Annotated in this window: 104 protein-coding genes, 9 tRNA genes and 1 pseudogene (1 of these 114 running past the window's edge); 79 read left to right on the forward strand and 35 right to left on the reverse strand. The window is 50.7% G+C overall.

Annotated elements, in window-relative coordinates:
• Positions 1 to 38: 38 nt before the first annotated feature.
• From EDM56_RS18885 to mnmL, 12 genes are all read left to right on the forward strand, one after another.
• Positions 39 to 113: transfer RNA gene (locus tag EDM56_RS18885), tRNA-Asn, on the forward strand.
• Between the two features lie 5 nt (positions 114 to 118).
• Positions 119 to 209 (forward strand) — tRNA-Ser (locus tag EDM56_RS18890).
• 14 nt (positions 210 to 223) lie between these two features.
• Positions 224 to 300: transfer RNA gene (locus EDM56_RS18895), tRNA-Met, on the forward strand.
• A gap of 1 nt (position 301) precedes the next feature.
• A tRNA-Trp gene (locus EDM56_RS18900) sits at positions 302 to 375 on the forward strand.
• Between the two features lie 44 nt (positions 376 to 419).
• Positions 420 to 495 (forward strand) — tRNA-His (locus tag EDM56_RS18905).
• 3 nt (positions 496 to 498) lie between these two features.
• Positions 499 to 572, forward strand: a tRNA-Cys gene (locus EDM56_RS18910).
• A 9-nt stretch (positions 573 to 581) separates the two neighbouring features.
• Positions 582 to 658 (forward strand) — tRNA-Arg (locus EDM56_RS18915).
• Between the two features lie 641 nt (positions 659 to 1,299).
• Complete coding sequence (locus EDM56_RS18920; protein ID WP_122919482.1) at positions 1,300 to 2,514, forward strand: MFS transporter; 1,215 nt, start codon at positions 1,300 to 1,302, stop codon at positions 2,512 to 2,514.
• 343 nt (positions 2,515 to 2,857) lie between these two features.
• A tRNA-Leu gene (locus tag EDM56_RS18925) sits at positions 2,858 to 2,939 on the forward strand.
• 231 nt (positions 2,940 to 3,170) lie between these two features.
• Positions 3,171 to 3,836 (forward strand): MgtC/SapB family protein, encoded by a 666-nt coding sequence (locus EDM56_RS18930; protein ID WP_122919483.1) that lies wholly within the window; start codon positions 3,171 to 3,173, stop codon positions 3,834 to 3,836.
• Between the two features lie 306 nt (positions 3,837 to 4,142).
• Positions 4,143 to 5,372 (forward strand): glycosyltransferase family 2 protein, encoded by a 1,230-nt coding sequence (locus EDM56_RS18935; RefSeq protein ID WP_122919484.1) that lies wholly within the window; start codon positions 4,143 to 4,145, stop codon positions 5,370 to 5,372.
• Positions 5,373 to 5,663: 291 nt separating this feature from the next.
• The gene (mnmL, locus tag EDM56_RS18940) at positions 5,664 to 6,623 is read left to right on the forward strand and encodes a tRNA modification radical SAM protein MnmL/YtqA (RefSeq protein WP_122919485.1); all 960 of its coding nucleotides are present in this window, start codon (positions 5,664 to 5,666) and stop codon (positions 6,621 to 6,623) included.
• A 77-nt stretch (positions 6,624 to 6,700) separates the two neighbouring features.
• Here mnmL and EDM56_RS18945 read toward each other — a convergent pair whose 3' ends face one another.
• On the reverse strand, positions 6,701 to 7,432 hold the full coding sequence (locus tag EDM56_RS18945; RefSeq protein ID WP_122919486.1) for a glycerophosphodiester phosphodiesterase: 732 nt from the start codon (positions 7,430 to 7,432) through the stop codon (positions 6,701 to 6,703).
• Between the two features lie 145 nt (positions 7,433 to 7,577).
• Between EDM56_RS18945 and ablB the strand changes: the two genes are divergently transcribed.
• Entirely contained in the window at positions 7,578 to 8,396 is an 819-nt protein-coding gene (gene ablB, locus EDM56_RS18950; RefSeq protein ID WP_281274968.1) for a putative beta-lysine N-acetyltransferase, read from the forward strand.
• 11 nt (positions 8,397 to 8,407) lie between these two features.
• On the opposite strand, the gene EDM56_RS18955 is transcribed toward ablB, so the two are convergent.
• Positions 8,408 to 9,955, reverse strand: coding sequence for a PucR family transcriptional regulator (locus EDM56_RS18955; protein WP_122919488.1), 1,548 nt, complete (start codon positions 9,953 to 9,955; stop codon positions 8,408 to 8,410).
• Between the two features lie 152 nt (positions 9,956 to 10,107).
• On the opposite strand from EDM56_RS18955, the gene EDM56_RS18960 reads away from it, so the two are divergent.
• The 8 genes from EDM56_RS18960 (at position 10,108) to EDM56_RS31560 (ending at position 15,865) form a co-directional block, all read left to right on the forward strand.
• Entirely contained in the window at positions 10,108 to 11,460 is a 1,353-nt protein-coding gene (locus EDM56_RS18960) for an aspartate aminotransferase family protein (protein WP_122919489.1), read from the forward strand.
• 23 nt (positions 11,461 to 11,483) lie between these two features.
• Positions 11,484 to 12,185, forward strand: a complete 702-nt coding sequence (locus EDM56_RS18965; protein ID WP_122919490.1) for a CoA transferase subunit A — start codon at positions 11,484 to 11,486, stop codon at positions 12,183 to 12,185.
• On the forward strand, positions 12,167 to 12,844 hold the full coding sequence (locus EDM56_RS18970; RefSeq protein ID WP_122919491.1) for a 3-oxoacid CoA-transferase subunit B: 678 nt from the start codon (positions 12,167 to 12,169) through the stop codon (positions 12,842 to 12,844). Before EDM56_RS18965 ends, EDM56_RS18970 begins: the two co-directional genes overlap by 19 nt.
• A 21-nt stretch (positions 12,845 to 12,865) precedes the next feature.
• The gene (locus EDM56_RS18975; RefSeq protein WP_425456328.1) at positions 12,866 to 14,149 is read left to right on the forward strand and encodes a peptidase; all 1,284 of its coding nucleotides are present in this window, start codon (positions 12,866 to 12,868) and stop codon (positions 14,147 to 14,149) included.
• A 79-nt stretch (positions 14,150 to 14,228) separates the two neighbouring features.
• Positions 14,229 to 15,035, forward strand: coding sequence for an aminoglycoside adenylyltransferase domain-containing protein (locus EDM56_RS18980; RefSeq protein WP_122919492.1), 807 nt, complete (start codon positions 14,229 to 14,231; stop codon positions 15,033 to 15,035).
• A 21-nt stretch (positions 15,036 to 15,056) separates the two neighbouring features.
• Positions 15,057 to 15,145, forward strand: a tRNA-Ser gene (locus EDM56_RS18985).
• Between the two features lie 175 nt (positions 15,146 to 15,320).
• On the forward strand, positions 15,321 to 15,503 hold the full coding sequence (locus EDM56_RS18990) for a hypothetical protein (protein ID WP_122919493.1): 183 nt from the start codon (positions 15,321 to 15,323) through the stop codon (positions 15,501 to 15,503).
• A gap of 185 nt (positions 15,504 to 15,688) precedes the next feature.
• Positions 15,689 to 15,865 carry a hypothetical protein gene (locus tag EDM56_RS31560; protein ID WP_183192521.1) on the forward strand — a complete coding sequence of 59 codons (177 nt, stop codon included), beginning with the start codon at positions 15,689 to 15,691 and terminating at the stop codon, positions 15,863 to 15,865.
• 208 nt (positions 15,866 to 16,073) lie between these two features.
• Here EDM56_RS31560 and EDM56_RS18995 read toward each other — a convergent pair whose 3' ends face one another.
• From EDM56_RS18995 to EDM56_RS19010, 4 genes are all read right to left on the reverse strand, one after another.
• Complete coding sequence (locus EDM56_RS18995) at positions 16,074 to 16,598, reverse strand: DinB family protein (protein WP_122919494.1); 525 nt, start codon at positions 16,596 to 16,598, stop codon at positions 16,074 to 16,076.
• A gap of 196 nt (positions 16,599 to 16,794) precedes the next feature.
• Entirely contained in the window at positions 16,795 to 18,822 is a 2,028-nt protein-coding gene (locus tag EDM56_RS19000) for an exo-beta-N-acetylmuramidase NamZ domain-containing protein (RefSeq protein WP_246009445.1), read from the reverse strand.
• A 363-nt stretch (positions 18,823 to 19,185) separates the two neighbouring features.
• Positions 19,186 to 20,379 carry an acyl-CoA dehydrogenase family protein gene (locus EDM56_RS19005; protein WP_122919666.1) on the reverse strand — a complete coding sequence of 398 codons (1,194 nt, stop codon included), beginning with the start codon at positions 20,377 to 20,379 and terminating at the stop codon, positions 19,186 to 19,188.
• 16 nt (positions 20,380 to 20,395) lie between these two features.
• Positions 20,396 to 21,583: a CaiB/BaiF CoA transferase family protein gene (locus EDM56_RS19010; protein WP_122919495.1), complete on the reverse strand. Its 1,188-nt coding sequence runs from the start codon at positions 21,581 to 21,583 to the stop codon at positions 20,396 to 20,398.
• 291 nt (positions 21,584 to 21,874) lie between these two features.
• Between EDM56_RS19010 and EDM56_RS19015 the strand changes: the two genes are divergently transcribed.
• The 3 genes from EDM56_RS19015 (at position 21,875) to EDM56_RS19025 (ending at position 27,004) form a co-directional block, all read left to right on the forward strand.
• Positions 21,875 to 22,957: an HD-GYP domain-containing protein gene (locus EDM56_RS19015; protein ID WP_122919496.1), complete on the forward strand. Its 1,083-nt coding sequence runs from the start codon at positions 21,875 to 21,877 to the stop codon at positions 22,955 to 22,957.
• Between the two features lie 73 nt (positions 22,958 to 23,030).
• Complete coding sequence (locus EDM56_RS19020) at positions 23,031 to 23,651, forward strand: YhcN/YlaJ family sporulation lipoprotein (RefSeq protein WP_122919497.1); 621 nt, start codon at positions 23,031 to 23,033, stop codon at positions 23,649 to 23,651.
• Positions 23,652 to 23,782: 131 nt separating this feature from the next.
• Positions 23,783 to 27,004, forward strand: coding sequence for an AfsR/SARP family transcriptional regulator (locus tag EDM56_RS19025; protein WP_122919498.1), 3,222 nt, complete (start codon positions 23,783 to 23,785; stop codon positions 27,002 to 27,004).
• A 66-nt stretch (positions 27,005 to 27,070) separates the two neighbouring features.
• On the opposite strand, the gene EDM56_RS19030 is transcribed toward EDM56_RS19025, so the two are convergent.
• Positions 27,071 to 27,442, reverse strand: a complete 372-nt coding sequence (locus EDM56_RS19030) for a cupin domain-containing protein (RefSeq protein WP_122919499.1) — start codon at positions 27,440 to 27,442, stop codon at positions 27,071 to 27,073.
• Positions 27,443 to 27,594: 152 nt separating this feature from the next.
• On the opposite strand from EDM56_RS19030, the gene EDM56_RS19035 reads away from it, so the two are divergent.
• From EDM56_RS19035 to EDM56_RS19050, 4 genes are all read left to right on the forward strand, one after another.
• Positions 27,595 to 28,170 carry a TetR/AcrR family transcriptional regulator gene (locus EDM56_RS19035; protein ID WP_183192522.1) on the forward strand — a complete coding sequence of 192 codons (576 nt, stop codon included), beginning with the start codon at positions 27,595 to 27,597 and terminating at the stop codon, positions 28,168 to 28,170.
• 31 nt (positions 28,171 to 28,201) lie between these two features.
• Positions 28,202 to 29,395: an HlyD family secretion protein gene (locus EDM56_RS19040; RefSeq protein WP_122919501.1), complete on the forward strand. Its 1,194-nt coding sequence runs from the start codon at positions 28,202 to 28,204 to the stop codon at positions 29,393 to 29,395.
• Positions 29,392 to 30,585, forward strand: a complete 1,194-nt coding sequence (locus EDM56_RS19045; RefSeq protein WP_425456330.1) for an ABC transporter permease — start codon at positions 29,392 to 29,394, stop codon at positions 30,583 to 30,585. Before EDM56_RS19040 ends, EDM56_RS19045 begins: the two co-directional genes overlap by 4 nt.
• A gap of 219 nt (positions 30,586 to 30,804) precedes the next feature.
• Positions 30,805 to 31,314, forward strand: a complete 510-nt coding sequence (locus EDM56_RS19050; protein ID WP_122919502.1) for a DUF3907 family protein — start codon at positions 30,805 to 30,807, stop codon at positions 31,312 to 31,314.
• A 74-nt stretch (positions 31,315 to 31,388) separates the two neighbouring features.
• On the opposite strand, the gene EDM56_RS19055 is transcribed toward EDM56_RS19050, so the two are convergent.
• Together EDM56_RS19055 and EDM56_RS19060 are read right to left on the reverse strand one after the other, a co-directional pair.
• Complete coding sequence (locus EDM56_RS19055; protein ID WP_122919503.1) at positions 31,389 to 31,985, reverse strand: NAD(P)H-dependent oxidoreductase; 597 nt, start codon at positions 31,983 to 31,985, stop codon at positions 31,389 to 31,391.
• Positions 31,986 to 32,011: 26 nt separating this feature from the next.
• Positions 32,012 to 33,421, reverse strand: a complete 1,410-nt coding sequence (locus tag EDM56_RS19060; RefSeq protein ID WP_122919504.1) for a S8 family peptidase — start codon at positions 33,419 to 33,421, stop codon at positions 32,012 to 32,014.
• Positions 33,422 to 33,666: 245 nt separating this feature from the next.
• Between EDM56_RS19060 and EDM56_RS19065 the strand changes: the two genes are divergently transcribed.
• A complete protein-coding gene (locus EDM56_RS19065) occupies positions 33,667 to 35,739 on the forward strand; it encodes a hypothetical protein (protein ID WP_122919668.1) in 2,073 nt (690 codons plus the stop codon).
• A 31-nt stretch (positions 35,740 to 35,770) separates the two neighbouring features.
• The gene (locus EDM56_RS19070) at positions 35,771 to 37,774 is read left to right on the forward strand and encodes a c-type cytochrome (protein WP_122919505.1); all 2,004 of its coding nucleotides are present in this window, start codon (positions 35,771 to 35,773) and stop codon (positions 37,772 to 37,774) included.
• A gap of 104 nt (positions 37,775 to 37,878) precedes the next feature.
• Here the strand turns inward: EDM56_RS19070 and EDM56_RS19075 are convergent, their stop codons facing one another.
• From EDM56_RS19075 to EDM56_RS19085, 3 genes are all read right to left on the reverse strand, one after another.
• Positions 37,879 to 38,994: an ABC transporter ATP-binding protein gene (locus EDM56_RS19075; protein ID WP_122919506.1), complete on the reverse strand. Its 1,116-nt coding sequence runs from the start codon at positions 38,992 to 38,994 to the stop codon at positions 37,879 to 37,881.
• A gap of 219 nt (positions 38,995 to 39,213) precedes the next feature.
• A complete protein-coding gene (locus EDM56_RS19080) occupies positions 39,214 to 40,242 on the reverse strand; it encodes a PucR family transcriptional regulator (protein WP_122919507.1) in 1,029 nt (342 codons plus the stop codon).
• A 72-nt stretch (positions 40,243 to 40,314) separates the two neighbouring features.
• Positions 40,315 to 41,136 carry a metallophosphoesterase gene (locus tag EDM56_RS19085; protein WP_122919508.1) on the reverse strand — a complete coding sequence of 274 codons (822 nt, stop codon included), beginning with the start codon at positions 41,134 to 41,136 and terminating at the stop codon, positions 40,315 to 40,317.
• Between the two features lie 404 nt (positions 41,137 to 41,540).
• On the opposite strand from EDM56_RS19085, the gene acsA (EDM56_RS19090) reads away from it, so the two are divergent.
• Both acsA (EDM56_RS19090) and acsA (EDM56_RS19095) read left to right on the forward strand, forming a co-directional pair.
• The gene (gene acsA, locus EDM56_RS19090; protein WP_122919509.1) at positions 41,541 to 43,178 is read left to right on the forward strand and encodes an acetate--CoA ligase; all 1,638 of its coding nucleotides are present in this window, start codon (positions 41,541 to 41,543) and stop codon (positions 43,176 to 43,178) included.
• 197 nt (positions 43,179 to 43,375) lie between these two features.
• Complete coding sequence (gene acsA / locus EDM56_RS19095; RefSeq protein WP_122919510.1) at positions 43,376 to 45,091, forward strand: acetate--CoA ligase; 1,716 nt, start codon at positions 43,376 to 43,378, stop codon at positions 45,089 to 45,091.
• Between the two features lie 84 nt (positions 45,092 to 45,175).
• Here the strand turns inward: acsA (EDM56_RS19095) and EDM56_RS19100 are convergent, their stop codons facing one another.
• Both EDM56_RS19100 and EDM56_RS19105 read right to left on the reverse strand, forming a co-directional pair.
• Positions 45,176 to 46,192, reverse strand: coding sequence for an EAL domain-containing protein (locus EDM56_RS19100; protein ID WP_246009447.1), 1,017 nt, complete (start codon positions 46,190 to 46,192; stop codon positions 45,176 to 45,178).
• A gap of 43 nt (positions 46,193 to 46,235) precedes the next feature.
• Positions 46,236 to 47,129 carry a MerR family transcriptional regulator gene (locus EDM56_RS19105; RefSeq protein WP_122919511.1) on the reverse strand — a complete coding sequence of 298 codons (894 nt, stop codon included), beginning with the start codon at positions 47,127 to 47,129 and terminating at the stop codon, positions 46,236 to 46,238.
• Between the two features lie 269 nt (positions 47,130 to 47,398).
• Here EDM56_RS19105 and EDM56_RS31910 point away from each other — a divergent pair.
• A pseudogene (locus tag EDM56_RS31910) lies at positions 47,399 to 47,878 on the forward strand (protoglobin domain-containing protein); the annotation flags it as partial.
• A gap of 246 nt (positions 47,879 to 48,124) precedes the next feature.
• Entirely contained in the window at positions 48,125 to 48,643 is a 519-nt protein-coding gene (locus EDM56_RS31915; RefSeq protein WP_281274969.1) for a methyl-accepting chemotaxis protein, read from the forward strand.
• 75 nt (positions 48,644 to 48,718) lie between these two features.
• On the opposite strand, the gene EDM56_RS19115 is transcribed toward EDM56_RS31915, so the two are convergent.
• From EDM56_RS19115 to EDM56_RS19125, 3 genes are read right to left on the reverse strand one after another with little or no spacing between them, the layout of a single operon-like run.
• Positions 48,719 to 49,717: a sigma-54 interaction domain-containing protein gene (locus EDM56_RS19115; RefSeq protein WP_122919513.1), complete on the reverse strand. Its 999-nt coding sequence runs from the start codon at positions 49,715 to 49,717 to the stop codon at positions 48,719 to 48,721.
• 34 nt (positions 49,718 to 49,751) lie between these two features.
• Positions 49,752 to 50,093, reverse strand: a complete 342-nt coding sequence (locus EDM56_RS19120) for a DMT family transporter (protein WP_122919514.1) — start codon at positions 50,091 to 50,093, stop codon at positions 49,752 to 49,754.
• A complete protein-coding gene (locus tag EDM56_RS19125; RefSeq protein WP_122919515.1) occupies positions 50,090 to 50,653 on the reverse strand; it encodes a TetR/AcrR family transcriptional regulator in 564 nt (187 codons plus the stop codon). Before EDM56_RS19125 ends, EDM56_RS19120 begins: the two co-directional genes overlap by 4 nt.
• Before the next feature lie 232 nt (positions 50,654 to 50,885).
• On the opposite strand from EDM56_RS19125, the gene EDM56_RS19130 reads away from it, so the two are divergent.
• Together EDM56_RS19130 and EDM56_RS19135 are read left to right on the forward strand one after the other, a co-directional pair.
• Positions 50,886 to 52,010: an aromatic ring-hydroxylating oxygenase subunit alpha gene (locus EDM56_RS19130; RefSeq protein ID WP_183192523.1), complete on the forward strand. Its 1,125-nt coding sequence runs from the start codon at positions 50,886 to 50,888 to the stop codon at positions 52,008 to 52,010.
• A gap of 25 nt (positions 52,011 to 52,035) precedes the next feature.
• Positions 52,036 to 53,373 carry an APC family permease gene (locus EDM56_RS19135; protein WP_122919517.1) on the forward strand — a complete coding sequence of 446 codons (1,338 nt, stop codon included), beginning with the start codon at positions 52,036 to 52,038 and terminating at the stop codon, positions 53,371 to 53,373.
• A 6-nt stretch (positions 53,374 to 53,379) separates the two neighbouring features.
• On the opposite strand, the gene EDM56_RS19140 is transcribed toward EDM56_RS19135, so the two are convergent.
• Positions 53,380 to 54,024 (reverse strand): response regulator, encoded by a 645-nt coding sequence (locus tag EDM56_RS19140; RefSeq protein ID WP_122919518.1) that lies wholly within the window; start codon positions 54,022 to 54,024, stop codon positions 53,380 to 53,382.
• Entirely contained in the window at positions 54,021 to 54,833 is an 813-nt protein-coding gene (locus tag EDM56_RS19145) for a sensor histidine kinase (protein ID WP_122919519.1), read from the reverse strand. Before EDM56_RS19145 ends, EDM56_RS19140 begins: the two co-directional genes overlap by 4 nt.
• Positions 54,834 to 54,970: 137 nt before the next feature.
• Here EDM56_RS19145 and EDM56_RS19150 point away from each other — a divergent pair, with 137 nt between their 5' ends.
• Genes EDM56_RS19150 through dpsA form a run of 3 tightly spaced genes read left to right on the forward strand, consistent with a single transcriptional unit; the run spans position 54,971 to position 56,868 of the window.
• On the forward strand, positions 54,971 to 55,177 hold the full coding sequence (locus EDM56_RS19150; protein ID WP_122919520.1) for a hypothetical protein: 207 nt from the start codon (positions 54,971 to 54,973) through the stop codon (positions 55,175 to 55,177).
• A gap of 38 nt (positions 55,178 to 55,215) precedes the next feature.
• A complete protein-coding gene (gene splB / locus EDM56_RS19155) occupies positions 55,216 to 56,283 on the forward strand; it encodes a spore photoproduct lyase (RefSeq protein ID WP_122919521.1) in 1,068 nt (355 codons plus the stop codon).
• 45 nt (positions 56,284 to 56,328) lie between these two features.
• Positions 56,329 to 56,868 carry a DNA starvation/stationary phase protection protein DpsA gene (gene dpsA / locus EDM56_RS19160; RefSeq protein WP_122919522.1) on the forward strand — a complete coding sequence of 180 codons (540 nt, stop codon included), beginning with the start codon at positions 56,329 to 56,331 and terminating at the stop codon, positions 56,866 to 56,868.
• On the opposite strand, the gene cysK is transcribed toward dpsA, so the two are convergent.
• Positions 56,861 to 57,781 (reverse strand): cysteine synthase A, encoded by a 921-nt coding sequence (gene cysK, locus EDM56_RS19165; RefSeq protein WP_122919523.1) that lies wholly within the window; start codon positions 57,779 to 57,781, stop codon positions 56,861 to 56,863. The two genes, dpsA and cysK, sit on opposite strands and share 8 nt — an antisense overlap.
• Before the next feature lie 165 nt (positions 57,782 to 57,946).
• On the opposite strand from cysK, the gene EDM56_RS19170 reads away from it, so the two are divergent.
• The 7 genes from EDM56_RS19170 to EDM56_RS19200 all read left to right on the forward strand — a co-directional run bounded on the left by EDM56_RS19170 (position 57,947) and on the right by EDM56_RS19200 (position 65,736).
• Positions 57,947 to 58,579 (forward strand): deoxynucleoside kinase, encoded by a 633-nt coding sequence (locus tag EDM56_RS19170; RefSeq protein WP_122919524.1) that lies wholly within the window; start codon positions 57,947 to 57,949, stop codon positions 58,577 to 58,579.
• A gap of 8 nt (positions 58,580 to 58,587) precedes the next feature.
• Complete coding sequence (locus EDM56_RS19175; protein WP_122919525.1) at positions 58,588 to 59,280, forward strand: deoxynucleoside kinase; 693 nt, start codon at positions 58,588 to 58,590, stop codon at positions 59,278 to 59,280.
• An 87-nt stretch (positions 59,281 to 59,367) separates the two neighbouring features.
• Positions 59,368 to 59,982 (forward strand): hypothetical protein, encoded by a 615-nt coding sequence (locus EDM56_RS19180; protein WP_122919526.1) that lies wholly within the window; start codon positions 59,368 to 59,370, stop codon positions 59,980 to 59,982.
• Positions 59,983 to 60,138: 156 nt separating this feature from the next.
• On the forward strand, positions 60,139 to 60,840 hold the full coding sequence (locus EDM56_RS19185) for an ABC transporter ATP-binding protein (protein WP_122919527.1): 702 nt from the start codon (positions 60,139 to 60,141) through the stop codon (positions 60,838 to 60,840).
• Positions 60,824 to 61,987: an efflux RND transporter periplasmic adaptor subunit gene (locus tag EDM56_RS19190; RefSeq protein ID WP_183192524.1), complete on the forward strand. Its 1,164-nt coding sequence runs from the start codon at positions 60,824 to 60,826 to the stop codon at positions 61,985 to 61,987. Before EDM56_RS19185 ends, EDM56_RS19190 begins: the two co-directional genes overlap by 17 nt.
• Positions 61,988 to 61,999: 12 nt before the next feature.
• Positions 62,000 to 64,879, forward strand: coding sequence for an ABC transporter permease (locus EDM56_RS19195; RefSeq protein WP_122919529.1), 2,880 nt, complete (start codon positions 62,000 to 62,002; stop codon positions 64,877 to 64,879).
• A gap of 2 nt (positions 64,880 to 64,881) precedes the next feature.
• Positions 64,882 to 65,736 (forward strand): ATP-binding cassette domain-containing protein, encoded by an 855-nt coding sequence (locus EDM56_RS19200; protein WP_122919530.1) that lies wholly within the window; start codon positions 64,882 to 64,884, stop codon positions 65,734 to 65,736.
• Between the two features lie 97 nt (positions 65,737 to 65,833).
• Here the strand turns inward: EDM56_RS19200 and fabF are convergent, their stop codons facing one another.
• Entirely contained in the window at positions 65,834 to 67,075 is a 1,242-nt protein-coding gene (gene fabF / locus EDM56_RS19205) for a beta-ketoacyl-ACP synthase II (protein ID WP_122919531.1), read from the reverse strand.
• A 206-nt stretch (positions 67,076 to 67,281) separates the two neighbouring features.
• Here fabF and EDM56_RS19210 point away from each other — a divergent pair, with 206 nt between their 5' ends.
• The 7 genes from EDM56_RS19210 (at position 67,282) to tyrS (ending at position 75,732) form a co-directional block, all read left to right on the forward strand.
• Complete coding sequence (locus tag EDM56_RS19210) at positions 67,282 to 68,133, forward strand: helix-turn-helix transcriptional regulator (RefSeq protein WP_122919532.1); 852 nt, start codon at positions 67,282 to 67,284, stop codon at positions 68,131 to 68,133.
• A 300-nt stretch (positions 68,134 to 68,433) separates the two neighbouring features.
• Positions 68,434 to 68,637: a hypothetical protein gene (locus tag EDM56_RS19215; protein ID WP_122919533.1), complete on the forward strand. Its 204-nt coding sequence runs from the start codon at positions 68,434 to 68,436 to the stop codon at positions 68,635 to 68,637.
• Positions 68,638 to 68,670: 33 nt separating this feature from the next.
• Positions 68,671 to 69,246: a CPBP family intramembrane glutamic endopeptidase gene (locus EDM56_RS19220; protein WP_122919534.1), complete on the forward strand. Its 576-nt coding sequence runs from the start codon at positions 68,671 to 68,673 to the stop codon at positions 69,244 to 69,246.
• A 23-nt stretch (positions 69,247 to 69,269) separates the two neighbouring features.
• Positions 69,270 to 70,220 (forward strand): serine hydrolase domain-containing protein, encoded by a 951-nt coding sequence (locus tag EDM56_RS19225; RefSeq protein WP_122919535.1) that lies wholly within the window; start codon positions 69,270 to 69,272, stop codon positions 70,218 to 70,220.
• Positions 70,221 to 70,268: 48 nt separating this feature from the next.
• A complete protein-coding gene (locus EDM56_RS19230; protein ID WP_342772404.1) occupies positions 70,269 to 72,980 on the forward strand; it encodes a winged helix-turn-helix domain-containing protein in 2,712 nt (903 codons plus the stop codon).
• Positions 72,981 to 73,077: 97 nt separating this feature from the next.
• Positions 73,078 to 74,004, forward strand: coding sequence for an NAD(P)-dependent alcohol dehydrogenase (locus tag EDM56_RS19235; protein ID WP_122919536.1), 927 nt, complete (start codon positions 73,078 to 73,080; stop codon positions 74,002 to 74,004).
• A 468-nt stretch (positions 74,005 to 74,472) separates the two neighbouring features.
• Positions 74,473 to 75,732, forward strand: coding sequence for a tyrosine--tRNA ligase (gene tyrS, locus EDM56_RS19240; RefSeq protein ID WP_122919537.1), 1,260 nt, complete (start codon positions 74,473 to 74,475; stop codon positions 75,730 to 75,732).
• A gap of 90 nt (positions 75,733 to 75,822) precedes the next feature.
• Here tyrS and EDM56_RS19245 read toward each other — a convergent pair whose 3' ends face one another.
• Positions 75,823 to 76,443, reverse strand: a complete 621-nt coding sequence (locus EDM56_RS19245; RefSeq protein ID WP_122919538.1) for an NAD(P)-dependent oxidoreductase — start codon at positions 76,441 to 76,443, stop codon at positions 75,823 to 75,825.
• A 254-nt stretch (positions 76,444 to 76,697) separates the two neighbouring features.
• The gene (locus tag EDM56_RS19250) at positions 76,698 to 77,504 is read right to left on the reverse strand and encodes a putative protein N(5)-glutamine methyltransferase (RefSeq protein WP_122919539.1); all 807 of its coding nucleotides are present in this window, start codon (positions 77,502 to 77,504) and stop codon (positions 76,698 to 76,700) included.
• Between the two features lie 193 nt (positions 77,505 to 77,697).
• Here EDM56_RS19250 and EDM56_RS19255 point away from each other — a divergent pair, with 193 nt between their 5' ends.
• The 3 genes from EDM56_RS19255 to EDM56_RS19265 all read left to right on the forward strand — a co-directional run bounded on the left by EDM56_RS19255 (position 77,698) and on the right by EDM56_RS19265 (position 80,403).
• Entirely contained in the window at positions 77,698 to 78,741 is a 1,044-nt protein-coding gene (locus tag EDM56_RS19255) for an alpha/beta fold hydrolase (RefSeq protein ID WP_246009448.1), read from the forward strand.
• A 237-nt stretch (positions 78,742 to 78,978) separates the two neighbouring features.
• Entirely contained in the window at positions 78,979 to 79,773 is a 795-nt protein-coding gene (locus EDM56_RS19260) for an HAD family hydrolase (protein ID WP_122919540.1), read from the forward strand.
• Positions 79,774 to 79,938: 165 nt separating this feature from the next.
• Positions 79,939 to 80,403 (forward strand): SRPBCC family protein, encoded by a 465-nt coding sequence (locus tag EDM56_RS19265; protein ID WP_122919541.1) that lies wholly within the window; start codon positions 79,939 to 79,941, stop codon positions 80,401 to 80,403.
• Positions 80,404 to 80,544: 141 nt separating this feature from the next.
• Here EDM56_RS19265 and EDM56_RS19270 read toward each other — a convergent pair whose 3' ends face one another.
• Positions 80,545 to 81,636 (reverse strand): ABC transporter substrate-binding protein, encoded by a 1,092-nt coding sequence (locus EDM56_RS19270; RefSeq protein WP_246009449.1) that lies wholly within the window; start codon positions 81,634 to 81,636, stop codon positions 80,545 to 80,547.
• 331 nt (positions 81,637 to 81,967) lie between these two features.
• Here EDM56_RS19270 and EDM56_RS19275 point away from each other — a divergent pair, with 331 nt between their 5' ends.
• From EDM56_RS19275 to EDM56_RS19305, 7 genes are all read left to right on the forward strand, one after another.
• The gene (locus tag EDM56_RS19275; RefSeq protein ID WP_183192525.1) at positions 81,968 to 83,584 is read left to right on the forward strand and encodes an ABC transporter substrate-binding protein; all 1,617 of its coding nucleotides are present in this window, start codon (positions 81,968 to 81,970) and stop codon (positions 83,582 to 83,584) included.
• Between the two features lie 33 nt (positions 83,585 to 83,617).
• Positions 83,618 to 84,541: an ABC transporter permease gene (locus tag EDM56_RS19280; RefSeq protein ID WP_221175993.1), complete on the forward strand. Its 924-nt coding sequence runs from the start codon at positions 83,618 to 83,620 to the stop codon at positions 84,539 to 84,541.
• Positions 84,542 to 84,551: 10 nt separating this feature from the next.
• On the forward strand, positions 84,552 to 85,421 hold the full coding sequence (locus EDM56_RS19285) for an ABC transporter permease (RefSeq protein WP_122919544.1): 870 nt from the start codon (positions 84,552 to 84,554) through the stop codon (positions 85,419 to 85,421).
• 23 nt (positions 85,422 to 85,444) lie between these two features.
• On the forward strand, positions 85,445 to 86,257 hold the full coding sequence (locus EDM56_RS19290) for a M55 family metallopeptidase (RefSeq protein ID WP_122919545.1): 813 nt from the start codon (positions 85,445 to 85,447) through the stop codon (positions 86,255 to 86,257).
• Between the two features lie 40 nt (positions 86,258 to 86,297).
• Positions 86,298 to 87,281 carry an ABC transporter ATP-binding protein gene (locus tag EDM56_RS19295; RefSeq protein ID WP_122919546.1) on the forward strand — a complete coding sequence of 328 codons (984 nt, stop codon included), beginning with the start codon at positions 86,298 to 86,300 and terminating at the stop codon, positions 87,279 to 87,281.
• Entirely contained in the window at positions 87,278 to 88,282 is a 1,005-nt protein-coding gene (locus EDM56_RS19300; protein ID WP_122919547.1) for an ABC transporter ATP-binding protein, read from the forward strand. The genes EDM56_RS19295 and EDM56_RS19300 overlap by 4 nt, the downstream gene beginning before the upstream one ends.
• Positions 88,283 to 88,488: 206 nt before the next feature.
• Positions 88,489 to 88,893 carry a DoxX family protein gene (locus tag EDM56_RS19305; RefSeq protein WP_122919673.1) on the forward strand — a complete coding sequence of 135 codons (405 nt, stop codon included), beginning with the start codon at positions 88,489 to 88,491 and terminating at the stop codon, positions 88,891 to 88,893.
• A 279-nt stretch (positions 88,894 to 89,172) separates the two neighbouring features.
• Here the strand turns inward: EDM56_RS19305 and EDM56_RS19315 are convergent, their stop codons facing one another.
• The 3 genes from EDM56_RS19315 to EDM56_RS19325 all read right to left on the reverse strand — a co-directional run bounded on the left by EDM56_RS19315 (position 89,173) and on the right by EDM56_RS19325 (position 93,246).
• Positions 89,173 to 90,084, reverse strand: a complete 912-nt coding sequence (locus tag EDM56_RS19315; protein ID WP_122919548.1) for an amidoligase family protein — start codon at positions 90,082 to 90,084, stop codon at positions 89,173 to 89,175.
• Positions 90,085 to 90,287: 203 nt separating this feature from the next.
• Positions 90,288 to 92,045 (reverse strand): Rieske (2Fe-2S) protein, encoded by a 1,758-nt coding sequence (locus EDM56_RS19320; protein ID WP_122919549.1) that lies wholly within the window; start codon positions 92,043 to 92,045, stop codon positions 90,288 to 90,290.
• A 325-nt stretch (positions 92,046 to 92,370) separates the two neighbouring features.
• Positions 92,371 to 93,246 carry an SDR family NAD(P)-dependent oxidoreductase gene (locus EDM56_RS19325; RefSeq protein ID WP_122919550.1) on the reverse strand — a complete coding sequence of 292 codons (876 nt, stop codon included), beginning with the start codon at positions 93,244 to 93,246 and terminating at the stop codon, positions 92,371 to 92,373.
• 143 nt (positions 93,247 to 93,389) lie between these two features.
• Between EDM56_RS19325 and EDM56_RS19330 the strand changes: the two genes are divergently transcribed.
• The 8 genes from EDM56_RS19330 (at position 93,390) to EDM56_RS19365 (ending at position 101,941) form a co-directional block, all read left to right on the forward strand.
• Positions 93,390 to 93,860: a MarR family winged helix-turn-helix transcriptional regulator gene (locus EDM56_RS19330; protein WP_122919551.1), complete on the forward strand. Its 471-nt coding sequence runs from the start codon at positions 93,390 to 93,392 to the stop codon at positions 93,858 to 93,860.
• 607 nt (positions 93,861 to 94,467) lie between these two features.
• Positions 94,468 to 95,262 carry a hypothetical protein gene (locus EDM56_RS19335; protein WP_122919552.1) on the forward strand — a complete coding sequence of 265 codons (795 nt, stop codon included), beginning with the start codon at positions 94,468 to 94,470 and terminating at the stop codon, positions 95,260 to 95,262.
• Between the two features lie 92 nt (positions 95,263 to 95,354).
• Positions 95,355 to 96,008: a response regulator transcription factor gene (locus EDM56_RS19340; protein WP_122919553.1), complete on the forward strand. Its 654-nt coding sequence runs from the start codon at positions 95,355 to 95,357 to the stop codon at positions 96,006 to 96,008.
• Positions 96,009 to 97,445: a sensor histidine kinase gene (locus tag EDM56_RS19345; protein WP_122919554.1), complete on the forward strand. Its 1,437-nt coding sequence runs from the start codon at positions 96,009 to 96,011 to the stop codon at positions 97,443 to 97,445.
• Between the two features lie 568 nt (positions 97,446 to 98,013).
• Positions 98,014 to 99,666 (forward strand): peptide ABC transporter substrate-binding protein, encoded by a 1,653-nt coding sequence (locus tag EDM56_RS19350; protein ID WP_122919555.1) that lies wholly within the window; start codon positions 98,014 to 98,016, stop codon positions 99,664 to 99,666.
• Between the two features lie 279 nt (positions 99,667 to 99,945).
• A complete protein-coding gene (locus EDM56_RS19355) occupies positions 99,946 to 100,623 on the forward strand; it encodes an MgtC/SapB family protein (protein ID WP_122919556.1) in 678 nt (225 codons plus the stop codon).
• Between the two features lie 172 nt (positions 100,624 to 100,795).
• Complete coding sequence (locus EDM56_RS19360; protein WP_122919557.1) at positions 100,796 to 101,530, forward strand: class I SAM-dependent methyltransferase; 735 nt, start codon at positions 100,796 to 100,798, stop codon at positions 101,528 to 101,530.
• 123 nt (positions 101,531 to 101,653) lie between these two features.
• Positions 101,654 to 101,941, forward strand: a complete 288-nt coding sequence (locus tag EDM56_RS19365) for a 4a-hydroxytetrahydrobiopterin dehydratase (protein WP_122919558.1) — start codon at positions 101,654 to 101,656, stop codon at positions 101,939 to 101,941.
• A 271-nt stretch (positions 101,942 to 102,212) separates the two neighbouring features.
• Here the strand turns inward: EDM56_RS19365 and EDM56_RS19370 are convergent, their stop codons facing one another.
• On the reverse strand, positions 102,213 to 104,417 hold the full coding sequence (locus EDM56_RS19370; protein WP_122919559.1) for a heavy metal translocating P-type ATPase: 2,205 nt from the start codon (positions 104,415 to 104,417) through the stop codon (positions 102,213 to 102,215).
• 122 nt (positions 104,418 to 104,539) lie between these two features.
• Here EDM56_RS19370 and EDM56_RS19375 point away from each other — a divergent pair, with 122 nt between their 5' ends.
• Entirely contained in the window at positions 104,540 to 104,941 is a 402-nt protein-coding gene (locus EDM56_RS19375) for a FixH family protein (protein WP_122919560.1), read from the forward strand.
• Between the two features lie 19 nt (positions 104,942 to 104,960).
• Here EDM56_RS19375 and EDM56_RS19380 read toward each other — a convergent pair whose 3' ends face one another.
• The gene (locus EDM56_RS19380) at positions 104,961 to 105,650 is read right to left on the reverse strand and encodes a sulfite exporter TauE/SafE family protein (protein WP_122919561.1); all 690 of its coding nucleotides are present in this window, start codon (positions 105,648 to 105,650) and stop codon (positions 104,961 to 104,963) included.
• A gap of 209 nt (positions 105,651 to 105,859) precedes the next feature.
• Between EDM56_RS19380 and EDM56_RS19385 the strand changes: the two genes are divergently transcribed.
• The 4 genes from EDM56_RS19385 (at position 105,860) to solA (ending at position 108,971) form a co-directional block, all read left to right on the forward strand.
• Positions 105,860 to 106,444 carry a class I SAM-dependent methyltransferase gene (locus EDM56_RS19385; protein WP_122919562.1) on the forward strand — a complete coding sequence of 195 codons (585 nt, stop codon included), beginning with the start codon at positions 105,860 to 105,862 and terminating at the stop codon, positions 106,442 to 106,444.
• A gap of 11 nt (positions 106,445 to 106,455) precedes the next feature.
• On the forward strand, positions 106,456 to 106,776 hold the full coding sequence (locus EDM56_RS19390) for a hypothetical protein (protein WP_122919563.1): 321 nt from the start codon (positions 106,456 to 106,458) through the stop codon (positions 106,774 to 106,776).
• The gene (locus EDM56_RS19395) at positions 106,773 to 107,555 is read left to right on the forward strand and encodes a DUF3109 family protein (protein WP_122919564.1); all 783 of its coding nucleotides are present in this window, start codon (positions 106,773 to 106,775) and stop codon (positions 107,553 to 107,555) included. The genes EDM56_RS19390 and EDM56_RS19395 overlap by 4 nt, the downstream gene beginning before the upstream one ends.
• A gap of 264 nt (positions 107,556 to 107,819) precedes the next feature.
• Positions 107,820 to 108,971, forward strand: coding sequence for an N-methyl-L-tryptophan oxidase (gene solA / locus EDM56_RS19400; RefSeq protein WP_281274970.1), 1,152 nt, complete (start codon positions 107,820 to 107,822; stop codon positions 108,969 to 108,971).
• Between the two features lie 84 nt (positions 108,972 to 109,055).
• Here the strand turns inward: solA and EDM56_RS19405 are convergent, their stop codons facing one another.
• The 4 genes from EDM56_RS19405 to uvsE form a co-directional block, all read right to left on the reverse strand.
• Positions 109,056 to 109,574 (reverse strand): acyl-CoA thioesterase, encoded by a 519-nt coding sequence (locus tag EDM56_RS19405; protein ID WP_122919566.1) that lies wholly within the window; start codon positions 109,572 to 109,574, stop codon positions 109,056 to 109,058.
• Positions 109,575 to 109,654: 80 nt separating this feature from the next.
• On the reverse strand, positions 109,655 to 111,169 hold the full coding sequence (gene hutH / locus EDM56_RS19410) for a histidine ammonia-lyase (RefSeq protein WP_122919567.1): 1,515 nt from the start codon (positions 111,167 to 111,169) through the stop codon (positions 109,655 to 109,657).
• A gap of 273 nt (positions 111,170 to 111,442) precedes the next feature.
• Complete coding sequence (locus EDM56_RS31700) at positions 111,443 to 111,655, reverse strand: hypothetical protein (protein ID WP_221175994.1); 213 nt, start codon at positions 111,653 to 111,655, stop codon at positions 111,443 to 111,445.
• A 521-nt stretch (positions 111,656 to 112,176) separates the two neighbouring features.
• The gene (gene uvsE, locus EDM56_RS19420; RefSeq protein WP_122919568.1) at positions 112,177 to 113,088 is read right to left on the reverse strand and encodes a UV DNA damage repair endonuclease UvsE; all 912 of its coding nucleotides are present in this window, start codon (positions 113,086 to 113,088) and stop codon (positions 112,177 to 112,179) included.
• Between the two features lie 117 nt (positions 113,089 to 113,205).
• On the opposite strand from uvsE, the gene EDM56_RS19425 reads away from it, so the two are divergent.
• From EDM56_RS19425 to EDM56_RS19435, 3 genes are all read left to right on the forward strand, one after another.
• Positions 113,206 to 113,547, forward strand: a complete 342-nt coding sequence (locus tag EDM56_RS19425; protein WP_122919569.1) for a carboxymuconolactone decarboxylase family protein — start codon at positions 113,206 to 113,208, stop codon at positions 113,545 to 113,547.
• 180 nt (positions 113,548 to 113,727) lie between these two features.
• Positions 113,728 to 114,102 carry a DUF423 domain-containing protein gene (locus EDM56_RS19430; protein WP_122919570.1) on the forward strand — a complete coding sequence of 125 codons (375 nt, stop codon included), beginning with the start codon at positions 113,728 to 113,730 and terminating at the stop codon, positions 114,100 to 114,102.
• Positions 114,103 to 114,120: 18 nt separating this feature from the next.
• On the forward strand, positions 114,121 to 114,408 hold the full coding sequence (locus EDM56_RS19435; RefSeq protein ID WP_122919571.1) for a YciI family protein: 288 nt from the start codon (positions 114,121 to 114,123) through the stop codon (positions 114,406 to 114,408).
• Between the two features lie 111 nt (positions 114,409 to 114,519).
• On the opposite strand, the gene EDM56_RS19440 is transcribed toward EDM56_RS19435, so the two are convergent.
• Positions 114,520 to 115,203 carry a tetratricopeptide repeat protein gene (locus tag EDM56_RS19440; protein ID WP_122919572.1) on the reverse strand — a complete coding sequence of 228 codons (684 nt, stop codon included), beginning with the start codon at positions 115,201 to 115,203 and terminating at the stop codon, positions 114,520 to 114,522.
• A gap of 81 nt (positions 115,204 to 115,284) precedes the next feature.
• On the reverse strand, positions 115,285 to 115,343 hold the 3' portion of the coding sequence (locus tag EDM56_RS19445; RefSeq protein ID WP_122919573.1) for a beta-propeller domain-containing protein. 1,942 nt of this gene lie beyond the right edge of the window; only the last 59 of its 2,001 coding nucleotides appear in the window; the start codon falls outside the window, past its right edge; the stop codon is at positions 115,285 to 115,287.

Below are 115,343 nucleotides of genomic sequence, written 5' to 3' on the forward strand. Positions count from 1 at the left end.
TATCCAGTTTTGAAGGAACAAGTCCTTCAACTGAATATTCCTCAGTAGCTCAATGGTGGAGCAACCGGCTGTTAACCGGTAGGTTGGCGGTTCGAGTCCGTCCTGAGGAGCCATATGCGGAGAGTTACCCAAGAGGCCGAAGGGGACGGTTTGCTAAACCGTTAGTATGCGCAAGCGTAGCGAGGGTTCGAATCCCTCACTCTCCGCCATATTTTTATATTTTGGCGGTGTAGCTCAGATGGCTAGAGCGTTCGGTTCATACCCGAAAGGTCGGGGGTTCGACCCCCTCCGCCGCTACCATAGGGGCATAGTTTAAAGGTAGAACGAAGGTCTCCAAAACCTTTGGTGTGGGTTCGATTCCTACTGCCCCTGCCACTTAATCGTATAGGCGTTTCAAAGGGAACAATCATAAAAGCATGGCGGTCGTGGCGAAGGGGTTAACGCACCGGATTGTGGCTCCGGCACTCGTGGGTTCAAGTCCCATCGATCGCCCCATTTGGGAGTATAGCCAAGTGGTAAGGCACGGGTCTGCAAAACCCTTATCCCCGGTTCAAATCCGGGTACTCCCTCCAATTTTACGAGTCCCAGTAGCTCAGCAGGATAGAGCAACGGCCTTCTAAGCCGTCGGTCGGGAGTTCGAATCTCTCCTGGGACGCCATAGCAGTTTATTTACATAAGAGAATGGTTTCATCAGCTGCGTCGAGGCAATGGGTTTATCAGGTAGCCAAGACGGTGTAACGCGTTTCACTATCGACATAACAAATAATATGGTAACCTCCTACGGACAAGAAAATGTCTATAGGAGGTTTTTTGATGTCTACAACCATAACACATCCTCATTTAGCCGTTGCTACATAGGTTTCCAAACAAGGACCTTCAGTATTGTTCAGTCTTCTACTAATTTAATCAAGCGGAAGCATCCTTTCTAGTTTCCGTAATTGCTCGAATAAAAAAGAGCTTCACCTTAGCAGCAAACGTAAGCAAGAACATTGACGATACGCATGATCACATGATAAACTGCGAGCAACAAGTAGTGAAAGGGTGACCGTAAAGCCAATGATCAACTAATCCGATTCCACAAAAGAAAAAATCGTCAAACACGATTTGATCTGGATAGGATTAGTGCGGGCATTTTTCGAAAAATGACAAGATCATTGTTCTTTTGACAGGAGCAGTGTATCTTTTTATTCGCGTGTGCGCCTCCTATCCAGTATCTAATGGATAAGGAGGTTTTTGTGTTGCAAGCGAACAAAAAACGAGTGGCCGAAGAACGTTCTCCCAAAAGGAAGGAGGCATAGGATGCATACGAGAAAAAGCACACACAAGAAGATAATCCTTGCGATTTTAATGCTCAATATATTCATCGTCATGGTAGGCGTAGGGCTGGTTACGCCACTTCTCCCGCAGCTGATCCTTGGCATGGGGGCAAGCGGACAGTCAATCGGCCTACTCGTGGCTGCCTATGGCATAACACAGTTTCTACTATCGCCATTGACTGGCCAACTATCGGATCGCTATGGGAGAAAAGCATTCATAGTTGGAGGCGGCATCGTCTATGCTGTTGCAAAATGTTTGTTTGCGGCAGGAGATTCGCTGTGGATGCTCTATGCCTCTAGGCTGCTGGAAGGTGTAGCAGCCGCGCTGATCGTCCCGCCTATGATGGCCTATGTAGCCGACGTGACGACGACGGAGGAACACGCCAAAGGAAATGCGTTGCTAGGCGCAGCGATGTCGTTCGGATTCGTGGTAGGACCCGGTCTGGGAGGCTTTCTCGCCGGTTATGGGGTAAAAGTGCCACTTTATGTAGCAACGGGCGCTGCGATTGCCGGAGTTGTTGTTTCCTTGGTTTGTCTTCCTGAAAGCCTCTCGACGGAGCAAATGAACGAAACGAGAGCCAAGGTGAGAAGGCGGGAGTCGTTCCTCAAACGATATGCCCAATCGTTGCAATCCGAATACGCGATGCTTTTTATGCTCGTTTTTGTGATGACTTTCGGGCTGGCGAATTTTGAGTCTGTTTTCGGCCTATATGTTACGGACCGCTTTTACTTTTCTCCGCAGGACATCGCCCTCATTCTGACCACAGGCGCTGTGATCGGCGTCGGCATGCAGGCGCTGCTGGTCGCGAAAATCATGAAGCGGTTCGGGGAAACCAGGGTGATCACAGCCTCCCTTTTGTTTATCGCAACAGCGTACGTGGTGCTGCTTTTGGCCAAGGCGTTTTGGAGTATTTTCCTCGTAACGTTCTGCATATTCTTCGCGACTGCTATGCTTCGACCCGCGCTCACAACGAAGCTGTCAAAAATGGCGGGGAATGAGCAAGGGTATGTGGCGGGGATGAACAATGCCTATATGAGTATGGGAAACATTGTAGGACCGACACTAGCGGGAATTTTTTACGACGTGAATCAATTCGCACCGTTTTTGGCAGGCGGCAGTATTCTCTTTCTTGCATTTTTGATGACACTAAAATTAAAAGAAAAGCATCCGGTTGAATCGGAAATGAGCAATACGTAAGAAAAGCCAAGTTTTTTGATCGTTCGAACTAGCTATAGAAAAGAAAAAGCCAGTCTGCCACAGTGCGTAGTGGGAGGCTGGCTCAATCTGCGAAAAGCACGCTCGATCAGAAATCGTGGCAGTACGGAGCAATAGCAGCCATTGATGAAAAAAATCAACGAATTATCAGGCAAATAAAACACATATATAATAGAAGAAACTCGATCGATAAGATTTTAAGTAATATTGAATTCTTGACTATCGACTCAAAATAGTGTATACTATCTCTTGTAGCAAAGCGTCTATAGGTAGAGTGGGTAGTCACGTTGTAATCTCAGATCTCTCCTAACGCATTTTAACTCCTGCGGTCGTGGTGGAATTGGCAGACACACCATCTTGAGGGGGTGGCGGGGCGACCCGTGCGAGTTCGAGTCTCGCCGACCGCACTTGTAAGCATATCGCGATAATAAGCCCTTGTCGGGGCTTTTTTTATTTTGCGCAACAGTTAAGCCCCTGCAAGCTCTGTTTTAAGAGCGCCGCATCGTGTGATACGAATCGTGCACGATGGCGAAAATACGTATGACAAATAAAAATTCCGCAACAGCCACTTCCACTTTGGTATCATGTAACAATATTGTTACAGAAATTTCCAACAATGCTGAGATTGGGGTTGATGATTGGAGTTTGAGTACCTGCTGCGCGTGTTGATTGCCGGCGTTTGCGGAGCCATAATTGGGTATGAGCGGAAAAACCGGATGAAGGAGGCAGGCATTCGTACCCATTTAGTCGTTGCTGTGGGAGCCTCCCTAATGATGGTTCTATCCAAATACGGTTTTCAGGATCAATTGGGTTGGCATAATCTGTCCCTTGACCCGTCTCGGATTTCTGCTCAAGTGGTAAGCGGGATTGGGTTTTTGGGGGCGGGCATGATCTTTTTGCAGCGGCACACGATAAAGGGGCTTACAACAGCGGCGGGCATTTGGGCGACATCAGGTATCGGCATGACGATTGGGTCCGGTCTTTACTGGGTTGGTATCGGTGTGACGCTCATCATTTTGTTGGCACAAATGGTATTGTATAAACAGTTTAACTGGCTGACAGCACCAAGGGCCGAACAAATTTTGCTTCGCGTTGAAAACGAGCAAGCAACACTGGAACGCGTTCAGCAGATTCTTGCCGAAAGAGGCGTGCTGAACATGGGCTTCCATGCAGAGAAAAAAGGTAATGATTTCACAGAAATTGAGGTAGAAATTTCTATCAAGCTTCCAGGAACTGAACAATTGCAGCATTTGCTTACGCTGATTCAGGAAATTCCTGCAGTGCGATCTGTCGAATTTCAGTAACAAGAAAAATAATCCAAATGGTCTAGTCACTGCTAGATCGTTGGTAGCAAAAGACACCTTCCTACGAGCAATTCGACAGCTGTCGAGAAGTTATGTGCAACCAAAACCGAATAGAATTCGTCAAATAAGGGAAAGGTGTTAGGGAATAGTAGCAGAAAGCGTCGATAAGTTTTCCGCTAAAAAGGGATTGCTGACTCGACCGGATTGTTGTAAACTCGCAAATAGGGCTTTGTTGTTGAAGATTTACAGGTATTTACATCTGGCCATGTAGAGATAAAAAGTGGCATGTTCGAGGAGATCAGATTCATGATGTTAAAAGAGATCATTGAGGGATTATTCATCGGGTTTAGCACAACAGCAGGATTAATCAGCACATATCAGACACTGGTGTCCTGTGGCGGTTTGTTCCGCAAGAAAGAAGCTGTGACCAATGAGCCTACAAAAACATTCGCCGTATTGGTCGCTGCACACAACGAGAGTGCGGTTATCGCACCATTGATTGAAAACCTGAAAAAACTGGACTACCCACGTGAAATGTACGACATCTTTGTCATTTGCGACAACTGTACAGACAACACAGCGGAAATTGTCCGGGAGCACGGCGCGTATGCCTGCGAGCGTTTCGATTCGAGCAAGCGCGGAAAAGGCTTTGGTATCGAATGGATGCTGGAGAATCTGTGGGGGATGCCCAAACAATATGACGCGATCGTCATGTTTGACGCTGACAACCTCGTAGAGAAAAATTTCCTGCGCGTAATGAACGACCGCTTGTGCAAAGGTGCACGCGTGATTCAAGGATATTTGGATTCAAAAAACCCGTTCGATTCGTGGATTACATTATCGTATGCCATCACGTATTGGTTCACCAATCGCATGTGGCAATTGGCGCGCCACAATTTGGGCTTGCCAAACACACTTGGGGGCACAGGACTTTGTATCGACAGCGCGCTGCTCAAAGAAATGGGTTGGGGCGCAACCAGCTTGACCGAGGACCTGGAGTTCGCCACACGCTGTATCGCTCGCGGAATCTATCCGACTTGGGCACATGACACCAAAGTGTATGATGAAAAGCCGATCGATTTGAAAGCGTCGATGCGCCAGCGTTTGCGCTGGATGCAAGGCCATTATGACGTCGCGGGCCGCTATATCGGAACCGTACTGAAAAACGGTTTCAAATCGATGCGTCTCGGTATGCTGGATGCAGCGTTCTACCTGTTCCAGCCGATGTACGTGCTGATCGTCACGTTTATGTCTATCTTGTTCGCCACTCGCTTTTTCGATGTCGGCTTCATGCCGGCTGCACACTTTTTGCCGAGCTGGCTCGTTTATTCAACGACAGCGGTGTTCTACCTGCTGCCGGTCCTGGCGCTTTATTTAGAAAAAGTGCCGCTGAAAGCATACTTTGGTTTACTGCTTTTGCCGATTTTCTTCCTGACGTGGCTGCCGATCTTCTTCTATGCGTTCTTCACCAAGAACAATCAGGAGTGGAGCCATACCGCGCATACGCGTTCGATTCGTTTGGAAGAAATGCAGTAATCTTACCAACTGGATTGGAAACCGCCTGGACTACGTGTCGGGCGGTTTTTTGTACAGATAAGAATTGATAAAATTCTTATCCAGTATAAGGGCAACCGCGGCTACGCCAAAAAGCATGGCCTAGCCAGGTTTTCTAATCGTATAAGAATTTATAAGTGCAGGCGCTTATAAATTCTGGAGCGGAAGAAAAACTTCCACAGATTGAAGGATCTTCTTCTTGAAAGGGCTTCTGAAAGAAGTTTTTCTTATGGTACAATGGCTATAGTTGATTTATACCCAAAGGAGAATCACATGAAACATTTGCTGGATACACACGATGCGTCTCCTCTCTTGTGGGGTGACAAGCGCTATCATACATGGAACCATCACCTGCGGGGGATGTTTCACGACAAAATTTTTAAGGTGCCGCTCGATGGCGGGTTTACATGCCCCAACCGCGATGGCAAGGTGTTGACGGGTGGCTGCACGTTTTGCAGTGCACGGGGGTCGGGCGACTTTGCCGGAGACCGCCGGCTGACGCTGGAGAAGCAGTTTGTGGATGTAAAGAGCCGTCTGCATGAAAAATGGCCAAAAGCAAAATATATCGGCTTTTTCCAAGCGTTCAGCAATACGTATGCACCGGTTGAAGAACTGCGTGAGATGTTCGAGCTGATTCTGAAGCAGGAAGGGGTCGTCGGTTTGTCCATCGCGACGCGTCCTGACTGTTTGCCGGACGATGTGGTTGAATATTTGGCGGAGTTGAACGAGCGCACTTACCTGTGGGTAGAGCTCGGCCTGCAAACCGTCCATGAGCGTACCCAATTGCTGGTCAAACGCGGCCATGACCTGCAATGCTACCTCGATGGCGTGGAGAAGCTGCGCAAGCACAACATTCGCGTTTGCTCTCACATCATCTACGGCTTGCCTGGCGAAAACTATGACGACATGATGGAAACGGCTCGTGGCGTCGCCAAGATGGATGTGCAAGGGATCAAAATCCATCTGCTGCACCTCTTGCGCGGCACGCCGATGGTCAAGCAGTACGAGCAAGGGCTGCTCGAATTTTTGTCCCAGGAAGAGTACACCAAGCTGGTCGCAGACACGCTGGAGATTTTGCCGCCAGAGATGATCGTACATCGAGTGACCGGTGACGGGCCGCCTGATATTTTGATCGGACCGATGTGGAGCAGGAAAAAATGGGAAGTGCTGAACGGCATCGACGCGGAGCTGGTGCGCCGCAACACATGGCAAGGTAAGTTCTGGACGCCATAAAAATCGAGCCAAAACAAAAACGGAGCTTTTTTGCAGATGCAAAAGGCTCCGTTTGTTGTTCTTGCGAAAAATGATGGTTACGTCGGTTGAATCTGCATCAGCTTGCGGGCTTGCTCGGGATAATTCGTAATCAAACCGTCCACTTTCATTGCGAGCATGCGCCTGACGGCTTTTTTTTGATCGACGGTCCAGGCAAGAACAGAGAGTCCGTTTTTGTGCGATTCTTTTACAACAGAAAGCGAGACCTCGTCGACGGGAGCATGCAGCTGGTCAACCCCATAGGTGAGCCCGGTCTTCCACGGTTCCAGCAAATGTCCGACATACAGCATGCCGGTCTGCAGAGAATTGTTCAATTCTTTGATTTTTCGCAGGCTGTTGAAGTTGAAGGACGACAGGATGACTCGTTCACCGAGTTCAAATTCGTCAATCAGCTGACACACTTTTTCCTCCAGGTGCGGTTGTGGAACCAGCAAGTTTTTCAATTCAAGGATGACCATCAGCCGCGTCGGCTTCACGAATGTGAAAACCTCGGCGAGTGTCGGGATGCGCGATGTCTTGAAGCGGGGATGGAACCATCGGCCCGCATTCAGCTGACGCAGCTCAGCAAGCGTGTGTTGCTGTACGAGGCCCGACCCATTCGTCGTTCGCTCCAGCCGATGGTCGTGGATGACGACAACCTCGCCATCGAGCGTCAGCTGCACATCGAGCTCAATACCGTCCGCCTTGTGCCGCAGCGCGCAAGTAAAAGCCTCCATCGTGTTTTCAGGATAAAGCCCAGAGGACCCGCGATGAGCAAAGATGAGAGGCATGGGGCTTCCTCCTTTCCTCCTTATCAAATGTATGCGCACGATCAGGCATGGTTTCCTATCCAAAGTTTTGTACATTGTGACGAATGACGTAAGAGAGACGGCGATTTACAATGAAGGCAGGAAAAGAACGAGGGGGTTATCGAGCGTGTTACTAACTGATGAACAAAACAAGCGGGTCAAACTGATGGCATATGAATCGGAAAAAATTGCGGAGCTGGTCGCGGAACTCGAACAGCTGGCGAAAGATACGGATGCGACCAAGCTGATCATTTATGCGAAAAAAGCGGATATCCCGACATTTACGACATTTGGCTACCAGCAGGAGGGAACCATCGACGGTTTTTATAACGGAGCGAATGCGCATATGCTGTGCCGCTATACGACACAGGAACGCGCTACGTCCGCCGAGCCACAAACAGCAGATGAGATTGTCACAGCAAGTTTGGCGCGGCAAAGCACAGAGAGCGTAAAAGCCAAAGAATTGCCGACAGGCTATGTCTTGACGGAGGCGACTGAAGCGGATGCAGTGGAACTGGCGCAGCTGTATGGCATCGTGTTTCCGGTTTATCCGACCCCGATGAACGATCCGGCTTATGTCAAAAAAACGATGCAGGCAAGCACCTATTACAGTGTCATTCGGGCCGAGGGCAAGATTGTTTGTGCGGCTTCTGCGGAAGTAGATCCGCAATTCGGCTCTGCAGAAATGACCGACTGCGCAACCCACCCGGATTACTTGGGTAAAGGCTTGCTACAGCCGGTCATGATCGCACTGGAAGAAAAGATGGAAGCAATGGGCATCTATTTTCTGTATACATTAACGCGTGCTCAGTCGGCGGGAATGAACATTACAGCGGCCAAGCAAGGGTATCACTATCGCGGGCGTTTGATCAACAACTGCACGATTGTCAGTGGGTATGAAGATATGAACATCTGGGTCAAGCCGCTGCGCGAAACGCACGACTAAAAAAACACCTATTACAACGAAGCGGGATAGAGCAGGCTCGCCAGCTTGTAGGCCATCAGCGCTAGCTGAAGCTGCCAACGGTGAGTCGCGTCTTCCAGATCGAGGCTTGTTTTTTCCGCAATCTGCTGCAGACGGTATTTCAACGTATGGCGATGGATAAACAAGGTTTGAGCTGCCTTGATGCCATTTAAGTTATGTTGTAAGTATTTTTCCAACGTTTCCGCCAATTGCTGCCCGTGCTTGGTGTCATAGGCGATCAAGCGGGCGAGCAGCGGCTGCCACAGCTTGTTCAAGGCGTCAGGATCACGGTAGTACGGGAACAGGAATTGATAACCGTTCATCCTGCTGTAGTGCAGCGGTTCAGGTGATTGTGCCAGAAGCGGATAGGCCATCAGCGTGAAAACAGCCTCTTCCGCCGCCTCCCGAAATTGGCTGACCTGTTCTTTGGCGTCGGCTACGCCCAACTGAATCTGTGTGGCCGGATAAAGCCGCTGCCATTCAATCGCGATGCGCTTCAACAAGGCATCGCTTTTTTCACGTTCTGGGATAATCATTAGCAAATACTGCGATCGTTCACGCAGGAGGTAGACACAGCCGTACTGATCCGCCAGTCGCTTGATCAAGCTGCGCAGCTGCACATACAGAGAGGCGCGGTCGACTTCCTTTTTCTCCTGCAAAATCGAGAACGCGGCGATCAGGTGGCTGCCATTCAGCGGATAGCCCAGCTTGCGGCTGCGTGTGTCGAGCTCTGCTTGATCCATGTCTTGTCCGCTGAGCAGTTCCTCAGCAAAGTCGCCCATCAAGCGCCATTCGGTAGCGGCGACTGCACGCTCCTTCACGTATTCAAAAGTGCACAGGGTAGCCGCATGCTTGAGTGCCACATGGTCCAGCTCCTGCCACTCTGTCCTTGGCTTGGACAGCGTTAGCATGCCAAACGATTCACGAGTCGACCCGACCGGCAACATATGCGTCGCATGCGGCTCTGTGGCCAGCGGGTCACACTGTGACGAAGATACGCTGACAACCTCATAACCGAACGAATCGACAAGCCGCACGCTCCCTTTGGTCAAATTGGCCAATTCGCTGGCAATGGCCGGTAGCCCGCCTTTTGAGAAGGCGACATCCAGCATTTGCTCGTGGATCGCTTGCGAGTAGGCGAGCGTCTCGAACTGCCGATTGATGATCGGTTGCAAAATCGCTTTGGTCACGGTGGAGAAATTGATGCCGCTTGGGATCTCGATCAAGGGCAATCCGTAACGGTCCGCTTCCGCAAGAAATACCGGGGGGATTTCACGTAAATAAAATCCGGTATGGATGGCGACGCCGCTTAGTTTGCGTTCGGCAAGCGAAGGAATGAATTGCTCGATCCGCTTGCTGTCGCTGGCCAGTCCAAAGCCGGTTGTGATCAAAAATTCGCCTTCCTGCAGCCTGCTTGTATCTTCTAAAAGCTCCACAATGGTGACCCAGCGAATCTGGTTACTCATGCCTTGCTTTCCCGCAACCAGCCGCGTATGCACCATATCTGGGAGCTGGAGCGCTTCGCTAATCGTAATCGTCATGGGGCTGCACCTCCGAAAGCAATTGTCCATTATACACAATGTACAAAACATTCTGTCGCTGCGCCAGCTTTTTTTGCCAGAGGGGAGAATGGTTTCCGGCTGTCATTGCTGTAGCATGAATAGTAAGAAAGCTAGCCAAAGAGGTGACGAGAATGGAAAGAAGTTATGTAATCAAACCAGAGTTGGGCAAAGCATACCCGAAGATTTCGCACGGGAAAGGCATTTACTTATATGATCAGGATGGTAAGGAGTATATCGACGGCTGCGGCGGAGCTGTAACAGCAAGCATTGGTCATGGTGTACAGGAAATTGCGGACGCCATGGTGGAGCAAGCGCGTCAAGTATCGTTTGCCTACCGTTCCCATTTTTCCAGCGACGCGGTCGAACAGCTTGGTGCCAAGCTGGCAGAATGGGCGCCGGGCAGCCTCAATTGGACATTTTTCGTAAGCAGCGGCTCGGAAGCGACGGAGACTGCTCAAAAAATCGCGATCCAATATTGGCAAGAAAAAGGCTATGAGCGCAAAAATCGTATCATCTCCCGTTGGATGAGCTATCACGGTATCACGATGGGTGCACTGTCGATGTCGGGCCACGTGATGCGCCGCAAACGCTTTACTTCGCTTTTGGCAGATTATCCGGCGATCTCGGCGCCATACGTATACCGCAAGCCGGATGAGCTGAGCATCGAGGAGTATGCACACAAACGCGCAGACGAGCTGGAAGTGGCGATCCGTCGCATCGGCAAAGAAAACATCGCTGCGTTTATCGCGGAGCCGGTCATCGGTGCATCGGGCGGAGCACTGGTCGCGCCAGCAGGATATTTCGAACGCATCCGCGAAATCTGTGACAGAAATGAAATCTTGTTCATCGCCGATGAAGTCATGACCGGAATGGGCCGTACGGGTAAACCGTTCGGGATCAACCACTGGAACGTAGTGCCGGACTTGATGGCGCTTGGTAAAGGGATGAGCGCCGGCTACACGCCGATGGCAGCCGCAATGGCCACCGATGAGATCATCGAGACGATCACCAAAGGCTCGGGGCTGATCATGGCAGGACACACATACAGCGCCAACCCGCAATCGGCAGCGACCTCCCTTGCAGTCGTACGCTACATGGAAGAGAACAACTTGGTTGAAAAAGCAGCTGTGCATGGCGAGTATTTGCTGGCTCAATTGAAACAAATCGTTGCGGACTACGAAATGGTCGGCGATGCGCGCGGTCTTGGTATGCTGACTGGCCTGGAATTTGTAAAAAATAAAGAAACGAAAGAATCGTTCGCCGCATCGGTTGGCGTCGGTACCCGCGTGCTGCAGCGTGCGTTTGCCAAAGGCTTGATCATTTATCCAGCGATGAGCGGAGCCGATGGTCTGGTGAGCGACTCCATCATCGTGGCGCCGCCGTTGACAATTACCCGCGACGAGATCGATCGTTTGCTCGGCATTCTGCGTGCAGCAATCGAAGAAGTGCAAGCGGAGTTAAAAGCGGAAGGTAAGCTTGCGTAGCAAGATAAAATAGAGGTGACGACATGAGCGAAAAACGCAATCCGTTTGATAAAGTGGTGACCATCGAGGAAGCGCTTGAGCACTTTCACGATGGGATGACCTTGATGACTGGCGGCTTCGGCGGGGTAGGCAACCCGCCGACGCTGGTCCAAGGCATTTTGGACAAAGGGGTAAAAGACATTACGCTGATCTCCAACGATACGGCGTTCCCGCATATCGGCGTCGGGCAGCTGGTCACGCAAAAGCGTGTGAAAAAGGTGATCGCCTCCCATATCGGTTCCAATCCGAATGCAGGCGCGCAAATGACCGCAGGCGAGCTTGAGGTCGAGTTCTGCCCGCAAGGCATTTTGGCGGAGCGCGTACGGGCAGGAGGCGTCGGTTTGGGCGGAATCTTGTCCGACATCGGGATGGGAACGATCGCGGATAAAGGCAAGCAAATCGTTCAGGTCGGGGATAAGCAGTTTTTGCTGGAAACGCCACTGACTGCCGAGGTGGCGATCGTGCACGCAAAGAAAGCGGATCGCTACGGTAATCTAGTGTTCGATACGAGCGCGCGCAACTTCAACCCGCTTGTGGCAATGGCAGGCGAATTCACCATCGTCGAAGCGGATGAAATTGTGGAAACCGGCGAAATCAATCCGGAAGAAATCGTGACGCCTGGCGTCTTCGTCAATATGATCGTACAAAGCAAAGGGGTGAACTGGACATGGGCGTGGGAGAAGTAAAAGAGCAAGAAAGCTATCGTGAACGAATTGCCCGTCGCGCGGCGCAGGAAGTTGCGGACGGCATGATCATCAATCTGGGTATCGGCATCCCTACGCTGGTCGCAGATTTTATCCCGTCGGACAAACGAGTATTTTTCCATGCGGAGAACGGAATTTTGGGCACAGGCCCGAGTCCGGCAAAAGGTGAAGAAAACGCGATGCTGTGCAATGCGGGCGGATTTCCCGTTACGCTGGCGACAGGCGCGTCATTTTTTGACAGCGCGACTGCGTTTGCAATCATCCGCCGCGGCTTGCTCGATATGACCATTTTGGGCGTGTTGGAAGTTAGCCAAACGGGCGATATCGCCAACTGGATCGTGCCAGGCAAACGTGTGCCAGGCATGGGCGGAGCGATGGAGCTGGCACAAAAAGCAAACCGCGTGATGGTCGTGACGACCCACTTGGACAAAAACGGGCGTTCCAAAATCGTGCGCGAATGCTCACTGCCGCTCACGGCTCGGAATGCAGCACACATGATTATTACCGATATGGCCGTAATGGAAGTGCGGCCGGATGGCTTGTATCTGGTGGAAGTCATGTATCCGTACAGCGTCGCCGATGTGATCGGTGCGACGGAAGCAGAACTCAAAATCGACGGAGATGTCGGCGTGTTTCAATAACCGAACTGGGGGAGTTTCGTCATGGCAAAAGCGAATGTGGCGGTGTGGAAAGAAAAAGTGAAGGAACAGCTGGAGAAGGACCGGGACAACTCGGTCCGTCTTTTGCAAAGCTGGGTGCGCGAGGCGAGCGTACAGGGACAGGAAGCGGGTGTGCAGGAGCTAGTAGCAAGCAAGCTTGCGGAAATGGGCTTTGAAGTCGACAAATGGGTAATGGGCGGCGAGGAGCTGCTTTCGCACCCATATTTCGTTTCTCCTCGCACCAGCTTTGAAGGAAGCCCCAACGTCGTAGGAGTGCTGCGCGGTACAGGCGGAGGCCGTTCGATCATTTTGAACGGCCATGTGGACGTTGTTCCGCCTGGGGATGAGACGCAATGGGAGCGCGATCCGTTCAGCGGCGATGTGGAGGACGGCAAGCTGTACGGCCGTGGCGCAACCGACATGAAAGGCGGTAACCTCGCTGCGCTGATCGCAGTTGAGGCGCTGCAAAAGCTGGGGGTCAAGCTGAAGGGCGACGTCATTTTTGAAAGCGTTGTAGAAGAAGAGAGCGGCGGAGCAGGAACGCTGGCTACGATTTTGCGCGGGTACAAAGCGGATGCCGCACTTGTGCCTGAGCTGACACAAATGAAAATTATGCCGAAGCAGCAAGGATCCATGTGGTTCCGTCTGAAAGTGATCGGACGTTCTGCACATGGCGGCACCCGTTATGAAGGCGTCAGCGCAATCGAGAAAAGCCTTGCGGTCGTACAGGCGATCGGGGCGCTGGAAAAACGCCGCAATGACCGGATCACCGATCCGCTTTATGCCAAGCTCCCGATTCCGATTCCGATCAACATCGGTGTGATTGAAGGCGGCAAATGGCCATCGTCCGTAGCCGATCTGGTTAAGCTAGAAGGCCGTATGGGTGTAGCGCCTGAGGAAGAGATGGAAGATGCTAAGCGCGAGATGGAAGAGGCGTTGGCTGGTCTCTCCGCGATCGACCCGTGGTTTGCTGACCATCCGGTGGAGCTGGAGTGGTATGGCGCACGCTGGGTGCCAGGAGCCGTGGAAGAGGAGCATCCGCTTATGCAAGCGTTGATGGCAACCTTTGAAGAAGTAAAAGGGGAAAAGCCTGTCATTGAAGCATCCCCTTGGGGAACGGACGGCGGCCTTTTGACTAAGCTGGCTGACACTCCGGCAATCGTATTCGGGCCAGGCATCACACAGCTGGGCCACTACCCGAACGAATGCATTGAACTGGACACCGTGTTCGAATGCGCAGCGATCTATGCGTTGACGCTCTTGGAATGGTGCGGTTACGAAGAGTAAAAAATGAGTAAGCAATAGAGGAAAAGGCCTGGGCTTGTATCAGGCCTTTTTCATTCGTTCTGAAGGAGGATGCGATGAAATGGGCTTGTTTGGCTGGAATACGTGCCCCGTAGAGCAACGCAGGCAAATCCATAGGCTGATGGAGGCGCTGCTCAAATGGATGCCTGAAAAGCCGCTTGGCGTCTATTTGCACGGGTCGCTCGCGATGGGGTGCTTTTCCCCGAAGAAGAGTGATCTCGATCTGCTGGTCATTAGCGCGGCCCACTTGCCCCACATGGTAAAAGAACGACTTACAGATGAACTGCTGGCTCTTTCCAATCGTCCGAGTCCGATCGAAATCCATATCATCGCGTATGATGACATATGGAGCGGTTCATACCCGATGACTTTTGAACTGCACTATAGTGAATGGTGGCGGGATCGTCTGAAAGAGGGGCTGCCGAATGGCGCCGATCCAGACTTGGCCGCACATCTCATGATCACGAAGCATCGCGGCGTATGTCTCTATGGTGCTCCGATTGACGCAATAATCCCAGACGTGCCGCGTACCGCTTATCTGCAGGCCATATTCGCTGATTTGGCAGGTGTGCAGGAATGGGTGATGGAGAAGCCTGTATACGCCGTGCTCAATATGTGCAGAGTGTGGCAATATGTTGCGGAAGGGACCATTTCCTCAAAGCTGGAGGGCGGCATGTGGGTGCTTCGGTACGTCACGGATGCCGAGCGAAAAATCGTAGCGCAAGCGGTTGAAGCCTATCAGCAAGGAGCGCCGGGCGCGTTTGAAGAAGAGAGTGTGCGACAGCTGGTACGTGAAATTGGACAAAAAATCAATTCATGTAAAAAGCACGAAAAAACCCTTGCATCACTAGATGATTTCATGCTATAGTATCACTTGTGAAACGCATACGGAGGGATACCGAAGTGGTCATAACGGGGCGGTCTTGAAAACCGTTAGAGTGCAAGCTCACGCGGGTTCGAATCCTGCTCCCTCCGCCATATTACATTTACTAGAGGTTTTACTGATGAGTTTTCAGCGGTAAGCCTTTTTTGTTTTTGCGAAATGATGAGGGCCAAAACGCGATGTTTCCGTTGGCAAGCAAACGTGGTTTCCGTTGGCAAGCAAACGTGTTACGATAGAACAGATTGATCATGAGGATGAGGTGGCAAGAGCGTGAAAAAGAAACTGGTTTTGGTACTCGACGTGGAATTGGACAAACAAGTAGATATGCAACAATTGACCGATAAGTTTTCAAGCGTAATCCAAACCGTCGATGAGGTTGAATTGAAAGACCTTGTCCTGTTTGACAATGATGAGACAAGCGCAGACAAGCTGATCGCCAAAATAAACAAGTAATCTGCACCCAATTAAGTTTTGAATAAACAGGCACAACTCGATATAATGGGAAGAGGACAAGCGCTTTCCATTATTTTACTCGGGAGCGTGCCTGTTTTTTCGTGCAACCGCAGCCCCGCCAAAAGCATGGCGTAGCCAGGTTTTCTAAACCCCATACGACAAACCAAACATAGTAGGTGCGTAAGATGAAACTGATCAAAGGAAATCGTTATCTCATTACGTATACGAATGGTCGTAAAATTGAAGGAATATTTGAGGAAGTCAAATACTTCGGTGGGAAAATATTCGCGCTGTGGCTCAATAGCGGCGGGAATCCGCTTTATGTGATTTATGGCGATGTGAAAAAAATTGAAAGACGGTAAAATCCAAGCAGATGTGTGGCCCAGGAATCGTGTTCCGAAGGAGGAGACGATTTCTGGGTTTTTTATACAGATAAGATTTTATAAAATTCTTATCCAGTATAAGTGCAACCGCGGCTTAAGCCAAAGGCTTGGCGTAGCCAGGTTTTCTAATGTGAAAGGGGCTTTGCCCGAATCGGCAAAACCCCAGCGACCCAATATCTTGCAACGCCTAAGCGCCAACGAATTGATCCAGCCGCTCTTTCTGGCGGAGGTGATGTTTGAAATGCATGTCGACCAAATGATACCATTCAACGGCGCTTAAATGGCCCAAACGCGGATGCGAATAGCGCTGCTCCGATGAAATGGTAGACAGTGTTGGTTCTACCTCGCGCATTTTTTCCACGAGCGCATGCAGGCGCTGCTTGAGTTCTTCCGGTGCATGTTCATTGGACGGGGCGTACTGGGCGGAGGCAGGGACTTTGATCTGGATCGGCGGGAATTGACCCAAGGCAAAAATATGCGCACCCGCTTCCGATTTTTCTGCTCCGATAGTTCCTTGTCCAAGGGCACATGCTTCCACTGCTTTCAGCTGCATGTAGTTTGCGCTATGAAGCAGATGATCGTACATTTGCCCAATCGACCATTCGTCATCGGCAGGTTTTTTCGCCAGCGCTTCTGCTGTATAGCGTTCCAGCTCATTCATATAAAAGGCAGCGGTCTCTTCAAACTTTTGCAAGATCGTTTTCGTATCCATGATTACAGCACTCCTTTGATCGTTTGTCTTCATAGTAGCAGACTGCTGCTGACAACAGTATGTCAGTAGTGATTGAGCAAGGGGAAAAAGTTTTCGACAAAAACTGCCTAGAGAGCGGCCCTGTTTCCATGAAAAAACCGGCTGTGCGAGAGTATCCTCACAAGAGCCGGCTCGATCTATCGGGTGTGAAGCGTGTTTATTTGACGTGTGCTACGGTAGGAACGTCCGCGCTCAACGTTTGGAACGTATAGCCTTGCTGTTTCAGGAACTCGATTACAGCAGGGAGCGCTTCAACCGTCGGCATTTTCGGCGTGGCATCATGCATCAAAATCACGACCTGCTGCTTTTTCTTGACCTGTTGCTTCACCTGCTGAAGGGCGGAAGCGGCCGTATAATGATTGGTCGAGGCATCGCCGTTACTGACATTCCAGTCGATGAAATGATAACCTTTTTGGTTCATTTCAGCTTTGATGGCGCTCATGACCGGTTTGGCTTTGCTATATTGCGCAGTATCTTGGTATTTCAGGCTGACCGTGTTTGTGCTGCCACCCGGATAGCGGAACACCGTAGGCTCGACACCGATGGCGTCTTTGATCATCTTGTTGCCCAGCTCCAGGTCATTCAGAAACGCACTTGGACTTTTGTAGATCGTCTGGTAGTTGTGCGAGTATGTATGGCCTCCGATTGTATGGCCTTCTGCGAGTGCGCGCTGCAAGATTTTTTCTCTTCCCTTCACGTTCCGTCCGACGACGAAGAAAGTAGCTTTGATGTTATCTTTCTTTAAAATGTCGAGGATTTTCGTCGTTACAGGCGATGGTCCGTCGTCAAAGGTCAGATACGCCACTTTTCCGGCAGGTTTTGTCTGCGGTACAGTCGTAGCAGGCGGTTTTGTCGCCGGGGTGTTGGTGCCGGGCTTGGTAGTTGACCCCGAATTGCTTGGCGTGGCTGGCTTCGGCTGCTGATAAGGACGGAACAGTTTTGCCGGTGCCGCAACGATTGGTTTGTTATAGACAGGCGCCATGACGACATAAGGTGTGTCGCTGTAGATCAGGTACTTTTTGCGCAACTCTGCGAAAGAGGCGAGCTGCGGTGCATACGATTTGACGATTTGTTCAGGGCTCGCGTTTTTCTCCAGCAGCGCAGCAATCTTGTTCGTCCCCAAAGCCAAGTCAAACTGGGTGGGGGCACCGTTGCTTTTCGGCAGCGTGAAATGTGCGAGCGAATGCGCATACGCGATTGCGTACAGCCCCGTTTTGGCCGGATTGAACAAGCGGGCGTCAAAAATATTTAGCCGTACGCCACCGGAGGTTCCGTGGGTCTCAGGAACGAATACGACGCCAGGAAGTCCCGCAAAATTCAAAAGGTTAGAATACTGCTGGGAATCGATTCCGGGACCACCAATCCAGGCGTAGTGGTCCTCTTGGGTCATGGCAAATCCATCTGTCAGGCCAGCGGCCATGCTGCTGATAACTGCTTGCAGGTCGGGCAGGTCAGGCGTACTTGGCACCCAGGCCAAACCTGTATCGGTAAATTGCTTGCTGCGCGTGTATCCTTCCATCGGGATGACGATGAGGTTGGCGCCGATTTTGCGATTGAAAAACTGGGCCAGCTCGCCGATGGTCATACCGTGCGCAAGAGGCAGGTTGTCGATGCCGATTGCGGATTGGTAAGGGTCCTCAAGGATTGGCCCCTCCATCGTGATCCCGCCGAGCGGGTTGGGGCGGTCCAGAACGATGACCGGTTTGCCGGCGTCGCGCGCTGCCTGCAAGTAGATGTACAAGCTGGCGAGATAAGGAGAGGTGCGCGATCCGGAATCCTGCAGGTCTACCAAGAACACGTCGATATTGCTAAACATCGCTTTAGTAGGCGCTACAGTTTTTGCATTCAGGGAGTAGACGGGAATGTGGAGCGCAGGATGCGTATAGGACGCTTTCTCCTGGTTTGCTGTGGTTTTTCCATCCAAACCGTATGCAGGGGCGAATAAAGCATGCAAGGAAACGGAGGGGATCTGCCGCACTAAGTCAATGGTGCTGGCGCCCGTGCTGTCGACACCGGTCTGGTTAGTCAAAAGGCCAATGCGCTTTCCTTGGAGTAGCTGCATGAAGTGATTTTGCAAAACTTCATTGCCTAGTTTGATCGAAGCTGAATTTGCGAAACCGCCATTTGGAGGAATCGTTGCCAGAATGGCGACCATCATGAAAAACACCAATAATTTCTTAATCATAAGCATGTCCTCTTCCCCTAAAATCTGTCGCTTTCTGTATCTTAATTGTAATCCGTTTTGACGAAAAATGGGGATGAAAACGGCTCTTTTCGCAAAAAAAGGTGAAAAGACCTATTTGGGCTCGAATGCCCATAACTGTCTTGCCAAAAGGCTGTGATCCTCCTATACTCTGTAATGGAGTCAATCAAGTCAGACACCCGGAAGAGCCAAGTGCGTCTTCCGCCATCATGCCACTCGAAACTATCTTTTTCTTCTGCCGGTGAGAATCGCTCATCGGCATTTTCTTTTAATGGGCACAAAAATACGTTTACGGCAAAATGAGAAAAAATGCCGTAAACGTATTTTTATTGAAAAACACGCAGCTTATTCTTCGAATGGCCAAGCAGGGAGCATTTTGGACAGCGGCTTATCGCTTCGGTAGCCCAGAGCATATTCGGCTTGCATGATCGTATGGATTTCGCGAGTTCCCTCATAAATGACAGGCGCCTTAGAGTTACGCAAAAAGCGCTCAACGGGGTATTCGTTGGAGTAGCCGTATGCACCATGGATTTGAACGGCATCATTTGCTGCTTCAAAGGCAGCGTCACACGCGATCCATTTGGCTAGGGAAGTTTCCTGCGTATTGCGCTTGCCTTCATTTTTGAGCCAGCCTGCACGGTACACGAGCATTTGCGAAATCTCGAGATTAGCCGCCATTTTGGCGATCATTTGTTGGACGAGTTGGTGTTTGCCGATTTCCTTGCCGAATGTTTTGCGTTCATGGCAGTATTTCACGCTTGCCTCGAGGCACGCATCGATTAGTCCGCATGCACCCGCTGCGACCGTAAAGCGCCCGTTATCCAAAGCAGCCATTGCGATCTTGAAGCCTTCGCCTTCCTGGCCGAGCAGGTTTTCTTTCGGCACCCGAACGTCCTCCAAAAATACTTCGCCCGTATTGCCAGCGCGAATACCGAGCTTGCCCTTAATCGCTTTCGTGGTGACACCGGGGAAGGTGCGCTCGACGATAAAGCAGCTGATCCCGTGATGCTTCAAATCAGTATCGGTCTTGGCGAAAATCAAGAAATTGTCGGCTACATCGCAGAGGGAAATCCACGTTTTCGAACCGTTCAGCACATAACTGTCGCCATCGCGGCGAGCAGTTGTCAGCATGGCGGCTACGTCGGACCCTGCATTTGGTTCTGTCAGTCCGAAAGCACCGAGCTTTTCACCTTTTGCCTGCGGGACTAAATACTTTTGCTTTTGGGCTTCCGTGCCCCACTGCAAAAGCGTCATGCTGTTTAGCCCCGTATGGACCGAGACCGCCGTTCGAAACGCGGTGTCCCCGCGCTCCAGCTCCGCGCAAATGATGGCGAGTGTATTGTAATCCATGCCTGCACCGCCATATTGCTCAGGGATGCAGGAGCCCATCAAAGACAGGGCCGCAAGTCGTTTCAACACACTTGGCTCAAAATGACCTTCAGCATCCCATTTTTGAATGTACGGGATGATTTCCCGATCGACAAACGTGCGCACCATTTTTTTCACTTCTACTTGTTCAGGGGACAGGGAAAAATTCAGCATGTCATGATTCCTCCTAAATGATTTGATTGCGTTTCATTTCATCAATCTGCAGTTCGGTATAGCCAAGCTCGCGCATGATGCTGTCGGTGTGTTCGCCATGGAGCGGGGGATGCCGCCTCATTTCAACCGGTGTACGGGAAAGCTTGAACGGGCTCCCGACTAGCCGGATGTGCTCAGCGGTCGGGTGGGCCATATCAACCACCATCTCGCGTGCCATTACCTGCGGATCAGCAAACAAGGTGTCAAGCGTATTGATCGGCCCGTTCGGAATGTCGGCCCGATCGAGTGCTGAAAGCCACTCAGCGGCAGGGCGGCTGCACAGCTGACTGGTGATGAGCGGGATTAGTTCGCCGCGGTTTCGCACGCGGTCGGCATTGGCGGCAAATCGCTCATCGCTGGCCAGCTGCGGCATGCCAATGATTTCGGCAAAACGGGCAAACTGGCGATCATTGCCGACTGCGACGACGATGTCACGATCTTGGGTAGGGAATACTTGATAAGGAACGATGTTCGGGTGCTGGTTGCCAAGCCGCTTCGGCACATTGCCAGAGATGAGAAAGTTGCTGGCCACATTGACCAACGCCGCGATTTGCGAATCAAACAGGGAGATGTCGAGGCTTTGCCCCAGTCCAGTCCGGTCGCGGTCATGCAGGGCTGCAAGGATAGCGACAGCCGTATGCAAGCCGGTCAAAATGTCGGCGATTGCAACCCCTGTTTTCATCGGAGCACCTTCGGGTTCGCCGGTGATGCTCATCAGTCCCGCCATCGCCTGGATAATGAAGTCGTAGCCCGGCACTTCTTTGTACGGGCCGTTTTGACCAAATCCGGTGATGGAGGCCATGATGAGCTGTGGATTTTCCTTGTGCAGCACGTCAAAGCCCAGCCCCCATTTTTCGAGGGTGCCGCTCTTAAAGTTTTGCACCAGCACATCGCTGCGCATGACCAACTGCTTCAATACATCCCGGCCTTGCTCGCTCTTCAAATCGAGCGTCAAGGCACGTTTGTTGCGATTGGCACAAAGGTAGTAGGCGCTTTCGCCACCGGTAAATGGCGGCCCCCAGGTGCGGGTTTCATCGGGGGAGCGTGGTCCCTCCACCTTAATAACCTCCGCACCCAGATCGCCAAGCATCATCGTGCAAAACGGACCAGCCAACACTCTGGATAAATCAAGAATGGTGATACCCTCCAACGCGCCTGCCACGAGCATCCCTCCTTTTGGAAAAAACAAAAAGCCAGTCAAACCGAGGTCGTCAAACCACGGTCGAACTGGCTGTCATTCGCGGGCTGTCTTTCGAGCAGAAAGATCAAGCGAAAGTAGGCAGTTAATTTAAATAATTCAGAACATATCATCATTATGTACAATCTGGGGAAAGATGTCAACCTGTCTGATAGCTTTAGTTGGCAGAATTTTCAAGAGTCTCGCCATTTAATTGCGGAAATGCAGAAAACATTTTACAATATAGATTATTCTTATGAAGACCGAGGTTGCAACATGCGACTAACATCTATCCATAAAGTCATCGTTGGCGAACAAATTGCAAAACCGATTTACAGCGCGTCGGGAATCACTTTGATCGGTGAGGACGTTCATTTGACCCAGCGTATGATTGACCGCTTAAAAATGGCGAACATTTCGTATGTATATATCAAGGACAAGCGTTTTGAAGATCTGGTCATCCCCGAGGTCGTCAGTGAACAAACACGGCGCGAAGCCATGGGGACGATTCTCCAAACGTTCCAAGCCTTTCAGGCACAGCCTGCCACCTCCTACCGCAAACCGATCCAAACCGATTTGGGCCGCTCGTTTCGAAATGTGATGGGTTCACTGATCGACGAGCTGAAGCATAACGAAGTAGCCCTTTCTTTATTGGGTAGTGTATGCGGTTTTGATCATTACGTGTTCACACACTCCTTTCAGGTGACGCTCTATGCGATCACAGTCGCATTGCGAAAAGGGTTCAATCAAAAGGAATTGATGGAAATCGGCCTTGGTGCCATTTTGCACGACATCGGCAAAATGATGGTTCCGTATGAAATTTTGTCCAAACCCGGCCGACTGACCGAAGAAGAGTATTTCCTAATGAAAAAGCATGCTGAATACGGTTTTGAAATATTGCGCAGGCAAGATAATTTATCTCTCTTGACCGCACATTGCGCCTTTCAGCATCATGAGCGATTTGACGGCAGCGGGTATCCGCGCAACCTGACAGACCTTGAAATTCATCCGTATGCAAAGATCATCGCAATCTGCGACGTTTATGATGCGCTGACCAGCAACCGTGCCTACCGAAACGCCATGCTTCCGCATGAAGCAATCGAAGTTTTGTACGCGGGGGTAGGGACCAACTTTTCCAAAGAGCTGGTCGAAGACTTCAAAAGCACGGTCGCACTTTATCCGCTCGGGATCAGTGTGGTGCTTACCACAGGAGAAACAGGCGTTGTAATCAATAATAGGGCAGAGCTGTCGAGCCGGCCGCTGCTTCGGATCTATAAAGGGCCGGACGGTCAGGACATCGATCCGTATGAACTCGATCTGGCGAAAAATCTGCATATCATGATCGTTTCATGTGAGTAGGTAAAGAGGAGAATCTTAACTCGGCTAAAGTCACTTCACAAGCACCATCCTACTGGTGAGGAGGTGACTTTAGATGAGGGGCATCGCTGTTGCATTGCTGCTCGCACTTACCATTACCTCTGTGGCCATTTTCTATCCAGACAAGGAAGGGGCACGGGGGCCGCAGCAACTCCCTAAGTCAAAATTTGAAACGTACGGGTACAACTATAACGGTTCCGGTTTGGGTGTGGATAAAGGGGTAGCCCATCTGTACATGCAGGAGTCAAGGAAACGGATGGAGCCGGGATTGATTGACCAGCTGGAGAAACGGGCCGAGTCATTGCCAGGTGTGCTCGACATCAAAATTGTCGCATATTTGGACAACCTGATCGTCGGCGTGTTGACAGACGGCCGGAATCATACGGATATGCGCAATACGGCTAACACTTACCCGAATAACCGAAGGACATTCGCTACCCGCATGCATGAGACGACGGATGGCTTTCACAAGGACATCATCCGTGTTTTGCGCCCTCGCCTTCAGGCGGAGTCCCGCTACAACAACATTTATATCGCCACGCAGCCGGCTATGTATGAGCGGATTAGCGAATTTCACCAACGCATCCACCGGGGTGAAAAGCTGACCGATGATGAGTTCATCTCCCTGTTGAATGATATGGGCTACATTACCAGAGGTTACAATCTGGTGGATTAACACAGGCAAGCGGCCATTTCCATCGAGCATTTCGATCGGGATTGGTCGTTTTTGCATGTAAAGCGTTTGCAGGAATTCCCGGGGAAAAAGGGAATATGGTAGGTAAGGTAATGAGGAGAGTGAGCGAGCGGATGAAGCCTACCATGATGCTTTCAAAGCTGACTTTGCCACGCATCCAGGTCCATATCTGGCGGCGTCCACGATTGGCCCGGAAAATTCGTGGCCTTTTAGCCAATCCGGTGTCGCTGGTAGCAGCGGGAGCGGGTTTTGGCAAAACTGCAGCGATAGCAACCTATGTCGCCGATCAGCACATTCAAGCCTGCTGGTATCGAATCGATCAGGAAGATAACGACCTTCCTGTTTTTATTTCTTATCTTGTGGAAGCCGTACGAGTGCGGTTTCCTGAATTCGGGGCGTCTTTGCTGCAGTTAATCGATGAGCAGCGCGGTCAGGTGCTTACAGAGGCATTCATCCGTGAATGTGCGGCCCTGTTCTGCAATGATGCTGCAAAGCTTGGAGACGACCTTCTGCTTGTATTGGATCAATACCATCATACTCTCTCGGTGAGTGCTGTGGATTCGTGGATGCAGCAGGTGCTTTTGCATCTGCCGGCGAACGCACGAATCGTCGTGATTTCCCGTGTCGCTCCGAATTGGGGCTGGTTTTCGGCAAGCAGGCTGCGTGGAGAAGCAGGGGAAATTACGGAAGCCGATTTGCGGTTCACAAAAGAAGACATGCGCGAATGGCTTCAGGGAGACTATAGCTATGAGATCGCGGAAGAAGATCTAGCACTGCTGGAGAAATGGACGGCAGGGTGGATTGTTGGCTTGCGCTATTTGGCTGAGCACGTGATGGAGGGGCATACGATACCGGAGCTCCTTAGCGAGCACTCGGTTGTGCGCAAAGAATTGCTGTGCTACTGGGATTCGGAGGTCGTGCTGCCATTAACGGAGGGCATGCGAGCGTTTTTGCTCGACGGGTCGGTTTGCGATGTCTTGACGAAGCAAAAGTGGATGCACCTTTTGGGGCAAACAGAATCGTTTGACCGCTTGTTCGAAGAGGCGAAGCGCAGGCGCCTGCTGTTTGCCGATACGAGAGAGCAGGAGTGGACGTATCATCCGCTTTTACGACAGGTGCTGATGCAAAAGTTGATGGCGCAGCCCGAACATTTTCAGCAGCTCTCGATGCAGATCGCCCGATTTGAGGCGCAAGCCGGCAGAACGCTTGATGCGCTCGAACATTTGCGGCGTGTCGAGGCATGGGAGGAGATTGGCGAGCTGCTCGCGAATTGCGGTGATGAAATGCTGCAGACCGGCCAGCTTGATCCGCTTTACAATTGGATCTTGGCGCTGCCGGCTGAATCGAAAGAACGGTTCCCCCATCTGTGGTATTACCAAGGGGAAATTGAACGTTCACGCTGCGTATACCCGCAAGCGCTTTCCTCGTATGGGCGCTATATCGAGCGCTGCGAGGAGGTGCAAGACAACATCGGTATTTGTCGGGGGTTGGAAGGGCAAGCGCGCGTGCATTTGGATAGTGTCCAGGGCTTGAAGGCGGAGCTTTTACTCAAACGGGCGGTCACAATTTTGAACCCGGGGGATGATGACATTCTTGCGGCACGCTTGTATAGCCTGCTCGCTGAAGTGTATACGAACCGGGGCAATACGGGACTTGCCAGCCACTGGATTGAGCGCACACGCGAGCTGGAGCAAAAAGCCGAGCTGGAAGGCGAAGCGCGTCTCCTGTTCCGCACTGGCCGCATGCAAGCGGCGATTCAACTGCTGGAAAAAGAATGGCAGCCTGACAAACAAGAGGAAACGGTCGCGCTTACCCGCTCATACCGGGAAACGTCCCTCGTTCTTGCTTTTGTCTATGCCATGACAGGTGAGCGGGAAAAAGGCATCATCGTTTCTGAAAAAGCCATCGAACTGGGCAAAGCGGCCAATTCGCCGTTTGTCGAGGCGTACGGTTATATTCGTAAGGCACATTCAGCATTACTTCACAAAGAAAAGTCAGTTGAGGAGATCCGCGCCTTGTATCAGGGGGGGCTGGCGATCCTTGAAGGGATTAACTCCAATCGGGGGAAAGCAGAAACGCTGATGGGCCTCACCTTGCTGTATGCCACGGAAAAATCGCTCGATGCAGCATTGGCTTGCGCCGAGCGGGGACTGCAGGAAACCGCCGTCATTCAGGATGACTGGGTCGATGCCTTGATACGGCTGGGGATGGGTATCGCATATGCGAACTGCGAAGAATATGCGTTGGCAGAGCCTGTATTTTTGCAATGTGTCGAACGATTCAGCCAGTGCGGAGACATTTTCAACCTGGCGATCTGCAGGCTGTGGCTCAGCTACTTGGCTTACAAACGGGAAGACTGGAACAGCTTCGTTCCGACAGTTTCCGCTGCGCTGACCGCGATTCAGGCAGGAGAATATCAGTTTTTGCTGCAGCGTCCGACGATGTTTACTCCAACAGGTGTGCAAAAGCTGCTGCCGATCCTCATCGAAGCGCAAAAGCGGCAAATTCAGCCGAATTACGTTTCCCAGCTGTTGACGGAACTGGGGCTGCAAAACGTAGCGTTTCACCCCGGTTATACGCTACGGATCTCGACGTTGGGGAGTTTCCGGATTTGGCTCGATCAGCGAGAGCTTGGCGAGCGGGCATGGCAACGTGGTAAAGCAAAGCTGTTGTTCCAGCTGCTGTTGACGCGGAGGCATAATTTGTTGGCTCGTGAGGAAATCATCGATTTGCTTTGGGCGGAACAGGACGAAGAAGCAGCCCAGCGAGATTTCAAGGTAGCGCTCAACGCCTTGAACAAAGCGCTGGAACCGAATCGGGAAGCGCGTACAACCGCGTTTTTTATCCAACGACACGGCTCATCGTATGGATTCAATCTGGCCTCAGGCTACCAGCTCGATGCAGAGGAGTTTGAACGACTGGTCGTCTCCGGGCTGGCAGAGACTGATCACAAGCAAGCGACCGTGCTCTTAGAAAAAGGCTTGGCGTATTACCAAGGCGAATATTTGCCTGACTGCCGTTACGAGGATTGGTGTATTGAAGAGCGGGAGCGGCTTGGCGTGTTGTATTTGCGTGGGGCGGAAAAGCTTGCGCAGGCCTACCTGGCGTTGGAGCAGTATGAAGCATCGATACGGTGGTGTGAGAAGATTTTGCAAATCGATGATTGCTGGGAAGAAGCGTACCGGCTTTTGATGATTTGCTATCATCGGCAAAATAACCGCTCGCTTTCATTGAAGTGGTATGAAAAATGCGTGGCAAAGCTGAAGGAACAGATGGGGGTGTCGCCACTTCCGTCGACCCGCGACACGCTGCAATTAATCATGGATCAAGACTAGCTTGAACACGAAGAGCTCCCTTCCTGTAATGAGAAGAGAGCTCTTTTTGTGCGATAACCAAATGATTTACGCCTGTTCCAGTCCAAGCGAACGCATTAACGCAGCGGGGTTCAAATCGGGACCTTCGATGACGATTACGGTCATACCAGAATCGGAGCCGGACTCATGACCTTCTCCATCCTCCCAAAAAGCTGCTTCCCCAGCGTGTAAACGAATGACCTCCGTACCCTCGGCACGCACCCAACCTTCCCCCTGTACAACCAAAAATAGTTGCTTGCCGACAGCCGGGTGAAAACCGACCAAGCTGTTTTCGGCAAAATGCAGGCAGCCGATTTGCACGCGGCCTTCCACGCGGATGATTGGGGAAATCCCTACTTGTTTGCTTCCATACATCTCAATAGTGCGCATGACTGCGGGATCAAAACGAAAAAGCTGCAAAGCATGCATCCTCCTTTATTTCCTAGGAAACCGTATACAAGAGAGAATTCTGATCCAAAGTTTCCAAATCCTCCTTGACGTTTCAAAAAGAGTGGAGTAAACTCATTTTTGTACTGACCAGTCAGTTTAATAAAAACGAGAGGCTGAGTGTGATGTCGAAAAAGGATCTTATCACCGAAGGTGCGCTGCGTGCTTTTGCCCAAAACGGCTACGCGGAGACGACGATGGACGCGATCGCAGACGTGGCCAAGGTGGCAAAAGGTACGTTGTACTACCACTTTAAGACAAAGGAAGAGCTCTTTTATTACGTCAACCGAAAAGGAGTCGATCTCCTGGTACAGACGGTGACCCACGCTATGAAGGACGAGGGGCGCAGTGTGGCGGAGCGAATGTTAGCTGTCTTTGATGAACATCTGCGCTTTTTCGCCGATAATAAAGATTTGTGCATTTTGCTGCTGCAATTTAGCTCTGGTGACCAGGAGCGCGATTCAATGATTGGTTCCTTGCTTGGCGAATATTTTGCCACAATGGAAAAATTCCTCCGCACGCTACAGGAGCAAGGCATCATCAATGCGGAGCTGGATGTGCACACATTGGCGTCGGCGCTCTTCGGGATGGTTGGCTTCACCGCGCTGCGACAAATGTACCGGGGGGAAGCGATCTACACCGATGAGACGCGCAACACCTTGATTGCCCTGTGCAAAGGCGCATTGGGCTTACAATCATAAGAGAGAAAAAGGAATAGGGGAGAAACGTAACATGAGCAAGGCACGTTCGATCATTGGCATTACCGGTTTCGTCGCATGCATCGTTGCTTTAGGCAGCTATCTGCTTGCGCCGGGAGGACAGGGGACGGCGATGGGCAGCCAATTGGGCTCTACCGTCAGCGTTGTAGAAGGAAACGAAGTGGACCTCGCGTTCAAAATGGCGGGCTCTATCGATTCAATCAATGTAAAAGAAGGAGACCAGGTAAAAGCGGGCGATCTCGTGGCGCAACTATCGAGCGATGAGCTTTTGGCGAAACGGGAACAGGCAGCGGCAGCCTATCAGCTGGCACAGGTGAAAGTGGAGCAGGCGAACAAAGGTGTGACCGTCACAGCAGAAACGAGCAATGCGCAGGTCAGTCAAGCACAGGCAACCGTTTCGGCGGCAACCGCACAGCTGCAGGCGAACAAAAACGGAGCGCGGCCCGAGGAAGTTGCACAGCTGAAAGCGAGGCTGGTGGCAACGCAAAACGGATACGACACTGCGAAAAAGCAAAAAGAGCGGATGGAACAGCTCTTTGCGGAGGGTGCGGTGCCGAAAGTAAACGTTGAGCAGGCGACCATGCAGTTCGAGCAGGCTTCCGCTGAGCTGGCAGCCGTGCAGGAACAGTTGAAAATGGCGCAAAGCGGTGCACGCCAGGAGCAAATCGATGCTTCTCGCGCACAGGTCGCGCAGGCAAACGCCGCCTATGAGCAAGCGATTGCGGCGAAAGGACAGGTCGGCATCAAGCAATTGGATACCAAATCGGCACAAGCGGGCGTACAGCAGGCAAAAGGCGCTCTGGATGAAATCGACGCTTATTTGAAAAATACGAAGCTTTTGGCACCGGTAAACGGTGTCGTCAAATCGGTTTCTGTGCAAAAAGGGGAGCTGGTTGCACAAGGGCTGTCCGTCATCACGATCCAGGCGCAGGATGAGCAGTTTGTGAAATTTTATCTGGATGAAAACAAAATCGGTTCACTCACTGTCGGTCAAGAAACCAAATTGTATGTGCCTTCCCTCGATAAAGAGGTGAATGGAAAAATCACGATGATCGCCCCTGCGGCTGATTTTGCTGTCAAAAAAGCGACAACCGAGCTTGGTGACCGCGATGTGCGCGCATTTATGGTGAAGGTCGATGTATCGAACCAACAGCTCCGACCAGGGCTATCCATCGAATGGCAGCTTGAAGGGGATGGCCGCAAGTGAGCAAGATCAAAGGGCTATTCTTTAGCGAATGGCAGTCCATTTTCAAAAATCCATCGATGATTTCCGTGCTTCTGGTCGTGCCGATCTTGTACTTTACGCTGTTCGGCAATCTGTATAGTGAAAAGAAAGTGATGGAAATCCCGGTTGTCGTTGTTGACAGCGATCACTCGGAAATCAGCCGGGAGCTGATCCGCGCCTTTGATGTCGATGCCACGTTCGCAATTAGCTCGATTGTACCAAGTGAAGATGAAGCAATGAAGGCCATCGACAAGGGTTCGGCCTATGTCGGCCTGATCATTCCGGCGGGTTTGGCGGAGAAAGCAAAGAGCGGCAAAGAAGCGGAAGTTTTGACCATCATCGATGGCAGCAATATGATGATCTCTAATACTGCCGTGCGGGCCGCAAATACGCTGATCAAATCGATTTCGGCTGGAGTCACGTTGAAGAAGCTGGAGGCAAAAGGCGAGTGGGGTGAGGACGGGAAAAACTTCTTCACGGGAATCGATTATCGCTACCGCGTCTTGTACAATCCAACATTTAGCTATTTGTCCTTCATGGTTTTCGGCTTGGGCGGAACCGTGTTACAGCAAGTATTGTTCCTTGGTGTGGCACTGGCTGTCGCACGTGAGAAAGACTTGGGCACATGGCACAAGACTGTCCGATCGTATAGCTTTTTTCAATTGGTCTTAGGAAAACTGACGCCCTACTTCATCTTGTCGACGTTCAACTTGATCGTGACTTTCACCATGGTGCTCAAATGGTTCCAGGTGCCGTATTACGGTAATCCTGCCTATCTGATCCTGGCAGGTACGCTGTTTAACATCGCTGTCCTATCGATCGGATTCGCCATTTCCTATGTCACCAAGGACCAGCTTCAGGCGACTCAGCTTGCAATGCTGATCGCCGTCCCATCCTTTATGCTGTCAGGCTTTACCTGGCCGCTGATGTCAATGCCTGCAGTGATTGCGGGCATCGGTAAGTCGCTGCCGCTCACCTACTTTTTGCACGCGGTCCGCGAAGTGCTGACCAAAGGCCACGGGCTGGAGGCGATACGCACGGATTTGGCTGTACTGATGCTCATGGCCGTAATCGGTTTGTTCCTCGCATATTTGGCCTATTTGCTGCAATCGCGAAAATTCGCTACCAAGGCAGATGCCGAAGAAACGGGTGTTGTCGTTACTCAGGCTTGAGAAGAAAAGACCTCCACACACGCGGAGGTTTTTTCTTTTGGAGAACGATTCGATTGGGTTACCACATCAGGGCAAAATGAATACAATGGGCTGGGTAATACCCGATAAGCACGGGAAGCACTGCGCGCTGGTAAAGAAAAAGCACTTGTGAATATTTCACGAATTTTTTACAATGGAAAGTAGAACTTATCATCCTTTTTACGCCCCAAGGAGGTACTCATGTCTGGAACACACTTGAAACAGCTCTGCGAGGACACATACCACCGTTTGAAAAAGGTAAGCATGGAGTTGGAGAGATATTTGAACCAGGTCACATTGACCAGCCTGATTCAAGAATCGGGTGATCCAGAAGACTACGAAGCGTACTATCGGAACTATTTATCGGATTTACGCCATCTGTTTGTCTATTCAGAGAATGCCTATGAAAAATTGGGCATTTGTTTGCGTCGTGCCCGCTTCAACGAAGAGTTTGCTGAAGAAGCGTTGTTTCAAGTGTATCACTCCTGTGTGAACAATTTTTATTATCCAAAAGGCGAAGTATACGATGAAGATGGTCGCTACTCCTATACAGGGCAAGATGCGATTTTGTTTCGTAAAGAGGTAACACCTGCGCTTCGCAATCTCACGCTGTCGCTTTCCAAAACCTTTGAGCAAATGCGTGAAGATCTGCAGTACTACGAGACAGATTATATTACGAAAAAGCGAATGCAGCAGGCGGTCAAACCGTAAAGATGAGCAAAAAACGGAAACAGGAACAGGCACGCTCCAGAAAAGGACGTGCCTGTTTCTTCTATATAAATTGATTAATGACTGACCGGCTCGAGAACCGATTCAAACAGCTGTTCCACTCCGCGCTCCATCTCTGCACGGTCGCTGTCATCCACATGTGAGACGGCAGAAAAATTACGATAAGCCACCGGCTTGCAGCCGACGAAAGAGAATACGCCTTCTGCGACCTGCTTTTCAAGCACTTCATCCATTCCGCTACGCTGCATCTCTTCTTCTGATTCGCGCGTTGTCGTTATTACGATGGCGCGTTTTCCGGTTAACAGGCCGACTGGTCCATCCGATTCGTAACGAAAGGCGAATTTGTGCGTAAATACGCGGTCGATCCAGCCCTTTAAAATTGCGGGCTGCGACCACCAGTAGACCGGATAGATCATGACCAGGAGATCGGCGTCCGTCACCTGCTGCTGTTCCTCGTCGATATCACTGCTGACGCGTCCTTGGGCAATGTTGTGCATGTCGCTCTCGGAAAAGACGGGCTGAAAGTTGTTTTTATACAAATCGTTGACGCGGTAAGTGATTCCTTCTTTGTCCAAGTATGATTTGACTTTTTGCAAGATGTCATGGTTGAAGCTCGACTCTCCGGGATGGGCGAACACGATGTAAGCTTTCATAGCAGGTCCCTCCAAACAATCGCAAGTTAAAAGCCGAACTGCAGCTTCGTTAAAAATTTGTGCCAGAGACCGCCCAACGTATGCTTCGGGGTAACGGCGCCCGTTTGTGCTGGTGCTGTGCCTGCTTCCGCCTTGATTTTGCTCAAAGCGGCGTTCACATTGATAAGGCCGTAGCCGTATGCTTCATCTTTACCGGGAGGGCCCAAATCGACGGCTGTCTTTTGAATCAGCTTGATCACTTCTGAGTTTTTCATATCAGGGTTAACCGAGCGGATGAGGGATGCCATCGCAGTAACGTGCGGACAAGCCATGGACGTGCCGGAGAGGGCTGCATAATCACCGTAAATGTAGGTGCTCGGAATATCCACGCCTGGCGCCGCTACATCGACGTAATTGCCGTAGTTGGAAAAATCCGCTTGCTTCCGGTTGTGATCCACTGCCGCAACCGACATAACCTCCGGGTATGCGGCCGGATAGCTCGGTTGACTGCTGGCATCATTGCCTGAGGCTGCGACCAGCACCACGTTTTTGTCGTACGCATATTTGCATGCTTCCTTCAGAGCGGCAGACGAAGTGTAGTTGCCTACGCTCAGGTTGATGACGTCGGCTCCGTGGTCGGTCGCCCAGTAAATGCCTTGGGCAATGTCGTAGGCAGAGCCGGATCCGTCAGCGCCGATCGCTTTTACCGGCATGATTTTGCTTTTCCACGACATCCCGGCCACCCCGGTGCCATTGTTCGTTTTGGCAGCGATTACTCCGGAGACATGGGTACCATGTCCGTTATCATCCTGTGGCTTGTCGCTATTGTCGATGAAATTATGGCCTTTGACCAGTTTGCCTTTGAATTCCGGATGATCCAGATCGACACCTGTATCAACGACCGCGACAATGACGCTGCTGTCTCCTTCCGTGATGTCCCAGCTTTTTTCCATGCCAATCATTTTCATGTTCCATTGATAAGGCTGATAGAGGGAGTCGTTCGGCTTGCGATTGGGCAAAAGTAAATAGTTCGGCTCCGCATAAATGGAGTCGGGATGTGCGGCAAAATGCTGCATCAACTGGTGGGTGCTCAACGTATTTGACTTGATGATCATCCCTCTACCATAGTCGCGCTTGATTTTGCCATCAACCTGCTTGAGCATTTTTTGGATCACTTCATTCGACGGGCGCGGTGAAAAGCGAACGACAACCTCATGTTCAACATAATGGCTTTTGTCCCGAGTGTTATGGCTGATCGTTTTGATTGATGGATGACTTTCCATCGTGCGCCGGATGTCTCTGACCTGCTCCACATAGTTGATTTTTGGAATGCTGGCGTTCACCGAAGTGATGGAAGGATGAGGCTCGCGCCACTCTTGCCGATGGATCTGGATGGGGATCGCAACCACTGCGACCAAGGCCACAGCGATCGCAATCGTATAGGAGACCGTTTTCAACGCACTCACTCCCTGTATGTTACGAATACATTTATCGTGCGATAGGAAGCGTTGGATTATGACGGTAAAATCTGTGTGATATGCGATTGGTGCCCGTTTTTTTTCAATTGTTATTTACAAGTTCTTCATATCCTCCTATAATGATAAGTGTTCTCATTGAAAATGCTTATCAATATCGACTGGATATATTCAACAAATAGTAGGGGGAAATTCACGTGTTTGCAAATAAATATGTTTTGACAATCATGGCGACGCTGACAGCAACGTCGATGCTAGCTGGTTGTACGACGAAATCGACCGCAGCCCCAGATACAGCTCCAGCAGCCAACGCGACAGCAGCAGCCGGGAAGGTGAAGGTCGAGAAGAAAAATTATCAGTTCGACACGGCAGCTAACATGTTTGCCTATGCCGAATTCGAATTATCCGGGGAGCCGCTCGCAGAATCGCTCGGTCTTGATCTCGATTTGCTGGACCCGGGAAAAGTTGATTCGCCTACTAAATTTGACTATGCCGCAGGAATTGAATCCTATGAATATTCCGAGGAAGCCATGTATGAGGTTCTGGAGAAATCCGGCATGGGTATCCACCTTGTAAATGGCCCGATCAACAAAAAGCGGGCTAACAGCGGCGATCCACGCGTTGCGCTTGCTCAACGCTACATGGAGCTGGCTGAGGTGACGGGCAACAAACCGGAAGACATTTTCCAAAACATGTTCCCGACCGCGATCGAATACGCCAGCGGCGATCCGCACTATATTAAGCAGGTTGATATCAGCAAATTTGCCGACGGCGAGAACGGACGCTATATTCCGAAATACCAAGTTGATTTCAACAGCTTGCGCTGGGATCGCAGCAAAATGAACAAAACACTGACGCCGGCAGCGCTTGGCGGAACGTATTTGAAGCAGTCGCTTTGGCTGGGTGACTTCATGGGCGGCGTACATACCGTTGATAAAGACGAAGAGCAGGAGGGCACATCGCCTGACCAGGACAAAGATCCGAACATCCGCTTGGGTGTAAGCTCCAAAGATGGCTTGCAAGGCGTTTTCTTGACAGAGGGAGTTTGGAACAAGCTGGCTTTCATGAATGACAAGCTGTTCCTCTCTTCAAAAGATGGCAAATTGGGTGCAAAACCAACCGCAGCTTACAATCCGGCAAACGGCCTGGTTTACATGCCACATGAAGTGACGGTGGAAGAAAACGGCGCCGCCGCATTCCCAGATGTGAAAGATTTGAAAATCACGGACAAGCGCAGTCTGCTGCGTGATCAATGGATGATGATGTGGGCGACTTCCGAGTTCTATGGCACGACGGACCAACGACCAGCCAACCCGAACAAAAACCCGGCATTCTTGGCCTTGTTCGATGGAAAACCGTTCCCATCGGCACCGAAAGAAAACCTGGATGCAGACCCGAAAAACGATGTGGAATCGGATGATCCTTACACGTTGAACCGCAACCTGCTGATGACGTTGTTTGCCAATATGGAAGCGATGCACTGGAACAAAGCCGAGAAAACGCTCGTGCAAGAAAACGCCGGCGACCTAAACGGCCAGGGCACACATGTCGATACGTTTGATACTGGCTACGCGATGGAATCATTGCGCCTGTTCGTTCGTGCCGTAGATGGCTTGCCACTCGGCTATGCAAGCGGTGAGGCTGCAAAAGGATTGGAAACAGCAGAAGGCAAACGCGCGAAAGAAATGATTGGGGCGCAGGCTGACTTTATCGTAAACAAACTGTTGGACAGCAAAGACGGCCTTGTTGCGAATGGATACACCATTGGCAAAGGCGTCGACACAGGTGCGAAAACATTGCAAGCGCAGCTGGGCGCGATTCGTGGTTTGACCGCAGCGTTCTTGGCAACCGACGATGCGAAATATCGCGATGCCGCACGCGAGCTGTTTGATAAAACCGAAAAAGCGTTTTGGGATGAGCAAGCGACGGCATACCGGACGGCAATCGGGCAAGACAACAATTATGAGTATGATCCGTACCTCGCAGGAGCGATCTCGGCTGTTCAGCGTCTGGGTATGCTGAACCTGGTCAATACCGATTCGGACAAAGTGAAATACGATTCGCTCGAATTGAGCCATCTTACCGATCTGTATACGCGTTATTTCCGCAATGTGATCAATGGACCGACGCTTGAGGAAGGGATGCAAACGAGCGAATTCTGGGATACAGGCGACTACTATCTGGACAAAGGAAAAAACAACGGCAATACGGATAACGATACCGTGCCGCAAATCCAGGTAGCGCATGGACAATACGGCGTAGCGCCGGTTCTCGTACCTGTAACCATAACAAAGCAATAAGGCAACGTGTAAAGCAGGGGAGAGGAATTCCATGAAAAAACCATATCGCCATGGAAAGAAACTGGCAGGGCTGGCAATCGGGCTGATTGTTGCAGCCCTCTCTGCTTGTGGATACGAATCCGCAATCGGAGCCAAGTCAGTGGTGAGGACGAATGCGGTGGAGAGCCGCTCGATCGTCATGAAGCAGGATGGAAGCGCGCTGATCACGGCCAACATTGATGTTCCGACCATCAGCATCGTCGATCCGAAGACGAAAAAAGTAACGTCAGAGATTCCCGTCGGCAGCGAACCGCGCAATGTAGCGCTGTCGCCGGATGAGAAAACCGCTTACGTTACGGCCCTGAGAGAAAACGAAGTGTATGTTGTCGATCTGGAAAAGCAGAAAACGGTCGGCAAAATCAGTGTCAAAGAGGAGCCGTTCGCGGTTCTATCAAGCCAAGACGGAAGCAAGCTGTTTGTGACAGCGTACCGCAGCAATGCCGTAGATGTGATCGACCCCGCCAGCTACAAATTGATCAAACAGATTAAGGTTGAGAATGAGCCACGCGGCCTCGCGCTAACCGCAGATGGAAAAGAGCTGTTTGTCAGCCATTTTGTCCATGGGGAAGTATCCGTCATCGACACGGATTCGCTTGCGGTCAAAAAGGTGATCCCATTGACGGAAACACCGGCACCAGCGTCACATGACGGCAAGGTCAGCCAAGGGCTGCCAGGCATGGTGGAAAATATGACGATCTCGCCGGATGGCAAACAGCTGTGGCTGCCGCACATCTTAACAAACGTCAACGTGCCGATTCAGTTTGAGTCCACGATCTTCCCGGTTGTCTCGATTATCGACATTCCGAAGCTGGAAGAACTGAAAAACGAACGGAAGCACTTGTTCAAACAGATGAACATTGTGAACGTGAAAAACCAGCCTGAAGTATTTTCCAATCCATCCGATATTGGGTTCCTGCCAGATGGCAGCAAAGCATTCGTTTTGATGGGTGGCAGTGAAGATTTGGTCACGATCGACTTGAAGCGTGGCGGAAAGGCAACCCAGCTGCTTCGCCGCATCCCGGGTGATAACCCGCGGGGCCTGAGCTTGACCCAAGATGGCAAGACATTGTACGTACACAACGCGATGAGCCATGATTTGGCAACGATCGAAACGGGCGGAAGCGATGCGTATAAAAAAGCCAAAGTGGTCGGTAGCAACCTGAAGCTTATCGCAAAAGATCCGTTGCCACCGGATGTGCGAGCAGGGAAGGTGATGTTTTACTCCGCCAACAGCGACAAATTCGCCACCGATATAACGGGGAAAAACTGGATGAGCTGCGCCTCCTGTCACTTTGACGGTGAAATCAACGGCATCACGATGAAAACGCCAAAAGGACCTCGCAATACGCCGAGCAACGTGCTGACAACCAAGACGGGCTTGTTCACGTGGGACGGCAGTCGCGACGAGTTCGAGGATTATTTACTCACGGTGCAAAATGAGATGGGCGGGATGCTTGCATACGATCCGGCAAAGCCATTGCCTGCTGACGTGAAGAAAATGTACGCACAAATTTTTACCTATCTGGATCAGCCAGACTCATATCCGGTACCGAAAAGCCCGTACCGGAATCCAGAAGGTAGCCTGACAGCGTCTGCACAGCTGGGGCAGGAACTGTTCCAAGGTAAGGCGGGATGCATCACATGCCATGCCGGCGTCAACTTTACGGATAGCGACCAGGCGGTCAATGCCCAAGGTAAGCTGACGACGGACAACATGACCAAGCTGCATGATGTCGGAACCGCGACAGCCATCGACATCGGCTCTCCGGATGGAGACCCGCGCGGCGCCCATAAAAATGGTCGTCCGGCCAATTTGTATGATACGCCGACATTGCGCGGCGTCTGGGCAACAGCGCCTTACCTGCATGACGGCAGCGCCAAAACGATCCGCGATGTTTTGGTCGCCCGCAATGCGCAAAACAAGCATGGCAATGTCAAAGGCTTGACTGACAAAGAAATCGATGCGCTCGCAGATTACGTGCTATCGATTGAATAGATGGGATAAAGGCAGCCTTCAATTAGCGAGAGGCTGCCTTTATTGCAAAAAAAGACGCCTGGATATTGGATCCAGAACGTCTTTTTTGACGTTTACCGTCTTTTTTAGAAGAGCGACTTCTCGGTTTCTTTATCAAATACATGGCACTTAGCCAAATCCATCGCGAGTGACACTTTCATCTTTGGCTTCAATCCTTCGCGGGCATCGACACGGGCAGTCATCTGAACGCCGCCGATATTAGTGAAGTAAACGTACAGCTCGGAGCCAAGGTTCTCTACGACATCCACTTCCGCCTCGAATTTGCTCTTGAACGGGTTCGCCTCGATAAACTGGTTGTCGCTGTACAAATCTTCCGGACGAATGCCGAAGACGACATCTTTGCCGATGTAGCCGAGGCCGCGCAGCGTTTTCGCCTTGTCTTCCGGCAGCTGCAGCTGCAAGCCTGTCGTTGCGAAAAAGACGCTGCCGCCTTCTTCCTTCAACTTGCCCTCCAGGAAATTCATCGAGGGCGAGCCGATGAAGCCCGCAACGAATTTATTCGCTGGGAGGTTGTAGATTTCAGTTGGCGTTCCTACCTGCTGGATGTGGCCGTCCTTCATAACGACGATCCGATCGCCCATGGTCATTGCTTCCGTTTGGTCATGGGTTACATAGATGATGGTCGTTTCCAGACGCTGATGCAGCTTGGAAATCTCCGTGCGCATCTGCACGCGCAGCTTGGCGTCGAGGTTGGATAACGGTTCGTCCATCAGGAATACTTGCGGCTCACGAACAATTGCACGTCCGAGTGCCACGCGTTGTCGTTGACCGCCTGAGAGCGCTTTCGGTTTACGATCGAGCAGGTGGCTAATATCGAGGATGCGCGCAGCTTCTTGGATGCGCTTGTCGATTTCCGCTTTGGAAAACTTGCGCAGCTTCAGCCCGAATGCCATATTTTCATATACGTTCATGTGCGGATAGAGTGCATAGCTTTGGAACACCATCGCGATATCGCGATCTTTCGGAGCCACATCGTTTACACGGCGGTCGCCGATGAGCAGGTCGCCGTCAGAAATTTCCTCAAGCCCCGCGATCATGCGCAGTGTCGTCGATTTACCGCAGCCGGATGGGCCGACGAGCACAAGAAACTCACGGTCATTGATATCCAGGTTGAAATCGTGAACAGCCGTCATATTATTCGTATAGCGTTTGTACACATTGTTTAACGTTACGCGAGCCATCGAACTTCCTCCTCGAATAGTCAGTCATTTCTTATACAGATAAGAATTTATAAAATTCTTATCCAGTATAAGTGCAACCGCGGCACCGCCAAAAGCTTGGCGTAGCCAGGTTTTCTAACTCGTCACGCTTGTTTCAATACTCACATTGTAAACAGGGGACGGACTGAAATCGATTAGGCACGATGCACAAAAATATTCGGTCATTTTGTACAGCGCCGGTTAGGCTTGCTGAAAAAGGACAGCGAGGCGCAAAAGCAAGGCATCGGAGAACAGCCGCGGGTCAAGTCCTGTTTGTTCCTTGATCTTGTCCAACCGATACAACAAAGTATTACGATGCAAAAATAGGCTCCGTGCTGCCTCGCTGATGTTCAGATTGTTTGTAAATAGCGCGTCGAGTGTTTCGCTTTGCTCGCTGCTGAGCGACTGTGGAAAGCGTTCGGAAAATGCGCGCTGAAAGCTGCCTGACAGTGAGACAGGAAGGGATCCGAACCATTTTTCCAGCGAAAATTGCCATGCTCCGGCAACCAGCACGCGCGGACGGAAACGGGCCAAGGCGGAGGCAAGCGCGGTCAACCCCTTCGCATGTTCGGCGAGCTCGTGGACTCGGTTCAGCGGAGAATTCACGATGACCCGCATTTCCTCCAGCGCTTCGACGGCGAACAGCTCGTGAATGCCTGCCGCCCACTCCAGAAGCGCTTGCTCAGTCTCTTGAGCTGATCGATCCAAGTCGATGTCGGGAAAAAGGGAAAACGGCACCAATAGGAACAAATCTCGCTCGCTTACGGGCAAATATAGGCATTGCTGCTGCTTGGGATCACTGAAAAACGATGCGAGTAGCGGGAGAATGCCTGTCCAATCCGCCTGTGGTTCACTTGTTCGCTGGAGCAGAAACAACGCCCGGCGCTCTTTCCAAGCAAGCCGGCTTTCCAGCTTGGGGGGCAAAGGGAGCGGTTCCTCTTGACTGGCAATGAGCCAATTCGTTAACTGGAGTGCAAGCGATGGTTCTTCGAGCGGCGCACTTACGAGCAAAGAAAGTAGCGCACGTGCGGAAGCAGACCATTCTGCTGTGTATATGCCAACATAAATGACCTGATCCCGTTCGACCTGCCAGCGAAGCACCTCGCCGCCCTTCTCTTCAAACTGCTGGCGAACGGCTGGCCAGCTGGTCTGCGCGACCTGCTCCACGTCGATCCGGCTGCCTGTCGCAGTACGTATGCGCGCCGTTTCTTCTCTCCAAATGTCGTACATCGCGATTCACCTTTTCTTAAATAGACTCTTCGTACCAGTATAGCGCACTTGGCAAAAAGAGGGGAAACGAGACTAGGCTAAGTTATGAATCGTCATCTCAGGACGCGAGCGCAGGCGAATGTTCAGCCCTGTTTGACCCAGCCCTTCACTGATATAGAAAGGTCGGTCATCGTGGTAGTGCAGCCCTTGTACGATATTCATGCGCGGCAGCTTGCCCATTTTGACAAGATGGAACGGTTTTGGCCAATGGATTTGTCCGCCGTGAAAATGGCCGGCAAGCAAGTAATCGTAGTGGTACTCTTTCATGCAGAGCACAACGTTCGGGTCATGTGTCAGCACGAGGCGAATTCCGTCGTCGGTAACGGTTGCGAATGTTTGGGCAAGATCGCTTCGGCGCGTAGCGTAGTCGTCAATACCGATGATGTGCAGCTTACCGAGCGCAGAATCCACCGTATGCGTTTCATTGCAAAGCACGCGGCAGCCGATCTGTTCCAGCTCCGCCCGCAGGTATGCCAGCTTGTCGGCTGACAGCACATAATCGTGGTTGCCGAAAACGACGTAGATGCCGAGTTTCGGTGCAAGCTTCCACAGCGTCTCGATATAACGCACGGCATGCGGGATGCTGCGCTTGCGATCGAGCAGGTCGCCAGTGATCGCGATGAGATCGAATGCTTCGCCTTGATTGGTCTTCACGATTTGTTCCGCTGTGATCGACAAGTTTTCCATATGCAAATCGGACAGATGGAGAATGCGCAATGCGCCATTGTCCGGCTTATTATTTGGTTCGTTCGTGTTTACTTTCACTTCAATTTCATTGGTCGTAAGCAAGAAGGTGTTCCGGTGCGCTTTGACGAAAGTAATGATGACAATGATTGCAAGGAAGTACCAAAGCATAGCCTGATCACCTCTCCTTTTTTGTTTACTCCAGTTGAATACCATCAATATTATACTAAGCCAGTGTCGCAAAGGCATTAGGAGTTACTGGGAGGAATTACGATTCGCTTGACCGAATAAAGTTGCATTAGGCTTTTTCTTACAGTTAAGAATTTATAAAAATTCTTATCCAGTATAAGTGCAACCGCATCTCCGCCAAAAAGCATGGCGCAGCCAGGTTTTCTAATCGTATAAGAATTTATAAGTGCTCGCGCTTATAAATTCTGGAGCGGAAGACGGAGTGCCTCAGCGTCGCTTCGAGCATAGGCGTCGGTAAAAACTTCCATAGATCGAAGGACCTGCATCTCGAAAGGGCTTCTGAAAGAAGTTTTTCTTATTACGAGCAAAGTTTCGGGGGTGGCCTGATGAATTTTGTCGAAGCGGAAAAGGTTTTTCCATGGGTAAAGGAAGGAAAAGGCAACATCGTTTATGAAGCGATCGATCGGCACGTAGAGAGCGGGGCTGGCGATACTGTTGCGCTCTACTATTCGGATGGCGAACGGGAGGAGTCTCTCACATTTGCCGAGATTCAGAGCAAATCCAGTCAATTCGCCCGCGGGCTATTGCAATTGGGAATTCAGCAAGGAGATCGGGTTTTCTTGTTTATGCCGCGAAGCCCGGATCTGTACATCGCGCTGATCGGCATTATCCGCATGGGGGCGATTGCCGGTCCGCTGTTTGAGGCGTTCATGGAGTCTGCCGTTCGCGATCGGCTACAGGATAGCGGCGCACGGGCAATCGTGACGACCCCTTCGCTGTTGACGCGCATTCCGCAAAGCGACCTCCCAGAGCTTGCGCACGTGATCGTGGCAGGGGCCAAAGAAGAGCTGGCTGCACCGCTGCATGCCTTCGAGCAGGTGATGAAGCAGCCGGATGATCCGTTCATCCAAGAGGTGAGCGGCGAGGATGGACTCTATCTGCATTACACGTCAGGCTCGACAGGCAAGCCAAAAGGTGTGCTTCACGCCCATGCGGGTCTTTTGCATCAATATGTATCCGGTGCGGTCGTATACGATTTCCGCCCGGGGGACAAATATTGGTGCACGGCAGATCCAGGTTGGATTACGGGCACATCGGCCGGGATTTTTGCTCCTTGGCTCCATGGCGTTTCCATCGTTGTGAGGGGCGGTCGGTTTCGGTCGGAGGATTGGTATGCGACGATTGAAAAATACGGTGTGACAGTCTGGTTCAGCGCGCCAACCGCATTCCGCATGCTGATGGCGGCAGGCGATGACGTGCCGAAGCAGTTTGATTTTTCGAAATTAAGACACGTTTTATCGGCTGGCGAGCCGCTGAATCCAGAAGTCATTCGCTGGGGTGAGCAAGTGCTGCAAAGACGCATCCACGACAACTGGTGGATGACAGAGACCGGCTCTACGATTTGTGCCAACCGTCCCGACATTCCGGTCCGACTCGGCTCGATGGGCAAACCGCTTCCGGGCATTCATCTCGCCATCGTCGACAGCAAAGGCAATGAGCTTCCGCCTAACACGATGGGCGATTTGGCCATTTTACCTCCATGGCCAGCGATGATGCGCGCTATTTGGGGGAATGAGGAGAAGTATCAATCGTATTTTCGCAACGGTTGGTATATTTCCGGCGATTCGGCGTACCGCGATGAAGACGGGTATTTTTGGTTTCAAGGCCGGATCGACGATGTGATCAACACATCGGGAGAGCGGATTGGGCCATTCGAGGTGGAAAGCAAGCTGGTAGAGCACCCTGCTGTCGCGGAAGCGGGTGTGATCGGCATTCCGGACCCGATGCGCGGCGAGATCATTAAGGCGTTCGTGACGCTGCGCCAAGGATATTCGCCTAGCGAAGAGCTGGCAGTGCAGATCAAGCAGTTCGTCAAAGAAAAGCTGGCAGCGCACGCAGCACCGCGCGAGATCGAATTCCGTTCCGGCTTGCCGAAGACGAGAAGCGGCAAAATTATGCGGCGCGTCTTGAAAGCGTGGGAGCTGGGCTTGCCGACCGGAGATTTATCGACATTGGAGGAATAAAGTCCGCACAAAGGCGTAAAAACTAGCGCGAATCTCTATTTATTTGCATGTGCTTATCGAGCTGGTTTAACGACCAGCTCGTCTTACATGTACAAATTCCGGCATGAAATGCCAAATAAGAGGATTTTTATAATTGTGAGAGAATATGAAATTGGTTACAATATTCATAAAAGAATTTCCAAGGGGTGTGAGAAGGTATGAAAGTAGAAAAAATCCCAGCAACCGAAGGAACATTCAACCTGCAAGATTATGAGCAAGCGTATGCAAATTTTGACTGGGCAGATGTAGAGAAGGCGTTCAGTTGGTATGAGACAGGCAAGGTCAACATGGCGTATGAAGCCATCGACCGCCATCTGTCGACTCCACGTAAAGATAAAGTAGCGCTGAAATACAGCGATGCAACGCGCGACGAATCCTACACGTTTGCTGATCTCAGCCGCTTGTCCAACAAATTCGGGAATGTACTGAAAAGCTTGGACATCAACAAAGGCGATCGAGTTTTCGTATTCATGCCTCGTTCTCCTGAATTGTATGTAAGCGTTTTAGGTACGCTCAAAGTGGGCGCGATCGTCGGCCCGCTGTTTGAAGCGTTCATGGAAGGCGCTGTCCGCGACCGTCTGGAAGACAGTGAAGCGGTAGCGATTGTTACAACCCCTGCACTTCTTCCGCGTGTGCCGGTTGCAGAGCTTCCTGCTTTGAAGCATGTGATTTTGGTCGGTGCCGAGGGCGAGCTGGAAAACGGGCAAGTTGACTTTCAAAAAGCGATGGATGCTGCATCGGATGAATTGGAAATCACGTGGGTGGACCGCGAAGATGGCATGATTCTTCATTACACATCCGGTTCCACTGGCAAGCCAAAAGGCGTGCTGCACGTTCACAATGCTATGGTTCAACATTACCAAACCGGGAAATGGGTTCTCGATTTGCAAGAAGACGACATCTACTGGTGCACAGCTGACCCAGGCTGGGTAACAGGCACGTCCTACGGCATTTTCGCACCTTGGCTGAATGGTGCGACAAGCGTAATTCGCGGTGGCCGCTTCAAGCCGGAAGACTGGTACAAAACGCTGCAAGACAACAAAGTAACCGTCTGGTACAGCGCGCCAACATCGTTCCGCATGCTGATGGGTGCTGGCGATGAGTTCGTCAAGCAGTTTGACCTCTCGTCCTTGCGCCATGTGCTGAGCGTGGGTGAGCCGCTTAATCCTGAAGTCGTATACTGGGGCTTGAAAGCGTTCAACCAACGCATTCATGACAACTGGTGGATGACCGAAACCGGCGGACAATTGATCTCCAACTACAAATCAATGGCGATCAAGCCTGGCTCGATGGGCAAACCGTTCCCAGGCATCCATGCGGCGATCATCGATGACCAAGGTAACGAGCTGCCTCCAAACCGCATGGGCAACCTGGCGATTCAAGTCGGCTGGCCGTCCATGATGCGTCAAATCTGGAAAAACCCTGCGAAATACGAAGAGTATTTCCGTTTCAAAGGCTGGTACGTATCCGGCGACTCGGCGTATAAGGATGAAGAAGGCTACTTCTGGTTCCAAGGCCGCGTCGACGACGTTATCAATACAGCTGGCGAGCGCGTAGGTCCATTTGAAGTCGAGAGCAAGCTGGTCGAGCATCCGGCTGTCGCAGAAGCTGGCGTCATCGGTAAACCAGACCCGGTTCGTGGCGAAATCATCAAAGCGTTCATCGCGCTCCGTGCAGGCTATGAGCCGAGTGAAGAGCTGATGGAAGAAATCAGACGCTTCGTCAAAGAAGGCTTGGCAGCACATGCAGCGCCGCGTGAAATCGAATTCCGCGACAAGCTGCCGAAGACCCGTTCCGGTAAAATCATGCGCCGCGTGCTGAAAGCATGGGAGCTGGGCTTGCCGACAGGCGATTTGTCCACCATGGAAGACTAACAACAGAATATACCCCTCGCTGGGCCGAAGATAGGATCGTAAACGACATTCCCTTTGGTGACAGGAGGGGTTTTTCTATGTCAGTCAAATTTGTTTTTCTGTGAGAGGAGTGGTACGACCGATGGGGGAAGGAGCCGGCTTTCCGAATAAAAATCCTTGAAAGAGCTGAAAGCCCAGACGTTTGAGGAAAAGAAAATCACGTTCTTCTTCGATTCCTTCCGCCAAGGGGATCGATCCGATTTCCTGTGCGGCTTCCAGCATCGTAGCTGCCATTTCCTGATGTTGCGGATTGTCAGAGATTCCTCGCACGTATTTCATGTCGAGTTTCATGTAGGTTGGCTGCAATTCTCGCAAAAGCTCAATCGTGCTATAACCTGCACCGACATCATCCAATGCGTATTCGAAGCCGTGCTGCCGATAAAAGCGCAAAATGGTTTTGAGATGTTCCAAGTCGTCGACCTTCTCCGATTCCACCACTTCGAAAACAAAGGTAGCAGGATTTGCCTGCATGCGATGAGCCAACTCCAGCGTGGTCTGCAGACAATGCTCAGGAGAGTAAATGGAAGTAGGCAAAAAATTGATAAACACTTTTTGGTTTCGCAGGACCGGGGAGTGAGCGACAGCGGTCAGTCTGCACAGCTTATCCAATGCAAATAAACGATTTCGCTTCTTGGCAGAGGTGAAGAGCTCACCAGAAGGGATCAGGGATCCGTCCTCCCGGAACGATCGGGACAGCACCTCGTGGGCGAATAGCGTTTGCTCGCCGTCCACGATGGGCTGGAAATAAGGGGTTATTCGCTTTTCGACGATCAGCTGGTCGATCCAGTTTGCTTCTAAAACCGATGAGATCGTATGGAGCTCCTGCCATTCTTGTTTTCCAAGTCGGTAATAAATATATGCCGAATTCATATGCTCCCCACAGAAATCAAGCAAATCAAGAATGAATGCTTCCTCAACGATCACGACGTTTTCCCTATGGTCGTAAGAGCCGTTCTGCCGCTTCATATGCTGAAGCAGCAATGGAATCATCGCTTTGTTGTCTACCCCTTCGAACAACAGTTCAAAGCGGAGGTGATGCGGAAAGCAGCTTGTACATGTCATGGCGGTCCCCCCAATTAAGAGATGGGTGTGCCGTTTCTCCTTGCTAGGCAAACGACAACACCACATCGATGTCTTCGGTGACAATAATCGCGTTAAGTTTTTTGCCAATTGCTGCCCCAAGTGCGCCAGCACCGCCCAAATAAAAGCGGATATGCGGATGCTCAGCAGCGAATCGATCCAAGCGCAAAAGCAGCTGATCATCCTGCTGGAACGGATGGGAGGTCATGGCTGATAAAATGACCTTCTGCGGTTGCAACCGCAGCGTGGCTTGCTCAATCGCACCGCTAGCCGGTGTCGGACATAAAAACATGGTGCGCCATCCTTTTTGCGCCGCCTGAAGGAGGATGATTTGCGTAGGGATTTCATGCTGCTCGAACGGCAGGCACGCCCCCAAGATCAATGGCATTTTCGGATCCGTTAGAATCGTCCTGCGCATTTGGGCGATATAATCACGGACAACTTGGCTTGCGATATGTTCCTGGTATTCAGGCCATACTCCAGACTCCCAGAAAGAACCGATCCTTCGCAAAAAGGGCAGGATGATCATCTGCAAGAAAACGGGCAAAGGAAAATCCATATTGGCTCGTTGAAGCAGCCTCATCAGTTGACCTTCATCGCATTGCGCCCCCGATTCGAGCATCTTTACCACATACTCCTCCGCCAACTCTTCGTTTGCAATGAAAGCTCTCGGTTTCTGGTGGATCGCCTCTGTTTCCCTCACCGTTAAAATTGCCGTTTGCAGTGAGAAGTTTTGTTCAACCATCGATTTGACTTTCAAGATGATGTCGATATCCTGCTGCGTATAAACCCGGTAGCCATTTTCAAGCCGTTCCGGTTTAACCAGATCGTAGCGCTCTTCCCATTTCCGAATGACTTGCGTGGAGAGCTTTGTCTTTTCCGCAACCTGGCGGATCGTAAATTTTCCTGTTGGATTCATCAGTAAGGGGTTCCTCCAAAATGGTATACAAACATTGTTCCTAGCACCCTTAAAAATAATAAATATCCAAGGTAGCACGGCAAAACATTATACGAAAATTTGACAAAGATTATACAAGGTGTTATTTTGAGAATACCAGAACGATCAAACTTTTTCCAGTATCATCTCGAAATAGATTACATAACTGAGCATAACATGGGGGATGAAGCATGAGTACGTTTATATCGCTATTTCGGAAAAATTCGACAGAGGTTGTACAGGAACCTCGGATGGAAAGTGGTGCCGAGCTGAAGCACGCTGACAAGAAGCTTGCGGAGATTCTCACCTTTATGCGAATTGACCAATCCCATCAGAACGCTATGCAAATGGTGAAGCCACAAATGATGGAAGCCGCTGACGAGATTTTCGATTCCATTCTCAATAGTCTCTACCAGATGGATACGCTCAAGAAAATTGCAACCACCCATTCTTCGAGGGAGCGGTTGAAAGGAGTCTTTCTGCATTATATCGATTCCTTGTTTACGGCTTCGTTGGATCAGGATTATATGGAGTTTCGTAAAAGAATCGGGCGTACACACAATCAAGCATCGTTGCCAGTTGAGTGGTTTTTGGCAACGTATCAAACCATCTTTTCTTATGCCATCCCGATGCTGATCAAGCAGTTGGCGAATCAGCCCGACCAATTAGAAAAGGTGCTATTGGCTGTAACGGGATTTTGTAATCTAGATGCTCAAATCGTCATTTCACAATATTTGCATACACGCATACAAAGGATTGAAGAGCTGCATGAAAACCAGTTATCTGTCCAAAACGAACTGATCGGGATCAGCCAACAGATCAAGTCATCCGTTCGGCATACCGAATCGGCATCTGAAGCCACGACAGAAAAAACGCTGAAACTAATCGCAGACACTGAAATGACAATGAAAAGCAGTAAAAATTTACGTAACCTCACGGCATATAGTCTTGATAAAATTAATGTGATGGAACAAAAGATGGTGGCGCTAAAAGACGAGGTAAAGCAATCCGTTGAAAAGGTGAATGAGCTTTCACGGGTAATGGCCCGGGTCATTGATATGTCAAAGGATATCGAGACGATTGCCAACCAAACGAATTTGCTTGCGCTAAACGCTTCCATTGAAGCAGCGCGGGCAGGGGAGCAAGGCAGAGGGTTTTCAGTGGTTGCGACTGAGGTGCGCAAGCTGGCTGAGGAAACAAAGAAAACGAACCATGATATTAAGCTGCTGATCGGGGAAAGCACGGCGACCATGGTTGAAATCGTGAGCAAGCTGTCAACAATGAAGCAGGCTACGCTGGAAACAACCCAAGAGGTGAATGAAGTGAAAACGGGGTTGACAGCAACGAGCATGGAAATGGATAACTACATGGACATGTTTACAGGCAATAAGCATGATCTCGATGTGATTCTTAACGCGATTCAGGAAATCGCTGTAACCATAGGATCGCTTTCAACACTCGCAAGCGAATTGCATGAAAACACGGTCCAGCGATGAAAGACCAGACTCTTTTTGAACGAGAAGAAGCAGCGATTGCTGGCAACATGGCGCAATCGCTGCTTTTTTGAGGAGTTACGCCTCGTCCGCAATCACATCACAATATTTTCGTATTAGACGAGACGCCTTGGATTGGCTGATTTTTAAATATTCAGCCACTTTGCGTGAGCTTTTGAACCGATCGTAGGATTGGCTGATCAGCTGCTTCTCCAGCTCCTCCAATGCGACAGAAAGGGAGGGAAGGGGGGAGGGGAGCTGAGCTGCACTCACGCCGAGACGAATCTCGTCAGGCAGGTCGGCAGCGGTAATCAGGCTGTCGGTCGTGATGATCAGCTTTTCCAGTACGTTTTCCAGCTGGCGGATGTTTCCTGGCCAACGGTATCGCTTCAGCAGATGCAAAGCGTCCGGTGCAACGCGATGGTTGCCTCCCAGCCGCTCGTTGTGCTTTCGCATAAAATGTGCGACTAGCGGCTCGATGTCGTCCATACGCTCGCGCAGAGGTGGCACTTTCAGGTCGATCACATGGAGACGATAATATAAATCTTCGCGAAATTTCTTTTGCTGGACCATCTTTTGCAAATTGCAGTTGGTGGCGGCAATCATCCGAACGTCCACTTTCTTGCTTTCCACTTGCCCCAATGGCAAAAACTCCTGATCCTGTATGACGTGCAAGAGCTTTGCCTGCATATGCAAGGGCATTTCCCCAATCTCATCGAGAAACAGCGTCCCCTGATGCGCGGCCTCAATCAGACCGATTTTTCCTTGCTTCAACGCGCCCGTGAACGCGCCGGGCGAATAACCGAAAAGCTCCGCTTCAAGCAAATTTTCCGGAATGGAGGCGCAATTGATCGTGAGAAACGGCTGCCGGGACCGTCGGCTCATGCCGTGGATCAGACCGGCCAACGCGCTTTTGCCGGTGCCAGTCTCTCCTTGCAGGAGCACGGTCGAATCATACGAGGCGATTTTTTCACAGAGCCGCAAAACTTGTTTCATGGCAGAGCTGTGCATGACCATTCCTGATCTGCCATGCTCGGGACAGGAATCGGAAGTGAGCAGATGTTTTGACAAATCCATGACGGCAATTCACCCCCAGCAATTCGTGCAGCCATTATTGTGACATGGTTTGGGTCGCAGGGCTGTCTGCCAGCTTCAGCAGCACGACTCCTGCGATGATCGTAAGGATACCGATGATGCGAAGCGGGCTGATCGACTCCTGCCATAAAATGATGCCCACGACGACGGTCAAAGCGGTTCCGAGTCCCGACCAGATCGCATAGGCAGTACCGAGCGGCAGGCCGCGAAGCGCTAGTGATAGCAGATAGAACGAGACTGCGTAGCCGATGACGACCACAATGCTAGGCACCAAGCGGGTAAAGCCATCCGACAGCTTCAAGGAAGTCGTCGCGACGATCTCCGTCAAGATCGCCAGCAGCAAAAAGAGATAATTCATGGTCTTCCCTCCGTAGACAGGCGAAGCAGCGTTTGTTCTACGCGTTCGCGCAGCTCATTTTTTTCCAGTGGAGCGAGCCCGAACATTTCGGCGAACCACAACCCATCCGCAGCAAGCCGGCAAATGGTGGCGATGGCAGGGTCGATGCCGTCATTTTCCATTCGGGACTGCCAATCTTGATAATAATCGCGCACAGGCTGAAGCAAAACAGGATTGTTGACGAGTGCCGCAAGTAAGCCGGCGCTGATTTTCAATTCTTGTTCTTCACTGCGAAACGTCGCTCGGACATACGAGCGTGACCATTGCCCCGGTGAATCTCCTTCCGCCGGAACGCCGGCCTCCATCTCACAATGATAGCGATCGAATAAATGATCGATCATTCCTTTGATCAATGCTTCTTTAGACGGGAAGTGGTACAACAGACCACCTTTACTGACAGATGCATACGCAGCGACAGCATCCAGCGTCAAACGGCCGATCCCTTCCGTCTGCACCAGAAGGTATGCCGCTTCGAGAATGGCCTGTCGTGTAGGAACCGTTGATTTAGGGGATGCTTTCATGAGCCCTCAGTCCTTCATTTTCCAAATTGTTCGTAAATGAAGTATACCGTCTGGACAGTACAGTTGTCAATTTGCTGGCCGTGAGTCTGCTGTAACTCGGCTGAGTCTAACGTGACTCGAAGTGGGGCTACTAAAAATCCAATTAATGAAAAAAGTAGTGCATGAATCTTTGGCATTGTTTTTGCAAATTGCTTCTCGCAAGCAGTGAAACTAAGACGAGGAGATGAGGAGTATGGCAAGCCAGAACACAAAATGGGCTCATCGCTACCAGGAGGATGTCGAGCGTTCGTATACGCTACCCAATACGTATTACACAAACCCAGAAGTATTGGCGGAGGAACGAGAGGCGATTTTTTTCAAAAACTGGATCTGTGTCGGGCATCAGGAAAAAGTAGCGAAGCCGGGTGATTATTTTACGACTTTGATTTTGGATCAGAACATTCTGATAGCAAAAGGGAAAGATGATGTCATCCGCGCGTTTTATAACGTGTGCCCGCATCGCGGTCATGAGCTCGCGAGCGGAGAGGGGAACAAGGCGATTTTTTCCTGTCCGTACCATGCATGGACGTTCCAGCTCGACGGCAAGTTCAACAATGGCCGCGCTGTTCGCCAAATGAAAGATTTCAATGAGCAGGAAGCTTGCTTGCGTCCGGTGAAACTAGAAGTATTCTTCAACTTCCTGTTTATCAATCTGGACCCGCAGGCGGTACCGCTGCGCCAAATGATGCCCGGACTCGAAGAAGAGATTCGCGGGCGCGTTCCTGAGCTCGACCGGCTTACGCTTGCGCACCGTACCTCTTACACCATCAAGGCAAACTGGAAAAATGTCGTCGACAATTACTTGGAATGCCACCACTGCGTCATCGCTCACCCACAGCTTGTGGAACTGGTCGACATGTCCAACTACCGTGTTGAGACGTTCGATTACCACATTAAGCAGACTGGCACGGGCAAACAGCGGCTTGGCTGCGAGCTGGCGGTTGGGGAAGGGAAGGATGCGGTGGAGACATATGCGTCGTACTGGCTGTGGCCGACACTCGCTCTCGACATCATGCCGGGTGAACCGGGCTTGATCATGATGTATATGATTCCGGATGGGCCGGAGCAAACGATCGAGCATCTGGAATTTTATTATTTGCAAAAAGAACCGACGGAAGAAGGCTGGGCGAATATAGAATACCAGGATAAAATTTTGACCCCTGAAGATATCGAGCTGGTGGAAAGCGTACAGCGGGGACTCCATTCGCGCGGCTATGTAGATGGACGGTACGTGGTCGATCAACTGCGCAGCTCCATCAGCGAGCATGGCGTTCACCATTTCCACGGCCTGGTGCTAAAAGCACTCGGGGCTTTGTAAACGAGACAGCCGGGGGTGAGAGAATTTGGACAATCAAACGGGATTGCAAAGAAAATTAAAGCTTTGGCACGTATTCGCGTTGGGGCTTTCGCTGATGGTCCCCACCACGGTTTTTGATACGTATGGGATCGCTTCCGGCGCAACCGGGGGACATGTGCCGATTTCCTACCTGTTTAGCATGTGCGCGATCTTGTTCACGGTGTTCAGCTATACGCATATGGTCAAGGTGTTCCCTCGCGCTGGCTCGGCGTACACGTATGCCCAGCAGACATTTAATCCGGGCGTCGGCTTTGTTGTCGGCTGGGCAGCGCTTTGCGATTATTTGTTTTTGCCGATGCTGTATGCATTGGCGGCGGAAATTTACTTGTCCTCGTTTTTTCCGGACGTGCCAGGCTGGCTGTGGATCGTGCTTTCGATTGCATTTTTTACAATCGCCAACATTTTTTCTGTCAAAGTGACGATTTCCTTTAACGCCATTTTCGTGGTCTTTCAAATGATCATTTGCGTCGTGTTCGTCGCTTTGCTGATCCGCGAGCTGGCAGGAAGCTCCACCAGCTTTTCGCTCGCACCGTTCTATTCGGCCAATCTCACGATGAATTCCATCTTGTCCGGTTCGATCATCCTTTGTTACACGCTGATCGGCTTTGACGCGCTCAGCACGCTGTCTGAAGAAGCGATTGAGCCGACAAAGACGATTCCGCGCGCGATGATCATCCAGACGATTTTTCTCGGCTTGCTATATACCACGATCACGTATTTCATGCAGCTGCTTTTCCCGGACGTCTCGGTTTTCAACGAACCGGATGCGGCGTCGTCCGAAATCGCCCAAAAGCTGGGGGGCATGCTGTTCGCCTCTATTTTCATCGCCATCACGGTTACGGGCAACCTCGTGGGGGGAATCGCTGCCCAGCTCAGTACTTCACGTCTCTTGTTTGCGATGGGGCGTGACAATGTGATTCCGAAGCGAATCTTTGGCTATGTGAATCCGCGCACGGGAGTGCCCGTTTGGAATGTGCTTTTGACAGGCATCTTTTCGTTGACGGCCGTCTTTCTTTCCTATGAAACCGCGATTTCGTTCTTCAGTTTTGGGGCATACATCGCGTTTAGCTTCGTGAATCTGTCCGTGATCGTCTATTTCTACCGCCAGCGCAAAATGAATACTTTTAAAGGGATACTGATGTACTTGGTCGGTCCGCTGATCGCACTTTGCTTCCTCGTGCTGCTGTGGGCAAATATGGACATGCATGCGCTGCTGCTAGGCCTAGTTTGGAACGTCGTCGGGATCGGTTACCTCGCATATTTGACCAAGTTTTTCAGTCAAAAACCGCCACAATTTCATTTTGACGAAAATGTAAGCGGTTAATTTCGGCTATTTCAAATGATGGCGTGTCGCATACGCTGCCAGCTGCACGCGGTTGGATAGTCCGAGTTTGTCGAGAATATTTTTCAAATGGTTTTTGACGGTGTTTTCTGCGATAAACAGACGTTCGCTAATCTCGCGGTTCGTATCGCCGAGGCCGACGCGGATGACAATTTCACGCTCGCGTGGTGTCAGCACCCCCGGAGTCGGTTCGTCGGGAACAGGCTCTTTGCGGAAATGGTTCATCAAGCGGGAAGCCATTTCGCGTGACACCTCAGAGTCTTCCTCAAGCAGGGCGTGCAGGTAGCTTACCCAATCGTCTGGCTCTAGATTTTTCAACAAATAGCCTTGTGCGCCATATTGGATGGCGGTAAACAAATCGCCGACATCGTCTGACACACTCAAGATGACTACCTTGATATGGGGGTAGTTTTTCTTGATTTCACGGGTTGCGATGAGGCCGTTCCACTTGGGCATGTTGATGTCGAGCAGGACCAGGTCGGGCTGCAGGTTCCCGCACAGGTGATAGGCTTCCTCGCCGTCGGCCGCCTCGCCGATCAGCTCGAAAGAGTCATCGTCGGCGAGCAGGCTGCGGATGGCAAGGCGTGCCATCGGATGATCGTCGGCGATCACCACGCGGTAGGTTGTCTTCATTTTCGGTTCCCCCCATTTCCATTGGATACAAGCGTCAGACGCGTGCCTCGCTCATGGCGGGTGATGGAGAAGGCGGCACGAATTTCGGCGGCTCGCTCCTGCATCATTTTTAGCCCGTAATGGCCGGGCTGCGGCACGGTATCGACGATTCCGACACCGTCATCATCGATGGTTAGCTGCCAGCTCCCAGGCGTTGGCCCTTCGTCGATCTGCAGCGAGACGTGGTTTGCCTGCGCATGCTTGCGGATGTTGGTAAACGCCTCCTGTATGATGGCAAACAGCTGTATTTCTTCACGCGGCGTAAAAAGCGAATCAGGCATGGTGAAGCTGCTAGAAACACTAAGGCCAGTCAGCGTGCTCCACTGTGCGAGCCAGATTTCCAGTCGGTTGCGCAGGGTGGTTCCTTCCTCCGGCAAAGTCCGCAGGTTGAAAATCGCTTGGCGAACATGATTGTCCAGGGCAGCGACAGCCTCGCGCGCCTCGGCAAGCTGGTTGCGCTTGATGGTGATGTTGAGGTAAAACAGCGTTTGTGCCATGCCGTCGTGCAGCTCGCGAGCAAGCCGCTCCCGCTCCTCATAGACAGCGCGATGCGATCGTTCCGCAACCAGGCGATCGTTCATTTTACGGATTGTTTGGAAAACGACCAGCGAAAACAGAAAGGAAAGCACGAACGTTAAAAGCGTGATGAGCAGGTTGCCGGTTTCCATCGACATATAGGGCATCAAAAGCTCGTGGCGAATGTACTCAAAACCGCCGATCAGCATGGTCGGCAGCAAAATCGTAAATAATTGCAGGATGCGATACGTCACGTGCGATTCCGCCCTTCTGCCCGAAAAATGGGCTTATTCATAGGTTAGTATACCGCATCGGGCAGCTTTCGGAAGAACCTTTCCGCCCTTGATTGCTTACGATATGGTGACAATCGTGTAGAAGGGATGGAGGAGGATTGTGGACAAATTGGGTGACCATTCATGAATCGTTTGGACTTCCGCGCGTGGCACAAGATTGCCGCACTTTTTTGGAAAATAACGGCATTCGTGTCCGCTTGCAGTTGAGCCGCAAGCAAACATCCGTCTATTACTTGCTGCAGGTCCCCAAGGCGCAAGAAGGTGCGGCAAGGGAACTCTTGACACGCTTCCGCAAGAATCTGTGATCGCCCTGACGCCCATACTAGCGGCAGGGGGGATGGCGATGACAACGACGGTGTTGGAGCGACCAAGCGTGCAGGCGATCGATCGCATGTTCGTGCCGGACTATATATTTTTCGAGCCGGATGCGCTCAACTACCCACTGGGAAAAGAACTATATGCCCGATACCAGTCGGAAGGCTTGCCGATCAGCATGACGACCAGCCACAACCAGGTGCGTGGCATTCCTGGCGAGACCGATTTGGAGAAATACCGCAATGCCAAGCGAACATTAGTCGTGGGCGTGCGCAAAACCATGAAATTCGAACAATCGAAGCCATCGGCCGAGTATGCGATTCCGCTTGCGACCGGATGCGCCGCCCATTGCCATTATTGTTATTTAAATACGAATATCGGAAGCAAGCCTTATATACGCGTCTATGTCAACACTGACGAAATTTTTGACCAAGCCCGTACGTACATCGAGGAACGACTGCCGGAAATCACCCGGTTTGAAGCGGCCTGTACATCAGACCCGGTCGGGATCGAACACATCACCGGCAATTTGAAGCGAACGATCGAATTCATGGGTGGTCAAGAGCATGGACGGCTGCGGTTCGTCACCAAGTTTCACCATGTGGATTCGCTTCTGGATGCAAAGCATAACGGACATACCCGTTTTCGGTTCAGCGTGAACGCCGATTATGTGATCAAAAACTTTGAGCCAGGCACATCGACTTTTGACCAACGGATCGAGGCGGCGGGAAAAGTTGCAAGGGCGGGGTATCCGCTCGGATTTATCGTGGCGCCGCTTTATTGGTTTGAAGGATGGGAAAAAGGGTATACGGACTTGCTGGAGAGACTCAAAAACCAGCTGGATACGGCGGGGACGAACGATTTGACGTTTGAATTGATCCAGCATCGGTTCACCAAGATCGCCAAGAAGGTCATCCTCGAGCGGTATCCGAAAACGAAGCTTGCGATGAACGAGGAAGAGCGAAAATACAAATGGGGCAAGTACGGGAAGGGCAAATACGTGTATCCGGATGTACAAGCCAAGGCGCTGCACGCGCATTTGCGCGAAGAGATCGGCCGACTGTTTCCCGAGGCGCGCATCGAATATTTCACTTGAGTCAACACTACTGCAAGAACGCTTCACGCAAAGGATGTGGTCGAAATGAGAACGGTGCACAAGCCGATGCTCTTGCACAAGCTGGGTGAGATCAAGGAAAATCCGGTGCGGATGGAGCCGATGTACGCGAAGCAGGTGAGCGATGCGCTCAATGTGCTGCTCGCCAGCGTGTATACGCTGTTCCATCAAGTGAAAAAGCATCATTGGGTGGTAGAGGGACCCGATTTCCGCGACCTGCATCTGCTGCTCGATGAGCTTGCCGCGCATTTGCTCGTACACGGCGACCAGCTCGCGGAACGGGTAACGGTACTGGCCGCATACCCCATCTCCACACCGCGCAAGCAGCAGGAGATGGCGTTGTTTCCAGTGGAAGAAGAAGGCATGTTTGACTTGCGCACGATGCTGATCAATGACATGCGCGCCTATCAGGAGATTATCGTCCGCTATCGCGATGTCATTCGGCTCGCCATGCAAGTGGGCGATTTCGGCAGCGAACAAATGCTGAAAGAACAGCTGCAGCTACTCGAATTCGATGTCCACCATATCGAGCACGTGTTGGGAGAGGACACGCTTACCCTTAATTGAACAAGCCGCCCATTGAAAGGTACCGCTCGCCGGAGTCTGCGCACACGGCGAGCACTTTTTTGCCCGGACCCATTTTGGCTGCAAGAAGCATCGCGGCATAGACCGATGCACCGGAAGAAGGTCCGACCAAAATCGCTTCCTTGCGGGCAAGCTCGCGCGTCGTTTCCAATGCTTGTTCGTCGGTAATCTGGATGATTTCGTCGTAAATGTTTACATTCAAAATTTCCGGAATGAACCCGGGGCTCGTTCCCACCACTTTGTGCGGGCCAGGCTCGCCGCCGGACAGAACAGGAGAACTCGCAGGCTCGACGACTGCGATGAACAGATCCGGCAAATGCTCGCGGAGCGCTTCGCCTGTACCGGTGATCGTGCCGCCTGTGCCGGCCGTCGCGACAAAACCGTCGAGAGATCCGTCCATCTGCTGCAAAATTTCAAGTGCGGTGGAACGGCGGTGTGCGTCTGGATTGAAGCGATTGCGGAACTGCATCGGCATGAAGCTGTTCGGGATTTGCGCCACCAGCTCTTGCGCTTTGCGGATCGAGCCTGGCATCTTTTGGTCGCCCGGCGTCAACACGACTTCCGCTCCATATGCCTGCAAAATATGAATCCGCTCTTTCGTCATCGTGTCCGGCATGACGATGATGGCTTTGTATCCCTTCACGGCAGCGGTCATCGCCAAACCGATTCCGGTATTTCCGCTGGTCGGCTCGATGATCGTCGCCCCTGGCTTCAATTCCCCCAACGCCTCCGCCTGACGAATCATTTCATAGGCGGCACGGTCTTTCACACTTCCGCTCGGGTTATATTTTTCCAATTTTACATAGACGTCCGCCATCTCTTCGGAAACGACACGCTGAAGCCGAACGACAGGGGTTTGCCCAATCAATTCGCCCATATTTGAAACGATACGCATGTCCAACCACTCCTTCATCGATATGTAGTCGCGTTTGTGTGAAAAGTCATAATCCCATAATAACACATCGGAATTTAAGAATTAAGACGGTTTCGACAAAAAAATACAAGCGTGGTACAATAATGCTTCGGTTTTTGTTACGTATAGAGGGGGAACACAAGGTACATGGATTCCGTTTTCATCACCGTAGAAGGGCCGATCGGGGTCGGCAAAACTTCGTTGTCGCATGCGATCAGCCAGCAGTGCGGATTTCAACTTCTGGAGGAAATTGTCTACGCAAATCCGTTTCTTGGCAAGTTTTACGAAAATATTGCGGAATGGAGCTTCCAGCTGGAAATGTTTTTCTTATGCAACCGTTATAAACAGCTGCAGGACATCCATGAGCAATACTTGCACAAAGGAATCTCTGTTGTCTCCGATTACAACATTTTCAAGAATACGATTTTTGCAAAACGGACGCTTGGCAACCGAAACCTACCGAAGTTTTTGCAAATCTATGATATTCTGACGCAGGACATGCCGCAATCGCATCTGGTCGTCTATTTGTCTGCCAGCATCGATACGGTTATGAATCGGATCGCCATGCGCGGCCGTGATATCGAGCGCAACATCAAGCGCGAATACATGGAGCAGCTCATTGCTGATTATGATGAGTTTTTCCGCGAGTTCCAGCTGCGCCATCCCGACACGCCGGTATTAACGATCGATTGCGATTCACTTGATTACGTGCACCGTCCGCAAGACCTTGCCCACGTAATGGGAAAAATTAAGGAACAACTTCAGCTGATAAGGGGTTAGTGACTGTTATGGCAACGTTTCAAAAAAGTCTTATCCGTGAAAAGTACGGAATTCCTCATGATGCCGTCATCACCGTCGGCGGTACCGTGGGGGTGGGTAAATCTACCTTCACCCGCGCTTTGGCCGATTTGCTCGGCTTCCGCGTCTCTGTGGAAAAAGTAGACGGGAATCCATATTTGGAACGCTTCTATGACGATTTTGCCCGTTGGAGCTTTCATTTGCAAATCTATTTTCTGGCGGAACGCTTCAAAGAGCAGAAGCGCATGTTTGAATATGGTGGCGGTTTCGTCCAGGACCGCTCGATTTATGAGGATACCGGGATTTTCGCCAAAATGCTGTATGAGCAAGGCCGGATGAGCGAGGATGACTATCAGACCTATACGCAGCTGTTCGAGGCGATGGTGATGACGCCATACTTCCCGCATCCCGATCTTCTGATTTATTTGGAAGGCAGCTTTGACGAAATCATCGATCGCGTCCATGAGCGTGGCCGCCCGATGGAGCAGCAGACCCCAACGCAATATTGGCAAGATTTGTTCGGCCGGTACGACAAATGGATTGACTCCTTCACGGCTTGTCCGGTGCTTCGAATCAGCATTCATGAATATGACATTTTAAATAATAGTGGCTCCGTCGAGGTCGTTCTGGAGCGCGCAGCGGAAAAGATCAAGCAGCTTCGCGCGGTTCGTCGGAACGGGTAATGATGGTGAAGGGAAAGCTTCTTCTTGCGGCGAATGCAAGGGGAAGCTTTTTTGTATAGATCGAGCAGCAGAAAGGAAGGTCTGACTGTGAAACTATTCCATTATCACCATTGGACACCTGCTGTGGAGGAGACGGAAAGCTTTTACCGGGACCGTGGGTTCCATGTGACGCTGCGCAACGGAAAGGTAAACGGCGCTTTCCAACGCTTTGACCCGCCGCTCGAGTGGAAGGATTTTCGAGAGCAAGGGGTCATGTTCCGCATCATTGAAATGGTCAGAGGGCAGATCAATGTGACGTTCGGTTTTGGTAAAGAGAATCGGTTTGACCATATCGGTTTTCTCGTAACCGAGGGAGAGCGCGTTGCGATTTGCGAGCGGGCTGAAGCATGGGGATGGGAGATTGAACGCGGGGAGCGCAGAACATTCGTCTACACTCCGTACCGGTTCAAAGTCGAGCTGCAAACGCGTTCAGACGTGGTCGATGCTGCCGATAATACCGAAATCGCGCGTATGGTAATGGGGCATAAAGAAGTCGACGTGCCGGATCGTTTGCGTCAGCTGCTCGATGATCCGCTGGAACAGCTTTCATTTGAACCGTGCGGGCAGACGGGGATTCTCGAGATAACCCTTGCAGAAGCGGAAGCTGTGAGCGGAGTTGATCCTTGTGGCGTGCGGTTGGCGGATCATAAGGCAAGTGTGTAGGGGATGAATCATAGAGCGGCAGCTTGGGACAAGTGCATGTGTCCTGTGCTGTCGCTTTATCATTTTTTATTATATTTTATACAATTTCTTGAAAATAAATTTTACAATAAAAGAATATTTACACTTTTAGAAAAAGTTTCTGGAGGATTCATCGTGATGGAAACGTTATTGCTAGAGACGAAGCAGTTGAAGCGGGTTTTCGGGCATGGGAGTGGTGCGGTCACCGCATTGCAGGATGTCAGTATCAAGGTGCCAAAAGGCCGGCTGCTCGTTTTGAAGGGAAGATCAGGATCGGGCAAGACAACGTTGCTGAATTTGCTTGGCGGACTGGACCGACCGACAGAAGGAGAGGTCTATTTCGAACAGAAAGCGCTTTCGAAAATGTCAGAGTCGGCACGTACCGAGCTCCGACGGCGGCGCATCGGCTTTATTTTTCAGTCATTCGGGCTGTTTCCGCTGTTATCGGCAGCAGAAAATGTGGAGTTCGGCTTGCGGCTCGCGGGAGTTGCCCGCAGCGAATGGAAGAGCCGTACGGCGGAAGCACTGGAATTGGTCGGTCTCGGCAAGCGGGGCAGCCATCGTCCCTTTGAGATGTCAGGGGGCGAACAACAGCGCTGCGCGATCGCCCGTGCGTTGGCCGCGCGTCCGCCGCTGATTTTGGCGGATGAGCCGACAGCGGAGCTCGATACCAAGACGGGGGGCAAAATCGTGGCGCTGTTTCGTGAATGGATCGCCAAAGAAGGTGTGACGATTTTGATGACGACCCATGACCCGGCGATCATGGAAGCGGCGGACGATGTGTACGAATTGGAAGACGGCCGGATCAAGGGAGGGAACACAGATGAAGTCGAACACTGAGCGGTTCGTACGCTGGCTGCTTCCGTTTGCAGCGTCTAGCCTATTGCTTTCCGGATGCGCGCTTTTCCCAAAGGAAGAGGCGGTGCTCGCCCCTCCGCTGGTGGAACCTGCGCCTGTAAGCTATGAGGTGGCAAAGGTAGAGCGGGAAACCATTGCAAAATCGATAAAGGGCAGCAGCACCTTCACCTCCCCGATCAAGCACGAGCTGTATTTCCGCGATCCGACCGAGCCTTTGCAATCGTTCGATGTGAAGGTGGGCGATCATGTGAAAAAGGGTCAGGTTGTGGCTACCCTCGACGCAGGAGATATTGAGCTCGATATACAAACGGCTGAGTTCGAGCTGAAAAAAGCGCAGCTCGAGCTGAAAGCGGCGCAAATGAACGATCCGTATACGCTGGAAGGCGCAAAGCTTGAACTGGCCCGCGCGGAGCTGTACGCCAAGGTCGATGAGACGAAGCTGGCTGCGCTCGATGTCGCGAAAGCCAAGCTACGCGTCGCCGAGCTGCAGGATACGGAGAAAAAGCGCTACGAGATCGATGTCGCACAGATGAATGTGAGCGAAAAACAAATGCGTTTGCAAACATTGAAGAAGAAATATGAAGATACCCGTCTCGTCTCTCCGATCGCCGGGGAGGTCACGTTCGTGAGCAACGAAGCGGTTGGTGATAAGCCGGAAGCCTTGCAGCCGCTCGTGACCGTCGCGGATCCTACGAAGCTGTTCGTCCTCTACAAGGCACCGGATGTCGAATACCTCAAGGAAATCGGGGTGGGCATGCGCGTATCGCTGACGCTCAAAGACAACACAAAGCTGGATGGTCGAGTCGTCCAGGCGCCTAATGGTATTCCTGCCGATTTGACAGAAGCCCAGTTTAAGGAGCATGGCGACAGCCTGGTCATCGCAGCCGACAAGCTGTCAGAAAAGGTGGAGATGGGCACGCCGGTCGACCTGGAAATCAAGCTGTCCGAGCATGTGGGCGTGCTGACGATTCCGATAAAAGCGCTGCACGAATTCGATGGTCGCCATTTTGTTCAAGTACTTGATGGGAAAAGCAAACGAGAGATCGACGTGGAGACAGGCATACAAAATGCGCTCAAAGTGGAAATTGTCAAAGGGCTGCAAGAGGGCCAAACGGTGATCATGGAATAGGAGGGGCGGGACGTGGCATTTTTATTTATGATCGTCCGCAAAATGGTTGCCAACCGCTGGCTGGCAGCAAGCCTGCTCCTGGGCATGGTCATTGCGGTATCGCTAGTTTCAAGCATTCCGGCATTCACCTCTGGCATGCTGCAGCAACTGTTGGTGAAAGATCTGGAAGCGTATCAGGAGCAAAGCAAGCAATATCCGGGCGGGCTCGAACTGACCTTGCATTTCAATAAGGCAAAACCGGAAAATCTCGCATTAGCCGAGGGCTATGGACGAAAAGCACAGCAAGAGCATCTGGACGGTTTGGATTTTCCCACGATCAGTAAGGTGGACATGCTTCAGACGATCCCGCTCGATAGCCAGCTTATTCGGAACCAGAAGCGGCAGGAAGGGGGAACCCACACGAGTGTGACGCTCGCCTCTTTTCGCGATATGGACAAGCACCTTGAGTTGATCGATGGCAGATTGCCGGAACCGCAGTCAAAGGAAGGCGTCTATGAAGCATTGGTCACCGAGGCTGCGCTCAAGAAACGTAATCTGGTGCTCGGCAATGAGTTCGTATTGACCACACCGGAGAAAAAAGAGATACACGTCCGAATCGTCGGCGTGTTTAACGAAAAAGGTGGAAACGACCCATACTGGTTCACGAATGTGAGCACGTTTGTATCGAGTTTTTTCCTGACGTATCCTTCGCTCAAGGACGGGATTCTCACTGAACATCCGATTCTGTCCACCGTCAAGTACTACTGGGCGTTCGATTATCATCAGATCGATGTCGGGCAAAAGGAGAAGCTGGCCGGGCTGGAACAGGCGATAAAGCAGGATGCGCTTTCGATGGGGATGGACAAGTCAGAGTTCGGCTTCCATTTTCCCGTATCCGGCGTCATCAAACAGTACGATGCCAAACGAGCGCAGTATGAGCTTGTGTTATGGTCGCTGTACGTCCCCATTTTCGTCATGCTGGGCCTGTATTTGGTCATGGTCGTACGTCTGATCATCGATCGACAGCGGACGGAAATCGCCGTGCTGGCGAGCCGCGGGGGGAGTCCCCGACAGATTTTTGCGATTTATTTGTGGGAAATTGTTCTGCTCGGTAGCGTGGCGTATCTCGTTGGACCGTTTTTGGGTGTGCAGCTGAGCCGAATGCTGGGCGTATCCAACGGGTTTCTCGAATTCGTGGACCGATCCGGCTTGCGGGTGACAGTATCCGGCGACATTTTCCTGTATGCGCTCTGGACGATTCTCGCCTGCTTTGTGATCTTGCTGATTCCTGTCGCACTTGCGACGCGACAAAATATCATCAGTCATAAGCTTGCGGTGGCGCGCGCCCAAGGTCAACCGGTCTGGCACCGTTTTTATCTCGATGTGTTTTTGCTGCTGGTGGCCGGTTATGGCTGGTACTCATACCAACGTGCGATTAGCCCCGAGCAGACAGCAGACGGTGTGGCTGTTCATACCGGGAGTGTCGACGCGCTGCTCTTTTTTGTTCCGGTCCTGTTTGTACTTGGGACGGGCCTCCTGTGTTTGCGCCTGTATCCATTGCTGCTAACATGCATCTTCTGGCTCGGCAAACGAATTTGGCCGCCTGCGGTCTATACCACACTGGTGCAGGTGGGGCGCTCGACGCGGCAGTATCAGTTCATGATGATGTTTATCGTGATGACGGTTGCGGTCGGACTGTACAGCGCGAGCATGGCGCGTACGCTGAATCAAAACATGGAGGAGCTCTTGCGATACCGCAATGGCGCGGAAATCCGGATGAAGGTGGACTGGCGGGACAACCAGCCGGTGCGCCTGGTCGTGCGCGGCCCGAACGCCGGAGGACAGGGTGAGGATGTGGTGCAGCCTGAGAAGCAAACCGTGGTCAAGTACGAAGAACCGCCATTTGCGCCTTTCACAAAGCTGCCGGGCGTAGCCCATGCCACACGGGTGTTCGTGAAAGACATGGGGGTGGTACAACATGCCGCCGATCAGGTGGAGCACGTCAAGATCATGGGAATCGATCCGAAGGAATTCGGCGAGACGGTGTGGTTCAAAAGCGGTTTGATGCCTCATCACCTCAATGATTATTTGAATTTGCTGGCGAGTGAACCGAGCTCCGTCCTCATCTCCCGTTCACTTGCTGACAAGCTGGCGATGAAGCCGGGAGACTCAATCCGACTAACGTGGAAAAGCGGGCGGCCCGGCGATTTCACCGTGTACGGCATCGTTGATTATTGGCCGTCGTGGAATCCGCAGCCGAGTAAAGATGACTATGGCAATGTAACCGAATCGTATCTGGTCATCGCGAACCTTCCGCAAATTCAGGACAAAATGTGGCTCGAACCGTATGAGGTATGGTTAAAATTGGCCCCGAAAGCTTCGACCCAGTCGCTGTACCAAGCGATTACGGCACAAAACATTCCGGTCACCCAGCTGTTGGATGTCAATCAGGAGCTGATCCAAACCAAAACATCGGCTTTTTACCTTGGAATGAACGGATCGCTTACGCTCGGCTTTTTGCTGTCCATGCTCGTGACGTTCACCGGATACTTGATTTACTGGATTTTGACCTTAGGTGCAAGAAAGCTGCAGTACGGCGTATTTCGTGCGATGGGTCTGTCTTTTGGGGAGTTGGTCTGGATGCTTGCAATCGAGCAAGTGCTGACCTTTGGCATCGCCTTTTTGCTTGGTATCGGGATCGGAAAGCTGTGTAACACGCTGTTTTTGCCAGCGCTTGCGATTTACGTGAACGCCCAGGCGCAAGTGCCGCCGTTTGCCATCACCTCGCGCGCAAGCGATGAACTGCTGATTTACGGCTTCATCGCAGTGACGCTCTTCATCGGCCTCGGCATTTTGGCCATGCTGCTTTCGCGGCTGCAGATTCACCAAGCGGTCAAGCTCGGGGAGGATTAAGGATGATTGTTTGCGAAAATTTGGTGAAAATCTACAAGGTTGCCGACCTGGAAGTGGTGGCCTTGCAAGGGCTGGACATGACGGTGGAAGCGGGCGAGCTGATGGGCATCATCGGGAACAGCGGCAGCGGCAAATCCACTTTGCTCAACATGCTGGGCGGGCTCGACCGGCCATCGGCAGGCAAGCTGTTCGTCGATGGACAAGATTTGTTCCGCATGACGAATGCCCAGCTCGTGGCTTACAAGCTCGCCACGGTCGGGTTCGTCTGGCAAAACAACGCCCGCAACCTGATCCCGTATCTCACCGCGCTGCAAAATGTCGAGATGCCGATGCTGCTTGCAGGCAAGCGCGACCGCAAGTGGGCGCTGGAGCTTTTGGACATGGTCGGTCTCGGGCATCGTAAGCACAACCAGCTGCACCAGCTGTCTGGCGGCGAGCAGCAGCGTGTCGCGATCGCCATCGCGCTGGCAAATCGGCCCAAGCTGCTGCTAGCCGATGAGCCGACAGGCAGTGTGGACACACGGACGGCAGCAATCATCCTGGACATTTTTCAGGAGTTGAACCGTTCGCTTGGTTTGACAGTCGTCATCGTGACACATGATGTGCAGCTTGCCCGTCAGGTCGACCGCGTCGTCTCGATTCGGGACGGCAAAACATCAAGTGAGATTCTCAGACGAGAAGCGGCGGCCGAGCAGAGCGATGAGGGAGATGTTCACGAAGAGCTGGCGGTACTCGATCGGGCTGGCCGGATGCAGATTCCACGCGAGTATTTGCAGGCGATCGGACTTGAGGAAAGCGACAACAAGCTGCGCATCGAACTTGAGGACGGGCGTATTGTTTTGCTTCCGCCGCGTTAACGAGCAAAAAAGAGCCTGGAACAGCAGCCATAAGTCTTAAGGCTAGCTGCTTCCCAGGCTTTTTGGTTTTGCTATTTACGAACAAGCATGCCTGCATTTACGATTCGTCGAACGTCCTGCACACGATCACCGCATTGTGCCCGCCAAAACCAAATGAGTTGGACATGCCGACCGCAAGCTTGGCCTCGCGCGCGACATGCGGCACATAGTCAAGGTCGCAAGCCGGATCCGGATTGTCCAGATTGATCGTCGGTGGGATGATTCTCGTCTGCAAGCTTTTGACCAGTGCGATTGCTTCTACCGCGCTGGCGGCTCCGAGCATATGGCCGGTCATCGATTTGTTGGCGGTAACGGGAACGCGGTAGGCATCCTCGCCAAACAGCTTTTTGATCGCCAGCGTTTCCGAAAGGTCGCCTACACCTGTGCTGGTCGCATGCGCGCTGATCATATCCACGTCTGTTGGCTGAATGCCGGCATCTTGCAAGGCTAGCTTCATTGCCTGATAGGCGCCGCGCCCTTCCGGATGTGTTGCGACGATATGGTACGCATCGGATGTCGCGCCGTATCCGATTACCTCGGCGTAGATGCGCGCATTCCGTTTTTTCGCATGGGAGAGCGATTCAAGCACAAGGATGCCAGCTCCTTCTGCCATGACAAAGCCATCGCGATCCTGATCAAACGGACGGCTGGCGCGTGTCGGCTCGTCATTGCGGCTGGACACGGCGGTTGCATTGGAAAAGCTGCCAAGTGAAATCTCCGTGATCGCCGCTTCCGTCCCCCCTGCAATTACAACATCTGCGCCATTCGTGCGGATCAACCGCAGCGCTTCACCGATCGCCGTATTGCCGACAGAGCAGGCGGTGACAGGTGCCATGGTCGGCCCTGTGAAGCCGTGCGTGATACTGATCATCGCTGCCGCCATGTTGGCGATCATCATCGGCACCAATGTCGGGCTGATGCGTTCCGGTCCACGCTTGTTCAGTACCGCTTCCTGTTCGAGCAATGTCTGAATGCCCCCGATGCCGGAACCGACATAAACAGCTACTCGCTCGCGATCAAGCTCATCGCTTACAAGCTGGGCATCTGCAAGCGCCTGATTGGCCGCCGCCATCGCAAATTGACAAAAGCGATCCATCCGACGCGCTTCTTTTTTGCCCAACAGTGTTTCCGGATCGAAGTCGCGGACAAGCCCTGCGATCTTGGTTTTATATCGTGTTACGTCAAATGTATCGATCGTCGAAATGGCCGATTCGCCACGGACCAAGCGATTCCAAAACTGTTCCACATCATTTCCCAGGGGTGAGATGACACCTGCCCCTGTAATCACGACTCTTTCCATCGTAATCCTCCTTTGATAGCGGTGGGATACTTGTATCTTTACATAGAGTTTATCCTATTACAAGTTGCTCGTTATCCTAGTATAATAGGTACTACCTTAGTTAGAAAACCTGGCTACGCCATGCTTTTTGGCGGAGTCGCGGTTGCACTTATACTGGATAAGAATTTTATAAATTCTTATCTGTACAAAAAAAGGAGCGCAACGGCATGAATCATCATACGAGACGGCAAGAATTGTCCGCCTTTCTGAAAGCGCAGAGGGCCAAAATTCTTCCTCAGTCGGTAGGACTTGCACCCGGGACACGCAGGCGCACGCCGGGGCTACGCAGGGAGGAGGTCGCCCAACTGGCAGGTGTCAGCTTGACCTGGTACACCTGGCTGGAGCAGGGGCGCGACATTCAGGCGTCCAAATCCGTGCTGGATGCAATCGCAACAGCACTGCAGCTCACGATCGACGAACGTAAATATTTGCACGCGCTGGCATCGGAGGGAGGAGCGGGGAAAGGCTTGGTCGGGAAGCAGGAGGAAGAACCGCAGATCAGCCCGGCTCTGCAGCGTATTTTGCGAGAGCTGCGCTTTTGCCCGACGATCATTACGGATCGCCGCTGCCAGATCGTCGGCTGGAATCAAGCTGCCGCACACGTGTTTCTGGATTTTCAGACCGTTCCGGTCGACGAGCGCAATCTGATCCGTTTGGTGTTTTCCCGCAAAGAGCTACGCAGGCTCGCCGTCAACTGGGAGCATTTCGTCAAAGGCTTCCTCTCAATTTTTCGCGCTTATTACGGGCAGTATTTGGAGGATGAGTGGTACGATCTGTTTCTTGGCGAGATGAAGGAGGAGTATCCCGAATTCGATCGACTGTGGGAGCAAAGCCGGGTCAGTACCGCCCCGGAAGTATTGATCGAGTTCCGACATTCGCGCGGCGGGAAGATGTTGTTCGAGCTAACCTCGCTGCAGGTGCAGGGAAGTGCGGATTTGCGCTTGAGCGTGTATACGCCAGCTGCAGATACGTCGACAGAGACGAAACTGCGACAGCTCATGGAGCGGAATGGGGAGTAAGCGACATGTTTGAAATGAAAAAGGCCCCGAATAAGGGACCGAACAAGTAAACAGCCATTCTCAATCATGATCAACCAAAAGAGGCATGCTGTGCAACGCTTGACCCATCGGAGAATCGGTCAAATGATCGATCACATCAAATCCGGGCAGAGAGGATTTGATGGAAAAGGTGCTGGTGCCGCCTTATTTGAAAAAGTAGGGGCATTTTGTGACCTTCATTGACCGAAAGTCACTCTCTTCTTATGACTTTTTTTCTATACAATGAGCCAAAGGAAATTCGATGGAAAGAAGGAGCATTGTATGAACAACGTTAGCAAAGCGGTCCTATTTTCGATTGTCGTACTAGGAATCGCGTCATGGATGGGAATCGTTCTGCAAGTACGAGACGAAATCTATATGTTTGCGCCAGCAATTGCAGCTGCTGTGATGCTGTTACTGACGGGAGAAGCTTTCAAACGAGCTGCGTGGAGGGAACTTGGACTTCTCCGATTCGGGCTGAGGTAGTGGCCCTTCGCGATTGTCATTCCGATCGTCGTCATGTCTATCGTTACGATCGTGCTCTGGGCGACGCCCTACACTTCCGTGAGGATTCAAGAAGAGGTAACGGGTGCGGCATTGTGGCTGCTCCCGCTGAAAATTCTTTTTTTGCTTGTCTATTACACCATAACCAGTGCATTGGGTGAAGAATTAGGCTGGCGCGGATACTTGCTGCCGAAATTCGCGGATTTGGGGTGGGGCAAGGCTTTTCTCTTGTCAGGGACTGTCCATGCATTGTTCCATTTTCCCCTTATTTTTACGGGACGATATCACAGCGAAGGCAATCCTTGGATTGTGATCCCGATGTTTGTGTTTTCCCTTTTACTTATTGGGGTTATATTCAGATACATCAGGATGACGACTCAAAGTGTATGGCCAGCAGCCATTATGCATGCGATGCACAATATTGCCATGGCGTTTTATCGTGAGTTTACGGAGGTTACCAGTCCTGCCATGTCAGAATATATCGGCAGCGAAAGCGGGATCGCCGCCATCATATTATACGGCGCGATCGCGGTCTGGTTCATGACGAAAATGAAACGCAATAACGATGCCGAACAGCTGATGAGGGCATAAAAAATCAAAAGTGGGGTGAATCGATGAACTTCGAATCGTTTACTAAAGAAATAAAGAAAGAGAAGATTAACTCGGTATTGATCACAAAAAATTCCGAAAACGTATATGCTTACTATAAAAACAAGAAGCAAACAGATAAATTGCACAAAATCAACTCATGTACCAAAAGCATTTTGTCCATTTTAGTAGGAATTGCAATAGAGAAGCAGTATCTGAAATCGCTTGGGACTCCTGTACACGAATTTTTTCCAAAGATCTTTCAAGCGCAAACCGATTCCAGAAAAATGAGCCTGACGATTCGGCATCTGATTACGATGACGGACGGTCTTGACTTTCCTGAGTTTGGGGATTGGAATTGTTTTGCGCCAATGGTATATCACCACGATATTGTGAAGTTTGTCATTGACCGTCCATTACTGCACGATATAGGAACGCATATGAATTACAATTCGGGATGCTCGCATATTTTATCAGCCATCATCCAGCAAGTAACAGGGATGAAAACTGAAGATTTTGCGAATGAGAATTTATTTAAACCTCTTGGTATAAAGGAATACAGATGGTACACAGATAAAATGAATATTAGCAAAGGTGCCGATGGATTGGTTTTAAAAGCAACGGATATGGAAAAGATCGGAACATTAATGCTTCAAGGTGGTGTTTTCCACGATCAAAGAATCATTTCTGCCGAGTGGATCCAAGCTTCAACAACCCCGAATCGATTGACGTATAAAAACATTGGGTTTTACGGCATGCATTGGTGGGTTAGTAAATTGGATTTAGACAAGGATTTTACTAATGAAAATTCATTTTACTTTGCATTAGGCTTTGGAGGGCAATATATCATCGTGATTCCCTCCGATAAGCTTGTGATTACAATAAACAGTGACATCTACGAAGATAGTTTGCTCCCATTGCGTCTTGTTCGAGCTAATCTTGATCAATTTACAGGACAGCGAGTTACTCATATATGAACGAGACTCTCGTACGTTTTTCCGAGAGTATTGAGGCGATAGCCATAATTGACGCCAAAAGACCGCGCTCCTTATAATTCAATTATGACAATTCCCATTCTTTCAACAAAACTCAATATCCCTTTGTCACGTCCCAAGATCGTTTCCCGCCCACGGCTGATCGAACGGCTGAATACCGGTTTTCAACGCAGGTTGACTCTCATTTCCGCCAGTGCCGGTTCAGGCAAAACGACGCTGCTCGGCGAATGGCTCGAACGTTGTGAACGACCTGTCGCTTGGCTGTCACTGGATGCGGGGGACAATGATCCTGCGCGTTTTCTCACCTACCTGTGCGCCGCTTTGCAAACCATTGGACGAAATAGCGGTGAAGGTGTATTTGCCTTGCTCCATTCCCCCCAACTGCCGCCGATCGAATCCATCGTAGTGGCCATGCTCAATGAAATAGAAACTAACCACAATCCCTTTGTTCTTGTCCTTGACGATTACCATGTCATCACATCTGAAACCATAGCAAATGCAATCGCCTTGCTGCTTGATCGTATGCCGTCTTATATGCATCTGGTCATCGCCACACGGGAAGAGCCTTGTCTGCCTATTGCTCGGTTGCGCGTTCGAGACCAGCTGACAGAAGTGCGCGACACTGACTTAGGTTTTACCAAGGCGGAGGCGGCCGAATTTTTGCTTGCGGTGATGGAGCTCCCGCTTGGTGCGGAAGACATCGCCTTTCTTGCCTCACGCACAGAGGGCTGGATTGCCGGATTGCAGGCAGCCGCGCTTTCGTTCAGGGGGCAAAAAGACGTCTCCAGCCTCATCGAGAAATTTTCCGGCACTCATCCTTTCGTACTCGATTATTTGCTCGAAGAAGTGATCCAGCACCTTTCGCCCGTTACGCAGACGTTTTTGCTGCGCACCTCGATCCTAGACCGGCTGTGCGGACCACTCTGCGAAGCTGTTATTGGCGATCCGTGTGGGGAATATGGTTCCACGACCGCTTCCGGACAAGACATGCTGGAAGCACTGGAACGCGCCAATCTGTTTATCGTGCCACTGGATAATGAACGGCATTGGTATCGCTATCACCATCTCTTTGCGGAGATTCTGCGAAAGCGGCTGTACCAAACCAAGCTGTCCTCGGATGGGCATGACGAAGCAGCGCAATGCCATGTGCGAGCGAGTGTTTGGTATGAAAAACAAGGGCTCGAAATCGAGGCGTTTTGTCATGCAGCTGCCGCCAATGATGTCAAACGAGCCGCTCGTCTGGTAGAAGGTGGCGGCATGCCGTTGCTTTTTCGGGGGGCGGTGACACCGGTATTGAATTGGCTGGATGAGCTGCCAAAGCAGGTGCTCGATGCGCGTCCTTCACTATGGGTACTCCATGCTTCTGCATTGCTGATGGCAGGCCAAATCACCCGTGTGGAACAAAAGCTGCTCGCTGCTGAGCATGCCTTGCATCGGGTGGAGCAAGATGCAACGCAGCGGGATCTCCTGGGTCATATCGCAGCCATTCGCGCGACGATAGCGGTCAGCAAGCACCAGTCGGAAACGATTCTCGCTGAGTCGAAGCGCGCTTTGGAATACCTTCATCCAGACAACGTGCCTGTACGCACGGCCGCTGTCTGGTCACTCGGATACGCTCATCAGCTCCAAGGAAATCGCAAAGAGGCCACAAAAGCCTATGCTGACGCTTTAGCGACCAGCCAGTCGATCGGACACAAGATGATTACCATTCTGGCAACACTCGGGCTCGGGCTGATGCAGGAAGCGGATAACCAGCTTACCCTTGCTGTTGAGACGTACCAGCGCGTGATTCAATTGGCGGGAGAACCGCCGCTTCCCGTTGTATGCGAGGCGCATCTTGGTTTGGCCCGTATTTTTTACGAATGGAACGATCTGGAGTCGGCAAAGCAACATGGTGAAAGAAGCGTCCAGCTCGCTCGTGGAATCGAACAGTCGGACAGAACGGTTGCAGGAGAGGTGTTACTCGCTCGATTGATGCTTGCAGATGGAGAGGTAAGCGGTGCATCCGCGATGCTTGCGACGGGGGAGCACGTCGCCCGCCAATACCACTTTCAAAACCAGATGCCGAATATTGCTGACGCACAGGTGATGGTCCTTATTCGCCAAGGCAATCGAACGGCAGCCGCTCAGGTGGCGCAGAGGCATGGGCGGTACATCAGCCAAGCACGCGTGCATCTGGCAGATGATGAAGCTTCCGAAGCGTTAACGATCTTAGAGCCGTTGCGAATGGAAGCGGAATCGAAGCAGCAGGAGGATGTACGGCTTACGGTCACGAGCTTACTTGCAGTCGCCCTGCATATGCATGGGGAAAAGGAGAAGGCGCTGCGAATGCTGAGGGATGCGCTGACACTTGCAGCCCCCGGCGGCTTCGTCCGTATGTTTGTCGACGCAGGAGCCCCGATGGTCCGCTTGTTGCGCGAGGCCGCTAAACATGCGTTCATGACTGATTATCTTCGGAAGCTGTTGACCGCATGCGAGGCGGAGAATATGGCAAATCAGCTCGAAACGGTCCATGACGCTGAACATCATTTGATCGAGCCGCTCAGCAGCCGGGAGTTGGAAGTACTGACCCTCATCGCCCAAGGACTCTCCAATCGGGAAATCAGTGAGCAGCTATTCATCGCGTTGGCGACGGTGAAAGGACATAATCGGGTAATCTTTGACAAGCTGCAAGTCAAGCGCCGCACCGAAGCGGTTGCACGCGCTCGTTTGCTGGGCCTGCTGCAAGATTTTCATCCTTAGAGCAGATAGAGTTTTTGCAAAACAATACTTTCGGTTCTGCCCGACAATCCTTGGCTGCAGCTATACTCTTTGCAAATAGAGGGTGAGGGGAAGCGCAATGAAAGCAATTGTATGCACGAAATACGGATCACCGGACGTTCTGGAGCTAAGAGAGGTGGAGAAGCCCACTCCTAAGGATAATGAGGTGTTGGTGAAAATACATGCGACAACGGTAACATCCGGGGACTGCCGCGTCCGTGCGTTCAACAGCCCCTTCTTGTACTGGCTGCCGATGCGGCTCTTTTTGGGGATCCGCAGACCGCGGATGCCGATACTTGGCGTAGAGCTGGCGGGAATCATCGAAGGCGTCGGGAGGGGTGTCAAACGGTTTTCACGCGGCGACGAGGTCTATGCGTTGAATGGTATGCGTTTTGGCGCCCACGCCGAGTACATCTGCCTGCCGGAAAACGGAGTTGTGGCTGTCAAACCGGCAAATGCGACGTTTGAGGAGGCGGCGGCAATCCCTTTTGGCGGGACGACAGCCCTGCACTTTTTACGAAAAGCAAAGATCCAAAGAGGGCACCGCGTGCTGATTTATGGGTCCTCTGGAGCGGTCGGGACGTCTGCCGTGCAACTGGCCAAACATTTTGGAGCTCACGTAACCGGAGTATGCAGCGCGGCAAATGCCGAGCTGGTCGCATCGTTAGGCGCGAATCAAATCGTGGATTACACCAAAGAGGATTTTTCCAAGCGAGATGAGCGGTATGACATCATTTTTGACGCGGTAGGGAAAATTTCCAAATCGGCATGTAAAAAATCGTTGGCACCAAACGGGAGGTACGTAACCGTCAATGGGCAAGGAATCGCAAAGGTATGCGCGGACGATTTGGTTTTCCTCAAGGGGCTCATGGAGACGGGAAAACTGAAGGCTGTGATCGATCGTCGTTATCCGCTTGAAGATATTGCTGCTGCGCATCGGCATGTGGAGACGGGGCGGAAAAAAGGAAATGTCGTGATAACGGTTGATCGTGGTAGCGAGGGATGACGAAGGTTGGACTGAAATCCAGTTGACACACATCCAGTATTTCACTATACTGTCTGTAATCTTATATGCGACATACGTTGAAAGAGCCCAGTAGCAGCTTGGTCCCTGTTCTAGAAAGCCGGGGGTTGATGGAACCCGGTACACACTAAGCCAGCGAATTACACTCTGGAGTATCTCGGGTAATGCTGAGCGGAATGGCGACCGATAACTCGCTGAGAGCGGCATGAATGGCGTGCGCAAGCGCACCGGCCATTGGTGCAATCTGGGTGGTATCACGGTTATACAATCGTCCCTGTGTCTACAATAGACAAGGGGCGATTTTTATTTTTTATACAGATAAGAATTTATAAAATTCTTATCCAGTATAAGTGCAACCGCGACACCGTCAAAAAGCATGGCGTAGCCAGGTTTTCTAAACCGCAATGATGCTTCGTTATAGGATACGATGATGCAAGGGAGTGTTTGGCAGTGAACATTATCGACGAATTGGAATGGCGCGACGCCATTAATCAACAGACAGATGCGGATGGTCTGCGAGAATTGGCCTCGCAAAAAGCGGTATCGGTCTACTGCGGTGTAGACCCGACAGGTGACAGCATGCATATCGGGCACCTGATTCCTTTCATGGTGCTGAAACGATTCCAGCTTGCCGGCCATCGCCCGGTCATTTTGATCGGTGGGGCAACCGGTACGATCGGCGACCCAAGCGGACGCCAAACTGAGCGCTCGCTGCAGACGCTCGAAGAGGTGCAAGCTAACGTCGACGCGCTCACCGAACAGATGAAAAAGCTGTTCGTGACCGAAGGCGACAACCAAATTCGCATGGTCAACAATTACGACTGGACGCATAAAATCAATGTCATTGAATTTTTGCGCGATTACGGGAAAAACTTCAGCATCAACACGATGCTTGCCAAAGATGTCGTAGCGAGCAGGCTCGACAGCGGCATTTCCTTTACGGAGTTCTCGTACCAAATCCTGCAATCGCTCGACTACCTGCATCTGTACGAGCATGAAGACGTGCAGCTGCAAATCGGCGGCTCCGACCAATGGGGCAACATCACCAGCGGTCTTGATCTGATCCGGAAAAAAGTCGGGCCAGAGGCAAAAGCGTTCGGCCTCACGATTCCGCTGATGCTGAAAGCGGACGGCACCAAATTCGGGAAAACGGCTGGCGGCGCAATCTGGCTCGATCCGAATAAAACGACGCCATTCGAATTCTATCAGTTCTGGGCGAACACCGACGACCGCGATGTCGTGAAATACTTGAAATACTTCACGTTCCTCACCAAGGAGCAAATCGACGAGCTGGAAGAAAAGGTACAGACCGAGCCGCATAAGCGCGAAGCGCAAAAAATGCTCGCAGAGGAAATGACTCGCTTTGTGCATGGCGAGGAAAAGCTGGAGCAGGCGAAACGCATCACCGCGGCATTGTTTAGCGGCGACATCAAATCGCTGTCGGCAGACGAGATCGAGCAAGGCTTTAAAGATATGCCGACGTACGAAGCAACAAAGGAATCGAAAAATATCGTTGACTGGCTCGTGGAGCTGGGCATCGAGCCGTCCAAGCGTCAAGCGCGCGAAGATATTACAAAAGGCGCGATCTCGATGAACGGCGAGCGTATCAGCGACCTTGAACTGGAAGTGGACGCGAGCCAAGCCATCGGCGGCCGCTTCATCATCATCCGCAAAGGGAAGAAAAACTACAGCCTGGTGAAACTGTCCTAGTTGCCGGCATGACAAAAGCCTCCTTGAATCGTTCAGGGAGGCTTTTTTCTGCGTAAAAAGGCATTTGAATGGCTTGAAGCAAGGATACTGTTAATAGGCGATCCCTACGCGTGCGTTCCGATAGTCCGTGCTTGCGAGCTGGCGATAGGCGAAAGTTGCCGTATCCACTATCGAAATAGCCGAACCGCCTTCAGGCAAAACATTTCGTTCTACACGATAGGCATCCCGGCTTTCTCCCTCATGCAAATAAGAAGGGCATACAATCGTCCAATCCAGATCAGATCGCTGCAAAAGGTCAAAAACAGCTTGGTGCTCTTCGGCTGCAAAGGTCGATTTCCGTTTCGATTCGGCGGACTGGTACCGAAGCAATTGCGGGGTGTCTCTGCTTTGCAAAATGCCGGCAGTACCAATCGTAACAATTCGCTTGATTCCTTCCGCTTTCATGGCCTCAATCAGAATTGGCATGCTTGTCGACAATGTCGTGGTTCCATCGGTGCTCAAAGCGCTGATGACTGCATCCACTCCGCGCATGGACCGAGCGATGTCTTCCTGGTTGAGCACATTTCCTGTGTAAATCATGACCTGTTCATCTGGATCGGCAACTTTCTCCGGACTACGTACGAAAAGCGTTACGAAATGACCATCCTCCCGTGCCAGGGAGGCGATTTGACTGCCAACGCGGCCAGTGGCACCCAAGATTAAGATGTTCACGTGAGAAAACCTCCATCCTTGCTCTACACTCGCATTATACGAAAAAAGACTTCACTGGCATTTCGGAAAGAGCGACCGCGGAGAGAGAATTGACAGTGTGGCACACTGACTGGAACGGCATCGTAATGACGCTTTGCGGACTCCAAATCACGGGTTGGCCGTTACTTCTATTGGATGTACGCTCCCAGAAGGGCGATTTCTACAACGTTTGTCAACAAAGACATAACCGTTCCTACAAAGCACGGACGGGGATGTCAGCGATCAGGCTTCGTACCGATGACGACGGTAGCGTCGAGTTCGTCACAGTGGGTGACGCGAGAGTGCAGCCCGTTCTGCTCAAAAATGCGGACGGTCTGTAGCGTCTGTCGTTCGCTGGTTTCGACCAGCAGATGTCCCCCAGGGGCCAACCAAAGCATAGCCTCGCTTGCGATCCGTCGCTGGATGTCCAGACCGTCCGCACCGCCGTCAAGCGCCACCGGAGCTTCATGCAATCGAGCCTCTGGTGGCATCGTACCGATCGAGTCCGTGGGGACATAGGGCGCATTTGCTACCAGAATGTTGATACCGCCACGCAGTTGGGGAGGAAGCGGCTCGTACAAATCTCCTTCATACACGGTTCCACCAAAAGCTGAGATATTGCGCCTGGCGCATTTCACCGCGACAGGATCGATGTCGGCGGCATGCAGCTCGATTTGGTTCATGCGTGCCGCCAGCACGGTACCGATTGCTCCCGAACCGCAGCACAAGTCAACCACGATCGCCCCATTTTGCAGCAGAGAGGTTGCCTGACGAACGAGAAATTCCGTGCGGTGGCGCGGGACAAAGACGCCTTTTTCCACCATGATCTTTACTCCGCAAAAAGCGGCCCACCCGATTATATGTTCTAGCGGAAAGCCTATGACGCGCTGCTCCACCATTGCCTCCAGCTCGACAGGACTCTGCGCCGCATCTGCGAGCAGCTGTGCTTCCTCCTCGGCGAAAACGCAGCCGGCAAGTCGAAGCCTGGTGACAACTGCGGAATTGGTTGTTTCGCATTCCGTCCAATGTTTCCTTGTGTCCATGTATGCCCTCATTTCGATAGAATGATCATTTCGTTTCTTATCGTTGATTGTACGTGTACCTCTGATTCTTCACAACCGATTATTTTGAAAACAATCCGAATCTAGCACGATGAGAACTGCCAAAAAAAGAACACGATCGCGGCACAGAATCATGTAAAATGAAGAAAAAAACGCCAAGTCAGGGGCCTTTCGATTGAAAAGAAAAGCATTGCAGGTTCTAAAAATAAGCATCCGACTGGTTCTTGTATGGATCGCGATCGGATTGATTTTTCCGACATGGACACCTCGGATCGAAGGCGACAATAGCATCAGCTCGTTGCGGCAGGTCATGATCAACGGCACGGGCCATGAAGTGATGATTCGCGGTGTCGACCGCCGCAATCCGATTTTGATTTTTGTTCATGGCGGACCGGGCTGTTCCGAAATCCCGTATGTCACGAAATACCAAGATATACTCGAGCAGCATTTTACGATTGTTCATTACGACCAGCGCGGCAGCGGTAAATCCTATCATTTTTTTGAAGATTATTCTCATCTTACTACCGATGTGCTCGTCGATGATTTGTTGGCATTGACCGATTATGTGGAAGGGGAGCTAGGTCAACCAAAAGTGCTGTTGATCGGCCATTCGTTTGGCACCTATATCGGCATGAAAGCAGCGGCGAAAGCGCCAAGCAAATACGCAGCGTATATCGGTATCGGACAGGTCGGCGATCATGTGATGAGCGAAACAGACAGCTTGAACTTTGTGATCGACCAGGCGAAAAACGCCGGCAACCAAGATGATGCAAAGCTGGCGGAACAGCTGCGAGAATCGATCATGCAAAAAGAAGCATCCACGCCTCGCACGTTGATCCGAAAATATGGCGGAGCAGCGAGAGTGATTGACGATAACCTGGATTACTATACAGGCTTCGTCTTTCATCCAGAATACAATTTGTTCGATGTCATCCGTTATGTGAGAGGGGTAGCGGTGTCACAACCCACACTGTTGGAAGAGGAAGCACACGCGAATCTACCGCAAATCGTAAGAAAATTGGACATCCCGGCTTATTTTGTGATGGGCCAGTACGATTTTATGACTTCCGTGCATGCTGCAAAAGTCTACTTTGAAGAGCTGACCGCACCCAAAAAAGAATTTGTCATTTTTCCCAAATCAGCTCATTATCCGCAGTTCGAGGAAAAAGAGGCGTTTGCCAAATGGCTCGTCCAAACGTGGAGCGAGCTGGCGTCCTGAGGTAATACTTGTAATATGAAGACGTGGTTTTGAAAGGCGCGGCGTGAATTCTCTATGACTTTTTCTGATTTGCTCTCTCATGTATGGCTGCCGATATGGTAGGATGATAAAATGGATTGCATGTTCGACTAGCTGCCGCTGCAAAGCTTTGCGGGGCAAAAGAGTTGAAACAGGGAGAGAAACAGATCCTTCCCATTGACGAGAGGGATACGACAGAAAGAAAGAGGGATTCGAGGAATGGCAATCAAAGCGATTTTATTTGATTTGGATGATACGCTGTTGTGGGACGATCGCAGTGTAAAGGAAGCGTTCCAAGCGACTTGCGCCGAGGCGGCCAAGCAATACGAGGTAGACACAGAACAGCTGGAAGAGGCGGTTCGACGTGAAGCGCGGGCCATGTACGAATCTTTCGAAACATTCCCATTCACTAAAATGATCGGAATTAATCCATTTGAGGGGTTGTGGGCTCACTTCAAGGAAGGCAAGCAAGAGGAGTTCCGCCAACTCCAATCGCTGGTACCTTCTTACCGGAAAGAATCGTGGACACGCGGCTTGCGTGCGCTCGGGATTGAAGATGAAACGCTTGGCGCCAAGCTTGGCGATATGTTCGCGGCGGAACGGAGAAGCCGCCCGATCGTATATGAAGAAACTTTCGAGGTCTTAGATCAGTTGAAAGGGAAATACAAGCTCTTGTTGCTCACCAATGGATCGCCCGATCTGCAGCAGGAAAAGCTGGCCGGTGTACCAAGCCTCGCGGGGTATTTCGATCATATCATCATCTCGGGTGATTTCGGCCGCGGCAAACCGGATGCAACGATTTTTGAACACGCGATGAGCTTGCTGGACATTACGGCGGAAGAAGGCGTCATGATCGGTGATAAGCTCACCACGGACATCTTGGGCTCCAATACGGTCGGCATGCGCAATATGTGGATTAACCGTCACGGGCTGCCGCAAGCGAGCGATATCGTGCCAGCACATGAAATCACTAGCTTGCGCGACATTCAAACGATCATCGATTCGCTGGAATAAGTCTGCAGCCATACCTTTGCCATCATAGCAACACTTGACCCGCCTAATCAAAGGCGGGTTTTCTACGTAATCGTAACGCTTGCATCAAAATTCCCGAAATATCCCGTGCCGCGAAACCATAAATATAACAGGATGAAAAAAGCAGCGGGAAAGGAATGAGCAACCATGCCACAAGGCATCCACAATATCGAGGTTGATTTGTCCATCTCGACGATCTGGAAGTTTGTCAGTGTGCTGGAAAATTGGATTCCATTGGTGCCCGGTTATCTGAGCCACGAAATCATCAACGATCGCCAAGTAGCCTGGTCGTTTGTTGGGGACATCGGTATTCTGAAGAAAACGATCAACCTGCAAGTGGACATCATCGAGTGGACCGAGCCGACGGCGGTGCGATTTACCCTGAACGGCACGAGTGGTAGTTTTACGGGAGAAGGGTTCTTCAAGGCGCAGGAACTCGGGCCCGATAAGACAAGGATGACTGGTTTTCTCGATATTACGGCAAAAGGCTTAAAGGCGCCGATGGTCAATTCGATCCTGAAAACGCATGTGCCGCAGATGACGACAGACTTGGCGGAAGCGATCGCCGACCGGATGTGTGAAACGGCCGGTATACTGAGGAACCGGGCGTGAGCCTCAGAAGCAAATCCGCATACTGAAACGCGGCAACCGATCGAGCAATTAAGTGGTTGACCCAAAAAGAATAGGCAGGGGCAATTTCGGACGCAAAACGCCGGAGACAGCCACTGCCTTTTTGTTTGTTGAACGCTTGGCTTACTGCTTCACTTCCGACCAAATCCGGTCATAGGTTTTCGTCACATCGCCAAGGAATTGCAAATGCTCGCCATTTTGCAGTGCGTCCTTCGGCGGGTAAACGGCGATGTCTTCCGTTACGGACTTGTCGATCAGCTTCAAGGCTTCCTGATTCGGATTGGCATACGGGAAGTCTTTGGAGATTTCCGCACTGATTTCCGGCTGCAACAGAAAATTGATGAATGCCTCGGCTGTTTTCTTGTGAGGGGCATCTTTCGGAATTACAAAATTATCCTGCCACAAATACAAGCCCTCTTCCGGTAAAACATACTGGATAGCTGGATTTTCCTTTCGCGCGAGAGCAGCTTCTGCACCCCAGACGAAACCGATGGATGCCTCGCCGTTGATTAGCATCGTTTTGGGGCTGTCGCTGTCAAACGCTTTGATATTGGGCAGCAGCTTTTTCAGTTCGTCCTTTGCCTGCTGCAAGATTTTCTCGTCCTTCTCATTAAGCGAATAGCCCATTTTCTTCAGTGTGATGCCGATGATCGCCCGCTGGTCATCCAGCACGACCATCGAATTTTTGTACTTGGGGTCCCATAAATCTTTGTATCCCGTAATCTTGTCTTTGATTTTGTCAGTATTGACTGCGATGATGGCGTCACCCCACATGTAAGGAATGGAAAATTTGTTGTCTGGATCGAATGAGAGGTTTTTGAAATCGGCACTGATGTTTTTGAAGTTCGGAATATTCTCATAATTAATTTCCTGAATAACACCGAGATTTCGCATCATCTCAACCATATACTCCGATGCAACAGATAGATCATACCCGGACGAACCGACACTTAATTTCGCCAGCATTTCTTCGTTGGACGAATAGGTGCTGTAGTTTACTTTGACACCGTATTGCTGTTCGAACTTGTCAATGATGGATTGCGGCAAGTATTCGGTCCAGTTGAACACATTCAGCTCCGCATCCAGCTTTTCCCCTTGATTCGCGGCGGGTGGATTGCCTTCCGTCTGTTGGCTTGTGCTGCAGCCTGCAAGCAAGCTTCCCGCGGCCAGCACCGCAGTGACCGAGCCTACCAGCCATGTTCTCCATTTTCTCATCTTTTGCCCCCCATTCATGCTTTTTGGTGCGTTCGTTAAGACGCTTTTGTTGACAAAAATGCAATGCAGGTACGTCCATTTTACCATAACACCAGGACAAAATATCCAATTTTTAGGTGGAATTACCCAAAAAAACAAGCACACGTGGAATCACAATCTACCTGTCTACGCGAGCCAAGCATCGTTTGACGTTGGTCATTTTTTTCGGACAGCCATTGAAATTTTACATAAGGGCTATAAAGAATTTCAATTGGTGTCGTTTTCCTTCTATCCACTATTATAAATAGGCAGAATATTTACAATAATTAAGACGATGATAAGGGAGGGCGCAATGAAACACACAAAGCGTATCGTCAAAAACGGGCTCATGGGTCTCATCGCTGTGCTTTTTGCCGCAGGGACAGTCGCCTGTTCATCCACGTCGGAAAGCGCGCCAGCTTCAAGCAATGCCCCAGCAGGAGATTCCCAAGCAGCCAGCAATTCTGGGGGTGACACACCAAAGCCTGGTGGCGTCTTGAAGCTGGCTCGGGCGCAAGACGTATCGAATTTAGATCCCATCGTTCCGGGAGACAACATGTCGATTTGGACGCTGTTGCTGATGTACGATCAGTTGGTTCGCGTTTCTCCCGACGGAAATGGGCTTGAACCAGCGTTAGCGACGGAGTGGAAAGTCTCTGACGATGGCAAAACCTACACCTTTACACTGCGCAAAGGCGTCAAATTCCACGATGGTTCACCGATGACAGCAGCCGATGTCAAATTTTCGCTTGATCGGGCGCGAGGCAAGGAGTCGAGCTGGAGCTGGATCTATACGGGAATCGATTCAGTAGAGGCTACGGGCGATGATGTCGTGACGATTAAGACGAAAACGCCGTATGCGCCGTTGCTTTCGTCCTTAGCGTTGTTCAGCAGTTCCATCGTATCCGAGAAAGCCGTGAAGGATAAAGGAAAGGATTTTCTCAGCAGCAACGAGATGGGTACCGGTCCGTTCCGCTTGGCCGAATGGCAGCGCGGTCAAAAGGTAGCGTTGGCAAAAAATCCGGATTATTGGCAACAAGGCAAGCCGTATTTGGACGGGGTCGAGCTCGTGCAAGTGCCGGAAGATACGACGCGGATGCTGCAGCTGCGCGCAGGTGAAATCGATATCGCATCAAATGTCCCATTTAACTCGCTAGAAGAGCTGAAAACGGATCCAAACTTGAATGTCATGGCAGTCCAGCAATCGCGAATTGATGTGCTGACGATCAATAACACGCGCGAGCCGTTTCAGGATGTGAAGGTACGGCAGGCGATTAACTATGCGATCGACAAGGATGCGATCATTAAGAATGTATTGCTGGGGAATGGCGAAGCGGCCACGTCCTATTTGCCGAAAATGAAATTTTTCAATGACCAGCTCAAAGGGTACAAATACGATCTGGACAAAGCCAAGCAGCTGATGGCGGAATCTTCGAAACCGAATGGCTTCAAAACGAGTTTGCTGATCAGCTCCGGCAATGAGACGGAGCGCCAAATTGGCGTCATCGTCAAGGAGCAGCTTGCGGCGATCGGGATCGATCTCGACATCCAGCTGATGGAGCCAGGTGCGGCGGATGAGGCGATCAATGCGATGAAGTACGATTTGGCGTCTACGTACTTCACGACAGACATCATCGACCCGGATGAATTGACCAGCTTTGAGGTCGTTTCCACAGGAGGCACGAATTCGTACCACACGGGCTATAAAAACCCGAAAGTGGACGAGCTGTCCGACAAGGCGCGCGAGGAGCTGGATGAATCAAAACGCAAAGAAATGTATTTCGAGATTCAACGGCTTGTCAGCGAAGATGCGCCTTTTGTTTTCCTGTACTATAAACCAGCGACGTATGCCGTGCAGAGCTATGTAAAAGGTTTTCAGGTCATGTCCACAGGCAATTACCGCCTTGAGGACGTATGGCTGACCAAGTAAAGAAGGTGATGCAGCATCGTACGCCTACACTTTGTGCTCCAACGTCTGATCCAGCTCATTCCGGTCATTTTCGGAATATCGGTCGTTTCATTTCTCATCATCCATCTGATTCCCGGGGACCCTGCCACGATCATGCTCGGCCCTCGGGCAACACCTGAAACTGTGCGGCAGCTGACCGTACAAATGGGTTTGGACAAGCCGTTGTATGATCAATATCTCATTTTTATTAAAAATTTGTTCCAAGGTGAATTGGGGAATTCGATCTTGATGAAGCAATCGGTCAACAAGCTGATTGGAGAGCGACTAGGCACGACATTTTTCCTGGTGATTTACGCTTCCCTGCTCAGCCTATTGATCAGCATCCCGCTTGCATTATGGTCTGCGATGAAAAAAGGTTCGCTGATTGACGGAGGATTCCGTGCGATATCAATTATCGGTCTGGCGATGCCATCATTTTGGATTGGGATTCTCCTCATGCTTTTGCTGAGCATTAAATTGAAACTGTTTCCTGTATCGGGCTACGGCAAAAATTTTGGGGGCCACATATACTATTTGTTTTTGCCGGCCTTGACGATTACCTTCGGCCTGGCACCGGTGCTGATGCGGCCGCTGCGAAGTAAAATCATCAGTGTCTTTTCCTCCGAGTACATCGAAGCAGCACGTGCGAGAGGGCTGAAGGAGCGAGCGGTCGTCATCAAACACGTCCTGCGCAATGCAATCAATGGCACGATTACCATTCTCGGCGTTAATATCGGCTGGCTGCTCGGTGGTTCTGTCGTCATTGAAACGGTATTCTCCGTACCTGGTTTGGGACAGCTTTTGATCAATTCGATCCTGGCGAGGGACTATCCGGTCATTCAGGGTCTCGTGCTCGTATTCGCGATATTGGTCGTTGCAGTCAATTTGCTGACGGACCTATGCTACACGATACTCGATCCGCGCGTCGATCTGGAATAGGGGGGAGAACATGGCACAATTACAACAAGTTGCACCCAAAACACCAACCAGGACGTTCCGCCCGAGATTTTTCTCCCGCATACCAGTCAACGCCAAGATCGTATGGGGGCTTGCTGTGGTATGTTTCGTCATCGTGCTGTCCATATGTGCGCCATGGCTGTCGCCCTATGACCCGAACGCCAACGACTTGGCCAACGCGCTGCAAAAGCCGAGCGCTGCCCATTGGTTCGGTACAGACAATTTCGGCCGCGATATCTTTACCCGCATGCTTTATGCCGGTCGGGTCGATCTACAAATCGGGGTGATCGCGGTGATTGTCCCCTTTATTACAGGAACGCTGATTGGACTTTTATCCGGTTATTTTGGGGGCTGGTTCAATACATTGATGATGCGGCTGGTCGATGTCGTCATCAGCTTTCCATTCATGGTGCTGATTATCGCCATCATTTCCATTCTCGGACCAGGCTTGATGAATATGTATATTGCCATTTTTATTGTCGGCTGGAGCGCCTATGCGCGAATCGTGCGCGGCGAAGTGCTGGTGGTCAAGCAGCAGGAGTACATTTTAGCTGCCAGGAGCATCGGATATGGCCATGGAAGAATCATGCTGTGCCACATTTTGCCGAATGTGATCTCGTCTGCGATCGTCTTCGCGATGTCCGATGTCGTGCTGTGTATCTTGCTCGGCGCATCGCTTAGCTTCTTGGGATTGGGCGTTCAGCCGCCTGCTGCAGAATGGGGATCGATGATCTCAGAAGGGCGCAATTACATTATAAACGCATGGTGGATTGCCACTTTCCCTGGCCTAGCGATCGTGGTGACAGGGCTTGGCTTCAGTTTGCTCGGAGATGGTTTGGCAGAAAAAATCGAACAGCAATAAACAATATGATGGAGGGGAACAGAATGAAAGTTTTTATTTCAGTCGATATGGAAGGCATTTCCGGCGTCATTGACGACGACGATGTGGATGTGGGCAAAAAAAACTACGAGTACTTCCGCAAGCTGCTGACGCAAGATTTGAACGCGGCGATCGCGGGTGCGCTTGATGCCGGGGCGACGGAAATCCTCGTCAACGATTCGCACGATACGATGAAAAATGTGCTCTGGGATGACCTGAATCCAAAAGCGGAATTGATCAGTGGCTTCAAAAAGCCGATGCTGATGGTCGAGGGGCTAGACGACTCGTTTGCCGCAGCATTCTTTATCGGGTACCACGGCAAGGCGGGGACGAAAGACGGGATATTAAACCATACGCTGAGCGGAAGGATTCAACGGCTGTTCTTGAATGGACAGGAAGTGGGCGAGGCTGGTTTGAATGCAGCCGCCGCTGCAGCCTTCGGCGTTCCAGTTGTTTTGGTCACAGGCGACACGCAGACTGCAGCGGAGGTGGAACAAGACATACCGGGTGTCTACACGGTGGCTGTCAAAGAAGGAAAAGGCATTCATACCGGGCGCTGCCTGCACCCGAGCGTCACGCGGGAGATGATTCGGGCAAAAGCGAAAGAGGCGGTCGAAAATCACAAAAACGTGCAGCCGTTGCCGAAGCTGGCATCGTACACGCTCGATCTAGAGTTCAAATCGACCAACAGCGCCAAGCTCGTCAGCTACATGCCGGGGGTCGAGCTGATCGACGGCAGAACCGTCCGCTACCAAACCGATGATATGCGAAAAATGATGCCGGTCCTATTAGCGATGCTGCTTTTGTCCGCAAGCTAAATGGCTGACATTGCCCGAATGGAACAGGGGGAGGATCGCATTGAGGCCATTACTGGAAGTCGAGAATCTGGAGGTCATTCTCGAAACTAAGGCACGCACCGTGCATGCCGTTACTGATGTCACGTTTCATATTAACCATGGTGAAACGGTCGGCCTTGTCGGAGAAAGTGGCAGCGGCAAAAGCATCACCTGTCGCTCCATCCTGCAGCTGCTGCCATCTCCACAAGGAAAAGTAACAAAAGGAGCAATCCGTTTTGAAGGAAACGAGCTGCTGCACTATTCGAAAAAGCAGATGCAGCAAATCCGCGGCCAAAAGATCGGCATGGTGATGCAGGACCCGATGAGCTCGCTTGACCCGGTGTACCGGATCGGCGATCAGATAGTCGAAACGTTGCGAACACATCGATCAATGAGTAAAAAAGAGGCATGGAACAAAGCGATCGAATTGCTCCGATTGGTAGGAATTTCTTCACCAGAACAGCGTATCTACAATTACCCGCACCAGTTGAGCGGTGGAATGCGGCAACGGGTAATGATTGCCCTCGCGATCTGCTGCGATCCTCATCTTTTGCTGGCTGATGAACCGACGACAGCGCTCGATGTGACCGTACAGGAACAGGTGCTCACTTTAATGAAAGAAATTCAACAACGCCTCGGGATGGGGATCTTGATCGTGACCCACAATCTTGGCGTAGTTGCCCAGATGTGTGACCGAGTCGTCGTCTTATATGCAGGAAAAGTAATGGAAACAACCACGACGGCTGAATTGTTCCGCAAGCCGCGCCATGCCTATACGGTGGGGCTGATTCGTTCGGTACCTCGAATCGAGTCGGATGAAAAGCTCCAAGGAATCCCGGGTTCATTACCAGATTTGTCGCAACCACTGGAAGGGTGCCCGTTCCATGCCCGTTGCTTTTTGGCCACAGTGGAATGCACCAAACATGAACATACGCAATTGAGAGAGATCGCTCCAGGTCATTGGTCGGCATGTTATTGGCACGAAAGGGTGTGCGATGAGACATGACGACAATTTTACGTGTGGAAAGTCTGCGTAAGGAATTCCGCAAAACAGGCGGTTTGTTGGATAAATGGTTCAAGCGAAGTGGAACTGTGCTTTATGCGGTGGATGGTGTCACATTTTCGCTGGAAGCGGGGGAGACATTGGGGCTTGTCGGGGAGAGCGGTTGCGGAAAAAGCACGGTAAGCCGCACGCTCATGAGGCTGTATGAACCGACAGACGGGACCATCACCTTTTTGGGGCAAGACATCACGAGCAGCGATGAAAAAAGTCTGCGAAAAGTAAGGAAATATATGCAGATGGTGTTCCAAGACCCGTATTCATCGCTCAACCCGCGCATGACGGTACGAGAGATGCTGGCAGAGACGATCCGCTTCCACCAAATATGCAGCAACGAGCAGGAACAAAACGAATACATCGACTTTTTGCTGGAAAGGGTCGGCTTACATACCAAAGATGCGGACAAGTACCCGAAAGCCTTCAGCGGCGGGCAGAGGCAGCGAATTGGGATCGCCCGTGCAATCGCCGTCAAGCCGAAGCTGTTGATTGCTGATGAGCCAGTCAGTGCGCTTGACGTATCGGTTCAGGCCCATATCTTGAACCTGCTGGAAGATTTGAAGAAAGAGTTCGCGCTATCGCTCATTTTCATTTCCCACGATCTCTCGGTGGTGAAGTATATTTCGGATCGAGTTGCGGTCATGTATTTGGGTCGGATCGTGGAGATTGGTACGACAGCGGAGATTTTCCAGCAGCCTGCGCATCCGTATACGCAAGCACTGCTTTCTGCTGTGCCAAGGTTGGATCAAGTCAGACAAGAAACAATCGGGCTTGCAGGCGATCCGCCCAGTCCCTATATGCAGCATGCCGGTTGCCCGTTTGTTACCCGCTGTCCAAAGCGGATGCAGCTCTGCGAAACGGAATCGCCCCCGGTTTATGAAGCGGGGGAGACACATCGGGTAAGCTGTCATCTAATGGCTGATGAAGGCTATCGACCTTCATTTTCTTAACAGATCGTACAGCTGCTAAGTGTCATGAAAAAACAGTAGAGCATCGAACACACGCGAAAGGACCGGAATCATCCCCCGGTCCTTTTTTGTACCAGAAGAAAGACCGCAATGCAAAAGAAATGTAGTCTTCCTGACTATGATACGATGTGGTTGTGGGTAAGAATCAGAGGAAAAACGTATGTATCGGAAAGGTGGAATTTCAAATGATGAGCAACAACATATCCAAAAGCCGCCTGTGGGTGGCGAGAATCATGAGCGGAATCGTTATTCTTTTTATGCTTTTTGACAGCGTGATGAAATTTTTTCAACCTGCCCCTGTGGTGGAAGGAACACTGGAGCTGGGCTTTGCGCAGCACCATATTGCATTGCTTGGCATTCTAGCACTTGTCTCTACGATATTATATGCGGTGCCGCGCACGGCCGTCTTGGGTGCCTTGTTACTAACCGGCTATTTCGGCGGTGTGATCGCGACACAGATTCGCATGGATGCTCCGCTATTTACCCACGTGCTGTTTTCCGTCTATTTGGCAATTCTTGCATGGGGCGGACTTTGGCTGCGGGATGAGCGGGTTCGCAATCTGCTTCCCATGCAGCAGCAAAAAAATCGGTAAGTGTACAAAAAGCGCAGCGGGTATGCTGCGCTTTTTCACGTGGCACGAAATGCAAATGGATCAAGGCAAAATGGCAAACGAACGAACAGGAAATCCAGTAGCTTTTTCTGGTTTGGCGACAATGTTGACGAGGTGTATCAGATCAGTTGGGACAATGTGATCACCAAAAAAGCGGAATTGCTTGCACCGCAATTGAAAGTAATGGGAAGCATAATTGAATGAATAGCGCGTTAATTATAAAGCCCCCTAACTAAAGGGGGGCGACCTAAAGCAATCTTATTAATCCGGGAGCTTACCTTCAATTTTCCAGCCGTTTGTAGATAAATGGAAAAGATATCTTATTATCTTGCGGTCGGTATTCTCAATCGCAACCAATAAACCATCTGGCCTAGGCAATATATGAAGGATCTCGCTCTCTGGGAAAATGCTGGCGGCTATAGGGGTTATTAGCGGTACTAACATATTTTCTAACCATATTCTCTCCCGATACCAAAGTGGGGCAGAAATGGGCGGAGGATATCCAGTGAGAGGCACTCCGAGGTCATTTGCCATTTGTTTGGGATCGCATGAAAGCTTACGTCTTGCACCAATGGCTGCAACGAATCGAAGGCAAAATTCGACGGTAGTGATGACTTCATCGTATTTCAAAGTGCCGTTAGCATAACGAATTTCTACTGTCTTGTTATCGAACCATGCAGCAATGTTGACGCCACACCGCTGGGATTGAGGACGTCCTCTATGTCGAAGAGCCGCATCCCCAGGGTTGGAAAGAAAACGATCACGCATTTCCCAGGTGACAGGAGGGCAGTATACCAGCCGATCTTCACTGGTAGTAAATAAGTATTTCACTGATTCTTGATATTGCAATGCAGCATCGATAAAATCAGGAATTGCTTCTTCCCCCCAAGGCTCCATGCTAACGTGGACGTGAAGTCCGCAATTCCAATTAACTCTCGCTCCTGTCGCAATGAGCCTCCGCAACATTTCGTTGATTTGTTCCCGATCTTCCCACAGAATGGGGGGAGTTTGAAGTTCGCTGCCGGACTCTTCGCCGGTATCATCAATTTGCAGTTCATCTAACGCCATTGTCCAGCCTGGTAAAAGCTCGACAACCTCGGGATTACCCCCAACAAATTCAATCTCAACGCCAAAATAAAGGTTTTTCCAATCCATAATAAAGGGCTTCATCATTCGCCATCCTCCCTGGTTGTGATTGTCTTGTTATTTAGGGGAGAAGGCGGCGGAGCACGGGATTAACGAGGGACTTTTTTTCTTGTCAAGGAAAACGCCTCCTGTATAACAGTTTGAAATATATGGATATGATAATCCGCCAAGAATTGGGATCACAAATCTGTCATTGAAGTCATCTCTTCAATCAGGGTTTAGCTTTAGGATTACGTCTCTTCGAAGAGCCGCTCGCCCCGGTGCAGCCGAGTGGCAATACGGGCGATATGCGGCAGTTCGCGGGGGGTGGGTGCATGGGCCGCTAAATAGCGGGTTGCCGCCAGAAGCATCGTTTCACCAGCGCGGGCGGCGAAGGCGTCGTTGCGCTTTGTCCAGTGCTCATATTCGGCGACCGCCGCTTCGTACATCTGAAACGAATGGAATTCGGCGTCCTCGCGTAAGAGCGCATGGCCTAACGTATTAAGCAGGGCGTCAGGGTCGCCGCCGGCGTGCAGGTAGCCGGCTGTCCAGCGCGCCGCTTCGTGCACCTGCTGGCGTTGATCCAAAATTTCCAGCAGCCGCTCCGGATTGGTAGTGTCGACGGCGGGGACGGCCGATCCATCCGGACGTTTTGCCGCTGGGATATTCAAAAAACGATCCAAATAAATGCTGATTATCCCGTGGTAGATCGCCCGGATGAGCAGAGGCTGGGTCGAGCGGCGCAAACGCTCATGCACAGCATGGGTATAGGTAAAGGTATGCAAAACGGAGATCCAATCCCCGAAATCATTCTGGGTATGGAAGCGAACGATCCGTTCCGCCGCGGCCAAAGCAACCAGTTGGGCCAGTTGGGCCGGATGTGCGCCGGATTTCAAGAGCTCCGTGACGAGGTTCACTGTTTCAAGTGGTTCGTCGCTTAACAGCTGTTCCACGATTTTCTCTTCATCCGCTGCGGAAATATCTGTATATGGCTCGGCCAGAGGAAAACTATCCAACTGCGCGAATGCTTCCTTCAGCGGAACGATCAAATTCACTGGCGACTGCCACTGATGAAGTTCCTCACTCCGGGTAGGATCTGCGAGGAGTCGAACCAGTGAGGTCAGCGTCTGCTCGGTGTGCTCTTCGCCGATAAGGTCAATCGCTTCAAAGGCTTTATTATGGAAATCGAACGTATGACCGCCGTCCAAATAAAAGTGATCGGTCACCGCCATCAACATCATCTCCGAAAGCTTCTCCAGGGAAGCACCCTGATGGACCGCCGTGAGCAACACTCTTTCAGCCCCTTGTGTATCGCGGACCTCGATACAATTGCGGTACCATTCCGTCAACCGCTCGAGCGGCACGTCAGCTCCGGGTAGCGGCTTCAGCAGATGCCGCGCCGCGGCACCAGAGCTGTTGCGAGCCACATGAAGCAGCCCCTGAAAAAGAGCGAGGATCGTTCCTGCTTTATCTAGCTTCGGTAACACATTTGACATCGCGGTAAGTATGGTGAGCCCCGAATTCCAGCCTCTTCCATAAACGGTACCGAAATTGATGCCAACCCGCATGATTTCCGCTGCTGGAACGCCAGCTTCCACCAATCCGACGACTGCTTTGGCAATCACGAGACCGAGATTTTGCTCCAGGCCTTCTCGCAACCGAAGTTTGTATTTCTCAATGCTGTTCGTTTGTTTTGGATGCGGATTCACCCAAACTACTCCATTTTCAATTTTCACTTCATAGGATGGAACATCGTCCGCCCACGGATCCAACGTTCCACCGCTGCAAACGTCAAAGCGCGCATGATGCCAATGACAGGTGAGTATCCCGTCGCACAAGCTACCCATATGCAGAGGAAATCCCATGTGCGGACAGCGATTGTCTACCGCATAAACCTTCTCCTCGTGATAAAACACAGCGATCCCGCCATGGATTAACTTGTGGCCCTTCTCTTGGATCGACGTTAGTGTACCTGCGTTGATCCAAGGCTGGCTTTCGGCTTTGTGCATTCTGAGTATCCCTCCATAAGATTCTGTATTTTCAAACAAATTTATCATCATCTTTTAACTTTGTCAACATTTTTATTTGTAATGTATGGCAATGTCGTTACACATCTATTTTTTTTAAAAGTTAAAGGATATGTACAACAAAATAACTTATCCCTTAAGGCTTTTTGAGTTTTTAGACAGTTCCAGAGTCGCCACACTCAAAAAAGTTTGATTTATAACGGTAATAAATTCTCCCAAGAACATAATAGACAGAAGGGAACCACTTTTGACGGTGTGTTTAAGTAACTCTCCTCATCGTTTGTCTATTCCTTTCATCATCGGTGTTTTAGGAAAGAAACCCCTTTTGCTCCAGCAAATCTTCTGTAGCCTGCCACAATTTGTGCTGAGTTGCAGCATCTCCCCCGGGAGGCACCGGTTCAATTGATTTTCCTGTCCCAACATTAAAGTATCCGCCTGTCATTTTTTGATATTCCGGCTCTACAATCAATCGTGTAATAATATCGGCTCCTCTTCGCGGATCGCCAAGACGAAGGGCTTTCAACAATCGTTCTAATGCGGATGCAAACCAAAGTTCTCGTCCTAGTCCAGTAACATTAAATCCTGGATTTAGCGCATTTACGCTGATTCCCGTACCAGCCCACCTTCGTGCCAGTTCAGCAGTGAACATAATAGTAAACAATTTGGTTTTTCCATAAATGGCGGATGAGCCGCGAGCGGTAAAGGGAGTTGTATCAGTTAAATCCTCGGGGAGCTTTAAAACGCCGTGACGGCGTGAAGCTTCAGAGGCAACATTGACAACTTTGGCCTTCCCTGCGTTCTGTAGAGACGGTTTTAGCGTATGTGACAACAGCCACGGCGATAAATAATTGACTGCAATCATTTCAGGAAGCCCCTCGGGAGTAATACGGGGCTCGAAGGCATGAATTCCCGCATTGTTCAACAGCACATCAATTTTAGGGTAAGCGGCTGCTATTTCACTGCCAATCCGTTTAACATCCTCTAATAGCGATAAATCTCCATAAAAAAAATCAACCTTTGCCGATGATGTATTCGCTTCAATCAGTTTTCTAGTAGCATCAGAGCGTTTTTTACTCCTGGCAGTTAAGACAAGGTCAAAGCTGCGTCTTGCCAATTCAATCGCGACAAGCTGTCCAAGACCGCTGGTGGCACCTGTTATGACAACAGTTGCTTTTTTAGACATTATCATTACTCCTTCATGTGATACAATTTTTTTGAAAAACAATAGGTGAACTATTTAGTTGACATATGTCCATCATATTGAAGTAATTGATATATGTCAATTAAAATTGAGTTATTATTTGATCGAAAGAAAGGTGAGTGAGGATGAACGATACTCCATTCAAAAATGAACCGAGGGAGAAACTGGAGATTGAGTTAGGCGAGCAGCTGAACGCCCTCATCAGCGCTTCACATGCCCTAAATGTCAGATCCGCAGCTAAATTCGATTCCTCCTTACAGCCTGCAGCTTTCCATATTGTTCGCTGGCTGTACTCCTATGGCCCAACTAATGCCGCCACTTTAGCGGAATCAACTGCGATGGATCGAAGCTCGGTCAGTCGCCTTGTCAAACAGCTCCAGTCTCTAGGGTATGTGAGCAGAGAAACTTCCCCTAATGATGGTCGTGGAATTGTGTTATCTCTTACCGAGTATGGACAACAAAAAATAATAGATGCGCTTAAGGAGAAAGAGTCTGTTTTTTTTGAACGAATCTCGGACTGGAAAGATGAGGAGCTTCATGATTTCACCCAAATGCTTAAGCACTTTAATGGATTAAATCGTCGGATGAGAACGTAATCTTGGCAGCGGCCCCTTTTGGAAGCAATCGATGAAAGCCTGATTCCCGATCCGCCTCAATAGCGGTATTGGGACAAGTTCAGAAACGTCGGCTGTCATAGGCCGATATGAAAAAGGATTAAGCTTGTTGTCACAGAGACAGCCGAGCGGCCACAGCCAGGCAGATCTGACACTTTTCACGGCAGCGTCTTTCCTCCCTACAAAAAAACAGCAAGGCTGATCGCAGGCCAACCTTGCTGTTTTTTTGTACATCACGAAATATAGCTTCAGAGGTTATACATCTTCCAATTTCACGGTTGCAGTGGTGGAGGAGACGCTCGGAATTAACATCTCTTCTTGAAGCAGTTTTTTATGTATTTCCCCTTCGCACTCGTTAGTGCCATCAGCATTATGAGTATTGTAGTAGAGAACAAGTGAACCACCTGAAACCCACTCTCCAGGTGGTTTTTTCAATCTTGCCTATTAAAAATCACCTGTCTTCTCATTATAAAATTTACAACTTAGAGACAACTGAAAGATACTTTTTACATATTCCGTCTATATTCTAAACCTTGTAACAAAGGTTTCGTGCACAAACCAAAAACAAAAAATTTTAGGAGGCATTACTATGAATAAAAAAAATATTCTCGTTTTTTCGATGGCACTATCAATTGTAGGCGGTGCTACAGCAGCTGTATATGCAAGTGAATACGCGGTTAATTCTACTAAAAACAACGTCGTAACGGTGACAAACAAAGAAGGAAATGGCACAAATCAAACCACTAAAAATCATGAAGTCAAAGTAGCAAATGGAAAGATTAGTGATGAAGAAGCGGTAAAAATGGCAACCAAAGCTCTAAAAGACTATATGGGGCTTGACGCAAAATCTTTTGGTGAAGCGCGTGTCAATAGAACGAATGCGCAAGAAGATTTTAAGTTTTTTATGGATTTATATTCAAAAGAAGATGCAGCTGTAGTAAAAGAAAACGCCAAAAAAGATACTGCAAATGTTATTGTGGTGCAGTTTGTTCGTGCTGAAGACTTAAACCAGCCAATGGCTGCTTCGAATCGCATTGTCATTAATGAAAAAACAGGTGAAATTGTTTCTTTAACTGCTTTCACTAATGAAGCTCGAAGCTCAGAGGCAACAATCGCTGATGTGAAAGTTAAATCTGCGGTTATCAACTTTTTTCATAAACAACAGAAAAATGTTAAGGAAAATACGATGAAGGTTAGTAAGACTGCTAGTTCCGGAACCATACGTGTTCTTTGCAATTTGGAAGATGGAAGGGATGTAACAATGACAATTAGTCTGAAGAATTATTCAGTATCTAGTTATGAGATTAATTATGACAGACTAATCCCTCTACCTTCCGAAGAAAAAGATTACCGTGAGAATTTCAGAGAACTGAAAGTGAATTAAAATTGATTTTGTAGGACTGGTTAGATGGAGTAAGTACCCTAAATCGTACTTAGTCCATCTAACCGTTACAAAAGGAATGAGGTAAAAACAGAATGATTAAAATATTAGTTGTTGAAGATGATATCGCAGTAGCAAATTTAATAAAATTGAATTTAAATACGGCAAATTATATGAGTTCAATCGTTTTTAATGGAGAGGAAGCTCTAAGCGTAATTGAAAGCGATCGTTTTGATCTAATACTTTTGGATGTTATGCTTCCAAAAGTTGATGGATTTACCTTATTCGAAAAAATTAAACCTTTAGGGATACCTGTCATTTTTTTAACTGCTAAAAGTTCAGTTGCAGATAAGGTGTATGGATTAAAAGCGGGAGTAGATGACTATATTACGAAACCCTTTGAAGGAATTGAATTACTGGCGAGGATTGAAAATGTATTAAGGCATTACAATAAAAAAAGCAACATCATAAATTTTAAAGACACAGAAGTATACTTGCAAGAAATGCAGGTTAAAAAGAACGGTGAAGTTATTGAGCTTACCTTGAAAGAGTTCGAGTTATTGGTGTTTTTAGTACAAAATAAAAACATCGTATTAACGCGGGAAAAAATAATAGAAAAAATTTGGGGATATGACTACATTGGCGAGACTCGTACGATAGACAACCATATACAAAAGCTAAGAAAAAAGCTGGAATGGAAAGATGAAATTAAAACAGTATTTAAGTTGGGATATAGGCTGGAGGAATAAATGAAATTTTGGCAGAGGATTTTTTTATGTACATTAATCATTTTTGAAATCTTTTTTGTACCAGCATCCATATACCTTATTAATAGTAGCTTTAAACTAAATCTCAATATGGAGATCCGTTCCGGGATAAGTGAACAGGAGCGATTTGCTAACTCTTTAGAATCAAATCTATATCTGCTTAAAGTTCAAAAATCTTCAAACCCCGATGCTGAAGGAGTTGGCAAACAAAACATAGATTCAATGATTAGTACTTACTTGGACAACCTCGGAGAACAGGATGTATATCTGGATGTAATAGATGAAAAAAATAAGGTTATTTTTAGTCATTTTAAAAACAACAAGGTAACTCTTGCTGATCGAGAAGAATTAAACATACCATCTGATAAAGTAAATTACATCATACGGGATTTAGGGGAAAAGACTTACTTATTTATAGCTAAGAATGTTTACTTGGAAAATAATCACTATAAGGTTTCTTACGCGAAAGATATTTCGAGTGTTTATGAAAATAGAAAAGACTTATTAAGCCTATTAATAAAATTAAATGTTCTTATTTCGGTAGTTTTAGTCATAGTTACCATTATAATGAGCATGTTTATCGTAAAACCGATTACTAAACTTATCAAGTCAACAAGACTAATTGCAGGCGGGAATTTCAGCGAAAGAGTAAAGGTGAAATCGAATGATGAAATCGGGTTGTTAGCGGAAAATTTCAATTTGATGGCAGTTGATGTAGAAGATAAAGTAAACCAGCTTAAAAAAACTTCAGAAGACAAGCAAAGGTTTATCGATAACCTGGTACATGAACTAAGGACTCCCTTAACTTCGATCATAGGCTATGCGGATTATTTACGAACGAATAAATATGATGAAGAGACTTATATCAATTCATTAAGCTTTATCTATTCAGAAGGAAAGCGGCTAGAGAAACTGACATTTAAGCTTATGGAGCTCATTGTTTTGCGAAAAGAAGATTTTGAGTTGAAAAAGGGAAAACTTGATGAACTTTTTATGGAAACCAAAAATTCCATTATTCCAAAGCTGAACATAAAGAATATTGATTTGGAAATATCGACGGAGCATCTTAGTGTTTTAATGGATAAGGATTTGATGAAAATTTTACTTACAAACCTGATAGACAATGCGATTAAAGCGTCGAAGAACAACGATAAAATACTTCTACGTTCATACAGAGATACTGAGTCAAGAATTATTCTGGAAGTGAAAGATACAGGGATCGGTATTCCTGATGACGACATAACAAAAGTCTTTGAGCCATTTTTTATGTCCGACAAATCGAGATCGAGAGCGAATGGAGGAGGGCTCGGGCTCGGACTTTCATTATGTAAGGAGATCGCGAACATTCATGACGCAGAATTAAGAATAGAAAGTAAGTTCGGTGAAGGTACAATGATACAATTGGTTTTTCATTGTTAACAACTGGGAGCGGGTTCACCAGTCCCACTCCGTTCTATGTATTTGGTTTGTTCGGTCACTTACCAAGATACAAGATAGAACGTTGAGTGACTCCATTGTCAGGGGGCCACTGAAGAACTTAGGTTTTGCGCCCGCTCCCACATATACGTTTTTTCATTTCTACAATTCGTCTGTTTTCCCCATTCGATACCGAATTCTCATACGCCTTGGCGGATTTGGCAGCGTTTCGCTGGTTCTTGTCAGGGAAGAACCGAAAATACAGGGAGAAGTTTTACAAAAATTAGGTGTCATTGTACAAAAAGTATAAAAAATATGGGAAGCATGGGTGTCGTAAAAGATTTTTTCATACAGTTTGTTTAGTGACAAGCCCATCTGTTTCCATTATCCTTCTCATATAACTGAAAATTTATAAAAATACAAAAGATGGTGAGTGAACGATTGAAGATTAGGCTGGAACAGGGTAATTTCATGCATTTATACTTTTGTCTAGTAATGAAGTAAAGTCCTGATTCAGCAACCAGCCTGTTTTTCATCAACCGAATGCTTTCGCCAAAAGGGGAGAATCATTATGAAAAAGTGGCTCACCATGGTTACAGGGGCTACGCTGCTGCTTAGTGTAGCGACCGGCTGTAGCTCTACACCAACAGACACCGCACAGACAACGACCACGAATACTACTCCAAGCAATACCCAATCGACAGAGCCGGCAAAAAGTGGGCCGATGGTGCTGCGCTGGACGATCAGCGGCGAACCGCCGACAATGGACCCGGGAATCGCGACCGAATCGGATTCCATGGACATGATCAACGCCTGTTTTGAGGGCTTGACCAGCTATGATTTGAAAGGTCAGCTGGACAATGCCGTCGCGGAGAGCTTCACCAATTCACCGGATTACACGAAGTTTACCTTCAAAATTCGCAAGGACGCCAAATGGCAAAACGGCGATCCGGTAACGGCGCACGATTTCGAATACGCGCTGAAACGCAATCTCGACCCGAAAACGGCTTCCGGCTATGCGTATCAGCTTTATTACCTCAAAGGCGGAGAAGAATACAACACGGGAAAAGGCAAAGCGGAAGATGTCGGCGTCAAGGCGGTTGATGACTATACGCTGGAATTCCAACTGAAATCGCCGACACCGTTTTTCCGTGAGTTGACACAGTTTACGACGCTTTTCCCACTGCATCAAAAAACGGTGGAAAGCAACCCGAAATGGGCGTCGGATCCGAAGACGCTTATCGGAAACGGACCGTTTGTACTCGATACATGGGAGCATAAAACCAAAATGGTATTTACGAAAAGTCCGACATACTGGGATAAAGATCATGTGAAGCTCGACCGTATCGAGATTTCCATGATTGAGGACAACAACACCGCGCTGTCGATGTTTGAAGGCGGCGAGAGCGACTGGGGCGGCTATCCGGCGACAGGCTTGCCAGCGGACGCGATTCCGAAAATCAAAGAGGAAGGCAAGCTGATGGTAGCTGATAACCCTGGCACACAGTCGGTCATTTTCAATACCACCAAGCCGCCGTTCAACAATAAGAAAATTCGTCAGGCGTTCTCCTATGCGATCAACCGTCAGGAAATTATCGACAATATTTTGCAAACCGGGGTACCGGCCGCTTATGGTTGGGTGCCGACATCGATGGGCCTGAAGCCGGACGGATACTTCAAAGAAGATCCTGCCAAAGCCAAGGAGCTGCTTGCAGAAGGGATGAAGGAGCTCGGGCTGAAAGAATTCCCAGAAGTCACCTACTCCTACAATACATCGGATATTTATAAAAAGATGGCGGAAGCGCTGCAAGACCAATGGCGTAAAAACCTTGGCGTAAACGTCAAGCTCTACAATACCGAGTGGAAAGTGTACAATGACAATGTGCACAATGCCAATTATGATCTCGGCCGCTTCCTGTGGGGTGCAGACTTCAACGATCCGATCAACTTCCTGGAAATGTTCCGCGACAAAACGGGCGGTAACAACAATCCGAAATGGGAAAACGCGCAATTTAAAGAGCTGATTGATAAGAGCTACCAAGAAACCGATCCGGCGAAGCGGAAGCAAATTTTGCTTGATGCGGAAACGATCCTCATGGATGAAATGCCGCTTGCACCGATCAACTTCCGTGGAAATCCGTACGTGAAAAACGATCGGGTGAAAGATTTCATCATCTTCCCATTGGGCGGAGCTTACTACAAATACGCCTATATCGCCAACTAAATAGCAGACAGTCGCTTCTCTTGCAAAAGAGAGCGGCTGTTTTTTTTTGTTTCCAGGAGTTGCTCATTTTTTTTACAAGCAAGCATTTCCTCTTGATTTGCTGCGTATTCTTTATCTAACATAATTTGACCGTTTGCGAACGACACTAAGAAATAGCTTGACCGTCAGAGCCTTTGCGCTTACACTTCTGTTACTATATTTTGTCATTATTCTAACTATTAGTAGCGCAACCTTTTGCAAGGGCAAAGCGGCGATGGAGACTAGAGGAGAGACGACACGATGACATACGACTTCATGATCAAGTTGAGTATTTCGTTGTTTTTGGGGCTTTTGATCGGCATCGACAGACAGCTAAAGAGCAAACCGCTCGGGGTAAAAACGAGCATGGTGATTTCTGTGGCAAGCTGTCTGGTGACGCTCGTTTCGATCGAAGCGGTCCACCGCTATTCGGTTCCCGGCCATACGAATATGGACCCGATGCGGCTTGCTGCACAGGTCGTCAGTGGGGTTGGTTTTCTGGGCGCCGGCGTGATTTTGCGACGTAGCAATGACGTGATTTCAGGGCTGACTACCGCGTCGATGGTGTGGGCGGCATCCGGCCTCGGAATTGCGGTAGGCGCCGGATTTTATTATGAGGCGATCACGGCCAGCCTGATGATTATTTTTGCCATCAATGTGCTGCCTTTTTTTATCAAGATGATCGGTCCCAGCTCGCTGCGAAAACGAGACTTGTCGATTCGGATTGAGGTGGAGGAGAACCATGATCTGAACGCCCTTTTCAAAGAAATCAAGCATCTGGATATGACGATCAAGCGGGTAAAGGTTCGAGATTTGGACAATGGCCACCAACGGCTGGAAATGCTGATATTGGCACCGGAAAAAATTTATACAACCGATGTTTATACGTTAATCAAGAGCGTGCACCATGTCTTATCTGTAGATGTGGAGAGCCGATAAACAACGAAAGCCGCCTGAGCTGGTTCGGCAGGGCGGCTTTCGTGCTGTCTGTATAAGCCATTCGCCAACCAACTGCACTTGGTAATGCGCGCAATCGATTGAAAAGGTAACAAGCGCAAAGACAGTGTGATATAATTTGCAAAGTGCAAGAAGGAAAAGGAGACATCGATCTATGACCGAACCTTGGTTTGAACGCAGCTTTCGTGAAGATTATTTGTTGGTGTACCGGCATCGCGACGAAAGCTCTGCCAATCAGGAAGTAAATGAGTTATTAAGCCATCTGCCGATCAAGCGACAGGGTCGCGTCCTCGATTTGTGCTGTGGTAGCGGACGTCATTCGCGGGCGTTGGCAGCGCTCGGCTATGAAGTGGTCGGCGTGGACCTATCTGACGTGTTTTTGGCTTTGGCCGAGGAGCAAAATACATATGACAATCTTCACTATTTTCAATACGATATGCGGGACATCCCTTTTGAGCAAGAATTCGATATCGTCTTTAACCTTTTCACGAGCTTCGGCTATTTTGCCACAGACGATGAGAATCGGTTGGTGATTGCCAACATGATGAAGGCGCTCAAGCCTGGCGGCGAGGTGGTCATCGATTATTTGAACCCCGCTTATTTGAAGGCAAATCTCGTGCCTCATTCCGAGCGAGAGATCGAGGGGCTGATGATCGAAGAGGAGCGGACCATCGAGGAAGGCTATGTCAAAAAGCGAATCCGCATCACAGATGCGGAAGCCTCGGGGTCGCGCGAATATTGGGAACAGGTGCGTCTCTATGAACAGGAAGAAATGCTCGAGATGCTAAAGCTGGCCGGCTTTAGCGATATTCAAACGTTCGGCACGTACAACTGTGAGCCGTATGAGAGCGAGCAGTCCAAGCGGATGATTTTTTACGCGCGGAAATAAGGCTGAAAACGGTCTCGAAGTTAGGCGGAATGGCGGCGCGTATCCAGTGATTTTTCACTACGGTTCCTTCATATGATGAAAGCAAAAAGCACGGCCATTCATCGGCCAAGGGAGGGAACCGCCATGACCAAGCTCACCATCGATCAGGTCAAATTCAATTTGGGAAAAGTGCCAGGTTGGAGTCTGACGGATGACGAGCGCGCACTGACGCAAAGCTTTACCTGTACACCATTTCCAAAAGCGATGGAGTTCGTCAATCGGGTCGCCTCCTATTTGGAGCAAGACCACGATCACGCTGAAATCCGAATCGCTGGCGATCGGGTCTCATTCGTGCTCTCGTCCAAAAAGGCCAACGGATTGACCGGCAAAGACTTCGCCATCGCCCAAGCCATCAATAAATTGAGCAGGTAAGCCGCTCAATTTATGCAAACATCGAAAAGCATAAATAATGCCCATTGACCGAGGATACCACCAAAAAATCCTCACCAATGGGCTTTTTTCTTTTTCTATCATTTTTCAAGTTGTAAAGATTTTGTCTTTCCCCGCAGCTCAGGGATTTTTGGAAAAACGTGGAGCGAAAGCTTTGGCGGTGCCTGCCACTCCCCGACACCCTTGCGGGCATCGACATGTCTTTCGCGCAACGTTTTTCCGAAAATCCCCTCGCCTCCACAAAACAAAATCTTTACAACCTCACCCTCCGCAACCTCAACGCATTCCAAACCACCGTAATCGAGCTCATCGCCATCGCCGCCGCCGCAACCCACGGGGCCAAAAAGCCAAGCATCGTCAAGGGAATCCCGATACAGTTGTACGCAAGCGCCCAAAACAGGTTTTGCTTAATGTTGCGCATCGTGGCCTGGCTTAGCAGCAGAGCAGTTACCAAACCGTCCAAATCTTTGCGCATGATGACCACGTCGGCGGTGGAGATGGCGACATTTGTCCCGGTTCCGACCGCCACGCCGATATCGGCCACCGACAGGGCAGGGGCATCGTTCGTGCCGTCGCCGACCATTGCCACGAGCTTACCTTTTTGCTGGTACGAACGCAAAATCCGTGCTTTTTCTTCCGGCAGCACTTCGGCATGCACACGAGAAATGCCCACATGGCGAGCGACCGCTTGGGCGGCACGCTCGTTGTCACCTGTGATCATCGTCAATTCCTTGCCCATTTTATGCAGGCGCAAGATCGCTTTGCGCGAGCTCGGCTTGATTGTGTCCGTCACCGCGACAAGTCCCGCTAGCGTGCCGTTGACCGCCATCATGACGACGTTTTTGCCTTGCTGTTCCGCATGTGAGAGCATATGCTCTGCCCGCGACAGGTCGATCCCGTGCTGCTGCAAAAAGCGGGACGAACCAGCAAGCACGTGCTTTCCTTCCACGACCGCTTCGACCCCAAAGCCAGGGATTTCCTGTTGGTTCGAAGCCTGAGGGAGTGGAGCGACTTGTTGTACTGCTGTACGCAGCAAAGCTTGGGCGATCGGATGCTCGGATTGCTGTTCGACGCTGCCGAGCATTCGCCAAAACGATTGCTGTTGACCGACCAAAACCCACACATCGGAGACGTGCGGCTCTCCTTTGGTGATGGTACCGGTTTTATCGAAAGCGATCACATCCGCTTTGTGCAAGAGCTCGAGGTCTTTCCCTTGCTTGAACAGCACTCCTTCACGGGCGGCAACACCAGATCCGACCAGGATGGAGGTAGGGGTGGCGAGGCCGAGCGCACAGGGGCAAGCCACGATCAGGACAGCGATCGCTTTTTCCAGCGCCGTCCCCAAAGCGCCAGGGTTGAACAGTATGTACCACGCGAAAAACGTAATGGAGGCGATCGTAACAATGATCGGGACAAAGACTTCCGTCAGCTCGTCAGCGATACGCTGGATCGGCGCTTTTGTCGCCTGTGCTTCCTCCACGATGGCGATGATCTGCGCGAGCGCGGTTTCGCTACCGATTTTGGTCACTTTGAGTGTGAGCGGACCGCTGATATTGCGGGTCGCGCCGATCACCCGGTCGCCCGCTTGCTTTGCGACAGGGATGCTTTCGCCGGTAAAAGCCGATTCGTCGACAACCGATGCGCCGCTGACGATTTCACCGTCCGCAGGTATCGTCTCTCCAGGCCCTACGAGCACGAGATCGCCGCGCATAAGCCCCTCGATCGGGATGATGATCGTTTGCTTTTGTCGGATTACCGTCGCTTCCTTTGATTGCAGCTCATACAGCTGTTCCAGGGTTCGCAGCGTTTTGCTCTTGGAAATGGCCTCCAAGAGCTTGCCGATGCAAAGGAATGTGATGATCAGCGCACTGGATTCATAATAGAGTGGCGTATTATGCAGGGATCGATCCGGCCACGACTGAAACGTTAAGTAATGGCTGTAAAAAAACGCGGCGGAGGTGCTGAGCACAACAAGCACATCCATGTTCGCTGATCGGTGTCGAAGCGAGTTCCATGCCCCACGGTAAAACGAGAAGCCGATGAGAAACTGGATCGGAAACGTAACGAGCAGTTGAAACAGCGGATTGAGAAAGAGGGCGGGCACATAGACGAACGATAAAAACGGGATGTGTGCAGCCATCGCCCAAAGCAACGGGACGGACAGCAAGAGCGCCGTGATGCTTTTTAGCGCAAGCCTGCGAATCTCGCTTCCGGAATCAAGCGGCGTTTCCGTATTCTCACGCTGCATAACTGCTGTGAACCCCAGCTGATTCACTTTGTCTGCGATCCGGTTATGGTCGATCTTGGCCGGATCGTAGGTCACTTTTCCCCGCTCCATCGTGAGATTTACCTGCACGTCGAGCACTCCCTCTGCACGGCTCACCACTTTTTCGATCCGGTTCGCGCAAGCAGCGCAAGTCATACCTTTTATTTGAAAGGTTGTCGTTGGATATTTCATCTTGTTCCCCCTCGCATACGCAAGCGTGTCCACAAAGGATGTGTATGCGTTTTTGGGCGGAAATAGAATGACCTGAGCCTCACGGGAATACGCTTAAGCAAAAGAAGAGGAGGGAGCATCACATGCTGCATCGCGCGTTTGCTGCGGTTTTCGTTATGCTGCTGTTTGCAACCGGATGTGCGGCATCACAACAAGCAGATCCTGCATCATCGGTAGCGCAACCAAACAAGGAGTTCGATATCTCGATCACGCCGGGGCCAGCAATAAGCTTGAAAGAAAACAAATTGGTGCTGGCTCTGACCGCCGAACAGCAGCAAGTGTGGGGGAATGCAACGGTCTCGGTGAAGCTGGGGATGGACGGAATGGAGCATGGGGAGGAGGCTGTTGCGGCACAGTCTAAAGGAGAAGGGCGCTATGAGGCAACGGTCATTCCGACGATGGTGGGGCCGTGGATTGCCCATATCACAATCTCAGGAGATCAAGGAGAGAAACAGGTAGAGTTTCCTTTTGAGGCTGTACGGTAAAGTGCCTACGGCAATGCAGCTACCACAGCCATGGGCTGATGCTGGGAATCCAGCCGTTGAAGACCATCCCGCGCAAAATGGCGAGTAAGCCGAATGTGACCGCAAGCACATTGGCGGCGAACAGGACGCGCTGGCGAACCGCTTTGCCAAGACCGATAGCAAATAGACCGATGACGAGCAGCGCGGGCAAGGTGCCCATGCCGAAGCTGAGCAAGGTGAGCGCGCCTTGCATCGCGCTGCCGGTCGTCGCGGCCTTCATGTGCATTGTATAGGTAAGTCCGCATGGGATGAAACCAAACAGCAGGCCGCCCAGAAAGACAGGGAGAAGGCCTGCTTTTTGCTGATACGCTGTAATGAAGTGTTGGACAGGAGCCAAGCGGGTCGGACTCCATGTTGCAAAGGGAAGCGCGTATTTACGGAACACCCACAGCAGGATGAAGGAGCCGCCCAACAGATTTGCGACACCCTGGATGCCGACCAGTTGACCGGCTGCAGAGACGAAGGAGCCAATGAAGCCCATGAAGCTGCCGATTAGGATATAGGTGCAAATCCGCCCAGCATTATACGCCAAGATGGCGGGGAGCACCTGCTCTTTTTTTGCCTGGAGCGTCCAAGCAGACATCATGCCGCCGCACATACCCATGCAGTGGGGCGCGCTCAAAAGGCCGGTCAACAAGACCATGCCGTACTCGTAGATGCCGATGCCCATGGAGAATTCGCCTCCCTTTTGTGCCTGCTCCATAACCTATATGTCGAAAATCGCGGGTTTACGTCTGCAGGACACGCCGAAGCGCTCTTGTTTTTGCATAATCGTTTGTCAAAATCCCCAGTTGATTGATATAGTAAGAAAAGGACGCCGCGCACTTGGACTTTTAGCGAAAAGTCGGCGGCAAGTGCAACGCGATAGGGGGAACGACAATGATGGACGATTATGTTGCGAAAAATAAGGAAACGTTTGACCGACTGGGAAGTACGGCGACAGACGTAGATGATTTGATAAAGATTACGTTGCAGGAGCTTCCTGCATTTCAAATGCTGCTTGCAGGCGGCAAAGTACTGGATTTGGGTTGCGGTGTCGGCCATGATTCCCTGCGTCTAAAGCGCCATCGTTTGGATGTGCAAGGGCTTGACATCAGCGAGGCGATGCTTGCAGAAGCGAAGCGTTCCGTTGAGGGCGTGCCATTTTGGCAGGGCGATTTCCGCGAGCTTCCGTTTGAAGACAACAGTTTTGACGGGGTATGGGCGAATGGGACGCTGTTTTATGTCACGCCGGAAGATTTGAGCAAAACTTTGTCCGAGGTTGTGCGCATACTAAAGCCATCCGGCGTGTTTTTCGCCTCGTATTTGCAAGGGGAAGGCGACTATACGCTTGATTCGCTGTACTTCCGTCGCTATAGCATGGAAGAGCTGGATAGCGTGTACCGACAAGCCGGATTCCGGACGATCGACCGGGCACAGACAGCCGGTGGAGAAAAATACATCAGTTTGACCGCGGTCAAATAGGAGGATTATTCGTGGACATTCAGACACATGCGGAGCTCATCCGCATTTTGGAGAGCGAATTCGTGGGAGCGCAAGCACAGTTCATCTTCACCCAATGGGATACCGACGGAGAAGACGAAGAGGAAAGCACCTTTGCGGCGCGCCTTTTAAAAGTATCGTTGTCCGACAACGAATTTGAAGAAAAAGACTTGCTGCTCACATTGGAAAACGAAGCGGGCGAAGAGCTGGAACTTTTGATGGAGCTGCCTAGCGTCGAAGAAGATCTCGGTTCTTTTGCGGACGGACGACTTTCCCTCTATGGAACGGAAGCGGAGCTTGTACTGCAGAAATGAGCAAGCTGGAATCTTACCGCTATTACGGAACGAGCGATCCGATGTCGGGCAAGGAAGCGTACCAATGCGATCGCTACGTAAAGCGGCAGAAAGCGAACCTGTACGTCTATGGGCGATATTTGCTCGATATGCCGGCATTGATGCGCCCGTTTCACTTGGATTGCTGGCAATGTAGAAAAGCGCATCGTGAGACTTGCTGTGAAAATGGACAGCCGTATGCGGTCGCTGACTGGCAAAAGCCGATTCTCGATGCGGCAGCAGGCGAGATCGTGGAACGGTATTTCCCGCAGCAGGCGAAAGAAAGCGTAGTGAGGCACGGAATCTGGGACACTTTCAATACGGTTGGTTCGCTGCGCAGCCAACATGGCAATTGCGTGTTTTTCAAAGAAATCAACGGGCGCAACTGCTGCGCGATCCATGCTTTCGCGGAAAGCGATGGAAAAGATGTGTACCAGCTGAAGCCATTCAGCTGCATGCTTTATCCGCTGGAGCTAATCGAGATGGGTGATACCTTGCTAATCACTGCTCTAACGGATGAAACGGCACATTTTTCTCGTTGGGGCTTTGATTATTTGGAACAGTTTTACTGCGCGAGCCTGGATCGGCGCAAGCTCGCCAAACATCTCGATCATTCGCTGTTTTCGCTGGAAGGCTACCGGCCAGCATACGAATGGAACGAATTCATCATCCACCAAGCATTCGGGGTAGATGTTGTAAACACGATCCGAACACTTGCCGAACAAATGCAAATGGATGAAGACGACCGCATACCCATGTAAGGGAGGCGGTCGTTTTTTCGTTTGTATAAGTGCAACCGCGGCTTAAGCCAAAAGCTTGGCGTAGCCGGGTTTTCTAATCTCGATCGAAACATTCGATTCGCAGATAGAAAAATTCGATAACCCGCTCTCACCCAAAATTTTGTATAGTAGCAATATAATTCTTATTTACCCGATTGGTTATGTCGGGTATAGCGGGCGATTAACATCAAATTCACGTAAGCTTCGTGAACGCAGAACAGTGCGAATAAGAGAGGAGGGACGCTTATCATCTCCTATGACGTTGCGATTTTAGGTGCCGGTTCGATGGGAATGAGCGCTGGCTACTATTTGTCCAGGCAGGGCGTGCAAACATTGTTGATCGATGCTTTTAACCCGCCGCATACGGGGGGGAGCCATCATGGTGAGACCCGGCTCATGCGACACGCGTATGCGGGCAATCCGCTTTACACCAAGCTGGCGATTCGCGCCGACCAGCTGTGGCGGCAGCTGGAGGAAACCGGGGGACAAAAGCTCTTACACCGTACTGGCGTGCTCAACATGGGGGACCAAGGGGCGCTTTCTTTGCAGCAAAAGCGCGAGCAAGCGCAAACGCATGGCTTGCGTGTCGAATTACTCAATGCCGAAGAAATCCGCCATAGATGGAAAGGAATCCAGATTCCTGATTCCGTACAGGGGATTTATGAGCCGAATGCAGGCTATTTGCTAAGCGAGGCGTGCATTCAATCGTTTCGCACCCAGGCGGTAGCGCACGGGGCGCTCGTCGTGCCCAATACCCCTGTCAAAGACATTCAGATTGAATCCGATTGTGTAAAAGTGTTTACAGATTCGGGTGATTTTTGCGCAGGCAAGCTGATTGTAAGCCTGGGGGCGTGGTTCGGATCGGTCGCAGGCTTCCAGCAGCTGCCGATCCGTTCTGTTCGCAAGGCGGTCGCATGGTTTGAGGCGGATGAACAATTGTACAGTGCCGAACGGTTTCCTGGCTTTACTTTTGGCGATGCGCAGGGCGGGTACTACGGATTTCCGAGCATTAACGGCTCAGGGGTCAAGATCGGCAGGCACGATGCTGGTCAAACGTGGATTCCATCGTCGCCTTTTTATCCGTTTGGTCATTATCCGGAGGATGAAGCGGATTTGCGCCGTGCGCTTTCTACGTATTTACCGCTTGCTGCAGGGCGGATTGTTCGATCCGGTGTGTGCAAATATGAAATGACGCCGGATGAGAATTTCATTATCGATCAGCATCCGAAGCATCGTCACATATTTCTTGCAGGCGGCTTTTCCGGTCATGGCTTCAAATTCTCCAGCGTGGTGGGGGAGATCCTCGCCGATTGGGTGACAAAAGGAAAGGCGAAATGTGACCTCAGCCCGTTTGCACTGAAACGTTTTACAACTGGTGCGACTGAAGTGCCACACTGATCAAAAAGCAAAAAAGAGGCGGTCCCGCACAACGGGCCACCTCTTTTGTTATGTGCCAAGCCGTATGTTCCGCTCAAAGGAGCATCAAGATACAGTTTCGCCTTGCTGCGCTTCATAAAATTCTTGGAAATTTTGCCGGTGCTCGCGACGTTCCTTGCGAATCCGGTAACGATCTTCTGCACTGTTGAAATGGAATTTTTCTTCCTCGGTTTCCGGATACACAGGCGGTACCGGGATCGCTTTCCCTTCATCATCGACCGCGACAAAGGTCAGGTAGGACGTGCCGGTCAAATGGCGCTCCCCTGTCGTTAAATCTTCCGCCTCCACCTGAACAAACACTTCCATGGAAGTCTTATGCGACCAAGTAACATAGGCCTCCAGGCAGATCGCCTGCCCGACCCGGATCGGTTTGAGGAAATCAAGGCTGTCTGTCGAAGCGGTGACCACCATAGCTCGGGCGTGGCGCATCGCCGTCACGCTGGCCACCTTGTCGATGTAGGCCATCACTTTGCCGCCGAAAATCGTGCCGTGAAAATTGGTATCAGGAGGAAGCACAATGTCTGTCATGTATGTTCGTGAAGCGCTCATCGGTTTGGCTTGCATAGGTAACTCCCATCCTTCATTTGCGTTAAATGTGACCTTGAAACGAATCTTATTGTAACGCAAAGCATTCCGTGCCACAACTATCTCACCAAAACGCCATCTTTGATAAGTTGTTCCGCTTTTGCCATGTCGATATGCATTTCACGGTCCTCCACCAAGCGAGGGATGACTTGGCGCAGCTCTTCGTACGCTTTTGCTGTGCCTTTGCCCAGTGCGCCTGTGCCGAAATCGATGGCTTGTGCCGCTGCCAAATACTCGATGCCAAGCACTTTGCACACATTGTCGATCACCGAGCGCAGCTTGCGGGCAGCAGTTGTGCCCATGCTGACATGATCTTCCTGGTTGGCGGACGATGGAATCGAATCGACGGATGCCGGATGGCAGAGTACTTTGTTCTCCGATACAATCGAAGCCGCTACATACTGGGTAATCATAAATCCGGAATGCAGGCCACCATTTGGCGTCAAGAAAGCAGGTAACCCACTCAGCTGCGGATTCACCAGTCGCTCGGTCCGTCTTTCGGAAATGTTGGCGAGCTCCGCCATCGCAATCGCGAGGAAGTCCGCCACCAAAGCCATCGGCTGGCCATGGAAATTGCCACCGGAAATCACGTCGCCTGTTTCAGGAAACAGGATTGGATTGTCGGTAACGCTGTTGCATTCACGACTGACCGTTTGCCACACATAGTTGAGCGTATCGCGCGTAGCACCATGCACTTGCGGCAGGCAGCGCAGGCTGTACGGATCTTGTACGCGCAGCTGGCCTTGTGCGGTCGTGCGTTCGCTGCCTTCAAGATGGGAAAGCAGGATGCGAGCTGATTCCTGCTGGCCCGGATGCGGACGCACGGCGTGCAGCTGTGGATCGAATGCTTTTGGAATTCCGCGCAGCGCCTCGACGGTCATCGCGGCAATGAGCTCGGCACTTTCCATCGCGATGCGAGCGTCATAGAGGGCGAGGCACAACAGCGCCGTCATCGCCTGTGTCCCGTTGATCAGCGCCAATCCTTCCTTAGCCTGCAGGCGAATCGGGGAAAGACCCGCCGCTTGAAGCGCGTCCTTGCCGGGGAGACGCTGTCCTTTGTATTCTGCCTCGCCTCTGCCCAGCATAACCAGAACCATGTGAGCAAGCGGTGCCAAATCGCCGCTTGCCCCCAGTGAGCCTTGCTGCGGAATGATCGGATGCACGCCATTGTTGACCATCGCGAGCAAGAGGGTTAGTGTCTCAGGACGAATGCCGGAAAAGCCTTTGGACAGTGCATTGATGCGAAGCACCATCATGGCGCGAACGACTTCTTGTGGATAAGGTTGCCCCATGCCGCACGCATGGCTGATAATCAAATTTTCCTGCAAATCGCTGACATCTTCTTTCGAAATCACGACATCGGAAAACTTCCCGAAACCGGTTGTGATGCCGTACACGACCCGTTGCTCATCCACCATCTTTTCGACCATGCCACGAGACACTTTTACGCGCTCGCGTGCTTCTTCCGTCAAGTCGATGGTGACGCCAACGTTACGCGCTACCTCAGTCACTTGCTCGATCGTCAATTGCTCACCGTTTAATAATACAGATTGCATCATTGTTGTTTTTTCCATATGATTTCCTCCTTTAGCATAGCAAAGAGCGCAAAAGGAAAGGGGCTAGGAAAATTTCCCTAGCCCCTTACACCGTATCCTTTTATCGTTATCATGGCACCGCTTACATGCCGATTGCATCCGAATCCGCTCATATGTTTACACTCCGCTTCAACAGCTGAAATGGTATTCAACTCTATTGTAGCTGTTTTTTACCCGGAGTCAACGACAATGTGGCGCCGCTTGCAAATTTAGACAGGTACCTAAAAATCGGGCGCCTTTCACAGGCCCAATCTAGGCAAGCGTCGTCTCTCTTGGCGGGTGAATGTCATACCATGTACTGTGTCTTGTAACGAAAGAGAGGACGTGAGTGTACTTGGAAAAGGAAAGAAGACATCCACATGTCATGCCATCGCCCATGATGCCATCGCCCATGATGCCGTCACCTAACCGGCCTATGATGCCGTCACCTAACCAGCCTATGATGCCGTCACCTAACCGGCCCATGATGCCGTCACCTAACCGGCCCATGATGCCGTCACCTAACCGGCCTATGATGCCGTTACCTAACCGGCCCATGATGCCATCGCCTAACCGGCCCATGATGCCGAAAAAAGAACATCCTCGGCCGCCGGTGTTCGTAAAACCAAAAGAACGCCCAATGCCGATGCCATTGCCAATTCCGCAGCCAGCACCGAAACATGAATCCATACAGATCTACATTTTCAAGTTCCAGTTCCATATGGAGCGCATGCACTATTACAGACACAAATGTGACCAGCATTACGGCAATCGCAAGCGGTATCGTAAATACCACCGCCACTATATGTTCCACAGAAGCCGCATGCAGCACTATCATGGATTGTGCGGTCCACATATGCATCACCATCACCACATGATGGATTCTAGCTCATGCTTTGGTAGCGCGAGCACAATGGCGGAAAGCTCTTGTGGTTGTGGGTGCGGCGGAAGATGCAGCGGATCTTCTTCATCCTAAAGGGCGAACTGCACGCCGATGCGTCAATCGTTTACGAACGAACAGACGCATCGGCCCATTTTTTGCGCAAATTCAGCAGAGCCTCGTCTTTCTTTTTACATTCCAGCATGACGTCGATGTCATAATTGGCAAGAGCCGTCGCAAACCGCTCAAAATCGTCCAACACGATCTCATCCGCATGGCTGCGGAACTCACTTTCCGATTTGGGCGAGGAAAAATGCATTTTCGGTGTGCGCTCCCCCCACGTCTTGATTACACGCGGAATATAGTCCACCCAGTTTTCCCCGTTGTTTACACAGTGATGATGGTGAACGTCGAGCACCATCGGAATGCCGAGCTTTTCACATAAGCCAAGCACATCGACCATGGTGAAGGAGGTGTCGTCGTTTTCCACGACCAGGCGTGCTTTTACGTACTCAGGAAGCAGGGCGAAATGGGCGGAGAACCGCTCCAGCGACGCTTCCTTGTCATCGTATAATCCCCCGACATGTGTTACCAGCACAGAATTGTGGTCAAGCCCCATCAGGTCAAACACTTTGGCATGGTAATCAAAATCTTTGATCGTCGCTTCCAGCACATTGGGTTTGGGCGTATTGAGGATGCTGTAGTGCCCAGGGTGCGAGGTGAGGCGCATGCCTGTTTTTCGGATATAGTCGCCCGCCTTTTGAAAGTCCCAGGCGAATTCCTTGGCCCAGTCCCATTCTTTTGTAATTTCATGGGTAGCGAACGGAACAAACTCGGAGGGCAGGCGGTATAGAAAGATTTGATGCTTTGCATTGTATTCAAGAAGATCCATCAGGTTGAAAAAATTGGTCTGTAGTACCTGCCGCAATTTTTTCAGTTGGCCCGCTTTATCCAGTTTGTTCAACTGGGCAATGGTCGTCTTTTTGTTGGGGTTATTGGGAGTCGCCATACTGATACATGCATAGCCCAAACGAATCATCCACACGCCTCCTTTCACTCATGTCTAGTATTGCCCCAAACCCGCGTTTTGGCGCTGCATGAAGGACGGGATTCCGTGGGAAGATAAAGGAAACGCAGGAATTGCGAGGAGGATAACATGGCTACGCATGAATTAGCCGCACAATATTTGGAGGGATTGCGCACGTTTGGACAAGTTATGCCGGGTGTCATGGATGCCTATAACTTGTTTACAACGAAATGCTTTGCTCCTGGGGAGCTCAGCACAAAGGAAAAGCATTTGATCGCACTGGGAATATCGCTGTTCGCGGGCAATGAGCATTGCATCGTTTACCATCTTGAGGCACTGCGCAGAGAAGGTGTCAGTCACCAACAGCTGTCGGAGACGGTGGCGGTCGCAGGTGCATACGGGGGAGGTACCACGATGTCGCATGGGGTCATTCTCATCAATGAAGTGATGAAAAAAAGCGACTTGCAATGATATCATGGCGTAAGGGCCCCCGTCGGACAGGCGGGGGTGTTTGCTGTTGGCAGAGGGTTTTTCGAAAAATGTCATCGTTCGTTCACTTCTTTTTTTGGTAACGGGCGGGCAGCTATTGTACAGTTATTATGGAAGAGATTCATTATCGATCACGCTAGCAGGAAAGGGGAGCATTCATTTATGTTCCGACGTTTCATTATGATTGGCAGCATCTGCGCCTTCTTGGCGGTAGCCCTCGGTGCTTTCGGCGCGCACGTGCTCAAGCCGCATCTGTCGGCTGAGATGATGGCGGTATTTGAAACCGGCGTTCATTATCATATGATGCATGCGCTCGGCATTTTGCTGATCGCGATTCTAGTTGAAAAGTTTGGCACAAGCAAGCAGCTCGTTCAAGCAGGCTGGGCGCTGCTGATCGGGATTATCCTGTTTTCAGGCAGTTTGTACGTACTGGCTGTCACTGGGATCAAAGTCCTCGGTGCGATCACGCCACTTGGCGGCGTGAGCTTTTTGTACGGCTGGCTGATGCTGTTTGTATTTGCATGGAAACGGCGCTAGGGAAGAGGAGAGTTTGCCATGTTTTTCGTTGTGCTTACGTATCAAAAACCGATTGCGGAAGTAGAGAAGCATTTAGAAGAGCATATCCGCTTTTTGGATGCGCAGTATGAGGCGAAAAAATTCATCTTCTCCGGCCGGCGCAATCCACGGGTTGGCGGAGTCATTTTGGTCAACAGCACATCGCGGGAAGAGGTGCTGAACATTTTGCAGGATGACCCATTCAAAAAGCACGAAATTGCCGAGTATGAATTGATCGAGTTTACCCCATCCAAATATGATGAGCGGTTTGCAAGCTTTCTCGAATAATGGTAGAAAACCTGGCTACTCCAAGCTTTTTGGCGGAGCTGCGGTTGCACTAAAAAACAGCCCCAGCGCGTTCGTCTGCTGGGGCTGTTCTTTGTGTCCGCAAAGGGATGGTCAGCCGGTATGGCTCGCTGCTTTTGACCATTCTTCGCGCCGTTTCTCCAGCTCGACACGTCCGACATGCATGGTGTAAAAATAACGCAAGCACGTCAATCGGTGAAGATGGGCGAGAGCGGTGGAAAAATTTCCTTTTGCGGCCTCAATCTCGGCTTGGCAAAAGAGATGAACTTCGTTGCGTGCCTTCTTCCTAAGTAGACCATACGCCTCGATTGCTCCCTGCAAATCCCCAAGTCGGGCTTGCGAGCAGACGATAACCGTCAGTGCGTTGATGGAGGAAGTGTCACGCTCGTAGACGCGTACAGCGAGATCGAGCGCTTCCGCATAGTTGCCGCGAAAATAATAAATGGCCGACAAATTACAAAACAAATATTGTGCCATCGCCTGATTGAAAAGCGATGGGGTATTTTTGCAAATGGTCAACCCTTTGGCGATAAAATGCTCGGCGCCGTCATAGTTGCCCGACATGATTTCTCGACTAGATTTGTCCAAGATGGCGACCATGCGTGTACCGTTACGCCGATAGGAGGCTTCAAGCAACCGCATAATCCGTTCCGGCCGCTTGAACAGCGCCCCCATATATTGAAAGCGGAATGGCCAATGCAGCCGAATGAAGACGGCAACCAGGACAGCCGCCAAACCGGACACGACGGAAATCCAATTCAGTTGTAGCAAGCCCACTTCGGCAACATCCTCTCAAGTTGAAGCAATTGGTACCATAGTAGCACAGTTTGCACAAGGCGAACAGAGGCGCGAACCGTGCTATTTTGCGAGATCGAGCTCTCCTTGTTGGGTGAGCGTCGTCAGGTTGAACGCTTTGA

This window comes from Brevibacillus fluminis (assembly GCF_003710825.1).
GTDB lineage: Bacteria > Bacillota > Bacilli > Brevibacillales > Brevibacillaceae > Brevibacillus_D > Brevibacillus_D fluminis.

Bases quoted from the DNA above. Each gene is read 5' to 3' on its own strand.
- EDM56_RS19275 (WP_183192525.1), top strand. From the start codon at position 81,968: ATGAAACACACAAAGCGTATCGTCAAAAACGGGCTCATGGGTCTCATC.
- EDM56_RS19185 (WP_122919527.1), top strand. From the start codon at position 60,139: ATGGAAACGTTATTGCTAGAGACGAAGCAGTTGAAGCGGGTTTTCGGG.
- EDM56_RS19285 (WP_122919544.1), top strand. From the start codon at position 84,552: ATGGCACAATTACAACAAGTTGCACCCAAAACACCAACCAGGACGTTC.
- EDM56_RS19040 (WP_122919501.1), top strand. From the start codon at position 28,202: ATGAGCAAGGCACGTTCGATCATTGGCATTACCGGTTTCGTCGCATGC.
- EDM56_RS19340 (WP_122919553.1), top strand. From the start codon at position 95,355: ATGATTAAAATATTAGTTGTTGAAGATGATATCGCAGTAGCAAATTTA.
- EDM56_RS19360 (WP_122919557.1), top strand. From the start codon at position 100,796: ATGACCGAACCTTGGTTTGAACGCAGCTTTCGTGAAGATTATTTGTTG.
- EDM56_RS19140 (WP_122919518.1), bottom strand. From the start codon at position 54,024: ATGAAGACAACCTACCGCGTGGTGATCGCCGACGATCATCCGATGGCA.
- EDM56_RS31915 (WP_281274969.1), top strand. From the start codon at position 48,125: ATGGTGGCGCTAAAAGACGAGGTAAAGCAATCCGTTGAAAAGGTGAAT.
- EDM56_RS19210 (WP_122919532.1), top strand. From the start codon at position 67,282: ATGAATCATCATACGAGACGGCAAGAATTGTCCGCCTTTCTGAAAGCG.
- EDM56_RS19395 (WP_122919564.1), top strand. From the start codon at position 106,773: ATGAGCAAGCTGGAATCTTACCGCTATTACGGAACGAGCGATCCGATG.
- EDM56_RS19065 (WP_122919668.1), top strand. From the start codon at position 33,667: ATGGCGACGCTGACAGCAACGTCGATGCTAGCTGGTTGTACGACGAAA.
- EDM56_RS18945 (WP_122919486.1), bottom strand. From the start codon at position 7,432: ATGCCTCTCATCTTTGCTCATCGCGGGTCCTCTGGGCTTTATCCTGAA.
- EDM56_RS19105 (WP_122919511.1), bottom strand. From the start codon at position 47,129: ATGAATCCAACAGGAAAATTTACGATCCGCCAGGTTGCGGAAAAGACA.
- EDM56_RS19175 (WP_122919525.1), top strand. From the start codon at position 58,588: ATGGCAACGTTTCAAAAAAGTCTTATCCGTGAAAAGTACGGAATTCCT.
- EDM56_RS19190 (WP_183192524.1), top strand. From the start codon at position 60,824: ATGAAGTCGAACACTGAGCGGTTCGTACGCTGGCTGCTTCCGTTTGCA.
- EDM56_RS19015 (WP_122919496.1), top strand. From the start codon at position 21,875: ATGCGACTAACATCTATCCATAAAGTCATCGTTGGCGAACAAATTGCA.
- EDM56_RS19200 (WP_122919530.1), top strand. From the start codon at position 64,882: ATGATTGTTTGCGAAAATTTGGTGAAAATCTACAAGGTTGCCGACCTG.
- EDM56_RS19385 (WP_122919562.1), top strand. From the start codon at position 105,860: ATGATGGACGATTATGTTGCGAAAAATAAGGAAACGTTTGACCGACTG.
- EDM56_RS19265 (WP_122919541.1), top strand. From the start codon at position 79,939: ATGCCACAAGGCATCCACAATATCGAGGTTGATTTGTCCATCTCGACG.
- mnmL (WP_122919485.1), top strand. From the start codon at position 5,664: ATGAAACATTTGCTGGATACACACGATGCGTCTCCTCTCTTGTGGGGT.
- EDM56_RS19225 (WP_122919535.1), top strand. From the start codon at position 69,270: ATGAACTTCGAATCGTTTACTAAAGAAATAAAGAAAGAGAAGATTAAC.
- EDM56_RS19055 (WP_122919503.1), bottom strand. From the start codon at position 31,985: ATGAAAGCTTACATCGTGTTCGCCCATCCCGGAGAGTCGAGCTTCAAC.
- EDM56_RS19220 (WP_122919534.1), top strand. From the start codon at position 68,671: ATGTCTATCGTTACGATCGTGCTCTGGGCGACGCCCTACACTTCCGTG.
- EDM56_RS18975 (WP_425456328.1), top strand. From the start codon at position 12,866: ATGGCAAAAGCGAATGTGGCGGTGTGGAAAGAAAAAGTGAAGGAACAG.
- acsA (WP_122919509.1), top strand. From the start codon at position 41,541: ATGAATTTTGTCGAAGCGGAAAAGGTTTTTCCATGGGTAAAGGAAGGA.
- EDM56_RS19100 (WP_246009447.1), bottom strand. From the start codon at position 46,192: ATGACATGTACAAGCTGCTTTCCGCATCACCTCCGCTTTGAACTGTTG.
- EDM56_RS19250 (WP_122919539.1), bottom strand. From the start codon at position 77,504: ATGGACACAAGGAAACATTGGACGGAATGCGAAACAACCAATTCCGCA.
- EDM56_RS19075 (WP_122919506.1), bottom strand. From the start codon at position 38,994: ATGGCTCGCGTAACGTTAAACAATGTGTACAAACGCTATACGAATAAT.
- EDM56_RS19115 (WP_122919513.1), bottom strand. From the start codon at position 49,717: ATGGATTTGTCAAAACATCTGCTCACTTCCGATTCCTGTCCCGAGCAT.
- EDM56_RS19085 (WP_122919508.1), bottom strand. From the start codon at position 41,136: ATGCTTTGGTACTTCCTTGCAATCATTGTCATCATTACTTTCGTCAAA.
- EDM56_RS19370 (WP_122919559.1), bottom strand. From the start codon at position 104,417: ATGAAATATCCAACGACAACCTTTCAAATAAAAGGTATGACTTGCGCT.
- splB (WP_122919521.1), top strand. From the start codon at position 55,216: ATGACAACGACGGTGTTGGAGCGACCAAGCGTGCAGGCGATCGATCGC.
- EDM56_RS19365 (WP_122919558.1), top strand. From the start codon at position 101,654: ATGACCAAGCTCACCATCGATCAGGTCAAATTCAATTTGGGAAAAGTG.
- EDM56_RS19235 (WP_122919536.1), top strand. From the start codon at position 73,078: ATGAAAGCAATTGTATGCACGAAATACGGATCACCGGACGTTCTGGAG.
- dpsA (WP_122919522.1), top strand. From the start codon at position 56,329: ATGAGAACGGTGCACAAGCCGATGCTCTTGCACAAGCTGGGTGAGATC.
- EDM56_RS19430 (WP_122919570.1), top strand. From the start codon at position 113,728: ATGTTCCGACGTTTCATTATGATTGGCAGCATCTGCGCCTTCTTGGCG.
- EDM56_RS19345 (WP_122919554.1), top strand. From the start codon at position 96,009: ATGAAATTTTGGCAGAGGATTTTTTTATGTACATTAATCATTTTTGAA.
- EDM56_RS19315 (WP_122919548.1), bottom strand. From the start codon at position 90,084: ATGATGAAGCCCTTTATTATGGATTGGAAAAACCTTTATTTTGGCGTT.
- EDM56_RS18920 (WP_122919482.1), top strand. From the start codon at position 1,300: ATGCATACGAGAAAAAGCACACACAAGAAGATAATCCTTGCGATTTTA.
- EDM56_RS18955 (WP_122919488.1), bottom strand. From the start codon at position 9,955: ATGACGATTACGATTAGCGAAGCGCTCCAGCTCCCAGATATGGTGCAT.
- EDM56_RS19130 (WP_183192523.1), top strand. From the start codon at position 50,886: ATGGCAAGCCAGAACACAAAATGGGCTCATCGCTACCAGGAGGATGTC.
- EDM56_RS19325 (WP_122919550.1), bottom strand. From the start codon at position 93,246: ATGTCTAAAAAAGCAACTGTTGTCATAACAGGTGCCACCAGCGGTCTT.
- EDM56_RS18965 (WP_122919490.1), top strand. From the start codon at position 11,484: ATGAGCGAAAAACGCAATCCGTTTGATAAAGTGGTGACCATCGAGGAA.
- EDM56_RS19020 (WP_122919497.1), top strand. From the start codon at position 23,031: ATGAGGGGCATCGCTGTTGCATTGCTGCTCGCACTTACCATTACCTCT.
- EDM56_RS19425 (WP_122919569.1), top strand. From the start codon at position 113,206: ATGGCTACGCATGAATTAGCCGCACAATATTTGGAGGGATTGCGCACG.
- EDM56_RS18970 (WP_122919491.1), top strand. From the start codon at position 12,167: ATGGGCGTGGGAGAAGTAAAAGAGCAAGAAAGCTATCGTGAACGAATT.
- EDM56_RS19375 (WP_122919560.1), top strand. From the start codon at position 104,540: ATGCTGCATCGCGCGTTTGCTGCGGTTTTCGTTATGCTGCTGTTTGCA.
- EDM56_RS19270 (WP_246009449.1), bottom strand. From the start codon at position 81,636: ATGAGAAAATGGAGAACATGGCTGGTAGGCTCGGTCACTGCGGTGCTG.
- EDM56_RS19405 (WP_122919566.1), bottom strand. From the start codon at position 109,574: ATGCAAGCCAAACCGATGAGCGCTTCACGAACATACATGACAGACATT.
- EDM56_RS19290 (WP_122919545.1), top strand. From the start codon at position 85,445: ATGAAAGTTTTTATTTCAGTCGATATGGAAGGCATTTCCGGCGTCATT.
- EDM56_RS18980 (WP_122919492.1), top strand. From the start codon at position 14,229: ATGGGCTTGTTTGGCTGGAATACGTGCCCCGTAGAGCAACGCAGGCAA.
- EDM56_RS19330 (WP_122919551.1), top strand. From the start codon at position 93,390: ATGAACGATACTCCATTCAAAAATGAACCGAGGGAGAAACTGGAGATT.
- EDM56_RS18935 (WP_122919484.1), top strand. From the start codon at position 4,143: ATGATGTTAAAAGAGATCATTGAGGGATTATTCATCGGGTTTAGCACA.
- EDM56_RS19350 (WP_122919555.1), top strand. From the start codon at position 98,014: ATGAAAAAGTGGCTCACCATGGTTACAGGGGCTACGCTGCTGCTTAGT.
- EDM56_RS19025 (WP_122919498.1), top strand. From the start codon at position 23,783: ATGAAGCCTACCATGATGCTTTCAAAGCTGACTTTGCCACGCATCCAG.
- EDM56_RS19380 (WP_122919561.1), bottom strand. From the start codon at position 105,650: ATGGGCATCGGCATCTACGAGTACGGCATGGTCTTGTTGACCGGCCTT.
- EDM56_RS18960 (WP_122919489.1), top strand. From the start codon at position 10,108: ATGGAAAGAAGTTATGTAATCAAACCAGAGTTGGGCAAAGCATACCCG.
- EDM56_RS31700 (WP_221175994.1), bottom strand. From the start codon at position 111,655: ATGGGCCGGTTAGGTGACGGCATCATAGGCTGGTTAGGTGACGGCATC.
- EDM56_RS19260 (WP_122919540.1), top strand. From the start codon at position 78,979: ATGGCAATCAAAGCGATTTTATTTGATTTGGATGATACGCTGTTGTGG.
- EDM56_RS19170 (WP_122919524.1), top strand. From the start codon at position 57,947: ATGGATTCCGTTTTCATCACCGTAGAAGGGCCGATCGGGGTCGGCAAA.
- hutH (WP_122919567.1), bottom strand. From the start codon at position 111,169: ATGGAAAAAACAACAATGATGCAATCTGTATTATTAAACGGTGAGCAA.
- EDM56_RS31560 (WP_183192521.1), top strand. From the start codon at position 15,689: ATGAAACTGATCAAAGGAAATCGTTATCTCATTACGTATACGAATGGT.
- EDM56_RS19305 (WP_122919673.1), top strand. From the start codon at position 88,489: ATGAGCAACAACATATCCAAAAGCCGCCTGTGGGTGGCGAGAATCATG.
- fabF (WP_122919531.1), bottom strand. From the start codon at position 67,075: ATGGAAAGAGTCGTGATTACAGGGGCAGGTGTCATCTCACCCCTGGGA.
- uvsE (WP_122919568.1), bottom strand. From the start codon at position 113,088: ATGATTCGTTTGGGCTATGCATGTATCAGTATGGCGACTCCCAATAAC.
- EDM56_RS19335 (WP_122919552.1), top strand. From the start codon at position 94,468: ATGAATAAAAAAAATATTCTCGTTTTTTCGATGGCACTATCAATTGTA.
- cysK (WP_122919523.1), bottom strand. From the start codon at position 57,781: ATGCGTATCGTTTCAAATATGGGCGAATTGATTGGGCAAACCCCTGTC.
- EDM56_RS19120 (WP_122919514.1), bottom strand. From the start codon at position 50,093: ATGAATTATCTCTTTTTGCTGCTGGCGATCTTGACGGAGATCGTCGCG.
- EDM56_RS19050 (WP_122919502.1), top strand. From the start codon at position 30,805: ATGTCTGGAACACACTTGAAACAGCTCTGCGAGGACACATACCACCGT.
- EDM56_RS19435 (WP_122919571.1), top strand. From the start codon at position 114,121: ATGTTTTTCGTTGTGCTTACGTATCAAAAACCGATTGCGGAAGTAGAG.
- EDM56_RS19300 (WP_122919547.1), top strand. From the start codon at position 87,278: ATGACGACAATTTTACGTGTGGAAAGTCTGCGTAAGGAATTCCGCAAA.
- EDM56_RS19125 (WP_122919515.1), bottom strand. From the start codon at position 50,653: ATGAAAGCATCCCCTAAATCAACGGTTCCTACACGACAGGCCATTCTC.
- EDM56_RS19320 (WP_122919549.1), bottom strand. From the start codon at position 92,045: ATGCACAAAGCCGAAAGCCAGCCTTGGATCAACGCAGGTACACTAACG.
- EDM56_RS18995 (WP_122919494.1), bottom strand. From the start codon at position 16,598: ATGGATACGAAAACGATCTTGCAAAAGTTTGAAGAGACCGCTGCCTTT.
- acsA (WP_122919510.1), top strand. From the start codon at position 43,376: ATGAAAGTAGAAAAAATCCCAGCAACCGAAGGAACATTCAACCTGCAA.
- EDM56_RS19355 (WP_122919556.1), top strand. From the start codon at position 99,946: ATGACATACGACTTCATGATCAAGTTGAGTATTTCGTTGTTTTTGGGG.
- EDM56_RS19000 (WP_246009445.1), bottom strand. From the start codon at position 18,822: ATGATTAAGAAATTATTGGTGTTTTTCATGATGGTCGCCATTCTGGCA.
- EDM56_RS19035 (WP_183192522.1), top strand. From the start codon at position 27,595: ATGTCGAAAAAGGATCTTATCACCGAAGGTGCGCTGCGTGCTTTTGCC.
- EDM56_RS19080 (WP_122919507.1), bottom strand. From the start codon at position 40,242: ATGTACGACATTTGGAGAGAAGAAACGGCGCGCATACGTACTGCGACA.
- EDM56_RS19215 (WP_122919533.1), top strand. From the start codon at position 68,434: ATGAACAACGTTAGCAAAGCGGTCCTATTTTCGATTGTCGTACTAGGA.
- EDM56_RS19070 (WP_122919505.1), top strand. From the start codon at position 35,771: ATGAAAAAACCATATCGCCATGGAAAGAAACTGGCAGGGCTGGCAATC.